Annotated in this window: 108 protein-coding genes and 1 pseudogene; 46 read left to right on the top strand and 63 right to left on the bottom strand. The window is 64.8% G+C overall.

The genetic code is table 11. The annotated features are described in order from the left end of the window. Positions 1–208 precede the first annotated feature (208 nt). The 15 genes and pseudogenes from RAD04_RS35795 to RAD04_RS35865 all read right to left on the bottom strand — a co-directional run bounded on the left by RAD04_RS35795 (position 209) and on the right by RAD04_RS35865 (position 14,410). The gene (locus tag RAD04_RS35795; RefSeq protein WP_461627543.1) at positions 209–1,435 is read right to left on the bottom strand and encodes an ABC transporter substrate-binding protein; all 1,227 of its coding nucleotides are present in this window, start codon (positions 1,433–1,435) and stop codon (positions 209–211) included. Between the two features lie 169 nt (positions 1,436–1,604). After that, entirely contained in the window at positions 1,605–2,747 is a 1,143-nt protein-coding gene (locus RAD04_RS35800; protein WP_461627544.1) for an NHL repeat-containing protein, read from the bottom strand. A 78-nt stretch (positions 2,748–2,825) separates the two neighbouring features. After that, on the bottom strand, positions 2,826–3,566 hold the full coding sequence (locus tag RAD04_RS35805; RefSeq protein ID WP_461627545.1) for an SDR family NAD(P)-dependent oxidoreductase: 741 nt from the start codon (positions 3,564–3,566) through the stop codon (positions 2,826–2,828). 161 nt (positions 3,567–3,727) lie between these two features. Beyond that, positions 3,728–5,251 (bottom strand): amidophosphoribosyltransferase, encoded by a 1,524-nt coding sequence (gene purF / locus RAD04_RS35810; protein WP_461621140.1) that lies wholly within the window; start codon positions 5,249–5,251, stop codon positions 3,728–3,730. A 27-nt stretch (positions 5,252–5,278) separates the two neighbouring features. Continuing rightward, positions 5,279–5,908 (bottom strand): CvpA family protein, encoded by a 630-nt coding sequence (locus RAD04_RS35815; protein WP_018317599.1) that lies wholly within the window; start codon positions 5,906–5,908, stop codon positions 5,279–5,281. Between the two features lie 166 nt (positions 5,909–6,074). Then, positions 6,075–7,523, bottom strand: coding sequence for a DNA repair protein RadA (gene radA, locus RAD04_RS35820; RefSeq protein WP_018317598.1), 1,449 nt, complete (start codon positions 7,521–7,523; stop codon positions 6,075–6,077). A gap of 16 nt (positions 7,524–7,539) precedes the next feature. Then, the gene (locus tag RAD04_RS35825) at positions 7,540–8,268 is read right to left on the bottom strand and encodes a sulfite exporter TauE/SafE family protein (RefSeq protein ID WP_461627546.1); all 729 of its coding nucleotides are present in this window, start codon (positions 8,266–8,268) and stop codon (positions 7,540–7,542) included. A gap of 58 nt (positions 8,269–8,326) precedes the next feature. Then, positions 8,327–9,244 carry a ribokinase gene (locus tag RAD04_RS35830; RefSeq protein ID WP_461627547.1) on the bottom strand — a complete coding sequence of 306 codons (918 nt, stop codon included), beginning with the start codon at positions 9,242–9,244 and terminating at the stop codon, positions 8,327–8,329. A gap of 13 nt (positions 9,245–9,257) precedes the next feature. Continuing rightward, complete coding sequence (gene rpiB / locus RAD04_RS35835) at positions 9,258–9,704, bottom strand: ribose 5-phosphate isomerase B (RefSeq protein WP_461627548.1); 447 nt, start codon at positions 9,702–9,704, stop codon at positions 9,258–9,260. A gap of 69 nt (positions 9,705–9,773) precedes the next feature. Further along, a complete protein-coding gene (locus RAD04_RS35840; RefSeq protein WP_028145045.1) occupies positions 9,774–10,568 on the bottom strand; it encodes a transporter substrate-binding domain-containing protein in 795 nt (264 codons plus the stop codon). A gap of 20 nt (positions 10,569–10,588) precedes the next feature. Beyond that, positions 10,589–11,344, bottom strand: coding sequence for an amino acid ABC transporter ATP-binding protein (locus RAD04_RS35845; RefSeq protein ID WP_461627621.1), 756 nt, complete (start codon positions 11,342–11,344; stop codon positions 10,589–10,591). Between the two features lies 1 nt (position 11,345). Continuing rightward, a complete protein-coding gene (locus RAD04_RS35850; protein WP_461627549.1) occupies positions 11,346–12,014 on the bottom strand; it encodes an amino acid ABC transporter permease in 669 nt (222 codons plus the stop codon). A gap of 7 nt (positions 12,015–12,021) precedes the next feature. Next, positions 12,022–12,705 (bottom strand): amino acid ABC transporter permease, encoded by a 684-nt coding sequence (locus tag RAD04_RS35855; protein ID WP_461627550.1) that lies wholly within the window; start codon positions 12,703–12,705, stop codon positions 12,022–12,024. Positions 12,706–12,715: 10 nt separating this feature from the next. Further along, positions 12,716–13,618: pseudogene (locus tag RAD04_RS35860) on the bottom strand (NAD(P)-dependent oxidoreductase); the annotation flags it as partial. A 51-nt stretch (positions 13,619–13,669) separates the two neighbouring features. Continuing rightward, on the bottom strand, positions 13,670–14,410 hold the full coding sequence (locus tag RAD04_RS35865) for a FadR/GntR family transcriptional regulator (protein WP_018317590.1): 741 nt from the start codon (positions 14,408–14,410) through the stop codon (positions 13,670–13,672). A 485-nt stretch (positions 14,411–14,895) separates the two neighbouring features. Here RAD04_RS35865 and RAD04_RS35870 point away from each other — a divergent pair, with 485 nt between their 5' ends. From RAD04_RS35870 to RAD04_RS35880, 3 genes are all read left to right on the top strand, one after another. Beyond that, entirely contained in the window at positions 14,896–15,672 is a 777-nt protein-coding gene (locus RAD04_RS35870; RefSeq protein ID WP_461627622.1) for a potassium channel family protein, read from the top strand. 235 nt (positions 15,673–15,907) lie between these two features. Continuing rightward, positions 15,908–16,276 carry a GFA family protein gene (locus RAD04_RS35875; RefSeq protein ID WP_038946492.1) on the top strand — a complete coding sequence of 123 codons (369 nt, stop codon included), beginning with the start codon at positions 15,908–15,910 and terminating at the stop codon, positions 16,274–16,276. 97 nt (positions 16,277–16,373) lie between these two features. After that, a complete protein-coding gene (locus RAD04_RS35880; RefSeq protein ID WP_461627551.1) occupies positions 16,374–17,180 on the top strand; it encodes a DUF4886 domain-containing protein in 807 nt (268 codons plus the stop codon). Positions 17,181–17,300: 120 nt separating this feature from the next. Here the strand turns inward: RAD04_RS35880 and RAD04_RS35885 are convergent, their stop codons facing one another. After that, positions 17,301–18,077 carry an exodeoxyribonuclease III gene (locus tag RAD04_RS35885; protein WP_461627552.1) on the bottom strand — a complete coding sequence of 259 codons (777 nt, stop codon included), beginning with the start codon at positions 18,075–18,077 and terminating at the stop codon, positions 17,301–17,303. Between the two features lie 40 nt (positions 18,078–18,117). Here RAD04_RS35885 and RAD04_RS35890 point away from each other — a divergent pair, with 40 nt between their 5' ends. Then, positions 18,118–18,339 carry a cysteine rich repeat-containing protein gene (locus tag RAD04_RS35890; protein ID WP_461627553.1) on the top strand — a complete coding sequence of 74 codons (222 nt, stop codon included), beginning with the start codon at positions 18,118–18,120 and terminating at the stop codon, positions 18,337–18,339. A 147-nt stretch (positions 18,340–18,486) separates the two neighbouring features. Here RAD04_RS35890 and alr read toward each other — a convergent pair whose 3' ends face one another. From alr to RAD04_RS35905, 3 genes are all read right to left on the bottom strand, one after another. Continuing rightward, positions 18,487–19,770, bottom strand: coding sequence for an alanine racemase (gene alr / locus RAD04_RS35895; protein WP_461627554.1), 1,284 nt, complete (start codon positions 19,768–19,770; stop codon positions 18,487–18,489). A 40-nt stretch (positions 19,771–19,810) separates the two neighbouring features. After that, entirely contained in the window at positions 19,811–21,319 is a 1,509-nt protein-coding gene (locus tag RAD04_RS35900; protein ID WP_091954885.1) for a replicative DNA helicase, read from the bottom strand. Between the two features lie 797 nt (positions 21,320–22,116). Beyond that, entirely contained in the window at positions 22,117–23,367 is a 1,251-nt protein-coding gene (locus RAD04_RS35905; RefSeq protein ID WP_461627555.1) for a class I SAM-dependent methyltransferase, read from the bottom strand. A gap of 279 nt (positions 23,368–23,646) precedes the next feature. Between RAD04_RS35905 and RAD04_RS35910 the strand changes: the two genes are divergently transcribed. The 3 genes from RAD04_RS35910 to RAD04_RS35920 all read left to right on the top strand — a co-directional run bounded on the left by RAD04_RS35910 (position 23,647) and on the right by RAD04_RS35920 (position 25,790). After that, positions 23,647–24,606, top strand: coding sequence for a hypothetical protein (locus RAD04_RS35910; RefSeq protein ID WP_461627556.1), 960 nt, complete (start codon positions 23,647–23,649; stop codon positions 24,604–24,606). A gap of 108 nt (positions 24,607–24,714) precedes the next feature. Further along, entirely contained in the window at positions 24,715–25,311 is a 597-nt protein-coding gene (locus RAD04_RS35915) for a TetR/AcrR family transcriptional regulator (protein ID WP_461627557.1), read from the top strand. 11 nt (positions 25,312–25,322) lie between these two features. Next, entirely contained in the window at positions 25,323–25,790 is a 468-nt protein-coding gene (locus RAD04_RS35920; protein ID WP_461627558.1) for a PaaI family thioesterase, read from the top strand. A 120-nt stretch (positions 25,791–25,910) separates the two neighbouring features. Here the strand turns inward: RAD04_RS35920 and rplI are convergent, their stop codons facing one another. The 4 genes from rplI to rpsF all read right to left on the bottom strand — a co-directional run bounded on the left by rplI (position 25,911) and on the right by rpsF (position 28,429). Next, positions 25,911–26,510, bottom strand: a complete 600-nt coding sequence (rplI, locus tag RAD04_RS35925) for a 50S ribosomal protein L9 (protein WP_461621124.1) — start codon at positions 26,508–26,510, stop codon at positions 25,911–25,913. A 50-nt stretch (positions 26,511–26,560) separates the two neighbouring features. Next, positions 26,561–27,547, bottom strand: coding sequence for a hypothetical protein (locus tag RAD04_RS35930; RefSeq protein WP_461627559.1), 987 nt, complete (start codon positions 27,545–27,547; stop codon positions 26,561–26,563). Between the two features lie 127 nt (positions 27,548–27,674). After that, positions 27,675–27,914 carry a 30S ribosomal protein S18 gene (gene rpsR, locus RAD04_RS35935; protein WP_007592020.1) on the bottom strand — a complete coding sequence of 80 codons (240 nt, stop codon included), beginning with the start codon at positions 27,912–27,914 and terminating at the stop codon, positions 27,675–27,677. Positions 27,915–27,919: 5 nt separating this feature from the next. Further along, complete coding sequence (gene rpsF, locus RAD04_RS35940) at positions 27,920–28,429, bottom strand: 30S ribosomal protein S6 (RefSeq protein WP_028145028.1); 510 nt, start codon at positions 28,427–28,429, stop codon at positions 27,920–27,922. Positions 28,430–28,767: 338 nt separating this feature from the next. Here rpsF and RAD04_RS35945 point away from each other — a divergent pair, with 338 nt between their 5' ends. From RAD04_RS35945 to gmk, 9 genes are all read left to right on the top strand, one after another. Next, positions 28,768–29,472 carry a TetR/AcrR family transcriptional regulator C-terminal domain-containing protein gene (locus RAD04_RS35945; protein ID WP_461627560.1) on the top strand — a complete coding sequence of 235 codons (705 nt, stop codon included), beginning with the start codon at positions 28,768–28,770 and terminating at the stop codon, positions 29,470–29,472. A gap of 3 nt (positions 29,473–29,475) precedes the next feature. Beyond that, entirely contained in the window at positions 29,476–30,501 is a 1,026-nt protein-coding gene (locus RAD04_RS35950) for a fatty acid desaturase family protein (RefSeq protein WP_461627561.1), read from the top strand. Positions 30,502–30,674: 173 nt separating this feature from the next. Continuing rightward, positions 30,675–31,634: an ACP S-malonyltransferase gene (gene fabD, locus RAD04_RS35955; protein WP_461627562.1), complete on the top strand. Its 960-nt coding sequence runs from the start codon at positions 30,675–30,677 to the stop codon at positions 31,632–31,634. Between the two features lie 101 nt (positions 31,635–31,735). Then, positions 31,736–32,473 carry a 3-oxoacyl-[acyl-carrier-protein] reductase gene (gene fabG / locus RAD04_RS35960; RefSeq protein ID WP_461627563.1) on the top strand — a complete coding sequence of 246 codons (738 nt, stop codon included), beginning with the start codon at positions 31,736–31,738 and terminating at the stop codon, positions 32,471–32,473. A gap of 313 nt (positions 32,474–32,786) precedes the next feature. Further along, positions 32,787–33,026 (top strand): acyl carrier protein, encoded by a 240-nt coding sequence (locus tag RAD04_RS35965; protein ID WP_008130699.1) that lies wholly within the window; start codon positions 32,787–32,789, stop codon positions 33,024–33,026. 108 nt (positions 33,027–33,134) lie between these two features. Continuing rightward, positions 33,135–34,400, top strand: a complete 1,266-nt coding sequence (gene fabF, locus RAD04_RS35970; RefSeq protein ID WP_461627564.1) for a beta-ketoacyl-ACP synthase II — start codon at positions 33,135–33,137, stop codon at positions 34,398–34,400. Between the two features lie 125 nt (positions 34,401–34,525). Further along, positions 34,526–35,800, top strand: a complete 1,275-nt coding sequence (mltG, locus tag RAD04_RS35975) for an endolytic transglycosylase MltG (RefSeq protein WP_461627565.1) — start codon at positions 34,526–34,528, stop codon at positions 35,798–35,800. A gap of 114 nt (positions 35,801–35,914) precedes the next feature. After that, positions 35,915–36,802, top strand: coding sequence for a YicC/YloC family endoribonuclease (locus RAD04_RS35980; protein WP_461621115.1), 888 nt, complete (start codon positions 35,915–35,917; stop codon positions 36,800–36,802). A gap of 3 nt (positions 36,803–36,805) precedes the next feature. Then, positions 36,806–37,465, top strand: coding sequence for a guanylate kinase (gene gmk / locus RAD04_RS35985; protein WP_091954920.1), 660 nt, complete (start codon positions 36,806–36,808; stop codon positions 37,463–37,465). Here the strand turns inward: gmk and RAD04_RS35990 are convergent. Then, complete coding sequence (locus RAD04_RS35990) at positions 37,398–38,606, bottom strand: hypothetical protein (protein WP_461627566.1); 1,209 nt, start codon at positions 38,604–38,606, stop codon at positions 37,398–37,400. The genes gmk and RAD04_RS35990 overlap by 68 nt on opposite strands. A gap of 532 nt (positions 38,607–39,138) precedes the next feature. Here RAD04_RS35990 and RAD04_RS35995 point away from each other — a divergent pair. The 3 genes from RAD04_RS35995 (at position 39,139) to RAD04_RS36005 (ending at position 41,507) form a co-directional block, all read left to right on the top strand. Next, complete coding sequence (locus RAD04_RS35995; RefSeq protein WP_461627567.1) at positions 39,139–39,579, top strand: hypothetical protein; 441 nt, start codon at positions 39,139–39,141, stop codon at positions 39,577–39,579. Beyond that, positions 39,525–40,760, top strand: a complete 1,236-nt coding sequence (locus tag RAD04_RS36000) for a hypothetical protein (RefSeq protein WP_461627568.1) — start codon at positions 39,525–39,527, stop codon at positions 40,758–40,760. Before RAD04_RS35995 ends, RAD04_RS36000 begins: the two co-directional genes overlap by 55 nt. A 132-nt stretch (positions 40,761–40,892) precedes the next feature. Beyond that, positions 40,893–41,507: a cupin gene (locus tag RAD04_RS36005; RefSeq protein WP_461627569.1), complete on the top strand. Its 615-nt coding sequence runs from the start codon at positions 40,893–40,895 to the stop codon at positions 41,505–41,507. Positions 41,508–41,545: 38 nt separating this feature from the next. Here RAD04_RS36005 and RAD04_RS36010 read toward each other — a convergent pair whose 3' ends face one another. Then, positions 41,546–42,247 (bottom strand): Crp/Fnr family transcriptional regulator, encoded by a 702-nt coding sequence (locus tag RAD04_RS36010; RefSeq protein WP_461627570.1) that lies wholly within the window; start codon positions 42,245–42,247, stop codon positions 41,546–41,548. A 17-nt stretch (positions 42,248–42,264) separates the two neighbouring features. Further along, entirely contained in the window at positions 42,265–42,498 is a 234-nt protein-coding gene (locus RAD04_RS36015; protein WP_461627571.1) for a hypothetical protein, read from the bottom strand. 158 nt (positions 42,499–42,656) lie between these two features. Between RAD04_RS36015 and RAD04_RS36020 the strand changes: the two genes are divergently transcribed. After that, positions 42,657–43,394 carry a Crp/Fnr family transcriptional regulator gene (locus RAD04_RS36020; RefSeq protein ID WP_461627572.1) on the top strand — a complete coding sequence of 246 codons (738 nt, stop codon included), beginning with the start codon at positions 42,657–42,659 and terminating at the stop codon, positions 43,392–43,394. 113 nt (positions 43,395–43,507) lie between these two features. Here the strand turns inward: RAD04_RS36020 and RAD04_RS36025 are convergent, their stop codons facing one another. From RAD04_RS36025 to lptF, 9 genes are all read right to left on the bottom strand, one after another. Then, complete coding sequence (locus tag RAD04_RS36025) at positions 43,508–44,227, bottom strand: Crp/Fnr family transcriptional regulator (RefSeq protein WP_461627573.1); 720 nt, start codon at positions 44,225–44,227, stop codon at positions 43,508–43,510. Between the two features lie 342 nt (positions 44,228–44,569). Then, a complete protein-coding gene (locus RAD04_RS36030) occupies positions 44,570–44,806 on the bottom strand; it encodes a hypothetical protein (protein WP_461627574.1) in 237 nt (78 codons plus the stop codon). 74 nt (positions 44,807–44,880) lie between these two features. Further along, entirely contained in the window at positions 44,881–45,939 is a 1,059-nt protein-coding gene (locus RAD04_RS36035) for an alcohol dehydrogenase (protein ID WP_461627575.1), read from the bottom strand. Positions 45,940–46,011: 72 nt separating this feature from the next. After that, complete coding sequence (rsmA, locus tag RAD04_RS36040) at positions 46,012–46,869, bottom strand: 16S rRNA (adenine(1518)-N(6)/adenine(1519)-N(6))-dimethyltransferase RsmA (RefSeq protein WP_461627576.1); 858 nt, start codon at positions 46,867–46,869, stop codon at positions 46,012–46,014. Next, on the bottom strand, positions 46,869–47,906 hold the full coding sequence (pdxA, locus tag RAD04_RS36045; protein WP_461627577.1) for a 4-hydroxythreonine-4-phosphate dehydrogenase PdxA: 1,038 nt from the start codon (positions 47,904–47,906) through the stop codon (positions 46,869–46,871). Before pdxA ends, rsmA begins: the two co-directional genes overlap by 1 nt. Beyond that, entirely contained in the window at positions 47,906–48,829 is a 924-nt protein-coding gene (locus tag RAD04_RS36050; protein ID WP_461627578.1) for a peptidylprolyl isomerase, read from the bottom strand. The genes pdxA and RAD04_RS36050 overlap by 1 nt, the downstream gene beginning before the upstream one ends. Before the next feature lie 69 nt (positions 48,830–48,898). Beyond that, the gene (locus tag RAD04_RS36055; RefSeq protein WP_461627579.1) at positions 48,899–51,388 is read right to left on the bottom strand and encodes an LPS-assembly protein LptD; all 2,490 of its coding nucleotides are present in this window, start codon (positions 51,386–51,388) and stop codon (positions 48,899–48,901) included. Then, entirely contained in the window at positions 51,388–52,485 is a 1,098-nt protein-coding gene (gene lptG / locus RAD04_RS36060) for an LPS export ABC transporter permease LptG (RefSeq protein ID WP_038946522.1), read from the bottom strand. The genes RAD04_RS36055 and lptG overlap by 1 nt, the downstream gene beginning before the upstream one ends. After that, the gene (gene lptF, locus RAD04_RS36065) at positions 52,482–53,651 is read right to left on the bottom strand and encodes an LPS export ABC transporter permease LptF (RefSeq protein WP_461627580.1); all 1,170 of its coding nucleotides are present in this window, start codon (positions 53,649–53,651) and stop codon (positions 52,482–52,484) included. Before lptF ends, lptG begins: the two co-directional genes overlap by 4 nt. Positions 53,652–53,990: 339 nt before the next feature. Here lptF and RAD04_RS36070 point away from each other — a divergent pair, with 339 nt between their 5' ends. The 3 genes from RAD04_RS36070 (at position 53,991) to RAD04_RS36080 (ending at position 56,604) form a co-directional block, all read left to right on the top strand. Further along, positions 53,991–55,490 (top strand): leucyl aminopeptidase, encoded by a 1,500-nt coding sequence (locus tag RAD04_RS36070; protein ID WP_461627581.1) that lies wholly within the window; start codon positions 53,991–53,993, stop codon positions 55,488–55,490. A gap of 6 nt (positions 55,491–55,496) precedes the next feature. Then, positions 55,497–55,949 (top strand): DNA polymerase III subunit chi, encoded by a 453-nt coding sequence (locus tag RAD04_RS36075; protein WP_018317550.1) that lies wholly within the window; start codon positions 55,497–55,499, stop codon positions 55,947–55,949. Between the two features lie 166 nt (positions 55,950–56,115). Further along, positions 56,116–56,604, top strand: coding sequence for a hypothetical protein (locus tag RAD04_RS36080; RefSeq protein ID WP_461627623.1), 489 nt, complete (start codon positions 56,116–56,118; stop codon positions 56,602–56,604). A 164-nt stretch (positions 56,605–56,768) separates the two neighbouring features. Here RAD04_RS36080 and RAD04_RS36085 read toward each other — a convergent pair whose 3' ends face one another. After that, positions 56,769–57,242 carry a hypothetical protein gene (locus RAD04_RS36085; RefSeq protein ID WP_461627582.1) on the bottom strand — a complete coding sequence of 158 codons (474 nt, stop codon included), beginning with the start codon at positions 57,240–57,242 and terminating at the stop codon, positions 56,769–56,771. Positions 57,243–57,267: 25 nt separating this feature from the next. Then, positions 57,268–57,636 (bottom strand): antibiotic biosynthesis monooxygenase family protein, encoded by a 369-nt coding sequence (locus RAD04_RS36090; protein WP_026201869.1) that lies wholly within the window; start codon positions 57,634–57,636, stop codon positions 57,268–57,270. Positions 57,637–57,734: 98 nt separating this feature from the next. Between RAD04_RS36090 and RAD04_RS36095 the strand changes: the two genes are divergently transcribed. Together RAD04_RS36095 and RAD04_RS36100 are read left to right on the top strand one after the other, a co-directional pair. Then, positions 57,735–58,205: a MarR family winged helix-turn-helix transcriptional regulator gene (locus RAD04_RS36095; protein ID WP_461627583.1), complete on the top strand. Its 471-nt coding sequence runs from the start codon at positions 57,735–57,737 to the stop codon at positions 58,203–58,205. Positions 58,206–58,363: 158 nt separating this feature from the next. Next, entirely contained in the window at positions 58,364–59,332 is a 969-nt protein-coding gene (locus RAD04_RS36100) for a tripartite tricarboxylate transporter substrate-binding protein (RefSeq protein ID WP_018317545.1), read from the top strand. A gap of 93 nt (positions 59,333–59,425) precedes the next feature. Here RAD04_RS36100 and RAD04_RS36105 read toward each other — a convergent pair whose 3' ends face one another. The 3 genes from RAD04_RS36105 to RAD04_RS36115 form a co-directional block, all read right to left on the bottom strand. After that, positions 59,426–61,288, bottom strand: a complete 1,863-nt coding sequence (locus RAD04_RS36105; protein WP_461627584.1) for an ABC-F family ATP-binding cassette domain-containing protein — start codon at positions 61,286–61,288, stop codon at positions 59,426–59,428. A gap of 52 nt (positions 61,289–61,340) precedes the next feature. Further along, entirely contained in the window at positions 61,341–61,514 is a 174-nt protein-coding gene (locus RAD04_RS36110) for a hypothetical protein (protein ID WP_162832233.1), read from the bottom strand. 221 nt (positions 61,515–61,735) lie between these two features. Then, positions 61,736–62,005, bottom strand: a complete 270-nt coding sequence (locus RAD04_RS36115) for a sulfur globule protein precursor (protein ID WP_461627585.1) — start codon at positions 62,003–62,005, stop codon at positions 61,736–61,738. Positions 62,006–62,319: 314 nt separating this feature from the next. Between RAD04_RS36115 and ndk the strand changes: the two genes are divergently transcribed. After that, positions 62,320–62,742 (top strand): nucleoside-diphosphate kinase, encoded by a 423-nt coding sequence (ndk, locus tag RAD04_RS36120; RefSeq protein WP_018317541.1) that lies wholly within the window; start codon positions 62,320–62,322, stop codon positions 62,740–62,742. A 44-nt stretch (positions 62,743–62,786) separates the two neighbouring features. Beyond that, the gene (locus RAD04_RS36125; RefSeq protein WP_091955017.1) at positions 62,787–63,647 is read left to right on the top strand and encodes a TerC family protein; all 861 of its coding nucleotides are present in this window, start codon (positions 62,787–62,789) and stop codon (positions 63,645–63,647) included. A 6-nt stretch (positions 63,648–63,653) separates the two neighbouring features. On the opposite strand, the gene RAD04_RS36130 is transcribed toward RAD04_RS36125, so the two are convergent. From RAD04_RS36130 to RAD04_RS36140, 3 genes are read right to left on the bottom strand one after another with little or no spacing between them, the layout of a single operon-like run. Continuing rightward, entirely contained in the window at positions 63,654–63,965 is a 312-nt protein-coding gene (locus RAD04_RS36130) for a DUF3240 family protein (RefSeq protein ID WP_461627586.1), read from the bottom strand. Beyond that, a complete protein-coding gene (locus RAD04_RS36135) occupies positions 63,962–67,036 on the bottom strand; it encodes an efflux RND transporter permease subunit (protein WP_461627587.1) in 3,075 nt (1,024 codons plus the stop codon). Before RAD04_RS36135 ends, RAD04_RS36130 begins: the two co-directional genes overlap by 4 nt. Then, on the bottom strand, positions 67,037–68,170 hold the full coding sequence (locus RAD04_RS36140) for an efflux RND transporter periplasmic adaptor subunit (RefSeq protein ID WP_461627588.1): 1,134 nt from the start codon (positions 68,168–68,170) through the stop codon (positions 67,037–67,039). It abuts the gene before it with no gap. A gap of 221 nt (positions 68,171–68,391) precedes the next feature. Between RAD04_RS36140 and RAD04_RS36145 the strand changes: the two genes are divergently transcribed. Further along, positions 68,392–68,865, top strand: a complete 474-nt coding sequence (locus RAD04_RS36145) for a hypothetical protein (RefSeq protein ID WP_461627589.1) — start codon at positions 68,392–68,394, stop codon at positions 68,863–68,865. A gap of 106 nt (positions 68,866–68,971) precedes the next feature. Here the strand turns inward: RAD04_RS36145 and ppx are convergent, their stop codons facing one another. The 4 genes from ppx to RAD04_RS36165 all read right to left on the bottom strand — a co-directional run bounded on the left by ppx (position 68,972) and on the right by RAD04_RS36165 (position 74,152). Further along, complete coding sequence (gene ppx, locus RAD04_RS36150) at positions 68,972–70,474, bottom strand: exopolyphosphatase (protein ID WP_461627590.1); 1,503 nt, start codon at positions 70,472–70,474, stop codon at positions 68,972–68,974. A gap of 15 nt (positions 70,475–70,489) precedes the next feature. Beyond that, a complete protein-coding gene (locus tag RAD04_RS36155; RefSeq protein WP_461627624.1) occupies positions 70,490–72,682 on the bottom strand; it encodes an RNA degradosome polyphosphate kinase in 2,193 nt (730 codons plus the stop codon). Between the two features lie 157 nt (positions 72,683–72,839). Further along, entirely contained in the window at positions 72,840–73,517 is a 678-nt protein-coding gene (locus RAD04_RS36160) for a P-loop NTPase family protein (protein ID WP_461627591.1), read from the bottom strand. 92 nt (positions 73,518–73,609) lie between these two features. After that, entirely contained in the window at positions 73,610–74,152 is a 543-nt protein-coding gene (locus RAD04_RS36165; RefSeq protein WP_025035876.1) for a CDP-alcohol phosphatidyltransferase family protein, read from the bottom strand. A 157-nt stretch (positions 74,153–74,309) separates the two neighbouring features. On the opposite strand from RAD04_RS36165, the gene purM reads away from it, so the two are divergent. Next, entirely contained in the window at positions 74,310–75,383 is a 1,074-nt protein-coding gene (gene purM, locus RAD04_RS36170; protein WP_461627592.1) for a phosphoribosylformylglycinamidine cyclo-ligase, read from the top strand. Between the two features lie 14 nt (positions 75,384–75,397). After that, on the top strand, positions 75,398–76,051 hold the full coding sequence (purN, locus tag RAD04_RS36175) for a phosphoribosylglycinamide formyltransferase (protein ID WP_461627625.1): 654 nt from the start codon (positions 75,398–75,400) through the stop codon (positions 76,049–76,051). Positions 76,052–76,143: 92 nt separating this feature from the next. On the opposite strand, the gene RAD04_RS36180 is transcribed toward purN, so the two are convergent. After that, complete coding sequence (locus RAD04_RS36180) at positions 76,144–76,350, bottom strand: cold-shock protein (protein WP_007591938.1); 207 nt, start codon at positions 76,348–76,350, stop codon at positions 76,144–76,146. Between the two features lie 379 nt (positions 76,351–76,729). Here RAD04_RS36180 and RAD04_RS36185 point away from each other — a divergent pair, with 379 nt between their 5' ends. Then, positions 76,730–77,866 carry an autotransporter outer membrane beta-barrel domain-containing protein gene (locus tag RAD04_RS36185; protein WP_461627593.1) on the top strand — a complete coding sequence of 379 codons (1,137 nt, stop codon included), beginning with the start codon at positions 76,730–76,732 and terminating at the stop codon, positions 77,864–77,866. A gap of 10 nt (positions 77,867–77,876) precedes the next feature. On the opposite strand, the gene RAD04_RS36190 is transcribed toward RAD04_RS36185, so the two are convergent. After that, positions 77,877–78,917, bottom strand: coding sequence for a LysR family transcriptional regulator (locus RAD04_RS36190; protein ID WP_461627594.1), 1,041 nt, complete (start codon positions 78,915–78,917; stop codon positions 77,877–77,879). Between the two features lie 70 nt (positions 78,918–78,987). Here RAD04_RS36190 and RAD04_RS36195 point away from each other — a divergent pair, with 70 nt between their 5' ends. The 5 genes from RAD04_RS36195 (at position 78,988) to RAD04_RS36215 (ending at position 82,603) form a co-directional block, all read left to right on the top strand. Beyond that, positions 78,988–79,605: a hypothetical protein gene (locus RAD04_RS36195; RefSeq protein WP_461627595.1), complete on the top strand. Its 618-nt coding sequence runs from the start codon at positions 78,988–78,990 to the stop codon at positions 79,603–79,605. Next, positions 79,592–80,212 (top strand): GNAT family N-acetyltransferase, encoded by a 621-nt coding sequence (locus RAD04_RS36200; RefSeq protein WP_028144981.1) that lies wholly within the window; start codon positions 79,592–79,594, stop codon positions 80,210–80,212. Before RAD04_RS36195 ends, RAD04_RS36200 begins: the two co-directional genes overlap by 14 nt. Before the next feature lie 25 nt (positions 80,213–80,237). After that, on the top strand, positions 80,238–80,801 hold the full coding sequence (locus tag RAD04_RS36205) for an isochorismatase family protein (RefSeq protein ID WP_461627596.1): 564 nt from the start codon (positions 80,238–80,240) through the stop codon (positions 80,799–80,801). A 30-nt stretch (positions 80,802–80,831) separates the two neighbouring features. Further along, positions 80,832–81,002: a hypothetical protein gene (locus RAD04_RS36210; RefSeq protein ID WP_461627597.1), complete on the top strand. Its 171-nt coding sequence runs from the start codon at positions 80,832–80,834 to the stop codon at positions 81,000–81,002. Positions 81,003–81,220: 218 nt separating this feature from the next. Further along, complete coding sequence (locus RAD04_RS36215; RefSeq protein ID WP_461627598.1) at positions 81,221–82,603, top strand: aspartate aminotransferase family protein; 1,383 nt, start codon at positions 81,221–81,223, stop codon at positions 82,601–82,603. Positions 82,604–82,796: 193 nt separating this feature from the next. Here RAD04_RS36215 and rnd read toward each other — a convergent pair whose 3' ends face one another. After that, a complete protein-coding gene (rnd, locus tag RAD04_RS36220) occupies positions 82,797–83,945 on the bottom strand; it encodes a ribonuclease D (RefSeq protein ID WP_461620035.1) in 1,149 nt (382 codons plus the stop codon). Positions 83,946–84,296: 351 nt separating this feature from the next. After that, the gene (locus RAD04_RS36225; RefSeq protein ID WP_461627599.1) at positions 84,297–85,196 is read right to left on the bottom strand and encodes a LysR family transcriptional regulator; all 900 of its coding nucleotides are present in this window, start codon (positions 85,194–85,196) and stop codon (positions 84,297–84,299) included. Between the two features lie 103 nt (positions 85,197–85,299). Here RAD04_RS36225 and RAD04_RS36230 point away from each other — a divergent pair, with 103 nt between their 5' ends. Then, complete coding sequence (locus RAD04_RS36230) at positions 85,300–86,289, top strand: zinc-dependent alcohol dehydrogenase family protein (RefSeq protein ID WP_461627600.1); 990 nt, start codon at positions 85,300–85,302, stop codon at positions 86,287–86,289. A 72-nt stretch (positions 86,290–86,361) separates the two neighbouring features. On the opposite strand, the gene RAD04_RS36235 is transcribed toward RAD04_RS36230, so the two are convergent. The 5 genes from RAD04_RS36235 to RAD04_RS36255 form a co-directional block, all read right to left on the bottom strand. Further along, on the bottom strand, positions 86,362–87,696 hold the full coding sequence (locus RAD04_RS36235) for an ABC transporter substrate-binding protein (RefSeq protein WP_461627601.1): 1,335 nt from the start codon (positions 87,694–87,696) through the stop codon (positions 86,362–86,364). 11 nt (positions 87,697–87,707) lie between these two features. Then, positions 87,708–88,577, bottom strand: coding sequence for a carbohydrate ABC transporter permease (locus RAD04_RS36240; RefSeq protein ID WP_461627602.1), 870 nt, complete (start codon positions 88,575–88,577; stop codon positions 87,708–87,710). Beyond that, positions 88,574–89,524 carry a carbohydrate ABC transporter permease gene (locus RAD04_RS36245; protein ID WP_461627603.1) on the bottom strand — a complete coding sequence of 317 codons (951 nt, stop codon included), beginning with the start codon at positions 89,522–89,524 and terminating at the stop codon, positions 88,574–88,576. The genes RAD04_RS36240 and RAD04_RS36245 overlap by 4 nt, the downstream gene beginning before the upstream one ends. Before the next feature lies 1 nt (position 89,525). After that, on the bottom strand, positions 89,526–90,374 hold the full coding sequence (locus tag RAD04_RS36250) for a phosphodiesterase (protein WP_461627604.1): 849 nt from the start codon (positions 90,372–90,374) through the stop codon (positions 89,526–89,528). Between the two features lie 514 nt (positions 90,375–90,888). Continuing rightward, entirely contained in the window at positions 90,889–92,361 is a 1,473-nt protein-coding gene (locus RAD04_RS36255; RefSeq protein WP_461627605.1) for a protein adenylyltransferase SelO, read from the bottom strand. A 197-nt stretch (positions 92,362–92,558) separates the two neighbouring features. Here RAD04_RS36255 and aspS point away from each other — a divergent pair, with 197 nt between their 5' ends. Next, entirely contained in the window at positions 92,559–94,331 is a 1,773-nt protein-coding gene (gene aspS, locus RAD04_RS36260) for an aspartate--tRNA ligase (protein WP_461627606.1), read from the top strand. 167 nt (positions 94,332–94,498) lie between these two features. On the opposite strand, the gene RAD04_RS36265 is transcribed toward aspS, so the two are convergent. Further along, positions 94,499–96,466: a hypothetical protein gene (locus tag RAD04_RS36265; protein WP_461627607.1), complete on the bottom strand. Its 1,968-nt coding sequence runs from the start codon at positions 96,464–96,466 to the stop codon at positions 94,499–94,501. Between the two features lie 246 nt (positions 96,467–96,712). Here RAD04_RS36265 and RAD04_RS36270 point away from each other — a divergent pair, with 246 nt between their 5' ends. From RAD04_RS36270 to RAD04_RS36280, 3 genes are all read left to right on the top strand, one after another. Continuing rightward, entirely contained in the window at positions 96,713–99,019 is a 2,307-nt protein-coding gene (locus tag RAD04_RS36270; RefSeq protein WP_461627608.1) for an NADP-dependent malic enzyme, read from the top strand. Between the two features lie 42 nt (positions 99,020–99,061). Then, a complete protein-coding gene (locus tag RAD04_RS36275; protein WP_461627609.1) occupies positions 99,062–99,190 on the top strand; it encodes a hypothetical protein in 129 nt (42 codons plus the stop codon). Positions 99,191–99,324: 134 nt separating this feature from the next. Continuing rightward, positions 99,325–99,777 carry a DoxX family protein gene (locus tag RAD04_RS36280; RefSeq protein WP_338306866.1) on the top strand — a complete coding sequence of 151 codons (453 nt, stop codon included), beginning with the start codon at positions 99,325–99,327 and terminating at the stop codon, positions 99,775–99,777. 4 nt (positions 99,778–99,781) lie between these two features. On the opposite strand, the gene RAD04_RS36285 is transcribed toward RAD04_RS36280, so the two are convergent. The 4 genes from RAD04_RS36285 to RAD04_RS36300 all read right to left on the bottom strand — a co-directional run bounded on the left by RAD04_RS36285 (position 99,782) and on the right by RAD04_RS36300 (position 103,775). Next, complete coding sequence (locus RAD04_RS36285) at positions 99,782–100,333, bottom strand: dihydrofolate reductase (protein WP_461627610.1); 552 nt, start codon at positions 100,331–100,333, stop codon at positions 99,782–99,784. A gap of 7 nt (positions 100,334–100,340) precedes the next feature. After that, on the bottom strand, positions 100,341–101,366 hold the full coding sequence (locus tag RAD04_RS36290; RefSeq protein ID WP_461627611.1) for a polysaccharide deacetylase family protein: 1,026 nt from the start codon (positions 101,364–101,366) through the stop codon (positions 100,341–100,343). Positions 101,367–101,531: 165 nt separating this feature from the next. Next, positions 101,532–102,101 carry a glutathione peroxidase gene (locus tag RAD04_RS36295; RefSeq protein WP_461627612.1) on the bottom strand — a complete coding sequence of 190 codons (570 nt, stop codon included), beginning with the start codon at positions 102,099–102,101 and terminating at the stop codon, positions 101,532–101,534. A gap of 93 nt (positions 102,102–102,194) precedes the next feature. Beyond that, on the bottom strand, positions 102,195–103,775 hold the full coding sequence (locus tag RAD04_RS36300) for a L,D-transpeptidase (RefSeq protein ID WP_461627613.1): 1,581 nt from the start codon (positions 103,773–103,775) through the stop codon (positions 102,195–102,197). Positions 103,776–103,983: 208 nt separating this feature from the next. On the opposite strand from RAD04_RS36300, the gene RAD04_RS36305 reads away from it, so the two are divergent. From RAD04_RS36305 to RAD04_RS36315, 3 genes are all read left to right on the top strand, one after another. Further along, positions 103,984–104,532, top strand: a complete 549-nt coding sequence (locus RAD04_RS36305) for a CreA family protein (RefSeq protein ID WP_461627614.1) — start codon at positions 103,984–103,986, stop codon at positions 104,530–104,532. Between the two features lie 409 nt (positions 104,533–104,941). Beyond that, on the top strand, positions 104,942–105,361 hold the full coding sequence (locus RAD04_RS36310) for a hypothetical protein (RefSeq protein WP_461627615.1): 420 nt from the start codon (positions 104,942–104,944) through the stop codon (positions 105,359–105,361). A 34-nt stretch (positions 105,362–105,395) separates the two neighbouring features. Further along, the gene (locus tag RAD04_RS36315; RefSeq protein WP_461627616.1) at positions 105,396–105,761 is read left to right on the top strand and encodes a hypothetical protein; all 366 of its coding nucleotides are present in this window, start codon (positions 105,396–105,398) and stop codon (positions 105,759–105,761) included. On the opposite strand, the gene RAD04_RS36320 is transcribed toward RAD04_RS36315, so the two are convergent. Both RAD04_RS36320 and pdxR read right to left on the bottom strand, forming a co-directional pair. Further along, positions 105,762–106,007, bottom strand: a complete 246-nt coding sequence (locus RAD04_RS36320; protein WP_461627617.1) for a DUF6719 family protein — start codon at positions 106,005–106,007, stop codon at positions 105,762–105,764. Between the two features lie 67 nt (positions 106,008–106,074). Next, on the bottom strand, positions 106,075–107,565 hold the full coding sequence (gene pdxR, locus RAD04_RS36325; RefSeq protein WP_461627618.1) for a MocR-like pyridoxine biosynthesis transcription factor PdxR: 1,491 nt from the start codon (positions 107,563–107,565) through the stop codon (positions 106,075–106,077). 76 nt (positions 107,566–107,641) lie between these two features. Here pdxR and RAD04_RS36330 point away from each other — a divergent pair, with 76 nt between their 5' ends. Both RAD04_RS36330 and RAD04_RS36335 read left to right on the top strand, forming a co-directional pair. Continuing rightward, the gene (locus tag RAD04_RS36330) at positions 107,642–108,367 is read left to right on the top strand and encodes a pyridoxamine 5'-phosphate oxidase family protein (protein WP_461627619.1); all 726 of its coding nucleotides are present in this window, start codon (positions 107,642–107,644) and stop codon (positions 108,365–108,367) included. Between the two features lie 54 nt (positions 108,368–108,421). Then, complete coding sequence (locus tag RAD04_RS36335; RefSeq protein ID WP_461627620.1) at positions 108,422–109,699, top strand: ArgE/DapE family deacylase; 1,278 nt, start codon at positions 108,422–108,424, stop codon at positions 109,697–109,699. Positions 109,700–109,797 lie beyond the last annotated feature (98 nt).

Raw genomic sequence — 109,797 nt, forward strand, 5'->3', positions numbered from 1 at the left:
CGTGCCCACCGCCTCCTGTTAGTGCGGCGAGATGGTGGGCACGGCGCTGACGCGCCTTTGCCCACCCTACGGCTGCTCGCCAAGCCGTACGAGCGTAGGGCGGATTAGCGAAGCGTAATCCGCCACCTTTGTCGGGGCGAGAGAAGTGGTGGGTTACGCCAGCGGACTGCGCTTCGCGCAGCCGCGTGCTAACCCACCCTACGGTCTCTTACTTTTTCACCAGCGGACAATCGCTGTCCTTGAGCGGCTTGGCGGCGTCTTCCGCCGAGATCGTGGCGATCTGCTTGTAATAGTCCCACGGCCCCTTCGACTCCTCAGGCTTCTTCACCTCGAACAGGTAGGCCGGGATGAGGCGCCGGCCGTCCTGGCGCAGCGGGCCGTTGCCGAACAGCGGATCGTCGGTCGGCAGCTCCTTCATCTTGGCAACGACTTTGGCGCCGTCATGCGGATTGCCGCCGAGCGCGTCCATCGCCTTCAGATAGTGCAGCACCATCGCGTAATTGCCGGCCTGTGTCATCGACGGCATCGCGTTCTTGCTGGCCTGCGCCGAGAAGCGCTTGGACCATTCGCGGGTCTTGTCGTTCAGGTCCCAGTAGAACGATTCGGTGAAGGTCAGGCCCTGCGCGGTCTTCAGGCCCAGCGAATGCACGTCGTTGATGAACAGCAGCAATGCCGCGAGCTTCTGGCCGGCGGAGACGATGCCGAATTCGGCCGCCTGCTTGATCGAGTTCGTGGTGTCGCCGCCGGCATTGGCAAGGCCCACCACCTTGGACTTGGAGGATTGCGCCTGCAGCAGGAAGGATGAGAAGTCCGCGGTATTGATCGGATGCTTGACGCTGCCGAGCACCTTGCCGCCGTTCGCGGTCACGACCGCCGTGGTGTCGCGTTCGAGCGCGTGGCCGAAGGCATAATCCGCAGTCAGGAAGAACCAGCTGTCGCCGCCGGCCTTGGTCAGCGCCTTGCCGGTGCCGTTGGCCAGCATGTAGGTGTCGTAGGTGTAGGAGATCGTGTTCGGCGTGCAGGCCTTGCCGGTGAGGTCGGCGGAGGCGGCGCCGGAATTCAGCAGCACCGCATTCTTTTCCTTGACGAGGTTGCTGACCGCCAGCGCGACACCGGAGTTCGGCGTATCGGCGATCGCGTCGACCTTCTCGTTGTCGATCCACTGCCGGGCGATGTTGACGCCGACGTCGGGTTTGTTCTGGTGATCACCGCTGATGACGTCGATCTTCCAGCCCTTCTTGAGCAGGCCGGAATCCTCGACCGCCATCTTGATCGCAACCACGGAATTGGGGCCGCCGATGTCGGCATAGAGGCTCGACATGTCGTTGAGCACGCCGATCTTGACGGTCTTGTCCTGCGCGTAGGCGGATGTTGCAAAACCGAAGGCGGCACAGGCCAGAAGGGCCGCGGAGCGGCGCGCGAACGTCGTCGTCATAAAAGGTTTCCTCCATTGTCAAATATGCGGACGGCTCTCTTGCGGAGCCTTGTTCCAGCTGATTGGCTCTAGCCTGTCCCAGGGCTGGCGGCAATGCGCCTAAAGCCGGATGACGCTGCGTCGTAGCGTCATCCGTCGGTTAACTTTTTGGGAAAAATGCGTTGAGACGCTATTTGAGCGCGTCCGATGTCAGCTTGAATTTCTGGATGCGCTTTCCGGTATCGACCTCGGCGGTATAGACGTTACCCCCGGCGTCGATCGCCATGGCGTGCACCCAGTGGAATTGACCGGCGTTGCGGCCATTGTGCCCGAAGCTGCCGACTACGCTGCCGTCTTCGCGCTTGATGACCCGGATCTCGTTGTTCTCGCCGTCGGCGCTGAGCAGATAGGTCTGCTTCGGATCGGGCCAGATCGCGATGTCCCACACCGCGCCGTTGCCGAGCGTGTTCTTCTCGAAGAAGAACTCCTTCACGAAGCTGCCGTCCTTCTTGAACACCTGGATACGGTTGTTGATGCGGTCGCAGACATAGACGAGGCCGTCATTGGCGAGCTTCACGCAGTGGACGGGGTTGCCGAATTGCTGCGCGACCGGCGCCTTGGGATCGTAGGGCGCCTGCTTGGCGTCGTCGGGCTTGTTGCCGTAGGCGCCCCAGTGCCGCTTGTAGGCGAGCGTCGTCGCATCGAACACGATGACGCGGCGGTTGCCGTAGCCGTCGGCGACGTAGATCTCGTTGGCCTCCTTGTCGAGCGCGGTCTCGGCGGGCTTGCCGAGCTGCGTCGTGTCGTTGCTGCCGAGGCTCGGGGCAAACTTGCCGATCTGTGCGACGAACTTGCCGTCGAGCGTGAATTTCAAGATGGCATTGTCGTTGTCGGCATTGCCGCCGACCCAGACGAAGCCGCGCTCGTCGACCTCGATGCCGTGCTCGCGGCCCACCCATTCATAGCCCTGGCCGGGACCGCCCCACGACCGCAGCAGATTGCCGTCAACGTCGAATTCGAGCACGGGCGGCGCCGATACGCAGCATTTCGAGCGCGGCGGATTGAGGCTTGCGCCTTTCTCGTCGTCGGTGAGCGAGCGCGGGCGATGGATCACCCAGATATGGCCCTGCCAGTCGACGGTGATGCCGCCGACCTGGCCGAGGATCCAGTTGTTCGGCAGCTGCTTTGGCCAGGAGGCATCGACCGCAAAGGTCGGGACGTCACCGGCGTTCGACGCAACCGGAAACGCGAAGGCGACGGCTGCGATCAGAATGAAGAGAGCGTGACGTGCGAGCGCAGACGAAGAGCCTGCGCGATCATGCCATGGCGCCATGGCAACCTCCCTTTCTTGGCGTGCGGCTTGCTGCCGCTTACGCGCGGGCAGTCAATCGCGGGGAGGCAGTCAAGTCAATCAGGCCGGCGAGCGGAAGCTCATCAGGCTGCGCGTCTTGTAGTCGTAGAACTTGCCGGTCTCGGTCCAGTCAGGGGCGCACATCGGCACGATGAATTCGGCGACCTGCTCGGGCGTGTCGAGCGTCGCCGGATCTTCGCCCGGCATCAGCGTGGCGCGCATGCGAGTGCGGACCGGGCCGGGATTGAACAGGTTGACGCGCAGCTTCGTGTTGGCGGTCTCCTGCGCCCAGGCGCGCGCCAGTGTTTCCAGTGCGGCCTTGGACGCCGCGTAGGGGCTGACATAGGCGGTCGCCTTGTTGGCGGCGCCCGAGGTGATGAACACGGCGCGGCCGGCATCGGACTGCTTCAACAGCGGCTCCATGCAGCGGATCAGCTGGAAGTTCGCGGAGACGTTGAGGGCCATCACGTCGGTGAAGGTCTTCAGCTCGATATGACCGATCGGCGAGGAGGGGCCGAGCACGCCGGCATTGCCGACGAGGATGTCGAGCTTGCCGTAGCGCTCGTGCAGGCCGGCGCCGAGCCGCGCGGTACCGTCGGAATCGGTGAGGTTGAGCGGTACCAGCGTGGCACTGCCACCCAGTTTTCTGATCTCGTCGTCAAGCTCTTCCAGCCCGCCCTGCGTGCGCGCCACCGCCACGATATGCGCGCCGGCTTTGGCGAGCGCGATCGCGGTGGCATAGCCGATGCCGCGCGAGGCGCCGGTGACGAGAGCAATGCGGTCAGCGAGGAGTTTTGTCATGGCAGGGTTTTACAGGCGTGGATGGCCGGGACAAGCCCCATCCGCAGCCGTCATTTCGGGGCGATGCGAAGCATCGAACCCGGAATCTCGAGATCCTCAGGTGCGCAATTGCGCACCACAGTTCGGTCCTTACGGACTGCCCCGGGATGACGGCTGCGCCGTCAGCTCGCCTCCGCCAGCAGAGACAGCTGTCGCGGCTGCTGCTCGGTCTGGGTCTGGTCGGTGAGGTGGGTCGGATACGCGCCGGTAAAACAATGATCCGAGAATTTCGGATTGGCGGGGTCGCGGCCGGGCTCGCCCATGGCGCGGTACATGCCGTCGATTGACAGGAAGGCGAGCGAGTCGGCGCCGATGATCTCGCGCATCTCCTCCAGCGAATGCGTCGCTGCGAGAAGACCGCCGCGGTCGGGCAGGTCGATGCCGTAATAATCGGGATAGAGGATCGGCGGCGAAGCGAGACGGAAGTGCACTTCCTTGGCGCCCGCATCGCGCATCATGCGCACGATCTTCTTCGAGGTGGTGCCGCGCACCAGCGAGTCGTCGATCAGGATGATGCGCTTGCCTTCGATCGCGGCACGGTTGGCCGAGTGCTTCATGCGCACGCCGGATTCGCGGATCGCCTGCGTCGGCTGGATGAAGGTGCGGCCGACATAGTGGTTGCGGATGATGCCCAGCTCGAACGGCACGCCGGAATGCTGGCTGTAGCCGACCGCGGCGGGCACGCCGGAATCCGGCACCGGCACGACGACGTCGATCGGCACGTGGCTCTCGCGCGCGAGCTGCGCACCGAAGGCCTTGCGGACCTCGTAGACCGAGCGGCCGTGGACGATGGAATCCGGACGGGAGAAATAGATGTATTCGAAGATGCAGGGACGCGGTGCCATCGGCGGGAACGGCTTGTGGATGTCCTGGCCGTTCTCGTCGAACACGATGACTTCGCCCGGCTCGATGTCGCGGATGAAGCGCGCGCCGATGATGTCGAGCGCGCAGGTCTCCGACGTCAGGATCGGGCAGCCGTCGAGCTCGCCGAGCACGAGGGGACGGATGCCGCGCGGATCGCGCGCGCCGACCAGCTTCTTGTTGGTGAGCGAGACCAGCGCATAGGCGCCCTCGATCTCGCGCAGCGCGTCGATATAGCGCTCGATGAAGCGGGCGCGCCTGGAGCGCGCGACCAGATGCAGGATCACCTCGGTGTCGGTGGTCGACTGCATCATCGCGCCGTGCTTCACGAGCTCGCGGCGCAGCGTCAGGCCGTTGGTGAGGTTGCCGTTATGGGCGACCGCGAGACCGCCGGCATTGAGCTCGGCGAACAGCGGCTGCACGTTGCGCAGGATGGTGGCCCCGGTGGTGGAATAGCGGACATGGCCGACGGCCATATTGCCGGGCAGGCGGTCGATCACCTCGCGGCGGGAGAAGGTATCGCCGACGAGGCCGAGGCGGCGTTCACTGTGAAAGCGGCTGCCGTCGTAGGAGACGATGCCGGCGGCCTCCTGGCCGCGATGCTGAAGGGCGTGAAGGCCGAGCGCGGTGATGGCGGCGGCGTCCGGGTGGCCATAGATGCCGAAGACGCCGCATTCCTCGCGCAGCGTATCTCCTTCCAGGTCGTCCTGAACCTCTAGCGCGGCCGGGCCCGGGCCGGCGTTTGGATCGAGATCAAGTTGGGCGTCCTGGTCAGGGTGTCGCATCTCGTCCGCGCCTCTCTTTAAGGGCAATCAACGCGCCGCAGGTTTCTCGATCAGTTTCTTCAAACTGTCACGAGCGGGTTTACTGTAACCGTCGCCACTGCCCGAAGGCTGCTGCTCGGATTCAGCTTGATCATCATCTGGTTTGTTTTTCTTGAATCTCTTCAAGATGGTGTTCTCGGGGTCGTCCGGCAAGAGGGCCATCAGCCAATCCCCGGTTCCCTGGAGCACGACGCGGGATTTGGCCCCCGTCACCCAGTCCGGGCGCTGCTTGTCCGGAACCAGCCAGGTGAAGAACAGGAAGGCGACCACGACGATCAAAAGCCCGCGAGCCAGGCCAAACAGGAAGCCGAGGGTGCGGTCCAGCGCACCGATCCTGGAATCCAGGATCATGTCGGAGATCCGGACTGTGATCACGGAAACCACGACCAGGGTGCCCACGAATACGCCGGCGACGACGACCACGCTCGCGACGGTGTCGTTGTTGAAATAGGTCTTGGCGGTCGGCAGCAGCTTCGAGAAGGAGTACAGCGTCACGATCGCCGCCGCGCCCCAGGCCGCGATCGACAGGATTTCGCGCATGAAGCCGCGGACCATGGCGAGCAGGCCCGAGATCAGCATCACACCGAGCAGGATCAGGTCGAGGAGTGTTACTGGCATCGGCTGGTCTGGTCCGCTCGTACGTCGAAGGTGCTCAGCGAATCGGTGTTTGGCCGCTGCCCTAAAAGAGGGGCAGACGGCGTTCCCGGCAAGGCCGCAACCACGCAATCCCATGCTGCTTTTGTGACGGCTGTATAGCGGTGGGGGCCTCCGACGTCACCTCCACCTAACCCTCTCCACGGCGGAATCTTGCCGGTGTGGCATTTTTCTCTGCCGGCGCGTTCGATTCGCCCCGGCGGGAGCCCTTGGCGGCAATCTCTGCGACCAATGTCGTCAGGCTGTTGACCGCATTCAGGGACAGTCCGGCGTCACCGCCGGCATCCCCGCCTCGGGCCGATTCGGGCAGCACGGCGCGCTTGAAGCCCAGCTTGACCGCCTCCTTGAGCCGGGCCGGGGTCTGCGCCACCGGCCGGATCACGCCAGAGAGTGAAATCTCGCCGAAATAGACCGCATCGGTGGGTAACTGCGCATTAACCAGGGAGGATACCAGCGCCGCCGCGGCGGCCATGTCGGCCGCGGGCTCGTGGATGCGCAGGCCTCCCGCCACGTTCAGATAGACGTCGTGGCCCGACAGCTTGACCCCGCAATGGGCCTCCAGCACCGCCAGCACCATCGAGAGCCGACTCTGATCCCAGCCCACCACGGCCCGTCGCGGCGTGCCGAGCGAGGTCGGCGCCACCAGTGCCTGCAATTCGACCAGGACGGGCCGGGTGCCCTCGATGCCCGCGAACACTGCGGTGCCGGGCGTGCCGAGATCACGCTCGGACAGGAACAGCTCGGACGGATTGGTGACCTCGCGCAGGCCAAGGCCGGTCATCTCGAACACGCCGATCTCGTCGGTCGGGCCGAAACGGTTCTTCACGGCGCGCAGGATGCGGAACTGCTGCGAGCCTTCGCCCTCGAACGACAGCACGGCGTCGACCATGTGCTCGACCACGCGGGGGCCGGCGATCTGGCCGTCCTTGGTGACATGGCCGACCAGGATGATGGCCGCGCCGGTCTTCTTCGCAAAGCGGATCAGCGCCTGCGCCGAGGCGCGCACCTGGGTCACGGTGCCCGGCGCGGATTCCACCGTGTCGGTCCACATCGTCTGGATCGAATCGATCACGATCAGCCGCGGGACCGCGCCTTCCGACAGCGTCGAGACGATGTCCTCGACCGAGGTCTCGGCGGCGAGCTGCACCGGCGCATCCGACAGCCCGAGCCGTTCGGCGCGCAGGCGCACCTGCGCGACTGCTTCTTCGCCGGAGATGTAGACGATGCGGTGGCCGGCGCGTGCCATCATGCTGGTGGCCTGCGTCAGCAATGTCGACTTGCCGATGCCGGGGTCGCCGCCGACCAGCAGCACCGAGCCGCGGACGAAGCCGCCGCCGGTGACGCGGTCGAGCTCGGTCATGCCAGAGGACAGGCGAGGCGCATCCTGGGTCTTTCCCGACAGGCTCTCCAGCGCGAACGTCCGTCCTTTGCGCTTGGAGCGGATCGACACGGGCACGCTGCCGCTGGTGTCCTCCTCGGCGAGCGTATTCCACTCGCCGCAGGATTCGCACTTGCCCTGCCAGCGGTTATAGGCCGCGCCGCAGTTCTGGCAGACGAAGGAAAGGGTGTTCTTGGCCATCAGGCGTCAATCGTGCTCAGGGAGATTGGGTCGCGTTCCATAGCATGGAGAGCCCGGCCGCGACCATGATCGCGTCCATCAGCAGGCGGAACACGTCCGGCTTCAGGTGCAGCACGAAGCGCTTTGCGATGAAGGCGCCCGACATCAGCGACGCGCCCGCGATCAGCCCCTTCATGAAGACATCGCCGGTCAGCGCGCCGAAACGCTCGAAGGTCACGGATTTCGCGAAGTAGAGGCCCAGCGAGGAGGCCGCCTCGGTGGCGAGGAAAGCGCCCTTGTTGAGTCCGTAGAACAGGAACAGCGGCACGCTGAGCGGGCCGGTCGAGACCACGATGCCGGTGAGATAGCCGATCACGGCGCCGCCGACGGCGAGATGCCAGAGATTGGCCTTGAGGTCATGCCGCGCCAACCAGTGCCGTACCGGCACCATCGCGATCAGGAAGATGCCGATGGCGAGGTCCACCGCATGCGATGGCAGCGCCAGCAGCGTCCGTGCGCCGAGCACGGCCGCCGGAATGCCCGTGACCGAATAGGCCGCACAGGCCCGCCAGTCGACCTCGCGCCACCAGGCCAGGATCCGCGAAAAGTTCGCCATCACGGACGCCACCGCCATGATCGGCACGGCTTCCTTCGGCCCATAGGCATAGACCAGCACCGGCATCAGCATGATCGACGAGCCGGTGCCGACGATCCCTGAGATGGTGCCGGCGACGAGGCCGACGACGAGGACGAAGAGAAAGGCCAAAACGGTCTCCCACGAATCGGGAGAGTTTAGCCGCGGGCAGCGATATGGGCGATTCGCGCTAGGCGAGGGAACCTATTGCGCTGCGCATCGGCATGCCGGTCTGGGCGCCGGCTTTGAGGCATTTCAATGCGGCGGCTTCGCAGCTCACATCGAGCGCAATCTGCAGCGACACGCCTTCGCTCAGCATGGCCGCGAACGCGCCGACAAAGGTGTCGCCAGCGCCGGTCGTGTCCACCGGCGTGATGCGCGGGGCGGGCGCACGCAGGCGGGTGCCGTCGGCCGTCACGGCCAGCGCGCCTTGCGCACCGGCGGTCACGATGCAGGTGAGGTCGCCGGCCCTGGCGAGGTCCGCGGCAGCGGCCTCGTAACTGGACGTAGCGAGGTCGATGGCGCCGGCGGCGTCCAGCGCCTCGTGCTCGTTGACGAGGAGATAGTCGGTCACGGCAAGAAGCTTTGTCACCATCTCGCGGGTCGTCCCCTCCGGGACGGGCGCGAGATTCCAGACGACGGTGCCGGCGGCCAATGTCGTCCTGCGCGCAGCCTCGAGCGCCGCCGCGAAGGGCACTTCCATCTGAAGCACCAGCACCGTGTCGGGCGTGAAGAGTGCGGCACCAAGATCTCCGGCACTCGCGGTCATGTTGGCGCCGCTCGCCACCGTGATCGCATTCTCGCCTGCCTGATCGACCGTGATGAAGGCGCAGCCGGTCGGCTCGTCGGCCCTGGCGATGAGATCGGCGTCGACACCGTTAGCCCCGAGGTTCTCGATCGCACTGTCGCCAAATCCGTCCCGGCCGACGCGGCCTGCCATCCGGACTTGTCCCGGCCCCGCGATCCGCGCGGCGGCAACGGCCTGGTTGGCACCCTTGCCGCCGAAATGCGTCTGGTAGGACGGCGCCAGCACCGTCCTGCCGGGGCCAGGAATGATCGGGACCTTCGCGACGAGGTCGATGTTGAGCGAGCCGAACACCAGGATCATGGCCGAGAGGCCCTCAGCCTTGCTCGTCCATGACGCGCAGTTTCTCGACCCGGCGGCGGAAATCCTCGTCGGTCGAGAACTCCGCGGAGAGGTAGGACGAGACGAGATCCACGGCGAGCCAGGGGCCGACGATCTGCGCGCCGATGCACATGACGTTGACGTCGTCGTGCTCGACGCTCTGATGGGCGGAATGAACGTCGTGGCAGACCGCGGCGCGGATGCCCTTCATCTTGTTGGCCGCGATCGAGGCGCCGACACCGGTGCCGCACACCATGATGCCCCGCGCGGCTTCGCCCGAGGTCACCTTCTGTGCCACGGCCCGCGCGATGTCGGGGAAGTCCACCGGCTTGTCGTCATGGGAGCCGACATCGACGATGTCGTGGCCGAGCTTGCGGATGTGGTCGATGACGGTCTGCTTGAGCGGCCAGCCGGCGTGGTCGGATCCGATGACGAGACGCATGTGGTGTCCTTCTTGATTTTGCATTTGACCGTGACAGCCGGAAAGCGGCTGTCACGGCTTCTCTTTCGTTCAGCTACGCATGTCGGGCGGCAGCTCGACGCCGTGGAATTTCTTGTAGATCGCGTTGAGCTTGCCGTTCTTGACGTTCTCGGTGATCCAGCCGTTGAGCTTGTCCATCAGGCGCTGCTCGCCCTTCTTCAGGCCGATGGCGAGGTCGAAGGTTGCGAGCGGAATCTTCGATTCGAAGATGCGGGCGGGATTCTTGACGCCGATCTGGTTGATGATCGTGGCCGACGTGCCGACGCAATCGACCTGACCGGAGACGGCCGCCGTGACTTCCGTGGCGTCGTCGTCATAGCGGGCGATCGTCAGCTCCTTGTCCTTCATGTTGGACAGGGTGGTATCCTGCGTGGTCCCGCGCGAAACGCCGATGGTCTTGCCTTTCAGGTCGGGCCAGTCCTTGACGTTCATGGACTTCAGGCAGCCGACGTCGGACTGCAGCGTCGCATACCGCTTGGTGAAGTCGATGACCTTGGCGCGCTCGGGCGTCACCGACAGGGTCGAGATGATGATGTCGGCCTTGCCGGTCAGGACGTTGGGGATGCGGGTCGCGCCGGTGGTCTGGATGAATTCGAGCTCGAGGCCCCAATCCTTGGCGAGCAGCTGAGCCACCTCGACGTCGGAGCCGGTCGGCTTCATGCTGGAGTCCATCATGCCCGAGGGCGGAATCGCAAGATCGGTTGAAATGCGAATCTTCTTGGCCTTCATCACGTCGTCGAGCAGGTCGGCCGATGCCGGCGTGGCGGACAAAATGACGAGGCCGAGCAGCGCGGCGGCGGTCCCCAGCAGTGTCTTGTTGGTCATCCCTAGTTCTCCTCTCCCTGTTATGATTTTAGATTTCCGGTGCCCACGAATTGCGTGAGTTCCGGCGTCGTCGGCGATGTCAGGATCGAGGCGGGGCCGGTCTCGTGAACCTTGCCGCGATGCATGAACACGATCCGGTCGGCGATGCCTTTGGCAAAGCCCATCTCGTGCGTGACCATCACCATGGTCATGCCGTCCGCCGCCAGCTGCTCGATCACCTTCAGCACTTCGGCGGTGAGTTCGGGGTCGAGCGCAGAGGTGACCTCGTCGAACAGCATCACCTTCGGCTGCATGGCGAGCGAGCGCGCGATCGCGGCGCGCTGCTGCTGGCCGCCCGACAATTGCTCGGGATAGGCGTGCAGCTTCTCTTCGAGCCCGACCTGAGCCAGCACCTTTCGCGCGAGGTCCTTGGCCTGCGAATTCGCCAGGCCCTTCACGGCGCAGGGTGCCAGCGTGATGTTCTGCTCGATCGTCAGGTGTGGAAACAGATTATAGCTCTGGAACACGATGCCGACGTCCTGGCGCAGCGCGCGCAGATCGACGTCGGGACGGTCGACCCGATGCCCGCAAACGACGATCTCGCCGCCGTCGACCTTCTCGAAACGGTCGATGCAGCGCAGCGCCGTGCTCTTGCCGGAGCCTGAGCGGCCGATCAGCGCCAGCACTTCGCCGCGCTCGACCGCGAAGCTGACGCCATCGAGGACCCGGAGCGAGCCAAAGCTCTTTTGCACGTCGCGGAGCGACACGATTGGATCGGAGGAGAGGTTCTGTTGCATGTCAGGCCGGCGCGAGGTTGGATTTGCCACGCCCCATCCGCCGTTCCAGCCTCTGGCTGAACAGCGACAGCGGATAGCACATGGCGAAATAGATGACGGCGATGATGGCGTAGATGGCGAACGGCTCGAACAGCGAGTTGTTGACGATCTGCCCCGAGCGCATCAGCTCGACGAAGCCGACGACGGAGGCGAGCGAGGTGTTCTTGACGATCTGCACCATGAAGCCGACGGTGGGCGGCGTCGCGATGCGAATGGCCTGCGGCAGGATAACTTTCATCATGCGCTGGGTCCGGCTCAGCGCCAGGCCTTCGGCGGCCTCCCATTGCGGCTTCGGCACGGACTGGATGCAGCCGCGCCAGATCTCGCCGAGATAGGCGGCGACGTACAGCGTCAGCGAGGCGCCGGCAGCAGCGAGCGGCGACACCTTGAGGCCGATCGCGGCGAGACCGAAATAGCCGAGGAACAGGATGACGAGTAGCGGCGTGCCCTGGATGAGCTGGACATAGATGGCGCTGGCAATCCGCACCGATTTCAGCGGCGAGATCCGCGCGAGCGCGATCACGAAACCGACGATGCCGCCGCCGATCAGCGCGATCACCGACAGGCCAAAGGTCCACAGCGCCCCCTGGCCGAGGAACATCAGATGATTGATGTTGAGATGTCCGCCCATGATCATCTCACAACGGCGTGCCGAGCCGGCGGCGGCGCGGAAACAGCACGAGGCCGAGGCCCCAGAAGCCGGCGCGCATCACCAGCGACAGGACGACGTAGAGCACGGCGACGATGATGTAGGTCTCGAATGCGCGATACGTATCCGATTGGATGTAGTTGGCGACGGCGGTGAGCTCCTCGGCCGAGATCTGCGAGCAGACCGAAGAGGCCAGCATCAGCAGCACGAACTGGCTGGTCAGCGCCGGATAGACCTTCTCGATCGCCGGCAACAGGATGATGTGCCAGTAGATCTGGAGGCGCGACAGCGCCAGGCCTTCGGCCGCCTCGATCTGTCCGCGCGGGATCGCCTCGAAGCCGGCGCGCATGATCTCGGCGGTGTAGGCGCCGACGTTGATCGTCAGCGCGGCCACGGCCACCGTGAAGGCGGAGAATTTCAGCCCCAGACTGGCAAGGCCGAAATAGACCAGGAAGATCTGCACCAAGAGCGGCGTGTTGCGGATGGTCTCGACATAGACCTTGCAGGCGCCTGATATCAGCGCGTTGTGCGTTCCGCGCCCGACCGCCGCCAGCGTGCCGAGGAGGGCGCCGAGCACCGTCGCGAAGGCGGCAAGCTCCAGCGTGAGGATGGCGCCGGCGAGAAAGCTCGGCCAACGCTCCAGCACTGCGGGAAAGTCGAGTTGAAGGCTCATCGGCGCCCGTTCAGCCGGTTGTCTGGTTGGTCATGCGGTCGTAGACGCGGAACAGTGCCTGGTTGCCGTTGCTTCCTTCGCCATGCGCGCGCGCATCGACATACTGGCTGGTCACGAGCGCGGTGCCGGGGAGCGGCACGCTGAGTGCCTGCGCGTGCTCCTGGACCAGGCGGAGGTCCTTGAGCTGGAGATCGATCCGGAAGCCGGCGGAGACGTCGCCTGCGATCATCTGGGGGCCGAGCTTGTCGAGCATCCAGGAGGCCGCGGAGCCACCGAGCAGCACCCGGCGCAGCAGATTGAGATCGAGGCCCGACGCGCGGCCGAGCGCCAGCGCCTCGCAGATCGCCTGGATGTTGATGCCGCAGATCAGCTGGTTGCAGAGCTTGACGGTCTGGCCGGCGCCGGACGCACCGACATGCGTGATGGTGGTGCCCATAGCACGGAAGAACGGCTCGGCCTTGGCGAACGCGTCGGCATCGCCGCCGGCCATGATCGAGAGCGCGGCATTCTTGGCGCCAACCGGCCCGCCCGAGACCGGCGCGTCGATGAAGCCGACGCCGATCTTTTGCAGGTCGGCATGGATGCGGCGGACGGCGACCGGCGAAATCGTGCTCATGTCGACGACGAGCTTGCCCGATGGCGGCGACTTCAGCAGGCCGTGCTCGCCGTAAATGGTCGCCTCGACATGGGGCGTGTCGGGCAGCATGGTGATGACGATATCGGCGCCTTGCGCGGCCTCGGCAGGGCTGTTGGCACGAGCCGCGCCTTCCCTGGCGCTGTCGGCCAGTGCCGCCTCGTCGAGATCGAACACGCGAACTGCGTGGCCGGCCATCAGCAAGTTGCGCACCATCTCTCGGCCCATCGTGCCGATGCCGATGAAGCCGACATTGCCCTTGTCGTTCCGTCCCATATGATCAGTCCGTTTCTTGGTTGATTTGCTTCTTGGTTGACCGCGCTGCCGCGATCATCCCGAGGCGCTGGTCTTGTCGATGTCGCCGACGATGGCGCGCCGCCGGTACTCGTCGCCGATGGCAAAATGCTTGCGCAGGGTCGCGTCCGCCCGCTCCGGATCGCGCGCAATCACGGCCTCGAAGATGCGGCGGTGATCGTCGATCAGATAGGTCTTCATCGACGGGAAGGCCTGCACCAGCTCGCGGCGGCTGCGATGCGAATGGGTCAAGAGGCCGGCCAACGAACCATGCAGGACCGTCAGCGTCTCCGAATGCGAGGCGACGACGATGGCACGGTGGAAGTCGAAGTCGGCCATGCCGCCGGCATCGGCTTCGTCGATCGTCTCGCCGATCTTCGCGAGCGCGCGCTGCAGACGCTCGAAATCGGCAATGTTGGCGCGCTCGCAGGCAAGGCGGATCGCCTGGCATTCGATCGCGACCCGCGCCTGCATGACGTCGTCGAGCATGTCCGCCTGCTGGGCGAGCGCGAAGGTGAAGAAGTCGTTCAGCACCGACACGTCCGGCCGGGTCACCACGGTGCCGATGCGGTCGCGGATCTCGACGATGCCGAGCACGGTGAGGGCCCGCAGTGCCTCGCGGACGATCGGCCGGCTGACGCCGAGGAGAGTTGCCAGCTCGCGTTCCGAGATGAGGCGGTCGCCGGGCTTGAGCGAGCCCGCGAGCAGGCGTTCGCGCAGGAATGCGAACACCTTCTCGAACCCTTTTTCGCCTTCGGTGGCGCGCTTCAGCTCCATTCCCGTCCCACTGGTCTGATCTTGGTCAGACCAGTATGCTGACCAAGCGGCTGTGGTCAAGAGGCTCGACTCCCAACCCGGTCGGAAATCGAGGGTTGTCTGGTTGGCCACGGAACAACCCTGGCATCACCTCTTCGACGAAGATATTCGTTCTCGACACGACGAGTTACCGATCCGACATCCGCAACAATGTCGATCGCGTCGGCTTCAACACTGCGGACGTTCCTCTCACGAACGCCGCGGACTGCCTTCCTCGCACCGACAGGCTTAAGGCTTTCCGCGGCAGTCCTGCCGAAGGTGCTCGCGCCGCATCATGCATCGCGGCTGGCCCCGACTGTCGGTATGGCAGACGTTCGTTTCGGTCATCTCCCAACACGTGGTTCGCAAACCTTCTCCCGTTCGGCCAAAGACAGCAGCGATTGGGTTCGATCTTGCGACACGCTCTCCGAGTTGCCATCATCCGCGCAAACCGCGATCATGATGCCGTGACCCTCAATTCTCTCAGAAGCAGCGTCCGCGGCCTTTACGAGGGCGCAACGCCGAGCGGCGTGCGCTTTCGCTACGCGTTGCTTGCCTTCGATATCGTGACGGTGCTGTTCATCATTGCAACCTCGTTCCTGCCTCCCAGTGAGATCATCGAGACGCTCGACGTTCTATTCGGCATGCTTCTGCTTGCCGATTTTTCGGCACGACTCCTCGTCGGCCGGCATCCCTTTCGGAAGTTCCGTCAGATTGCGACCTGGGCTGACATGGTAGCGATCGTTTCTTTCCTGGCACCGCTTGCCGGCGAGGCGGGCGGCTTTCTCCGGATACTGCGAACGCTGGGGCTGCTTCGCGACTACCAGATGCTGACGAGGCTCCGCATCGATTCTTCGTTCTTTCGTCGCAACGAAGAGGTCATCTTCGCGGTGACGAACCTCGCCGTTTTCATATTCGTCATGACCGGGATCGTCTACGAGACCCAGAAGTTTCGCAACAATGAGATCCACAACTATGCCGATGCGCTGTATTTCACCGTCACGGCGCTGACAACGACCGGCTTTGGCGACATTACCCTGCCGGGCACGCTCGGTCGCTTGATCACCGTCGTGATCATGATTTTCGGCGTAACGCTGTTCTTCAATCTCGCACGCGCGCTCCTCAGTCCCCACAAGGTGCGATTTCCGTGCCCCGCTTGCGGGCTCCAGAGGCACGATGCCGACGCGGTGCATTGCAAGGCTTGTGGCGTTGTTCTCAATATTCCCGACGAAGGCGCCACCTGAAACAGCTCTCGCGCCCGGCAACGCCGGTGGATGTCTCTCATGCCGACATCGCGCCGGTGTTTTGCCGGGGCGAGGGCAATTCGACATCGGGGGACCCGTAAGTCATTGAATCGGCGGGGGGCGGCTACTGTGCATGGGGTTGTTTTCACGTTTCTTGCCCATCCGCCCCGCTGCTGACAGCATGTTGGCAGCAGGGGCCGGCTATGCCCACCTCTGACACAACGGGGAGCGGATCATGCCGATCGAGGCAAGCTGTCATTGCGGTGAGACGGTGTTCGAGGTGACGGAGGTGCCTTCAAGCGTGACGCGCTGCACCTGCTCGCTCTGCGCCAAGCGCGGCGCGCTGTGGGCCTATTACACGCCGGCGCAGTTTCGCCTGTTGTCTCCGCCCGATAACGTCGCGACCTATCTGTGGGGCAGCCGCACCGTCAAACATCATTTTTGTGCGAGCTGCGGCTGCGGCACCTATTCGGAGTCGCCGGACTGGTCGACCGGCAAGCCCGATTTCGACAATCCCAAGGTCGCGGTGAACGCGCGCCTGTTCGACGATTTCGATCTGGAGGCGGTGCCGGTCAACATGATCGACGGCAAGAACTTGTGGTGAGCATGCATGCGGGCGGATGTCCGCTGCACGTTCATGCTCTTGAGGCCATTTTGAAAAGCTGATTTGGTTCCGGCCCTGTAGAAAAGGGGAGGAAGCCATGATGCGTCTTTTTGCGCGAGTCATGCTTACGATGTGTCTGGCCGTTGCAGCCGGCTTCAATGTCCAGGCGCAGACCAAGCCGAAGGTGACTTCGCTCGGACCGGACTTCCCCAAGGCAGCGCTGTTCGTCGGCAACAGCTTCTTCTACGGCATGCCCGGGCATCTCACCTTCATGGAGCGGGCTGTGGATCCCGCGAACAAGGCGGTGTACCGCAACACCATGGTGACGATCGGCGGCTCCGGCCTCGATTGGCACGACATGGACAATCTGCTGCGGCCGGGCGGCCTCGGCGCTTATTCCTTCGACGAGCAGAACAACGTCATCTTCAACAAGCCGGGCCGGCAGTACGACGCCGTCGTGATGATGGATTGCAGCCAGTGCCCGATCCATCCGCAATTGAAGGACGCGTTCGCGAGTTTCGCGAAGAAGGACAGTGAGATCGTTCGCGTCCACGGCATGCGGCCGGTGCTGTTCATGTCCTGGGCCTATGCCGACAAGCCGGAGATGACGGAATCGTTGGCCGAGGCCTACACGATCGCAGGCAATGCCAACGATGCGCTGGTCATTCCCGCAGGTCTTGCCTTCGCGCGGGTGCGCAAGCTGCAGCCGGAGCTCAATCTGTATGCACTGGACAAGCGGCATCCGAGTCCGGCGGGGACGTATCTTGCGGCATGCGTGACGTTTGCCGCGTTGACGGGCCGTTCGCCCGTCGACAATTCCTACATCATGGGGCTGGACGTGGAGACGACGCGGCTTCTGCAAAAGGCGGCGTGGGACACGGTGCAGGACTATTATGGGCGATAGTGCGTAGGGTGGATTAGCGAAGCGTAATCCACCACTGTTCGTGTCCGCAGAAACAGAAGCGGTGGATTACGCTAGCGGACTGCGCTTCGCGCAGCCGCGGGGCTAATCCACCCTATGGCATCAACGTTCCTTCAACACCACCCATGCCGGCGCGTGATCGCTGGCGCCATCCTCGCCACGGATCTTCTTGTCGACACCGGCCTTGGCCAGGCGCGGGGCGAGGGCTGGGCTGAGCAGGAGATGATCGAGCCGCAGCCCCGCATCGCGCGGCCAGCGGTTCCGCTTGTAGTCCCAGAACGTGTAGATGCGCTGCTCCGGATGCAGCTCGCGGATCGCATCGCACCAGCCCTGCTCGACGAGCGAAGCAAAGGCTGCGCGGCTCTTTGGCTGGATCAGCGCATCCTTGTCCCATGAGCGCGTCGGATAGATGTCGATCTCTGTAGGCGCGACGTTGTAGTCGCCGGCGAGCACCACGGGCAGATCCTGCTTGATGAAGCTCTTGGCGTGGCGCCTGAGGCGCGCGAACCAGTCCAGCTTGTAATCGAATTTCGGACCCGGCTGCGGATTGCCGTTGGGCAGATAGATGCTGGTGACGATGATCCCGCGCACGGCGGCTTCGAGATAGCGGGCTTCGAGATCGCCGGGTTTTCCAGGCAAGCGGTCGCGGGTCAGAATGGGCTCCGCATTGCGGGCGAGGATCGCGACACCGTTCCAGGTCTTCTGTCCGCGCCACACCGCGCCATAGCCGGCCTTTTCGATCGCGGCCGCCGGAAATTCGCCATCACTTGCCTTCAATTCCTGAAGCGCGACGACATCGGGCTTTGCCGTGCGCAGCCATGCCAACAGATTGGGCAGGCGGCGGTTGACGTTGTTGATGTTGAATGTCGCGATCTTCATGTAGAGCTACCGGCTCCTGCCTTCCGTACCCGGAGATACAATGTCCAAGCTGAACTTTGCCGCCATCATCGTCGCCCTCGCGTTCTCCGGGGCCGCGTCGGCACAATCGTCCGACCCGCGCGGTGCGTGCAAGGCAGACTATGACAAATTCTGCGCCGGCATCGCGCCGGGCGGCGGGCGCGTCGTCGCCTGCCTCACCGACAAGCGCGACCGGCTCAGCGCGACCTGCAAGGCGGCGCTGGACAACAGGAAGAAGAAGTAAGCGATCCCTTCCGTGTCCCGGACGCGCGTAGCGCGAGCCGGGACCCAGAGGCGACACGGTGCGCTGTTGAGAGATGGGCCCCGGCTCTGCAGCGCGCCGCTGAAGTAGCGCTGCGCCGCGTCCGGGGCACGCGCGTGTTGATCCGGACTAACCCGGCAGCGGCGGCGGGGCCGCGGGCTGCTCGACCGGCGGTGGGGAGGGCGGCTGCTCGGCGGTCTGTGCGGTAGCCGGCTTCACCAGCGGCTCCTCCACATTGCCGCCCTTGTAGAGGCGGGCGTAGCGGTGGCCGAGGCTGGTCAGCACCTCATAGCCGATGGTGCCGAAATGATGCGCGAGCTCGTCGACGGTGATGCCCTCGCCGAGCAGCGTCACCATATGGCCGCGCCGCGCCGCATTCGGCGGCAGATCGGTGATGTCGATCGCGATCAGATCCATGGAGACGCGGCCAGCGACCGGGCAACGCTTGCCGGCGACGATGACCTCGGCGCCGCGGGTGCCGTCATTGGAGCTGGCAGCGCGGAAATAGCCGTCGGCATAACCGACTGCGATGATCGCGAGCTTGGTCGGCCGCCGCGCGGTCCAGGTGCCGCCATAGCCGACGCTCTCGCCGCGCTCGATGGTGCGGATCTGCACGATGCGCGCCTTGAGGTCGACCACCGGCTGCATCGGATTGTCGGCCTCCGGCGTCGGGTTGACGCCGTAGAGCGCAGCGCCCGGCCGCACCATATCGAACTGGAAGGGCGCGCCGAGGAAGATGCCGGAGGAATTGGCGAGTGCCGCCGGCACGCCGGAGAATTCGCTGGCGATGCCGCGGAAGGCCGCCAGCTGCTTGGCGTTCACGGGGCTGTTGAGCTGCTCGGCCGAGACCAGATGGCTCATCACCAGCGTGATGCCGTGATCGCCGGCATTGATGCGGGGGATGATGGCCTGCGCTTCCGATAGCGTCAGGCCGAGCCGGTTCATGCCGGTGTCGATGTGAACCGCCGTGCCCCCGGTCCAGCCGGTGCGGCGGCAGAACACGTCCCATTCGGCGAGCTCGTTGAGGTCGCCGATGACCGGACGGCAATTGATCTTGGCGTAGTGCTCGCCGGTGTTCTGGAAATAGCCGCCGAGCACGTAGATCGTGGGCTCCGGGACGGCCGCGCGCACCTTGCGCGCTTCCTCGATGGTGGCGACGAAAAAGGTCTTGCAGCCGGCCTTGCTCAGCGCGCGCGCGACCTCGGCGGCGCCGCAACCATAGGCGTCGGCCTTGATCACCGCCGAGCATTCGGCCGGCACTGCCGTCTTCTCGAGCTTGCGCCAATTGGCAATGATGGCGTCGAGATCGACGGTCAGCACGCCGCCATAGGCAGCGAGCGCGGCAGCCTGATTGGCCTCCGCGGAGAGAAGGCCGGATTGTGAGATGGTTTTCGGGTCGGACGCCATTGTCATGGCGTCGTTTTACGCAAGAGGCAGGTCCTGTTCAAGGAACTCAGTAGTCGTTGCCGCTGCGAACCGGGAGCTGACTGTCAGGGGCGAGGTCGCCAAACCGCGTGACCGAGGCTTCGAAGGCGAGGTCGACGGTGCCTGTCGGGCCGTGACGCTGCTTGCCGATGATGACCTCGGCCTTCCCGTGCGCAAGACTCATGTCAAGCTGCCACTTCTCGTGTTCAGGCGTGCCCGGGCGCGGCTCCTTCATGGCGAGGTAATATTCCTCGCGATACACGAACAGCACGACGTCGGCGTCCTGCTCGATCGAGCCGGATTCACGAAGATCGGAGAGCTGCGGCCGCTTGTCGTCACGCGATTCGACCTGACGCGAGAGCTGCGACAGCGCGATCACGGGAACATTGAGTTCCTTCGCCAGCGCCTTCAGGCTGGTCGTGATCTCCGTGATTTCCTGCACGCGATTATCGCTGCGCTTGCCCGAGCCCGAGAGCAGCTGGATGTAGTCGATCACGAGCAGGTCGAGGCCCTTCTGCCGCTTCAGCCGGCGCGCGCGCGCCATCAGCTGCGCGATCGACAGGCCGCCGGTGGCGTCCACGTAGAAGGGCAGCGACTGCAGCTCGATCGAGACCTCCCGGATCTTTTCGAAATCGGCTTCCGAGATGCCGCCGCGGCGGATGTGGGAGGAGGGAACGCCGGTGCGCTCGGCCACGATACGGGTAGCGAGCTGGTCGGCCGACATTTCGCAGGAGAAGAAGCCGATCACGCCGCCATTAGCGGCCTTCGTGGTGCCGTCGGCCTGGAGTTCCGGCACATAGGCTTGCGCGACATTGTAGGCGATGTTGGTCGCCAGCGATGTCTTGCCCATGCCGGGACGGCCCGCGACGATGATGAGGTCGGAGTGCTGCAGGCCGCCCATCTTGGTGTCGAGGTCGCGCATGCCCGTCGAGATGCCCGACAGCTTGCCGTCGCGCTGGAACGCCTTTGCAGCGAGATCGACCGCGACCGCCAGCGCCTGCGAGAATTTCTGGAATCCGCCGTCATAGCGGCCGGACTCGGCGAGTTCGTAGAGGCGGCGCTCGGCATCCTCGATCTGCGCCCGCGGCGCGAAATCGACCGGGGCGTCATAGGCGACATTGACCATGTCCTCGCCGATGCCGATGAGGTCGCGACGCAGCGCCAGGTCATAGATGGTGCGGCCGTAGTCCTGGGCATTGATGATGGTGGTCGCTTCCGCCGCGAGGCGCGCCAGATACTGCCCGATGGTCATACCGCCGACATCGGTGTCGGCGGGCAGGAACGTCTTCAGCGTCACGGGCGTGGCGATCTTGCCCATCCGGATCAGGCTGGCGGCGGTCTCGTAGATGGTCTGGTGCAGCGGCTCGAAATAATGCTTCGGCTCGAGGAAGTCGGAAACACGGTAGAACGCATCGTTGTTGACCAGGATCGCGCCCAGAAGGCTCTGTTCCGCTTCGATATTATGCGGCGCGCTCCGATAGGCGGGAGTTCCGGGCTCGGGTGCGAGTTTGAGGACGTTCGAATCAGTCAGGGCCATGGTCGGACGTGCTTAGCAATTTTCTTGGGCGGATGCGGGGCCGGGATAAAGCGCCGCCTCGGTGCAAAGCGGAAGCGAAAGCTGACCGCTATCAACCGCTCAGTTAAAATGGTGGATGATTAGCGCTCGCAGCATGCGTCGCGCTTGACGGATTTTTGCGGAACTCGCCCCGGCCTGGAAAGCGGCCGCGCCCGCACCATGGAAAAATCCTGAAACGATGAGCCTTATGCGTGAACCTTATGGATTGGCGCGCAGACGAATCCAGATGCGCGCGAAAAGACGCGCACTGGCGGCTTTGGGCTCGCCTTCAGACCAGCAGGAGGTAGACCAGCGCAACCAGAGCCGCCCCGACGCCGGTAACGATCAGGGCGTAATCGGTGCGGAGGTCGTCCTGCACGTCGAATGAGGTTTGGGTCTCTTTGCTCATGGCGACGGTCTAGGCCAGGCCCGACCAGACTTATGTGAATTGGATCACATCTCCCCGGAATCTTTCGGGGGTAAGACGGGAACAGGCAGGCGGGGGAGGGAATTGTCTCCCACGATCCGTCAACAGGGAACGAGGCAGGCGATGCGGCCAGAACGGCAGCACCAGATTTGGCGGAGCGAGGCAGGTAGCCGGCTTTGGCTCTCGGGGCTGATTGCGGCCATGGAGCACGCGGAACGGCCCGAAATACGTCGCCAGCCTGTCGCCCCGGAAATCCTGGTCGCGCTGAGGACGCAACTGGCGTTAACGGCCAGTTTCCGCTCCTCCCAGATGTCGACCCTGCGTCACTAGGATCTATTCACCAGACTAGGACCTATTCACCAGCCAATTTCAGTCTGGGCTTGCTCGCGCGTTCGCGAGCTCGCAGCCGGGCTTCTTCACGCGGCATGTAGTCGCGGGTGATCGGCACCACGCCCTGGCGCCGGGTGAGCTGGATCTGGAAATTCATCATGGCCTGCTTGCGGAACGTCATCTCGCAGGCGGCCAGATAGAATTCCCACATCAGCGCGAAACGCTCGTCGTAGAGCTGCACGGCCTCCTCGCGCCGCGCCATGAAACGCTCCCGCCAGGCCTTCAGCGTTTCCGCGTAATGCAGGCGCAGGATCTCGATATCGCAGACCAGGAGGCCGGCGCGCTCGATCGCCGGCAGCACCTCCGACAGCGCCGGGATGTAGCCGCCGGGGAAGATGTATTTGGCGATCCAGGGATTGGTCGAGTCCGGGCCCTGCGAACGGCCGATCGCGTGCAGCAGCATGATGCCGTTTTCGCTCAACAGCTCGGCGCAACGTTGGAAGTAGGTGTCGTAGAAGCGGGCGCCGACATGCTCGAGCATGCCGACCGAGACGATGCGGTCGAACGGGCCTTCGACGTCGCGATAGTCCTGGAGCAGGAATCTGGCCGAGCCGGTCAGGCGCTTTTCAGCCGCGCGCGCGTTGGCGAGCTGCAACTGCTCGCTCGACAGCGTCACGCCGGTGACGTCGGCGCCGGCGATCTCGGCAAGGTAGAGCCCGAGCCCGCCCCAGCCGGAGCCGATGTCGAGGACGCGCTGGCCGGGCCTGACCAACAGCTTTGCGGCGATGTGCCGTTTCTTGGCCAGCTGCGCGTCGTCGAGCGTCGCGTCCTGCGTCTCGAAATAGGCGCAGCTATATTGCTTGTCGGCGTCCAGAAAGAGCGAATAGAGCCGGGCATCGAGATCATAGTGATGCGCGACGTTGTGGCGGGAGCGCGAGCGCGGATTGAACTGCTTCAGATGCCGCGTCAGATAGCGCAGGCGCCACCAGGGTTTTGCCCACTGCGGCAATAGGTCGGGTTGATCGAGCAGGATCGCGAGGGCATCAGCTATGGTGCCGCGCTCGACGATGAACTCGCGGTCCATATAGGCCTCGCCAAGCCCGAGCTCGGGATTGATGAGGATCTTCCGCTCCGCTTCCGCGGTGACGAAGCGCACCGCGACCGGCTCGCCAGTGCCGTCGCCAACGGTGAACTTCGATCCGCTCGAGCCGGTCACCGTCATCGTGCCGCGGCGGATGAATTGAGACAGAAATCTACGCAACAAGAGGTCCATCGACACCTTCCTCTCGAGCGAACCCGAAGGGATGCGACTAACCCGGCCTTCACTTCTGACGCCCAGGTGACGCGGCGGTTCCTATGCGCTTGCATTCAAATTTAGGGAGGCAGGATCGGCTGCGCTAATGCGCTGAGTTCACAGCCGATATTCGCAAACCGCTTAATCACATCCTTGCGCGTGGTGCCTGCTTCCATTCGTGGCTCAATCGGATAAAAGGTGACCGCTGCCGCGCCGGATGCCGGCTGCACCTCTCGGAATTCAATGGAGATGATGGGAATGTCGAGCCGAGCGCTCAGCCTCGCGACGGTATTGCTTCTGATCGGCTTCGGCGCGGCCGATACCGTTTTTGCGCAGGTGACCAACCTCGAGGCCGGCAAAACCCCGTCCCAGCTTTTCGCGCAGACCTGCAATGCGTGCCACAAGAGCCCGCGCGGACTTCTGAAGTCCGTCGCGCCGGGCTCGCTGCCGGGCTTCCTGCGCCAGCACTACACCACGAGTTCAGACATGGCAGGCATCCTCGCCTCCTATCTCGTCTCCAACGGCGCCACCGATACCCGCTACCAGGCCAAGGACGCCAAGAAGGACGGCGCCAGGGAAAAGGACGCGAGCACCAATCCCGAGCATCAGGGCCGCCGCCCGCGCGCCCAGGACGCGGCCAGGCCGGACGGCGAGGCTGCTGCTCCCGCAGCGGAAGGTGCGCGCCAGAAGCGTGCCGCACGGCCGGCCGAGGAGGGCACGAAGCCCGAGGGACAGGCTGCGCCCGAGGGACGCAAGAGCAAGCGCCGCGCCAAGCCCGGCACCGAGGAGGCGCCGAAGGTCGATGCCGCGGCGCCAGCCACTGACGAGAAGAAGAGCGAATCCAAACCTGAGTCCAAGCCCGACACGGCCAAGGTCGAGCCCGGTCGCGACGAGGCCAAGCCCGACAGCGGCAAGGCGTCCGAGAAGCCTGTTGAGACCAAGCCTGACAGCGCCAAGGCCGAGCCCCGCGGCAGCGAAGCTCCGGCGCTGCGGCCCGATCCGGTCCCGGCGGTAACGCCGGCCGCTCCGGCTGCCGCGAAGCCTGCCGAGCCAGCCGCACCCAAGCCGGCGGAAGAGGCTGCTCCCAAGCCGGCCGCGCCTGCGGCCAGCTCCGAACCGGCGGCCAGGCCGCAGCCGGCACCGCCCGCGACCGCTGCAGCCCCGCCTGCTGCGCCGGCCGAGTCCTCCGGTCCGCCAACGCCGCCCATCTCGCGCTAAGCCAGCGACGTTTTTGATCGACATGCGGAGGCCGCGTTCATCGCGGCCTCCGCATTGCATTGACCGCGCCTAGAGTATTGCTCTAGAGGAATACTCTAGGAGGCGTCCATGACGGCGAGCGTGCGGAACGACCTGTTGGCAGCCGGGCTGATCGTGTTCGACCGCGTCGGCTTCGAAGCCGCGACGGTGGCCGCGATCCGCACCCGGGCCCGCGCCTCTAATGGCAGCTTCTTTCACGCCTTCGGCTCGAAGAAGGAGCTCGCCGGTGCGCTGTTCCTGGAGGTCTTGCGGCACTATCACGCCGCGGTGCTGGCCGCGCTCGATCCCGTGCCCGATGCGGAGCAGGGCATCGACCGGCTGATCCGGGCCCATCTCGAATGGGTCGTGACCAGCCGGCGCGAGGCGCGCTACCTGTTCGAGATATCGCGAAGCGAGTGGGGCGAGGAGGTTCGCGACGCCCAGCGCGCGCAGAATGCGCGGCTCGCCGGCGGCATCGAGCGCTGGCGCGCGCCGCTGGTCGCAAATGGCGAGCTCTTGCCGATGACGCCGGTGATGTTCGTGAGCCAGCTCATCGGCCCGGCGCAGATCTTCTGCCGCGCTTTCCTGTCGGGACGGGACCGCGCCGATCCGCGCGTCGAGGCCGACACGCTGATCGCCTGTGCCGGCCGTGCGCTGCGGCCGCCCGAACGCATTAACAAGACATAAGGAGAGGCCTCATGAGCGCCGCAGCAGATCCCGAATTCGCCACTGTGGCCGAACGCATCCACGCCAATGTCGGCCGACAAGGCTTCATGAACCTGGTCGGCGCCGAGGTTTCGGAATTGTCGCGCGGCACTTGCACGATCGCTGTGGATCGCCGGCCGGAGCTGCTGCAGCAGCACGGCTTCTTCCACGGCGGGGTTACCGCCTTCCTGGTCGACAACGCCACGACGATCGCAGCCGCGACCTCGCGCGGCCAGCCGGCGCTGACGGCGGAATACAAGCTCAACCTGTTGTCGCCCGCGGTCGGTGAGAAGCTGATCTGCCGTGCCCGGGTGATCAAGCCGGGCCGCCAGGTGTCGGTGGTCGCGGCCGACGTGTTCTGCGTCAGCGACGGTGTCGAGAAGCACACGGCGACGGCGCTGGCCTCGATCGCGATGTTGAGCGAGGACGTCGCCGCCAAAACGAAAAGCCCGGCCGCCTGAGGCGACCGGGTTTTGTTTGTTCTTCCGTCATTGCCGGGCTTGACCCGGCAATCCATCCTTAAGCGAGAAGCCTTTTTGCGATGGATGCGCGGGTCAAGCCCGCGCATGACGAGTTGCTGCTTACTTCTCTTCCGCGGCCGGTGCCGGCTCGGCTTCGTCGTGCTCGGCTTCCGGATCGAAGAACTCGCCGGCGGCGGCGATCGCCTCGGCGGCCGCGTCGCGGTCCTCGTTGCGGGTCGAGATGTCCTCGCCGCGGTTGATGCGCTCGGCTTCGTCCTGGCTGCGCGCGACCGTCACGGTGATCTCGACCTCGACCTCGGGGTGGACGGCGACGGTGATCGCGTGCTTGCCGATGGTCTTGATCGGCGCGTCGAGCTGAATCTGCGGGCGGGCGAGCGAAACGCCATCGGCTTCGAACGCGATGACGATGTCACGCACGTTGACCGAGCCGAACAGCTGGCCGGCTTCGGAGGCCTGGCGGATCACGATGATGTTCTTGCCTTCGATCTTCTCGGCGACCTTGGAAGCTTCGCCCTTCGAGGCGAGGTTGCGGGCCTCGAGCTCGGCCTTCATGCCGTCATACTTGGCACGGTTGTCGGCCGTTGCGCGCAACGCCTTGCCGCGCTTGAGCAGGAAATTGCGGGCATAGCCGTCGCGAACCTTCACGACTTCGCCCATCTGACCGAGCTTGTTGACGCGTTCCAGCAAAATGACTTCCATATTCGTTCTCCTTTTGAAGTGCTCTGTAAGGTTTCGGTTTCGGGTTGAACTCAAGGGGTCGGCAGCGGCGGCGGTTGCCGGCTGCGCAGGAAGCGTTCGCGGAAGCCGAACACGGCATCCGCGAGTCCGAGGATCACCATCGCGATCACGGGCCATCCGAACACGACCACGACGGCGTAGGTCGAGCCGAGCCAGAACGTGCGGCTCTTCAGCGCCAGCGTGAGCGTATGCAGCACGGCAAAGCCGGTTACCGCATAGCCCATCATCAGCGCGGCCGCGGCGATCTGTGCGGCGATCGCGAGCAGCCCGCCGGTGAAGCAGAAGGCGAGCGCGATGCAGAGCGCCACCAGCGTCATTGGCGGCAGCTCCGCCGTCTTCATGTCCGGCCACGGGCGGCGCAGCCGGCCCGACGTCGCCGTGATCTTGGCGCTGAGCCAGAGGTTGAGGGTCAGCGTCATCATCGCGATGATGGTGGCCCCGGCCGGTGCGATCCGCACCATCGCATCGACGAACTGACCGGCTTCACCGGAGCTTTGCGGGTCGGTGGCCCGGAGCAGGCGCATCAGGCCGCGCCGCAGCGTGCCGATGATGGTCTCGGCGTCGGTCCCGAGCGTGAGCAGGGCGGCGATCGTGGTCAACGTGGCGAAGCCCGCGAGCCACAGCAGGATGCGGCCGACCGGATACCATTCGAGCTCAGGCTCGGCGGGCGCGGCGGCGTCAGGCGCGACATGTCCCACGGCAACCTTTCCCACAGGACGGCTGAGCAGGACGAGATGGCCGAGCCACCACGCCGGCAGCGCGACGGTGACGGCGAATGCGATGCAATAGGGCAGGCCGAACAGGGCACCGAGGCCGACCGCGGCAGCGATGCCGCCGAGGCTTGCGCAAAGCGGTCCCCAGCCGATCGCGGCGACCATCAGCGGCAGCGGTGCGAGATAGAACAGGACGAGCGAGATCAGCGCGCCCGAAATGATCGAGGCGAACATCAGGGCCGACGCAGCGCCGGCGATCAAGGCTATCAGCACAAAGGCCATCATCAGCTGTCCCGCTCCCTTCGAGCGGTTAGAGGCATCTCGCCCCAACCATCGGCGACCAGACGACCCGGAAGCCTTATGAAATTAAAGAGTTTAGCCGGCGGCGATGTCGCCGCCGGCTAAATTCGTATCAGCGAATGACGTAGGGCAACAGGCCCAGGAACCGCGCGCGCTTGATGGCGCGGGCGAGCTCACGCTGCTTCTTCGCGGACACCGCGGTGATGCGGCTCGGCACGATCTTGCCGCGCTCGGAGACGTAACGCATCAGCAGCTTGGAGTCCTTGTAGTCGATCTTGGGAGCATTGGCGCCCGTGAACGGGCAGCTCTTGCGACGACGGAAAAATGGGCGGCGTGCACCAGCTTCAGCCATTGTTCTTACTCCCCGTCCGTCGTGGTGGTGGTTTCAGCTTCTTCGCGCGGACGGCGTGGGCCGCGGTCACCGCGGAAGCCGCCACCGTCACGATCGCCACCACGGAAACCACCCTCGCGGTCGCCACGGAAGCCACCGCCTTCGCGGTCGCCACGGAAGCCGCCGCCACGGTCGTCGCGCTCGCGGTCACGGTCGGCCTTGCGCATCATCGCGGACGGGCCTTCCTCGAGCTCCTCGACGCGGACGCTGAGATAGCGGATCACGTCTTCGCTGATGCGCTCTTGGCGCTCGATCTCGGCGATCGCCGCGGACGGCGCGTCGATGTTGAGCAGCACGAAGTGCGCCTTGCGGTTCTTGTTCATGCGGTAGGTGAGGGAGCGTACGCCCCAATTCTCGGTCTTGGTGACCTTACCGCCGAGACCCTCGACGATACCGGTCATCTGCGCAGTCAGCTCTTCGACCTGCTGCGTGCTCGCGTCCTGACGCGCGAGAAAGACATGCTCATAAAGAGCCATGGTGGTCCTTTCCTCATGTTGGCGCATCGCCCGGCGTCAAGCCCTTAAGAGGCCTTCGGAAAGGACTCTGGGATTAAGCTCAGAAGGCGGAAACACGGGACGACGGGCCGACTGGCCCTGCCACACCAAAATCACGAATGACTTGCTGAGACCGTCCGTTCAGCTCCCGGCCGGGGTCTGCGGATGCGCGCCTTATACGGATTTTGTCTGACTTGGCAAGGTTGGAGACCTCGTTTTCGGCCAGACGGAGCTGACAGGGGGGCCTTCAAACCACCCTCCCTTACCAGCTTGACCTATTTGTTTGTATATCATACAAATAACGAGGTCGGGAGGTGCTGATGACTGGTGAATCGGTCCAGGCTCCATTTGAGGCGTCGGCGGGCGATCCGAAGCATGCCGCGCGGGCCACACGGTCGGCGGGGCGCAAGATGCGCTCGCTGCTGCTGGATGCGGCAAGCCCGCTGTTCCGGGAGCGGGGGCTGTCGGGCACAGCGATCACCGACATCGCCGCCGCAGCGGACGCATTCCCGAGCCAGATCACCTACTACTTCCGCACCAAGGAGGCGCTGTTCGTCGAATGCGCCTGCCGCGACCTCTTGTATCTGGCGCGTGCGACCGAGCAGGCGGCGCTGAAGGCGCGCACGCCACGGGACTACACGCATGCGCTGGCGGAGACCGTGACGGCGAGCGATTCAGTGGCTTTCTTCGCCGAGGCGCTGACATTGACGCGGCGCCGCCAGGATCTCGCACCGCTCGTCGAGCGCACGATCGAACGCCTGCACGGCGAAGGCGCGCGCGCCTATGCGAGCCAGGTGGCGCGGCACGGCTGGCGCTCGCTGCGCGCGCCCGACGAAAGCTCGCGGCGGTTCTGGGCCGTCGCCATTGGCGTCATTCTCGAAGGCTACGCCATGGGCCGTTCGCCCGAGGCGCTCTGCGCCGAGATGCTGCGCGTGCTCGGCGAGCAGGCGAAATCCGATGACACGGCGCGCCTGCGCCTCGTCGAGGGCCGCGAGGTATCAAGCAATTCGAACGAGGAAGGCTAGGCCATGACCGCGCTTCGCATGCGTGCCCGCGATTTCCTGACCGACGACCAGCTTGCCGATGTCCGAGAGCGTGTGACCTGGAAAGGTGTTGCGCTGATCGCGCACGCCTGGGCGCTGATCATTGGCGCGATCGCATTGGTCGCGTGGTGGCCCAATCCGGTCACCTATGTCCTTGCCGTCGCAATCATCGGCTCGCGTCAGCTGGGCCTCGCGATCCTGATGCATGATGGCGCGCATGGCTGCCTGTCCGCCGATGAGAAAACCAACCTGGCCCTGAGCCAATGGTTCTGTGCCTATCCGCTGTTTGCGGAGACACGCAGCTATCGGCGTTACCACCTGCAGCACCATGCGCGCACGCAGCAGGAGGATGATCCCGATCTCGTGCTGTCGGCGCCGTTTCCGATTACGAAGCTGAGCTATCGCCGCAAGTTCATTCGCGACATCACCGGACAGACCGGCTACCAGCAGCGCAAGGCGCAGCTGCTCAATGCGCTCGGGCCGAAGGACTGGCCGTGGCGGCAGCGTCTGGCGCATTTCTGGGACAAGCTCGGCCCGCAATGCCTCCTCAACGCCGCGATGTTCGCAGCGCTCGCGGCGGCCGGCGTATGGTGGGCGTATCCGCTGCTCTGGCTGGTGCCGCTTCTGACCTGGATGATGATCATCACCCGCATCCGTAACATCGCAGAGCATGCCGTCGTCCCCGACAGCAGCGATCCCCTGCGCAACACCCGCACCACGCATGCCAATGTTCTCGAGCGCCTGTTCATCGCGCCGTACTACGTCAATTATCACCTCGAGCATCATCTGCTGTTCTACGTGCCCTGTTACAATCTGCCGAAGGTCCATCGCCTGCTGAGCGAGAGCCGGCATGCCGGCCGCATGGAGGTGCAGCCGAACTACGCGGCGGTGTTGCGGCTGGCGACGGCAAAGCCTGACAGGGAGGATCGGCCGGGGCAGTTGGCGAGCAGCGCGCGCCGTGCGCAGGCCGGAGCGGAGGTCGATGCCAACCAGACCGCCGGTGGGTTTTGAGGGGGCGCATCCCCAGTTGAGTGCTGCTCGAAGTTCCCATCTCGGCTTGACAGTCCGGCCCCGGACAGTGTCTACGGCCCCCTTTGGAGCACGATCCGGAACCATGGCCTAACGCCGTGCGTAATCGGCTGCCGGTTCTCGCGGGGATCGTGTCCGACAAGCAGGGAGCGCCGATGACGGCTGCATTCACATTTCCTGGGCAAGGTTCCCAGGCGGTCGGCATGGGCAAGGCCCTGGCCGATGCCTTTCCGGTGGCGCGCGCCGTGTTCGACGAGGTCGACGCCGCGTTAGGGGAGAAGCTGACGGCGATCATCTGGGATGGTCCGGCCGAAACCCTCCAGCTCACCGAAAACGCCCAGCCGGCGCTGATGGCGGTGTCTGTCGCCACCCTGCGCGTGCTGGAGGCTGAGGCGGGATTTTCCGTGGGACGAGATGCGGCCTTCGTCGCCGGCCACTCGCTCGGTGAATATTCGGCGCTGGCCGCGGCCGGCAGTCTGACAGTCTTGGATACCGCCCGTCTGCTTCGCACCCGCGGTCTCGCAATGCAAAAAGCCGTTCCGGTCGGCGCCGGCGCGATGGCCGCGCTGCTCGGCCTCGACTATGAGACCGCCATGGAGGTCGCCAAGGAGGCGGCGCAGGGGCAGGTCTGCCAGGCCGCCAACGACAATGGCGGCGGGCAGGTTGTCGTCTCGGGCGACAAGGCCGCGGTCGATCGCGCCGTCGAGATCGCCAAGACCAAGGGCGCCAAGCGCGCGATGCTGCTGCCGGTGTCCGCTCCGTTCCATTGCAAGCTGATGCAGCCCGCTGCCGACGCCATGGCCGAAGCGCTGTCGAAGGTTACGATCAAGGCCCCGGCTTCGCCGCTGGTGTCGAACGTGCTGGCGAGCGCCATCAGCGATCCCGACGAGATTCGTCGCCGCCTGGTCGAGCAGGTCACCGGCACCGTGCGCTGGCGCGAGTCGGTTGCCTACATGGCAGGGCAGGGCGTCACGCGGTTCTTCGAGATCGGCGCCGGCAAGGTGCTGTCCGGTCTCGTCAAGCGCATCGCGGACGGCGCCGTCGGCGTTTCAGTCGGTGGCCCGAACGACATTGCCGCCGCCAAGGATGCATTGGTCGCTGCCAAGCAGGGCTAAAGCGCGATGATTTCTCGTCGCGCTTGAGTTTTTCAGTTTACGCACGATCTTTCGGAAAACCGCTGCGCACTTTTCCGGATCGTGCTTTGGAGGAGTTTTCGATGTTCGATCTGACTGGCAAAAAGGCGCTCGTCACCGGCGCGACCGGCGGTATCGGCGGCGCGATCGCGCAGGCGCTGCACGCGCAGGGCGCGACCGTTGCGATATCAGGAACGCGCAAGGAGGTGCTGGACGAGCTTGCCGGCAAGCTCGGCGAGCGCGCCCATGTGCTGCCCTGCAATCTCTCCAAGGCCGACGAGGTCGAGGCGCTGGTGCCCGCTGCGGAAGCGGCAATGGGCCAGGTCGACATCCTCATCGCCAATGCCGGCATCACCCGCGACAATCTCTTCGTGCAGCTCCGTGACGAGGATTGGGAGGAGGTCATCAACGTCAATCTGACCGCGACCTTCCGCCTGGCACGCGCCGCCACCAAGCTGATGATGCGCAAGCGCTTCGGCCGCATCATCGCGATCACGTCGGTGGTCGGCGTCACCGGCAATCCCGGGCAGGGCAATTACACGGCGTCGAAAGCGGGCCTGATCGGCATGATCAAGACGCTGGGGGCCGAATACGCCAAGCGCGGCGTCACCGCCAACTGCATCGCGCCGGGCTTCATCAAGACGCCGATGACCGATGCGCTCAACGACAAGCAGCGCGAAACGATTCTGACCAAGGTTCCGGCCGCCCGCCTGGGGACGCCCGAGGACATCGCGGCGGCCGCGGTCTACCTGAGTTCGAACGAAGCAGCCTACGTCACCGGCCAGACCATTCACGTCAACGGCGGCATGGCCATGATCTGAAGCGCTCGTTCCGCACTGCCCACATGGACAGTGCGGATGCGGCAAACGGCCGTTTCCGGAGAGAAATGAGGCTTATAGTCAAGGCAGTTGAAGTATGATAACCGGACGCTCAACGGATGGGCAAAGAACGCCATTGCAGGTTTTTGAAACCCTGTATATTGGCGATGCGGAGCCTTGGCCGTCGTTCGCCGGGCCCTGTATCGGTTAGGATGGGGCCAAATCAAAGTTCGTAAGCGAAGGCAAGTAACACGACCACGACGGCTCGTATCGTCCCGGGGGGTCGGGTCTACAGGGAACAACACGAGGTTATGCAATGAGTGACATTGGCGAACGGGTTAAGAAGATCGTGGTCGAACACCTTGGTGTTGAACCCGAGAAGGTTGTCGACGCCGCGAGCTTCATCGACGACCTCGGCGCCGACAGTCTGGACACCGTCGAGCTGGTGATGGCGTTCGAAGAAGAATTCGGTTGCGAGATTCCGGACGACGCTGCGGAAACGATTCTCACCGTCGGCGACGCCACGAAGTTTCTCGAGAAGAACGCGAAGAGCTAAGGCTCTTCATTTTCGCGGGGACAACATTGAAACCGGACGGGCCGCTTCCCAGCGGTCAGCCGGTTTCTTGTTATTGGCCGTGAATCTTTCGATGCGGAGTTTTCGGATATGAGGCGGGTTGTCGTCACTGGTCTCGGCATGGTGTCGCCTCTCGGCTGCGGCGTCGAGCCGACCTGGAAGCGCATCCTCAACGGCGAGAGCGGTGCGCGCAAGATCGAGAGCTTCGATGTCTCCGATCTTCAGACCAAATACGCCTGCACGGTCGTGCGCGGCGACGGCAGCAACGACACCTTCAATCCCGATAAGTGGATGGAGCCGAAGGACCAGCGCAAGGTCGACGACTTCATCATCTTCGGCATGGCCGCCGCCGGCCAGGCGCTCGACGACGCCAACTGGCATCCCGAGACCGAAGAGGACAAATGCGCGACCGGCACCATGATCGGGTCGGGCATCGGCGGCCTCAACGGCATTGCCGAGACCGCGATCCTGCTCAAGGAGCGTGGACCGCGCCGGGTGTCGCCGTTCTTCATTCCGGGCCGCCTGATCAATCTGGCTTCCGGCTACGTCTCGATCGCGCACGGGTTGAAGGGGCCGAACCACTCCGTGGTCACGGCGTGCTCGACCGGCGCACATGCGGTCGGCGATGCTGCCCGCCTGATCGCGCTCGGCGATGCCGACGTGATGGTCGCCGGCGGCGCCGAATCGCCAATCAGCCGCATCGGCATTGCCGGCTTCAACGCCGCGCGCGCGCTGTCGACCGGTTTCAACGAGACACCTGAGAAGGCCTCGCGTCCCTACGACAAGGACCGCGACGGTTTTGTGATGGGCGAGGGCGCCGGAGTCCTGGTGCTGGAAGAGCTCGAGCACGCCCGGCGCCGTGGCGCCAGGATCTATGCCGAGGTGATCGGCTACGGTCTTTCGGGTGATGCCTATCACATTACCTCGCCGTCGCCCGATGGCGATGGCGGCTTCCGCAGCATGTCGGCCGCGCTCAAGCGCGCCGGCCTGACCGCCTCCGATCTCGATTACATCAACGCGCACGGCACCTCGACGCCGCTCGGCGACGAGATCGAGCTCGGCGCCGTCGAGCGTCTGCTCGGCAATGCCGCCTCCAAGGTTGCGATGTCCTCGACCAAGTCGTCGACGGGGCATCTGCTCGGCGCGGCCGGTGCGATCGAGGCGATCTTCGCCATTCTCGCGATTCGCGATAATGTCGTGCCGCCGACGATCAACCTCGACAATCCGTCGGTCGAGACTGCGATCGATCTCGTGCCGCATAAGGCGAAGAAGCGAGAGGTCAACGTCGCCTTGTCGAACTCGTTTGGTTTTGGCGGTACCAATGCGTCGGTGATCGTCCGGCGCCTGGCCAGTTAGTTTAAGTTTGAGACGAATCCACCGTTTTGCCGTATTCGGCGATAGTCATGGAAGTGGGCGCGTGCATTTGGCAGGGCAAGCGATTGTCGGGCCGCGATTGAACCGGCAGGATTCAGGTTGTTTCGATGAGTGAAAGGCCGCCCATTTCGCCCCGGAGTCCGCGGGCAGCGCTCGAGCCCGAGCAGGTCCCGCCGCCGCCGAAGCGATCGGACCGTGCGCGCAATCCTTTCGTGGTCGTCGGCAACGCCATCATCACCCTTCTGCTGATCGCCATGCTCGGCGCCGGCGGCGTCTATTATTACGGCCGGCAGGTGCTCGAGGCGCCCGGGCCGCTCAAGGACGACAAGATCGTCAACATCCCGCAGCGTGCGGGCAAGCGTGACATCGCCGAGACGCTGAACCGGGAAGGCGTGACCGACATCAACCCGTGGGTGTTCATCGCCAGCGTTGCCGCGTTGAAGGCGAGCTCGGACCTCAAGCCGGGTGAATATTCGTTCCAGAAGAACGCATCGCTCCGCGACGTCATCGCCACCATCGTCGAGGGCAAGGTGGTCCAGCATGCCGTCACGATTCCGGAGGGCCTGACCTCCGAGCAGATCGTGGCGCGCCTGTCCGACAACGACATCTTCACCGGCAGCGTGCGTGAGTTGCCGCGCGAGGGCACGCTGCTGCCCGAGACCTACAAATTCCCGCGCGGCACCCCGCGCGAGCAGGTGGTCCAGCGCATGCAGCAGGCGCACAAGCGCGTGCTCGCCGAGATCTGGGAGCGCCGCAATCAGGATATTCCCGTGAAGTCGCCGGAGCAGCTGGTGACGCTCGCCTCCATCGTCGAGAAAGAAACCGGCAAGCCGGACGAGCGCAGCCGTGTCGCCGCGGTGTTCACCAACCGGCTGAAGCAGCGGATCAAGCTGCAGTCGGATCCGACCATCATCTATGGCCTCGTCGGCGGCAAGGGCACGCTGGGCCGGCCGATCAAGCGCAGCGAGATCACGCAGCCCTCGCCCTACAACACCTATGTGATCGAAGGCCTGCCGCCGGGTCCGATCGCCAACCCCGGCCGCGCCTCGCTGGAGGCCGCCGCCAATCCGGCGCGCACCCGCGACCTCTTCTTCGTCGCCGACGGCACCGGCGGGCACGCCTTCACCGAGACTTACGACGCGCATCAGAAGAACGTCGCCAAGCTCCGCGCCATGGAAAAGCAGATCCAGAACGACACGGTGGAGCCGGCCGAGGATGCGGCGCCACCCGCCGCCGTCGCACCCGGAGCTGCCGATACGCCGACGGCGACCACGCCGGTCCGGCCTAACCAACAGAAAAAGCCGCCGGCGGCGCGGCCCGCCGCTCCAGCACCGGCGCGGCAGGGCGCGGTGCAGTCCTCGCCGCCGGTGGTCCAGCGTTAGGCGGGTTGCAGACCTGCTCGCCGGCTTTGCGGATTCCACTTTCCTGCAAAATAGTCTTAAGATTCGCGTGGCTTGATGCCTCGCGAATCCCGTGTTTCCGGAGAAATTGACCTGATGGCGCTGTCGTCCATGACCGGCTTTGCGAGATGCCACGGCGCAAGCGGGCCGTACACGTTCGAATGGGAATTGAAGTCGGTCAACGCCAAGGGCTTTGACCTCAGGGTGCGGCTGCCGCAAGGGTTCGATGAGCTCGAGGCCCACGCCAAGAAACGCGCCGGCGAGCTGCTGTCGCGCGGCACCGTCTACGCCAATCTCACCGTCAAGCGCGCCAACGCCGCGGCCACCGTTCGCGTCAACGAGGACGTGCTCAACGCCGTGCTCAAGGCCGCCGCCGTCATCGCCGGCAAGGTCGACGCGGTTGCGCCGAGCATCGACGGTCTGCTCGCCATCAAGGGCGTCGTCGAGGTTGCCGAGCCCGAGGGCGACGAGGAGGAGGACAAGGCCGCGCGTATCGCCGCCGCCGAGGCCTTCGACAAGGCGCTCGCCGATCTCGTCGAGATGCGCAAGCGCGAGGGCACTTCGCTCGGGCAGATCCTGACCCAACGGGTCGACGAGGTCGAGCAACTGGCGAAGAGGGCGGAAGCCGCGCCCGGCCGCAAGCCGGAGGCGATCAAGGCCAGGCTCGCCGAGCAGATCGCGAGCCTGCTCGACACCTCCGACCGTTTCGATTCCGACCGCCTGATGCAGGAGGCGATCCTGATCGCCACCCGGGCCGACATCCGCGAGGAGCTCGACCGCATCGCTTCCCACATCGCGCAGGCGCGCGAGCTGATCGGCAAGGGTGGCCCGATCGGCCGCAAGCTCGACTTCCTGGCGCAGGAGTTTCACCGCGAGGTCAACACCTGCTGCTCGAAGTCGAACGACATCGAGCTGACCAATACGGGCCTCGCCATGAAGAACGTGGTCGAGCAGTTCCGCGAGCAGGTCCAGAATCTGGAGTGATCGATGACGAGCGGCGGTCACGGAACTGATGGTGTCGAGCGGCGCGGATTGATGTTCGTGCTGTCCTCGCCCTCGGGCGCGGGCAAGACGACGCTGTCGCGTCTTTTGATCGACCGCATGTCCGGCCTGAAAATGTCGGTGTCCGCGACCACGCGGCCGATGCGGCCGGGCGAGGTCAACGGCAAGGACTATACGTTCGTCGACAAGGCCACGTTCGAGGCGATGGTGAAGGCCGACGAGCTGTTGGAATGGGCGACGGTGTTCGACAACAGCTACGGCACGCCGCGTGGCCCCGTCGAGGCGGCGCTGTCAGCCGGGCAGGACGTGTTGTTCGACATCGACTGGCAGGGCACGCAGCAATTGAAGCACAAGGCCCGTGAGGACGTCGTCAGCGTCTTCATCCTGCCGCCCTCGGCCGGCGATCTCGAAAAACGCCTGCATTCGCGCGCGCAGGATTCCGACGAGGTCATCCGCAAGCGCATGAGCCGGGCCAGCCACGAGATGAGCCACTGGGCCGAGTACGACTACATCGTGATCAACCACGACGTCGACGAGGCCTTTGCGGAGGTGCAGTCGATCCTGAAGGCCGAGCGCCTCAAGCGCGAGCGGCGGATTGGCCTCGTTGGTTTCGTACGAGCTCTGCAAGCTCAGCTTCAGGGCTAGGCTGCGGCAGCCGCGGCCCCTGCTTCGCCAGCCGTTCCAGCATCGCGGTGATCACGTCGACGTCGACGGCATCCCCGGCCTGCGCATCTACCTGCGCATCTTCGTGGTGATCGACGGCCTTTTCGTCGCCGATGTCCTTGACCGCGAGCCGGGGCGCCGATGCCTCTATCTCGAACTTTCCGTTGAAGATGTCGGCCTTGTCGAGCTCAGCGGCCTTGTTGCGAATGGACGCGGATTGCGCCGCGATCCTGCCGATCTCCTTGGTGAAGGCGGCGATTTGCGCGGTCTGCGGCGGCCGAACTTCATCGAAGTCGACGGGGCCCTGCTGTGCGCGCGACGTGACGGCCGGCTCCGCACCGAGCCAGGGCGCGCGGCTTACGTCATGGTCCTGCGGCGCCCAATCGTCCCAATGTCCGCGGCGGTCGGCGGCCTGGACGCGGAGGCGTCCGCCGGCGAAGCGGTAGATGACGCTGGCGAGGATGCCGGCGAGCGCCAGCGCGCCGCCGATCACGAGCAGCAGCATCTGCACCGAGCCGGCCGGCTTGTCGGCGGTGCCGTCTGCCCCGGCCGGGGTCATCGGCGCGGGAGGCTTTGCCGGCTTTGCGCCCGCGGGCGCGGTGGCCGCAACGGGGGCCGGCGGCGGTGTGGGCGCGGCGGAGGCCGGGGAGGCCTCGGGCCAGCGCGCGGTGACAGCCGGCTGTTGCGCGTTGGTCGCAGGCGCGCCGCTTGGCGGCTGCTGGGCGACCGGCGGCGCATTGGTTGCGGCGGGGGCGGGCGCGCTCATGTTCGGCGTGCCTGGTGCGGCACTCGTCTGCGGAGCGGTGTATTCGGCTCGCGCGTTCTGCATCGCTTGCGGCGCGGCCGAATCCGCCTCGGGCGCGTCGGTCGTCGCCTGCGCGGTCTGGGAGGATTTGCCGCCTGCGGCGCGCAGATACCAGCATTGCCGCTTGGTCGTGCGGTCGAGACGATAGTACCAGTGCTGCCCCTGCGGCGCGGCGCCCTTCGGCGAGGCGAGGCAGTCGGCGGCCGCGTTGGCTGTGCTCGATGGCGCCGGCGCGTTCTGCGACACGGCGGCCAGTGGCGCGCCGGCAATGATGCTGCCGACTAGCGCGGATACGAATTTTGCGGTGCGGTTGCCCATCCTGGTCTCCCGGTTACGCATGACGCAACTCTCAACCAGCCCTTTGTCATCAAAGACTTGGGTGGCAATGAGCCGCAAATCCGGAGAGGATGTGGCTTGAATTGGGCTTGCGGCGCGTTCGTTCCGCCGCGAGATCAGGCATTTCCTTGGGCGTTATTGCTTCGCCGAGCTCCAGGTTCCGCCGCAACCATCGGAGCGCCGCCAGGTTCCGGAACCGCTGCGGGCGCCGAGACGGCCGGAGCCGGTGAAGGTCACGCCGTCGCCTTGACCGACCGTGCTGACCGAGCCGCTCGGGCTGATGGTGCCGGTGACGGGGCGAAAAGTGCGTGTCTGCGACTGCCGGGAAGACGGGCTCGGTTCGGGCGGCTGCGCTTCTGCAAATGACCGGGCCTGGGAAGACGACCCAAGGGAACCCTGATATTTCAAGCCTTGCAGTCACCGATTGTTAGGGAGCCTAAGATAAACCGCAGGATGTGGGAAATGGACCCCGGCTAGGCGTCAATCGTGATCGAGCGACTGACGGGGGAGTGTGATGGCTGTCGTCGATCAATACGATTGCCCCGACAAGACAGGCAGGGCGTCGTCGGGACATTTGGGTGCCGATGCCTGGATTCAACCCTCAACTGCAGCCATGCTCGTTTGGCTGGGATTGCTTGCGATGGAGATCATCGCAGTCCTGGCGCTGTGCGACTTCAGGCTCCTCTTCACGCTGGACGATGCGTATATCCACCTTGCGGTCGCTGACCAGATCCTGTCCGGCGGATATGGGGTCAACGCCGGGGAATATTCATCGCCTAGCTCATCGATCATCTGGCCATATCTTCTGGCTCTGACCGAAGCGCTTCATCTCGGTGCATTTGGTCCGTTGTTGATCAACGCTGCGCCGCAGGTGCGACGATCTTCGCTGTCGTGCGCCTCTTGGAGGCCAGTGGCCTGTTCGATGGCGTGGGTGAGCGTCTGTTCGCTTGTGTGATCGCGCTGCTCCTCATCTTCAGCACCAGCGCTGTCGCGCTGCCCATGACCGGCATGGAGCACAGTGTCCACGTCTGGGCGTCAATCGTGACCTTTGCGGGTCTCGTGGCGGCGGCGCGCGGGTTCGCACCGACATCGCTCCATTTGCTCGCCCTGGTGCTGCTTCCGCTCATCCGCTTCGAAGGGATCGCATTCGCCGGTGCCGCAATCGCGGCGTTCACGCTGCTGGGCCAGCGCCGCTTTGCGGCCGGCGCAGTGCTTGTCATTGTCGTCACTCTATCGGGCTATGTCGTTCTCATGGCCTTGCGTGGCCTGCCGCTGCTGCCGAGCTCCGTCTTGTTGAAGGGCTATCTGACGACCATTGATCAGCCCGCGAGCGAGCTGCCTGCCATCGTCAGAAACATGCTGCGGAGCGTGATGACGTCGTATGGATTGCGGCTCATCGCACTCGGTCTCGCTGTAGCCTGGTGCGCCAGTCTACTACGCGCCGATCGCAACGTGCTGATCGTCCTTCTGACCGTTATTGTTGCCGTCGGAGCCCATCTGGTGTGCGGTCAATACGGTTGGTTCAATCGGTACGAGGTCTACATCATGGCTCTCGCGGCGGCCGCGTTGCTGTGGGGCATCGCACAACTCAAGCCCCAGCTTTCCGCGCTGCAATGGTCCCGTGTGAAGGTAGGCGTGGTCTTCGGGCTCGGGACCGCGGCGATTCCCTACATGACAGCGGCAGTGGTCTCGCCGCTGGGCGCAAACGATATCTACGAGCAGCAATACCAGATGGCTCGTTTCGCCCAATCGTTTTATAGAGATGCGGTTGGGGTCAACGATCTCGGCTTGGTTGCATATGGCAATACCAACTATACGCTCGATCTCTGGGGCCTTGGCTCGGAGCAGGTGCGCAAGGCGAGAATGGCGGGAGATTATGGGCCGGCGGAGATGGCGGCTCTTGCCCAAGATCACGAGGTCGGTCTCATCATGATTTACGAGAGATGGTTCGAGAAAGGCGTGCCATCGAGCTGGACGAAGGTCGCCGTGCTCCAAACAACAAGCGTGACCATGTCGCGGCAGAACGTCGATTTTTACCGCACGCCGCTGGCCGATGCGGCGGCGGTTGATGCCGCGCTGCGGGCCTTCAAGGCAACGCTCCCGTCGCGGGACAGGCTGGATATCATCACGCCGTAACCCGATCTCAGGAAGTGCGAGACATCGCTAGAGAGATCATCCGCAGGACGGAGTGGGGCCTGTCGCCGATCAACCCGTTCGCCTGGAAACTTCTCACCTCCGCCGTCGTTGAATCGTGCCTGAGGACAGGCCATGCCGATCAAGGACCAGATCAAGAATTTCGCCAAGAAGCTCGTGGAGGAGCATCCCGATGCGGCAACGCTGCGGGGGCTGGTGCGGGCCCGGAAGCCGGCAGCCATCCGTTTTCGCGACGATGGCATCGTGCCGAACAATCCGCGTTTTCCGGTGTTGCTCTATCGCGGCGCGGTGAATCTGAAGTCCAGGCGCTTTCCCCCTGAAGTCATCATCGACACGCTGTTCGATACAAACGGCTGGGGCCGGTCGTGGCGGGACACTGTGTATGACTTCGTCCATTATCATTCGCAGGTCCACGAAGTGATGGGCGTGGCGCGTGGCACGGCCAGGGTCGAGTGCGGCGGGATCAAGGGGCGCATCCTCCGCGTGAAAGCCGGCGACGTTCTGGTGCTGCCCGCCGGCACCGGACACCGGCTGATCGAGTCCAGCCCGGACTTCGGGGTCGTCGGAGCGTATCCGCAGGACGGGACATACGACGAGTGCACCGACATGCGAGAGCGTCCCGATGCCGTCAAGCGCATCGCCAAGGTCCGCAAGCCGAAGACGGATCCTGTCCTGGGCCGCAATGGTCCGCTACTCACATCATGGCGGACGGTGCGGCCGCGATCGTGACGCGAGGGGTAGCGCTCCGCTCACCCATCCACCGCGCTTCAGGTCAGATAGTCGGGCGTGAAATCGGCAAACCTGCGCAACTCTTCAGGCTGCAGCAGCTCGATCTCGCTGCCTTCCCATGCGATCAATCCGCGATGCCGCAGTTCCTGGATGGTGCGGTTGACGTGCACGATCGACAGGCCGCAGGCATCGGCGACGTGCCGCTGCGTCATCGGAATCTGGAAGCAGGCGTCCTTGACAAGGCCGACGATCTCCAGCCGCGCCGCCAGCTCGCAGATGAGATGCGCGACCTTCGGCAGGGCCGCCTGCGCGCCGAGGCGGGCGATCCATTGCCGCGAGATCGCCGCATCGATCAGCGTCTCGCGCCAGAACGCGCGGGTCAGATGGTTCGAGCCGTCGAGCAGCTGGCGGAGCTGGCTGTGCCCGACGTAGCCGACGACGGTCGGGCCGAGGCCGACGAGATCCGCATCCATCGGCGAGACCAGCAGCGTGTGCAGGCAGGGCATGTCGCCGGGAACGTGGAACGCGAGGATCTGGCTGCGATCGCCGACGATGCGGGCCTGGTAGAGGAAGCCGCTGACGACGAAGACGCAGCGCGAGGCGGCCTCGCCCTGGCGCAGCACGATCTCACCGTCCGCGATCTGGCGCAGCGTGGACGGTAGGCCCGCGATCTGCCGGTGTTCGTCCTCCGACAGGCCTTCGATGGCCTGGAGACGCGCGATGAACTTCGGATGCGGCATGAGCCTCGCGGCGTGCTTCAGCAGTCTCGCGGCACTTCGATGAAGCGCCGCGAGAGCTTTGCGATGGTCCCGTCGGAGACCTCAGTGCTGCGGAACTCGCGGATGGCGTGGGCGAGTTCCTGATCCGACATCGGATGCGCCGGCTCGCGTAGCGTGCCGTTCTTGAAGGCATCGCTGATGCAGTCGAGGTGTTCGCCGGTATCGGATGCGAACAGGCCGCGGATGCGCTCCAGGATTGTCGTAGGGCTCATGAGAAGGGCCGGGCTCGGTTGGTGATCGAGGTGATGGTGGGTGCGACCCGAACGATCGCAAACGGATTAGCAACCAGTGCGTCCGTCTCGCGTTCTAGTCCGCTGAACCAGGGCCAGAAGTATCATTTGATAGATTCGGCGCGATTTTTGGTGGTCTCATGGAAAAAGCCCACGACGTGCTGATCCGGAACCTGAGCGAGCACACTGCGCTCACCGGGGAGGATCTCGACGAGATCCGCGCGCTCACCTTCACGCAGCGCGATGTCGCGCCCAACGAGGATTTCATCCGCCAGGGTGACGAGCCCGAACATTCGGCACTGGTCGTCTCCGGCATGGTGGCGCGTTACCATCTGCTCGGCAGCGGGGGGCGGCAATATCTCGCGTTCCATATCTCCGGTGACCTGCCGGACTCCCAGGGCCTGTTCATCGACCAGATGGACCATGGGCTCTCCGCGCTCGGGCAGGCGTCGGTCGCCTTCATCCCGCATCGCGAATTGTTCATAGCCTTCCGGCGCCGGCCCACTTTCGCGCTCTCGGTCTGGCGCGAGACGCTGCTCGATGCCTCGATCTTTCGCGAGGCCATCACCAACAACAGCGCCCGGCCGATGCAGGCGCGCATGGCGCACCTGTTCTGCGAGCTGTTCTACCGCGCCCGGGCCGCGCAGCTCGTCCGCGGCAATCGCTTCCGCCTGCCGATCAGCCTGGTGCAGCTCGGCGAGACGCTGGGCATGGCGATCGCGACGGTGAACCGGACGCTCGCTGACCTCAGGCGGGGCGGCGCCATGGATCTGCGCGACGGGGAGCTCATCGTCCTGAAATGGCGTGAGCTGCAGCGGCTCGGCGATTTCAGCCCGGCCTATCTGCATCTGAAGCGCCAGTCGCCACCGGAGGCGTGAGGCCGCAAAGATGCTAACGATGATCCGGAAAAGTGCGCAGCGGTTCTCCGAAAAGATCATGCTTGAACAACAACCTAAAGCGCGATGACGATGCATCCTGATCGCATCGCGCTTTAGCCATCGGCAGGTGACGCTCCGCCCAGCACCTCGTCGAAATGCTTCCTCACCCAATCGTTGCAGCAGCAGGCTCTGGCTTCGAGTGCTGCCCCGTCGAGGATCAGGATGGCGCCGCGGCGGGTCGCGAGGATGCGCCTTGCCTTGAACATCTGGATAACGCGGCTGGCATAGCTGCGGGAGACGCCGAGCATGCCGGCGAGTTGCTCGTGGGTGAGGGGGATCTCGGCGCCGCCGATACTCTCTTTCGCGGAGATGATCCATTTGGCGGCGCGCTGCTCGATCGAATGCGCGGCGTTGCAGGCCGCCGTTTGCAGCAGCTGCGCGAATTGGCAGTCGGCATAGCGCGAGAACACTTCCTGGAGCGTCGCTGATCTCTGCTGTGCCTGCTCGAGCGCGCGCAGCTGCAGCCGGACGAGGCTGCCGCCCAGCTTCACGACAATGCGCGAATAAGCGAGCGAAGGGCTGCGGCCTGCGGCAATGCCGACCGCACCCTCACGGCCCACCAGCAGGCTTTCGACCTCGCGATCGTCCTCGACCGGCACGGCGAACGATACCAGTGCGGGACCGCAGGGAAAGTGCACCGCCGTCACGTCGTCACCGGCGTGATGCAGGACGTGGCTCGCCGCGAGTTCGACCGGCTGGAGGTGAGGCGCGAGCAGTTCGAAATCCTGGTGGGTGAGCTGCCGGAGCAGATCGTTCGGGGGCCGACCGGTCACAGTTTCTTCTCTGGGCTGGCCGGGAATCGGCGCCAGCCAGAACCCTACGTTTCCGCGGCGGAACCGACGGTTCCAAAGTGCACACAAGCGGCCGTTGCATAGTTGAGATGCTGGCGCGCCGGCTTTAGGGATTTCCGGAAGTCGGGAGGAGCGAGGCCGCATGCGGGCTCCGCCCGACAGCGTTGATCTGGCGAGGTCTGTTCAGGAGTGAACATAGCGGGCTTGCGGATTGGCGTAGCATGTGGCGCGGAGCGCCGTACTCCGTGCGCTTTGCCCGAAGACCGCCGGCCTCAATCCGCTAAAACGCCGCTGGGCCGGCGGCCCGAGGGGCGGCGATGATCATCACCCGACGCGTGCTTCGCGATTCCACGAGGACCGGCGCAGTGCCGCGTGCGCGCGATAGGCGTCGATCGCCCTGTTGGCGAGCATTAGCTGCCGGCGTTCGCCGGTTTTGAGCTGACCTTCGATGGCGTCGAGAAGGACGTTGGCGCTCTCGTCCGGCGGGCCGAGCTCGCCGCTCTGCTCCAGGCAGCTCCAGGCGATGAAGAATGCGCTTTCGACGGTGCAACGAATGGACATGCGCTGCCAACGCGGCGAGGCCGAAGGCGTTCCGTCACGCGGGCCCAACTTGCGTCGGGCCCGCTGCGCGCGGCTCAGTTCTTCAGCACGATGCGGCCGACGACCTTGCCGGCACGAAGCTCGTCGATCCATTTCTGGACATCTCCCATCGGCTCCTCGCGCATCGGCGTCGGCTTGATCTTGCCGGCGCGCGCCAGCGCCATCAGCTCCTGGGCCTCGTTGAGCGTTCCGACCATGAAACCCTCGATGGTCATGCGCTTGTAGACCCATTGCACCATCGGCAGCGTGAACTGGCCGCCCATCAGGCCGGAGACCACGATCTTGCCGCCGCGCGCGGCGACCGCGACCGCAAAGGCCATCGACTTCTCGTTGCCGGCGAAATCGACGATCTCGTCGAAACCGCCTTCGGTCTCCTTCAGGATGCGCTTGATGATGTCGGGCTCGGACGGATCGTAAGCGACCGCGGCGCCGTTGTTCAGCGCGGTGTCGCGCGCGGCCGGCGAGAGGTCGGCGACCGTGATCGGCTGTTTGAACATCGCCTGTGCGAACGACAGGCCCATCATGCCGACGCCGCCGAGACCGATCAGCAGCAGGTTGCGCTGGCGCGGACGGTCGACCAGGCGCTTGAGCGCGCCATAGGCGGTGACACCGGAGCACATCAAGGTCGCGGCCTGGTTGACGGGCAGGGGATCGTAGTCGAGCAGATATTTCGCGTCGGGCACCAGCACGTGGGTGGCGAAGCCGCCGTCGATGGAAACGCCGAGGAAGCGCTGCTTCACGCAAAGATTCTCGTCGCCATTGGCGCAGTCGCGGCACTGGCCGCAGCCGATCCAGGGGAAGACGGCCTTCTTCGCGCCGACGAGGCCGGCGGCGACGTCAGGGCCGACTTCGTCGACGACGCCGGCGATCTCGTGGCCGAGCGTGAAGGGCAGCGTCATGCCGCGCGTGGTGTCGAGCTTCTTGCCGCCGCCGAGATCGGCATAGCCGTCCTGGATGTGCAGGTCGGAATGGCAGAGGCCGCAGCGCTCGATGCGCAACAGCACTTCGGCGCCTTTCGGCTTCGGCGTGTCGACGATGGTCTCGCACAGCGGCGCATCGAACTTGACCAGGGACTGCCGACGCATCAACGCCATATTTCTTCCTCCGAAATTATCTCATTGTTTGAGCATGATCTTGTTCGGAAAACCGCTTCGCACTTTTCCGGATCATGCTTCTTCGGTTCGTATATTGGCCAATTCACAGGCCATGGCAACAAAGCCCGAGATCGGAATGGTCTCCGCGCGCCGCGTCGCATCGACGCCGGCGGCAGCGGCGAGCCGCGCCGGATCGACGCCGAGCGACTTCAGGCTCTGGCGCAGCATCTTGCGGCGCTGGCCGAAGGCGGCGGCTGCGACCTGCTCGAGCATCCTGCGATCGCAGGCAAGCGGTTCTGCGCGCGGCACCAGACGCACGACGGAGGAGGTGACCTTCGGCGGCGGCACGAAGGCGGACGGCGAAATGTCGAACAGGATCTTGGTCTCGCAGCGCCAATTGGCGAGCACGCCGAGCCGGCCATAAGCCTCTTCGTCCTCGCGCGCGACGATGCGCTCGCCGACCTCGCGCTGGAACATCAACACCATCATGTCGTACCAGGGCGGCCAGGGCTCGGTGGTGAGCCAGCCGATCAGGAGCTGGGTCGCGATGTTGTAGGGCAGGTTGGCGACGATCTTCGCACGTTCGCCATTGAGCAGCGGACGGGGATCGAAGGTCATGGCATCGCCATGTACGATCTCGAGCCTGTCGGGGTAGCGCGCGGAAATATCCTGCAAGGCCGGGATCGCCCGCTCGTCGTGCTCGATGGCGATGACGCGCTTCGCGCCGAGTGCGAGCAGCGCGCGTGTTAGCCCGCCCGGGCCCGGGCCGATCTCGACGACCGTGGAGTCTTCAAGCGGCACTGCCGCGCGCGCGATGCGGGCGGTGAGATTGAGGTCGAGCAGAAAATTCTGGCCGAGCGATTTACGCGCCGACAGCGCGTGCTGGCGAATGACCTCGCGGAGCGGCGGGAGGTCGTCGATCGCGCTCATCAGCTTTGCGAAGCCGCCATGCGGCTGGCCAGCTGGAGCGCCGCGATCAGGCTGGCCGGATTGGCCTTGCCGGTGCCGGCGATGTCGAAGGCGGTGCCGTGATCGGGCGAGGTGCGGATGAAGGGCAGGCCGAGCGTGACGTTGACGGCGTCGTCGAAGGCGATGGTCTTGATCGGGATCAGCGCCTGGTCGTGATACATGCAGATTGCGCACTCATAGGTGCTGCGCGCGGCCTCGTGGAACATGGTGTCGGCGGGCAGCGGGCCCCTGGCCTCGATGCCGTCACCACGCAGCGTCTTGAGTGCGGGGGCGATGATCGTCTGCTCCTCGTGACCGAGCGAGCCGTCCTCGCCGGCATGCGGATTGAGGCCGGAGACCGCGATGCGCGGCTGCGCGATGCCAAAGCGGGATTTCAGCTCGGCTGCGACGATGCGAACGGTCGAGACGATCAGCTCGCTGGTGAGCTCTGCCAGCGCATCGCGGATCGAGACGTGGATGGTCACGGGCACCACAGCAAGCCGCGGCGACCACAGCATCATCACCGGCTGCGGCACGCGGCCGCCTTCCGCGGCGAGCTCGGCGAGGAATTCGGTGTGGCCGGGATGACGGAAGCCTGAGCGGTAGAGCACGCTCTTGGCGATCGGATTGGTGACGACCGCGCCGGCGCGGCCCTCGCGGACATCAGTGACCGCCTGCCGGATCGAGGCGAGCGCGGCCGGCGCGCTCGATGCGTCGGGCTTGCCGGGCTCGGCCGTCGCGCGCTCGCCGGTGGCGACCACGGGGAGGGTATCGGTGAAGGCGGAAGCGGCCTCGCCCGGGCTCACCGCCGCGGTCCTGACATCGGCGCCCAGCGCGGCGGCGAGCGCCTTGGCGCGCCGGGCGATCAGCGCCTCGTCGCCGAGCAGATAGAAGGCGGGCAGGTTCAGTTCGCGGCGCCGGAGCCAGGCTGCGATCGTGATGTCGGGGCCGATGCCGGCGGGCTCTCCCAGGGTCAGGGCAAGGGGAAGGGTATGCGGTTTGGCTGCGCGATTGGCCATCAGCGGTTGCGATATTCGATCATCGCCGCCTTGCGGAGCTCGTCGAGATAGGCCTTCTGGGTCTTCTCGTACTTCTCCTGATACATCTTCTCGCGGACCTCGCGCTTCTTCGGCGTGTCGATCATGGTCGGCTTGCGCGAGCACAGCACCACCATCTCGATGCCGTTCTTGGTCATCTCGGGCGCGGTCAGGTGGCCGATCGGGGTGTCGTCGAGCACCTTGCGCAGCGCCTCGGGCAGCTCCGCGGTGGTCTTGGTGACGCTGTCGCGGATGGTGGCGTTCGGCGTCGAGCGGAACAGCGAGTTGGCTTCCTCGCAGCTTCCGACGCGCGCGCGATAGCTCTCGGCTTCCTTCTTCCGTGTTTCCAGGAACGCCGCGGACGAGCCGCGCGGCACGATCAGCACGATCGGCTGCATCTTGTATTCGGTGCCCTCGATCTGGAGCTTGTCGCCGACAGCCTGCGCGACGTCGCGCTCGCCGACGAGCAGCTTCTCCTTGAAGCGGCCGCGCACGAGGCTGGTCCAGACCATCTCGGCCTTCATACGGCCCTTCAGCGTCTCGGGGCGGACGCCTTTGGATTCGAGCGACTTGGTGAGCTGGTCCGGCGTGATGCGCATGCGCTGCGCCATGCCTTCGTAGGACTGGTTGATGTCGGAGACGCCAGGATCGACCCCGAACTTCTTGCCCTCCTTCATCTTCACCTTGTCGTCGATCAGCTCGTTGATGACCTCCTGCCGGCTCGGGGTCTTCTGCGTCGTCAGCTGGTCAAGCTTGGAGCGCTGCTCGATGTCGAAATCGGTGATCGGGTCGCCGTTGACCATGACGACGATGTTCTGCGCGCGCGACGGCGAGGGCAGTCCGGTCAGGACCAGTCCGGCAGCGATGGCGAGGAGAAGGCGAAAGACGGGCAATGGGGTCGTCATGATTGTCGCTCGCATGTCAGCCGCGTCGAGCCTGTGATGGGGGCAAGCGCGGCCGGCACTTCAAACCGTTCACTGGAGGCCGGCGGAACTGCTGGTCGTCGACGAGGTCGCCAGCGTGCGCAGGCCGATCTGGAACATGAACGCATGGCTCAGGACGGGCGGCGCGGTGCCCGCCGAGTAGCTATACGAAGTTACGTAGTTCGCCGCCAGCACGAAGCAATCGTCGACATAGCCGGCACCGAGCACATACTGGTTGATCTTGTTGGCCTCGAGGTCCCACCGCGCCGAGCCTGACACCACCCAGTTGGTGGCGATCTTTATGGAGCCCGAGGTCAGGATGCCCTCGCGGCGGGTCAGATAGCCGAGTTCCGGCTGCGCCGCGTAATTGCCGTACAGCACGCTGACCGCCCAGCGATTGAAGTTGGCGCGGCCTTCCGCCTCGAAGCGCTGCACGTTCCAGGTCTGCTCGTCCATGCGGGAGCGGACGCTGAACGTGTAGGTGCTGTTGGGCGAGTAGCTGGCGCTCGCGACGTAATCGGAACGCGGCTTGTCCAGGCCGGAATTGAGGCCGGTGTTGATGGGGTCCTGGACCGCGAAGGAGTTCATGCCGAACAGCTGGTACGACTGGCCGAACAGGGCCTTGACGGCGCCGCCCTTGTCGAACTGCGTGGTGGACTGCACGCCGACATTGGCGCGGCCGCCGCCCTCGACGCGGTCGTAGCCGGAGAACTTGTCGACGCTGAACAGGTTCGAGGCGTCGAACACCATGCTCTGGGCGTCCTCGTTCGGGAGCTTGCCGGCATAGGTCTCGTTCGGCCGGATGATGATCTGCGCGATCGGCTCGATAGTGGTCGAGCCCCAGGGCTGAATATTGATGAAGGGGTAGCGGTATTCCAGGCCCACGGTCGGCATCAGGCGGAACGCCTGGGTGTCGCCGACGGGAAGATAGTTCGACACGCCCGGCTGGTTGGAGACCGAGGAGTTGATGGCGTCGGCGCGCAGGCTGGCGAACGGCGTCCAGATCTGGCCGAGCGGATCGGTGAAGGATTTGCGCCACTGCGCCTCGGCCGTAAGGCGGGTGTAGGTGCCGGGGAAGCCGCGCAGCAGGCACTGCGACGGCGTGCGGGCGAGCGGATCGGCCGACGCCGTCGTGCACAGGCTGTTGGTGTTCGCGATCGTGGTGATCGGATCGAACACCGCCTGGTCACGCGACATGTTCACGAAATTGGTCTTGTAGCTGAACTCGCCGCCGAACACCGGATAGTTGAGCACGTTGGAGTAGTCGATCACCGGATAGACGATCGGCACCTGGCTCTGGTTACCCGAATAGCTCAGCCAGTACATCGTGCGCGCGTCGAAGAAGCTGCGGTTGCCGACGCCGGTCAGATAGAGCTGCGACAGCGCCTCCGTCGGCAACAGCAGGAACGAGCCGAGCGGATCGCGGTACTGGTAGAGGCGGTAGTCCGAGAAGAAATAGTAATCGGACATCAGGACGCCGTCCCAACCCCAGACCCATTTGTCGTTCAGCGCGAACTGACCCTTGGTGTCGACGGCGCCGCGGAACTGCTTGTCGCCGGGCTGCCCGGAGAACGCGCCGGGATCGAGCTGGTCGATGCCATAGGCGCGGATCTGGTAGGCGCCGTCGATCAGGCGCTGCCGGAATTCCCCCTGCAGCAGCACGCCTTGCCGCGACAAGAAGCGGGGGTTGATGGTCGCGTCCATGTCGGGCGCGATCGCCCAGTAATAGGGAACCTCGACGCCATAGCCCGTGTTCGTCGTGCCGGAAACATAGCCCGGCATCAGGAAGCCGCTCTTGCGCTTCACGGTCGGGTCGGGCGTCGAGAAATAGGGCATGTAAGCGAGCGGCACACCGAAGAATTCGATCTGCGCCGTCTCGAAATACAGCATCTTCTCCTGCTGGTCGTGGATGATGCGGGCACCCTTGACCTGCCACAGCGGGGGCTTCTTCGGATCGTCCTTACACGGCGCGCAGGCCGTGTAGACGCCGTTCTCGAACACTGTGTAGTTGCCGCTGGAGCGGTCGGCGCGGCTCGCGGCCATGCGGGTCTGGTCGGCGGTATCCACACGCAGCGAATCGACGAAACCGTCGCGGTAATCGTCGGAGAGATCCATGATCTCGGCATAGGTGATCTTGCCGTCGGCATCCGTCATGCGGATGTTGCCTTCGGCATGCAGCCGCTTGGTCTTCTGGTCGTAGATGACCTTGTCGGCCTCGACGCTGGTGCCGTTGTAGAACAGCTGGACGTTACCGACCGCGGAGACGCGCGAATTGTTGTAGTCGTAGTCGACCTCGGTCGCCTGAACCAGCATCTGGTTGTCGTTGGCGGCCTTCGGAGGCTTCGGGCGCGGCGGCAGCGGATTATAGGTGAAGCTCTGGGCCGAGGCGGGGGCAACAGCAGCAACATCGATCAGCGCGCCGAGCGATGCCACGGCAGCGACAGCCATCATGAGCCTGCGAAGAGACAAGCCGCACCCGTTCGCGCGCATCACGATGCGGCGCGTCAAACGAGACACGGGTCCTCGATGGACGGCAGTCACTAACCGTCCTCCTGGTACAACAAGGCCAAAAAGCCGGTGAGGCCGCCCACCACCACGGGCAACCACGCCGCAGCGATCGGATGCATCAACTCAGCCTTGCTCAAGTCTTCAGTCACTTTCGACAGAACGTAGAGCAGAAAGCCTGCGCCCACGCCACTCAAAACCATCTTCTGCACGCCGCCCATCCGGAAGAAGCGCAACGACACCGAGGCCGCGAGCATCACCATGGCGGCAAGCAAAAACGGCTGTGCCAGAAGCTTCTGATACTGGAGTCGGTATCCTGCTGTCGCGAAGCCCGAGCTCTCGGATGAGCGGATGTAGCTCGGTAGTTGCCAAAAGGACACAGTCTCGGGGGTGGAAAAGCTGTTGCGGACCTGCGCCTCGGTGAGTGTCGTTGGAATCTCCAGGGTGGCCTGGTCGATCGGCGGGGAGTCCAGCGAGAAGCGGCGAACGGATTTGAACAGCCAGTGGCCGGACTCCAGTGTCGCCTCGCGCGCCTCGATCCGCTCCTTGAAGTGACTGTCTGTGTCAAAGCGGAACAGCGTCAGGCCGGTGAGTCGGACGCCCTGCTGCTCGCTGCGCGCGGCGTTGATGATGGTCTGGCCGTCGCTGGTCACCTGATTGAGCCAGAAGCCTGAGGCGTCCTGGATGCCGCCGCCCGGCGCCGAGCCGAACAGCTCGGCTTCCATGCGCTTGGAGAGCTCACGCAGATTCGCCGACATCGGATTGTAGGCGACGGTTGCGATCACCCCGATCAGGAGCGCGCTGCCGAGCGCCGGTGAGATGAACTGCCATGCGGAGATGCCGGCGGCGCGCGCAACCACGAGCTCGAGCCGGCGGGAGAGGGCGAGATAACAGGTCATGGCGCCGATCAGCATGCAGAACGGCGTCAGCTTCTCCAGCAGTTGCGGCACCCTGAACAGCGAGGTCTCGGCCACCATGAGCGCCGAGGCGGATGCCAGCCCCGAGGTCTTGCGCACCATCTCGATGTAGTCGACCAGCACCAGCAGCAGGAAAATGCCCGCGAACACGCCGAGCGCCGCGACCACGAAGCGGCCGGCGAAATAGCGTCCGAGTGTGTTGGTGAGCATGCTCATGCGGTGGCCGGCCGTCCGAACAGCTGCGCGATGCGCGCGTTCGACCTGTTGATGGCCTCCATGAGGCCAGGGGGCGGCTCGACCACGACGCCGCGGATGATCATCCACAGCCCGATGCCGATGGCGCCCATGACCATCGCATATTGCACCAGCACCGGGCTTGGCGACTTCACCGCCATCACCGAGCAGGCAAAGCCGGCCATGCGCAGGCCGAACACCGCAACGACCGAAGTGCCGATCGAGAAATTACGGCTCTGGCGGGTGGTGCGGGGTGCACCGAGGAAAGCGAAGGTCAGCACGGCGAAGGCAAAGGGATAGATCGGCGCGAGCAGGCTGTCATGCAGGGCCGAGCGGAACTGGCCGGGAATCTGCTTGTAGACGGGGTCGTTGTCGGACGGCGCAAGCAACTCCCAGAGATAGCGCTCGCGGATGCCGAGGGTGACGTCGCGGCCCTGGTTGGAGAACTTCGACATGTCGAAGCCGTAGCGGCCGAAGGCCACCAGCGCGGGATCGCGCTTGCCCGCTTCGAAGCGCTGGAGATTGCCGGTCTCCAGCACCAGGAAAGAGCCGGTCTCGTTCTTCACGACCTCGCCGTGCTCGGCGACGATCGAGACGCGCTCGTTCGGATCGCGGCGGTCGTCGATGAAGATGCCGGCAAGGATGCCGCCGGGCTGGCGTTCGCGAATCCGGATCGTGAGGTTCTTGTCGAGCTGGGCGAAGCGGCCGGGCTGCAGGATGTTGGTGAGCACGTCCGCGGTGATCTCGGCATCCCATTGCTTGATCCGCCGCATGCCGTCGGGGGCGAGATAGGCCGCGATGAAGGCAACCAGCAGCGCCACCACGCAGGTGGCGTAGAAGAACGGATAGAACAGCCGGAACGGCGACAGGCCGGCGGCATTCATCACGATGATCTCGGAATCGGTCGCGAGCTTGTTCAGCGTGTGCGAGATCGCGATCATCAGCGCGATCGGCGAGATGATCAGCACCAGGGCCGGCACGACGAGGCTGGTGATGCCGAGGAAGGTGAGGATGGTCTGACCCTGGCTCGTCATCAGGTCGATGCCGCGCAACGCCTGCGTAATCCAGATCACGCCGGTGAGGCTGACCAGGATCAGCGCAAACGACGCCAGCGTCGTGCGGAAGATATACCTATCGATCGACCCCATGCGCTACCGCACGAATCCCACCAAGTCCCCAATGTCGGCCGAAATTCCGCTGTCCAACCAATCCCCGATTAAGGGATCCCCAAGGTTGGCCAGCGCCTCTCCCGCCAGCTCACTCTCTCACTACCATCCCTTTGATCCGTCAACAAAATGGCTGCCCCGTGGCACCCTCACAATATGGTTAATATTTCACTCATTGTGGCCTTGGGGCCACGGGGGGTGCTTGGCATCTGCCGGGGCGCTGGCCCATAGTGCGGATGGCTCAGTGAATCGCCGTTCATGTCCGGCCCTGGCCAGGGACCGTGAGCAGCAAAAAGACCAAGATTTTTGAAGGAGTTACCCATGTCCGATGCCATCAAGGTCGGCTTTGTCCCATTGTCTGCCGCCGCCCGTGGCATCCTGGTCGTGTTCTGCGACGACAGTCTGAAGGTCGGTCCGGCGACGGCCAAGGCCCTGGGCGGCGCTATCGAACTCGTGAAGCGTGCGGCCATCGCCGCCGCCTTCAAGGGCAAGAGCGGGGCTGCGCTCGACATCCTGGCGCCGGAAGGGGTGAAGGCCACCCGTCTGCTCGTGATCGGCGCCGGCAAGGCGGCCGGCCTGAAGGCGAACGATTTCCTCAAATTCGGCGGTGTGGCGGCGGGCAAGCTCGCCGCCGGAGCGGCCGCCATGACGATCATGGCGGAACTGCCCGATGGTGCCATGACGAGCGAGCAGGCGGTCGCGATCGCCTCGGGCCTGCGCTTACGCGCCTACAAGTTCGACCGCTACAAGACGAAGAAGAAGGACGGCGAGGAGGGCGGCTCGCGCGCCGACATCTCGCTGGCGGTCGGCGATGCCGCTGCCGCGAAGAAGGCGTTTGCCTCGGCCGGCCACGTCGTCGACGGCGTGATCATCGCGCGCGACCTCGTCAACGAGCCGCCGAACGTGCTCTTCCCCGAGGAATTCGCGCGCCGCGCCAGTCAGCTCCGCAAGCTCGGCGTCAAGGTCGAGGTGCTCGACGTCAGGGCGATGCAGAAGCTCGGCATGGGCGCGCTGCTCGGCGTCGGCCAGGGCTCGGCGCGGCCGAGCCGCACCGTGATCATGCGCTGGGACGGCGGCAAGAAGGGCGAAGCCCCGGTGAGCTTCGTCGGCAAGGGCGTCTGCTTCGACACCGGCGGCATTTCGATCAAGCCGGCCGGCAGCATGGAGGACATGAAGGGCGACATGGGAGGCGCGGCCTGCGTCGTCGGCCTGATGCACGCGCTTGCCGCGCGCAAGGCCAAGGTCAATGTGGTCGGCGCCATCGGCCTCGTCGAGAACATGCCCGACGGCAATGCGCAGCGGCCAGGCGACATCGTCACCTCGATGTCGGGCCAGACCATCGAGATCATCAACACCGACGCGGAAGGCCGCCTCGTGCTGGCCGACGTGCTCTGGTACGTCGCCAAGAAGGTGAAGCCGAAATTCATGGTGGATCTGGCGACACTGACCGGCGCGATCGTGGTCGCGCTCGGCACCGAGCATGCCGGCATGTTCTCCAACAATGATGAGCTCGCCGAACGCCTGCTGGCGGCCGGCATCGAGAGCGGCGACAAGGTCTGGCGCATGCCGCTCGGTCCCGAATACGACAAGCTGATCGATTCCCAGTTCGCCGACATGAAGAACACCGGCGGTCGCCACGGCGGCTCGATCACCGCCGCGCAGTTCCTGCAGCGTTTCGTCGATGGCACGCCCTGGGCCCATCTCGACATCGCCGGCACCGCCATGGGCGCGCCGAAGACCGACATCAACCAGAGCTGGGCAAGCGGCTATGGCGTCCGCCTGCTCGACCGTCTCGTCGCCGACCATTACGAGCGCAAATGATCTGAGATGACCGAAGTCCTGTTCTATCATCTGCAAAACATGACGGTGGAGAACGTGTTGCCGCCGCTTCTCGAGAAATCGCTCGAGCGCGGCTGGCGCGTCGTGGTGCAGTCGACCTCGGAAGAGCGCGCCGATGCGCTCGACGCGCATTTATGGACCTACCGCGACGATTCCTTCCTGCCGCACGCGACATGGCGCGTGAACGATGCCGCCGATCAGCCGATCGTGCTGGCGATCGAGGAGGGCAATCCCAACGGCGCCCATGTCCGATTCCTGGTCGACAATGCGGCCTTGCCGCAGGACGCGCAGGGTTATGCGCGCATGGTGCTGCTGTTCAACGGCGACGATCCGGATGCACTCGCGCTTGCCCGCAGCGCCTGGACGGATTGCAAGGAGCGGGGATTTGATGTCACCTATTGGCAGGCCGACGAGCGGGGCCGGTGGCAGCGTCGGAATTAGGGGTCCTTCGCAATTAATGATAATTTGCACTTTTCGGGCGATGCTGGCTTTTGTCACCTTCGTGCCGCAAAGTGATGTTGGGACAATCGCTTAGGGCTGGTCCTTCACGCGGGGAATTTGGTTTATCGTGCGACATCAAAAGCTTCCCAGGTCGCTTCTTGTTGCTTTGGCTGCCGCGGCTCCGCTGCTCGCCGGCTGCTCGGGCGCGTCCGATCTGCTGTCGAAGGACGCACAATGGTTCAACACGCCGAGCCGGCTGTTCATCAAGAACATCTCGATCGAATCCCCGCCGCTGACCCCCGACAAGCCGGTCGGAGCTGAGGATCTCGTCAGCGCTGACGGCGCCTGTCCCGGCATGGCGCCGCCTCCCGGGCCGGCCGATGCCAACGCATCGACGACGGCGCCGGCGCCGATGGGCGGCACGGTCGCGCTGGGCCATACCGAATGCGACGTGGTGCGCGGCATCGGCGCGCCATCGAACATCAATCTCTCCAATGACGCCGCCGGCCGCCGGGTTGCCGTCGTCACCTGGGCCACGGGGCCGCGCGCGGGGATCTACACCTTCACGTCGGGCCGCCTGTCTTCGATCGAGGGCAATCCCGATCCGCAACCGGTGCCGAAGGCGACCAAGCCGAAGCCGAAGAAGCACACGTAGGCGGGATCGCCTGCACCACAACGGAACGGCTGCGCGCATCGGAGGCGTTATTGTCCTGCTCCGTAAATCGCCATCTGCTCGAATAGCGGCATCGATGCCGTAGTTCTGAAGGACGCGGGCGAGCGTGGGCGGACCCGATCGGAAGCCCGCTTCGCGCGCGAACCTCAGAGCATCGGCTTGGTGTTGAAGCGATCGGGTTGGCGAACGCGGAACCGGCCCTTCATCTTGAAACCGTCACGCATATTGAGGCCTAGAAGAGCGATGTTCATCGCGCCGGCCAACAATTCGAGAGGCTGTACCGCATAGAACGTGGTGTCGAACTCCGCGGCCTTCGCCTTGAAGGCAAGAAACAACGCGGAGGGAATGAGAAGCAGGATGCCGTTGCCGGCGATGAACGGCATACGCTTGATCTTCGCGCCGATCACGCCACCACGTCGTCCCTTTGCCAGGAAAAATCCTGAGCCTCCCGTCACCGCCAACGCCGGAACCAGCAACAGGAAGCCCCAGGGTATGGCCATTTTCACCGTGGCTATGCTCGCGTGCGACGCAAATAGCTCGGTGAGGGCCGTGGAGAGCCAGAAGGTCGCGATAGTCGTCAGCGCGACAGCGCCCGCGACGGGGTGGATGATCCTGGTCATCGCGTTCTGCCGTTTTCGAAGCGAGCTACGCCACACAGATGCCGGGCACGGCGACCTTCTCGAACAGGTGCGGAGAGGCGACGGCGGACGAGGGATAGGCTGCGATCTTCGATCTGAACTCGGGATGTGTGAACGCAGCCCGGAAGTGGGCAGTCGATTCCCAGACGGCATAGTTCAGATATGTCGGGCTATCGCCGATCGCGCGGTGAAGCTGGGTGGCAATGAAGCCCGGCTGCCGCTTCATGAAGGCTGCATCGTCCTGCCAAACCTGGAGGAAGCTCTGCTCGTCGGTCTTGTCGAGCGTGAACACATTCACCAGCACTGCGGGGCTGGTGTCGATGCCAAGCTGACGTTCGATGGGAAAGTTAGGGTCCAGAGGGCGTAGGTGCGCCATGGCAAGCTCCGTTCGATATGGCAATATGGTGTCAATGTGGTACTATACGTAACCTAGTGATTTGACATCATGATGTCAATAACAGTTTATGGTGACGGATGCCGAAATCCTTGCGAACGCCGGCCGGTGATACTCTGTCGAACCTCGTGCTTGACCTGTTCCGGCTGAACAGCCTGCTCCTGACCGCGGGGGACCGCCTGGTGGCCCGGCTCGGGCTCACGAGCGCTCGCTGGCAGATTCTCGGCGCCATCGTGCACGCGGAGCGCCCCCAGCCGGTGGCTTGGCTTGCCCGCGATCTGGGTGCCAATCGCCAGAACGTGCAGCGGATCGTCAATGACCTGCAAGGGGAAGGCCTCGTTGCTTTCGAGGCCAACCCGCATCACCGCCGGGCGCAGCTTGTCGTCCTGACCGACAAGGGGCGGCGCGCTTTCGATGCCGCCATGGCTTTGCAGGCGCCGTGGGTCAACGGCCTTTCGGAGGGGCTTGCGGTCAAGGACCTGCAAACCGTTCATCGCATCGTCGCGGACCTGCGGACGAAGCTCGAGAGCGAGACAGAGAGCCAGACCTAGCGCACGGCGAGCGGCGGAATTCACGGCAGCTCTTCACGAGATGTTCCCGGAACGCCGCTGCGGCCGAACAATTGCTGCGCGCTTCTGATGAGCGCTTTCCTGATGGTCTTGCGGGCAGGAATGCGCTCATATGGAGCTATAAAAATCTGGAGGAGACTATGCGGTTCTCGATTGCCCTCGTATCGGCTCTGCTTCTGCCGCTCGGCGCGGCCGTTGCCCAGGACTATCCGACGAGGCCCATCACCATGCTTGTGCCGTTCGCGGCGGGCGGGCCGACCGACACCATCGCGCGCCTGACGGCCGCAGGCATGGGGAAGTCGCTGGGACAGCAAATCGTCGTCGAGAACGCGACCGGCGCCGGCGGCACCATCGGCACGACCCGCGCTGCGCGCGCCCAGCCCGACGGCTACACGCTGCTGATCCATCACGTCGGCATCTCGACCGCCGCGACGCTGTATCGCAATCTCAGCTATGACACGAAGACGGCGTTTGCGCCGATCGGCCTCGTGACCAATGCACCGATGACCATCATTGCGCGTCCGGATTTTCCGGCCAACACGCTCAAGGAGCTGGTCGCCTACGCCCAGCAGCAGGGCGACAAGCTGACCTACGCCAATGCCGGGTTAGGTGCGGCATCGCATCTGTGCGGCATGCTGTTCATGACGGCGATCCAGAAGCAGCTCACCACCGTGCCTTACAAGGGCAACGGTCCGATCATGAACGATCTGCTCGGCAAGCAGATCGATCTCACCTGCGATCAGGCGACCAACACCACCGGGCCGATCACGGCCAAGCAGGTCAAGGCCTATGCGATCACCACCAAGGAGCGGCTGAAGAGTCTGCCCGATCTGCCGACGGCCGATGAGGCGGGCCTCAAGGGATTCGAGCTCGGCGTCTGGCATGGCCTCTATGCTCCCAAGGGCACTCCGCCCGCGGTCGTGCAGAAGCTGACGGCCGCGCTGCAGACGGCGCTCAAGGATCCGGCGCTGATCGCCCGGTTCAACGACATCAACACCGAGCCCGTGCCGCAGGACAAGGCGACGCCCGAGGCGCTGGGCGCGATGCTGACGAGCGAAGTCGACCGCTGGGCTCCGATCATCAAGGCGGCCGGGCAGTTCGCGGACTGAGCGGATACTCCCATGAAGAGTAGCTTGGTCAGCTGCTTAATGCAGGGCGATCAATTACCGCTACTATGCATGGGGTTGTTTCCAGATTTGGATTCAGCCCGCAGCCTCGTCGAACTGCGCGCTTGCCTCGAGCCACTGCTCCTCCGCGCGCGCCAGCGCATCGGCGGCATTGGCGCGCGCCTTTGACAGCTGTGCGGCCTGCTTGGGATCGCGCGTAAAGATGTCGGGCAAAGCAAGGGCCGTGTCGATCTTGGTGATGATGTCGCTGACGCGGGCGATCTCGGCTTCGGCCTCGGTGATGCGCTTCTTCAGCGAGCCGCGATTGTCGGACCTAGCCAGCTGCGGCTTTTCGCTTGGCGCACTGCGTTCGCGCGGGGCAGGCTCGCCGTTGCGCGCGGACAGCACCAGGCGGCGATATTCGTCGAGGTCGCCGTCGTAATTGGTGACGGTCCGGTCGGCGACGATCCAGAGCCGGTCGGCGCAGGCCTCGATCAGATAGCGATCGTGCGAAACCATGATCACTGCGCCGGGGAATTCGTTGATGGCTTCGGCCAGCGCGGCGCGGCTGTCGATGTCGAGATGGTTGGTCGGCTCGTCCAGGATGATCATGTTGGGGCCGAAGAAGGTCGCAAGGCCCAGCAGCAGCCGCGCCTTCTCGCCGCCGGAGAGTTTTCCGACTTTGGTGTCGGCCGCCTTGCCCGAAAAACCGATCGCGCCGGCGCGGCCGCGCACCTTGGCCTCCGGCGCATCGCCCATCAGCTTGCGGACGTGGTCATAGGCGGAGGCGTCCTCATTCAGCTCGTCGAGCTGATGCTGCGCGAAATAGGCGATCGACAGCTTGTCCGCACGCGTCACCTTGCCGGAGAACGGCGCGAGCCTTCCGGCGAGCAGTTTGACCAGCGTCGACTTGCCGTTGCCGTTGGCACCCAGCAGCGCGATGCGGTCGTCATTGTCGATGCGCAGCGTGACGCGGCCGAGCACGGGCGCCGCCGGATCGTAGCCGACGGAAGCGTTGTCGACCGCGATGATCGGCGGGGACAGGATCTTCTCCGGCGCCGGAAAGCTGATCTCGCGCACGTCCTCGGTGACCAGCGCCGTGATCGGCTTCAGCCGCTCCAGCATCTTCACGCGAGACTGTGCCTGGCGGGCTTTCGAGGCCTTGGCCTTGAAGCGGTCGACGAAGGCCTGCAGGCGGGCGCGCTCGGCCTCCTGGCGCTTGACTTGCTTGGCATCGAGCAGCTCGCGCGCGGCGCGCTGCTCCTCGAACGAGGAATAGGTGCCCTTGTAGAGCGTGAGCTTGCCGCGCTCCAGATGCAGGATCTGGTCGACCGAGCTTTCGAGGAGATCGCGGTCGTGGCTGATCACGATCACCGTGCGCGGATAGTGCGCGAGGTGATCCTCCAGCCACAACGTTCCCTCGAGGTCGAGATAGTTGGTGGGCTCGTCGAGCAGCAACAGGTCGGGGGCTGCGAACAGCGTCGCGGCGAGCGCGACGCGCATGCGCCAGCCGCCGGAGAATTCGGCGCAGGGGCGGAGCTGATCGGCGGCGGAGAAGCCGAGACCGGAGAGGATCGCAGCCGCTCGGCTCGGCGCCGAATGCGCGTCGATGTCGACTAGGCGGGTCTGGATCTCGGCGATCCGGTGCGGATCGGTCGCGCTTTCGGCTTCAGTGAGCAGCGCGTCGCGTTCGAGGTCGGCCTTGAGCACGACGGAGATCAGGCTTTCGGGTCCGTTCGGGGCTTCCTGGGCGAGACTGCCGACGCTCCAGCGCGGAGGCAGGGTCACCGAGCCGTGTTCGGCCGCGAGCTCACCGCGGATCACCTTGAACAGCGTCGACTTGCCGGTGCCGTTGCGTCCGACCAGGCCGACGCGCGATCCCGGCGTGATCTGCACGGAACTCTGGTCAATCAGAAGGCGTCCGGCGAGGCGGAGGGAAAGGTCGGTGATCGCAAGCATGCGGCCTTGTCACCGCAAGGCGCGTCGAACGCAACCCGTTTTTCGCAGCCGCTCAGTGCGAGTCGCGGTCGCGCTGCCTCAGCTCCTTCATGAGCTGCTCGAGATGGGTCGGAAGCTGGGGTTCGGGACGCAGGCTCTGCTGGAGGCGTTCGCCCACCGCATCGCAAATCGAGCGGCTGGTCCGCCGATCGATCTGTTCGCTGTCATTGGCAAAAAGGCCAGCCATTGCGCAGGTTCCGTGTGCTCAAAGTAAGGACACGGTACCAAGTCATTGGCCCCCAAAATGGTTTCGCCGTTTCTGGGGCAATGCCGGCATTCTCGTCAAAATTGTATGAATCCCGCTATATCCGCCCAAAATGCGAAGCCCCGGCGGGGGGATCGCCGGGGCTTCTCTTGGAAGGCAACCGTGTGGGGCGCGGTCGCCTATAAGTTAAGGTGCTGTCGGGCTCAGTAGCAGCGGTTGATCATCCGCCAGCGCGGTCCCCAGGGGGTCGGGACCAGCCGGCGGACATAGCAGCCGCCATAACCGTAGGAGACGGGGGCATAGAAGCGCGGACCGCCCCAGCCATGGCCGCGGTGCCAGCCGCCGCCGTGCCAGCCACCGCCGCCGTGCCAGCCCGGGCCGCCACCGTGCCAGTGGGCGGAAGCCGAGGTCGGCGCCAGCGCGGCACCCAGCGCAACCGCAGCGACGGCGGCAAGCGAAAGTTTCCTCAACATGGTGATCTCCTCAATACTGCCGGCGCGGGGCTATCGCGTCCGATGGAAAGGCCGCCGAAACGGTCCGCCCAGTGATCGGGCTTCAGTTTCGATGGGCCCAACCCTACGCCGGCGAGGCTGAACCGAATCCTGACAGGGGCTTCAGATTGGGTTCATCTGGGTGAAATTGTCGTAATCCAGGTTGAAACCGCAGGGTCGGGTCCTGCGGCGAAGCGCCTGTGACGTCATACCGGCGGTCGCTTGCCGGATGGCAAAGGCGCCGATATAAGCCCGGCAACTCGACAACCACTGCTTTTCTTCCCAAGGACAAGATTATGGCCATCGAACGCACTTTCTCGATCATCAAGCCCGACGCGACCGCGCGTAACCTGACCGGCGCCGTCAACGCCGTGATCGAAAAGGCGGGCCTGCGCATCGTCGCGCAGAAGCGCATCCGCATGACCAAGGAACAGGCCGAGACCTTCTATGCCGTCCACAAGGCGCGGCCGTTCTTCGGCGAGCTCGTCGAGTTCATGACCTCGGGCCCGGTCGTCGTCCAGGTGCTGGAAGCCGAGAACGCCATCGCCAAGTACCGCGACGCGATGGGCGCTACCGATCCGTCGAAGGCCGCCGACGGCACCATCCGCAAGCTCTACGCCAAGTCGATCGGCGAGAATTCCGCGCACGGCTCGGATGCGCCGGAGACCGCCGCGATCGAGATCGCGCAGTTCTTCTCGGGCAACGAGATCGTCGGCTGATCCATCGGCTGATAAGTTAAATCGACGGGGCGAAAGGACGTATTGTGAGCTGGCTCTGGCAGATCTTCGATCCCGCGACGATCGGGGCATTCTTCACCCAGTTTCGCAACGAGATGGCCGAACCGACCTTCTGGATTGCGGTCGGCAAGATCATCTGGATCAACATCCTTTTGTCCGGTGACAACGCGCTGGTGATCGCGCTCGCCTGCCGCGGCCTCTCGCCGCGACACCGCCTGTGGGGCATGATCTTCGGTGCCGGCGCCGCGGTGCTGCTGCGGATCATCTTCACCGGCATCGTCGCAACCCTGATGGAGCTGCCGTACCTCAAGCTGATCGGCGGACTCGCGCTGATCGTGATCGCGGCCAAGCTCTTGGTGCCGGAGCATGACGAGGACGACGACGTCGACGCGGCCTCGCATCTGTGGCAGGCCATCCAGATCGTCGTGGTCGCCGACATCGTCATGTCGCTCGACAACGTCATTGCGGTCGCCGCCGCCGCCAATGGCAGCGTGCCGCTCCTGATCCTCGGCCTTGCCATCAGCGTGCCGCTGATCGTCGCCGGTGCGGCGCTGATCATGGCGCTGCTCGAAAAGCTGCCGGTGCTGGTCTGGGCCGGTGCTGCGCTGCTCGGCTGGATCGCGGGCGAGGTGATGGCGACCGATCCCGGCGTCGCGCCCAAGCTGCACACGCTGTTCGACGGCCCGTTCGGTGCCTCTCTCGACAGCATGCTCGGCGCCTTGCGCATCCCGCCGCAATTCGGCCATGGCGGGGCGGGCGGCGAATATTTCTGCGCAGCGCTCGGCGTCGTCGTCGTGCTGGTGGTCGGCACCATCTGGCGCCGCCGCAAGCTGACCGCCGCCGCACTGGAATCGTCCGAGCGGCACGCCAGGGCGTCGGCGGAGTAGGCCCGCTCAGTCGATCGTGCCGAGTTCCGTCACGGGTATCGTCCAGTAGACCAGCTTGGTTCCGGCGAACGAAGCCCGCAGACGGTCGAGCAAGCGGCCGGCATCTGTCCCTGCGAGCACCACCTGCACGACGGCCTGATCGGCGTGGCCTTTCACGCGTTCGGCGGCCGTATGCAAACGGATCTCAGTGCCGTGACCGGCTCCGTGCGATGCCGTGAATCCCGAAACCAGGTCGGTCTGCTCAGTGAGATAGTCGAACACCTCCTCGCGGAGGAGATGCGGCACAATCAGCGTCAGACAGACCGGCTGCTCGATCATTTAGCCACCTTCGACGATCCGCCATAGCGGCGATACAGGATCGGCAGGAGAATCAGGGTGAGCAGGGTGGAGGACAGCAGTCCTCCGATCACGACGATTGCGAGCGGTCGCTGTACTTCGGAACCCGGGCCGGAGGCGAACAGCAGCGGGATCAAGCCCAGCGCCGTGATGCTCGCGGTCATCAGCACGGGGCGAAGCCTGCGCATGGCGCCTTCGACGACGATGCGATCCTCGGCAAGGCCGTGGGCGCGGAGCTGATTGAAGTAGGAGACCAGCACGACGCCGTTGAGCACGGCAATGCCGAGCAGCGCGATGAAACCGACCGAGGCCGGCACCGATAGATACTTGCCCGTCACGATCAGCGCGAAGACGCCCCCGATCAGGGCGAACGGGATGTTGACGAGCACCAACAGGGCCTGCCGGATGGCACCGAATGTTGTGAAGAGCAGCACGAAGATCAGGCCGATCGCGACGGGGACCACGACGGATAGGCGGGCGGCGGCACGTTGCTGGTTCTCGAACTGCCCGCCCCAGGTCAGCCGGTAACCGTTCGGCAGCGGGAGCTCGGTCGCGACCTTCTGGCGGGCCGCTTCGACGAAGCCGACCATGTCGCGACCGCGGACGTTGGCGCGCACCACGCTCATGCGGGCGCCGTCCTCGCGGTCGATCTTCACCGGGCCGTCCACGCGCTGGATGCGGGCGACCTGCGACAGCGCGACGTGCTGTCCGGAGGCGAGCGTGAGCGGCAGGCTCGCCAGCAGCGTCGGCGCTTCCCGCGTTGTCTCGCTGCCCCGGATGAGGATCGGCGTGCGGCGTCCGTCCTCGAGCGCGGTCCCGATGGTCCGGCCCTCGATCGGCGTCCGCAGCGAGTTGACGATGGAATCCACGGTCAGGCCGAGGCGGCCGGCTTCCATGCGGTTGACCGCAACCGTGTAGTATTGAGCGCCTTCGTTCAGCGTGGTGTAGACGTCCTCGGCACCGTCGATGCTGGACAGGATCGCCGACAGCTTTGCCGCGGTTTCGTTCAGCTTGGCGATGTCGGGGCCGAAGATCTTGACGGCGACGTCACCGCGCACGCCGCTGATCATCTCCTGCACGCGCATGTCGATTGGCTGGGTGAAGCTGAGCGAGATGCCGGGGAAGCCGGTGAGGACCTCGCGAAGCTTCTGCAGCAGGGCCTCGCGATTGTCGGTCGCGCGCTCGGCGGCCGGCTTGAGCACGAGGAACGTGTCGGTCTGGTTGGGGCCCATGGGGTCGAGGCCGAGCTCGTCCGACCCGGTTCGGGCGACGATGCCGGCAATATCAGGCACGGCCAGAAGCGCGGTCTGCAGCCTTGCATTCATCGCCAGCGATTCATCGAGGTTGACAGACGGAAGCGTCTCCACGCTGACGATGACGTCGCCTTCATCCATCGTCGGCATGAAGGTCTTGCCGAGCTTGGTATAGGCGAAGCCCGCCGCGACGAGGCCGATCAGCGCCGCAGCCATCACCTTGCGCTCGTTGTTGAGGGCCCAGTCCAGTGCCGGCGCGTAGATCCGTTGGGCCGCACGCACCAGCAGGGGATCGCGATGTGACGCCGACTTGAGCACGAAGGAGGTTGCGACCGGGATCACGGTGAGCGCCAGCAGGAGCGAGCCGGCCAGCGCGAAGATGATGGCCAGCGCGACCGGGATGAACAGCTTGCCCTCCAACCCCTGCAGCGTCAGCAGCGGGACGAACACGATGATGATGATGAGCACACCCGAGGCGACCGGTTCCAGGACTTCGCAGACCGAACGGTAGATCAGGTGGATCAGCGGAGTGGCCTTGCCCGGCTCGTGCTTGCCGAGGTTGCCGACGATGTTCTCAACCACGACCACCAGCGCGTCGATCAGCATGCCGATCGCGATCGCAAGTCCGCCGAGGCTCATCAGGTTGGCCGACATTCCCACCACGCGCATGACGATCAAGGCGATGACGATGGCCAGCGGCAGGCTGAGCGCGATCACCAGCGAGGCCCGCCAGTTGCCGAGGAAGAGCAGCAGAAGGACGATGACGAGGGCGGTGGCCTCGCCGAGGGCCCGCACCACGGTGCCGACGGCGCGGTTGACCAGGCGGCTGCGGTCATAGAACACGTTGATCGACACGCTCTTCGGCAGCGAGGGTTGCAGTTCCGCGAGCCGGGCACGCACGTCACGAATCAGCTGACCCGCGTTGGCGCCGCGCAAGCCGAGGACCAGTCCCTCGACGGTTTCGCCGCGGCCGTCCGCCGTGACGGCGCCATAGCGGGTCAGCGTCCCGACTTTGACGCTCGCGACGTCGTTGACCAGGATCGGCACGCCCTCGCGGGTGTCGACGACGATGGCCTTGATGTCCTCGATCGAGCGGATGCTGCCTTCGATCCGGACCAGGGCGCTGTCCTCGCCTTGGTTCACCCGCCCGGCGCCGTCGTTGCGGCTGTTGGCTTCGATGGCCCGGCGAAACACATCGTAGGTGATGCCGCGCGCGGCCAGCGCATCGTTGCGCGGCACGATCTCGAAGGCGCGGACATAGCCGCCGAGCGCATTGACGTCCGCAACGCCGGGGACGGTCCGCAAGGCCGGGCGGATCACCCAATCGAGCAGGGTGCGGCGTTCCGCGAGCGACAGCTCGAAACTGTCGATCGTGAACATGAACATCTCGCCGAGAGGGCTCGTGATCGGCGCCAGACCGCCGCTCACCCCGTCGGGGAAATCGCGCGAGATGTTCGACAGCCGCTCCGAGACCTGGTTGCGCGCCCAGTAGATGTCGGTGCCGTCCTCGAAATCGACGGTGATGTCTGCCAGCGCGTATTTCGTGGTCGAACGAAGCACCTTCTTGTTCGGCAATCCGAGCAGTTCGAGCTCGACGGGAACGGTGATGCGCTGCTCGACCTCTTCGGGAGTGAGGCCCGCCGCCTTCATGATGACCTTGACCTGAACCGGCGAAACGTCAGGAAAGGCATCGATCGGCAAGCCGGGCAGGAGGACAGCGCCGGCGCCGACCACCAGCAGCACGCCGAGCATGACGAACAGTCGCTGCGACAGTGCGAACGCAACCAGGCGCCGGAGCATTTACTGCCCCAGTCCGGAGAGGATGCCGCGAAGCGCCGAGATGCCGCCGATCGCGATATCATCCCGGTCCGAGACGGCGCCCGCTACGACCACATGGTCCTGATCTTCCGCAAGCAGCTTGACCGGCACCAGCCGGAAGCCGCCGTCAAAGGCGACGAAGACCGACGTTTGCTCGCCCCGCCGGACCAGCCCGCTGTAAGGGATCTCCCAGGCGCTTTCGACGGTCGAGAGAAATCCGATGCGGGCCGCGGTGGTCTGGCCGGGATGCAGCTCGCCGTCGTTGGGGACTTCCGCGCGAACCAGAATAGTCTGGGTGGCAGGATCGATGGTCTCTGAGACCAACACGACCTTGCCCGGGGTGGAATAGCCCTCGATCTCGACTTTCGCGCCGGTACGGATCGCTCGAATATTGGCGGCAGGGACCGCGATTTCCGCCCATAGCGGCGAGAGCCGCGCCAACTTGACCAGCGGTGCGGATTGTTCGAGCCGCTGCCCTGGTGACACCGCGAGCTCGACCACGGACGCGGCTTGCGGTGCATAGACCGTGAGCGTCCCGCTGATCGCCGCTTGCTGGGCCAGCCGGGAGATTGCATCGTCGGACATCCCGCTCAGATGCAGCATCTGACGCCGTTCGGCGACGACGAGGGCGGCCTGGCGCGCTTCGGCCTGGCTGGCCTCGAGCACGCGCTGCGGCACGGCCTTGCCTTCGAACAGATCCACGTTGCGATTGAGCTGCTGGCTGGCGAGGTGCTCCTGCGCGATCGCGTGCAGATAGTCGCGTTGCTGGGAGACGAAGCTCGGACTCTCCAGCGTGACCAGCGGCTGGCCGGCCATGGCGCGGTCACCGCGCCCGACCAGGAGATTGGCGACCATGCCGGCCACCGGCGCGCTGACGACCCACAATTGCTGCGTCGGGATGACGATCTGGACGGGATAGGGCAGCGTCAGATCGGTCCGGCTCGCGACCGGATGGGTGACGCGGACGCCGAGATTGCGCGCCTGCGCATCGCTGAGCTTCACCTCGTCCTGCGCATTCGGCGCGGAGGGCCAAAGACTCAATACAAGCGCTAGGAGAGCACGGGCAGTCGCGCTCCGAGCGGGGCTCAGACGGAAAATCCCATGGGGCAGTTGCATGGCGGAAGTCGTCCGGAGCGCAGCATTTGTACCTCGCTAACGCCGGCGCGACGGTGGTGGGTTGATGTGCATCAAGCGCGCTTGGCTTGCGCAGGATATTTTTGCATGAGGCGCGACGGAGATGGCATCGATCCGGCTGTGGGCCGAGGTGGGCTCCGGGTGGTTTGCTTATCGCGGGGCGCAACAGCCAATGCTGTTCTGAACTACGCAGGAGCAAAGTCGTGAAATTGAGCAGACTCTTGTGCACACTGCTGAGCAGTGTCATTGCGGCGCTTGCTCTCGTGCAGCCCGCGCTTTCCCACAGTGGAACGGCGCAGGATCCTTGGAGCCCCGCGCGCATTGACATGCTCCCGGACGAAATCCGCGCAGACGTGCAGAAATGGAACGCTGCGTGCGGGAGCTCGATAGCGGCCGCCCAACATTTTGCGCTCTATCTGACCGTGCCAGGCGCCGAGTTCGTGGCCCTTCGCTTCGACGATTTTCAATGCCGCAGCAGAGCCGTTCTTTGCAATTCCGCGGGATGTCTTCACGAAGTGTATGTCGCGACGGCCGGCCGATACCGCCGCGTGCTCACGGTGCGCACCTATGACATCCGACTATCATCCGTCAACAACCGGGCCTTCGTCGAGCTCCTCGACCGCAACGGAACCAGCCGGACGCTGCGCTGGAATGGCAGCCGATTCGTCGCGAAGTAGATGTCGGTGTAGATGCCTGTCGCTTGCACTTGTGTCGTTGCGCTTCAGTTTAGTGTTACAGCATGGTCTTTTCGGAAAACCGCTGCACACTTTTCCGGATCATGCTCTAGCGCCGCACGATCGAGCCGGCGCGGCTGACCAGGCGGGCGAGTGCGCGGAAGCGGCTGCCGACGCGGTCGGCGACGAGGTCGCCGAGGCGGTGCTCGAACACCAGCATCAGCTTGCGGCCCTGGCTGCGGAAATGCGTGGCCGGCAGCACGCCCGGACGTGCTGCCGAGATCAGGTGCGCGACGCGGAACGCAGCGCCCAAGAGGCGCGCGCGTTCGAGCTGCGCCGGCGTCAGTAGCTCCTGCATGGTGACCGGCGGCTGGTTTTCCTCGCTCAAGCCCGCATAGCGATAGAACACCGAGAGGCCGACGAAGGCGCGCTCGGTATGGGTGATCGCGCCGAAATTGCCGTTGACGACGAGGCTCAGCGTCTGCTCGCCGCGGTGATCGGGATGCACGCGCCAGCCGATATCGGACAGGAGGCACGCGGTGTGGCGCAAGCGGCGGTCCTCCTCGGTCTCGCGCAGCTTTGCCACGCGCGCGAGGCGGTCGGTCCAGGCGATCAGCTCGTGGGCGTGCTTCGCCGAGCGCGACAGCAGCTGGTTAAGCTCTTCCGCGGCGCAGATCAGGCCGTCCTTGTTGCGTTCCGGCTCCGACAGCTTCTCGTGCAGCAGGCCCTCGCGCACGCCGAAGGTCGAGAACACGATCGTCTTCGGCTTCGCCACCCGGATGATGTGCTCGAGCACCAGCGCCGCATAGGTGAGGAGAGGGCGGCGGGCATCGGCGACGCTCTCGATGTCGGCGAGCATGTCCGCTGCCGCAAGACGACGCAAACGACGCGAGAAGTCGAGCGCCTCGGCGGCCGAAATCGAATAACCGTGCATCACCTGGAGCGGATAGCCGCTCTGGATGATGTGAATGCGCGCGAGTGCGCGCCAGGTGCCGCCGACGGCGTAGAAGGTGCGGCCGCGGCCCGCGGTGAGCTGCGGCACCTCGTCGAGCTCCTCGCGCACGATGCGGTCGGCGCGCTTGAGCGATTTATGCGCGAGGTCCTGCAGCGCGAGCCCACCCAGCGGCAGCGTCACGCCGCTGCGCACGCTGTTCCTGCGCACGTCGATCAATTCCAGCGAGCCGCCGCCGAGGTCGCCGACGATACCGTCGGGATGATGGATGCCGGAGATCACGCCGAGCGCCGACAGCCGCGCCTCGCGCGGGCCCGACAGGATCTCGATCTTCACGGCGCAGATGCGCTCGGCCTTCGCGATGAAGTCGGGGCCGTTGGAGGCGTCGCGGCAGGCCGCGGTCGCGATCGCGAACACGCGCCCGACCTGCATCACGCGGCACAATGCGCGAAAGCGCCTTAGCGAGGTCAGCGCCTTGTCGACGGCGTCGGGCGCGAGCAGGCCTGTGCTCTGCACCTCGCGTCCGAGGCCGCACAGCGTCTTCTCGTTGAAGATCGGAATGAGGCTCCGCGTCAGTCCCTCGTAGACGACGAGACGGACCGAGTTGGAACCGATATCGATGACTGCGACGCTCGAGCCGCGCTTGCGCGGCCGCTTCACGTCGAACATCCCGGATCAGGATTGATGGCGTTCGTTCCGGCGCGTGAGACGACGCGGCGAGGATTCCTTGAGCGACTTTCCACGGCCAGACAGACTCGGATTTGTCATGAAGTAGTTGTGGACGTTGAAAGGCTCTTCGCCCTTCGCGGTCTTCATACGCGTTGAGGACCCGTCCGGCAACAATTGCCAGCTCTGCTCATTGTCCTTGAGATTCGCGACCATGATCTGTTCGAGAACCTGCTGATGCACCGTCGGATTTTGCAGCGGACACAGCACCTCGACGCGGCGGTCGAGGTTGCGTGGCATCATGTCGGCTGAGGAGATATACACAGCCGCTTTGGCGCTCGGCAGGCCCTGGCCCATGCCGAAGCAGTAAATTCGGCCGTGTTCCAGGAAGCGTCCGATGATCGACTTGACGCGGATGTTCTCGGACAGGCCGGGAATGCCGGGGCGCAGGCAACAGATACCGCGCACCACGAGCTCGACCTGCACGCCGGCCTGGGAGGCCTCGTAGAGCGCGTCGATGATGTCGGGGTCGACCAGTGCATTCATCTTCATCCAGACCGCACCGTGGCGGCCGTGGCGCGCATGCGCGGTCTCGCCCTGGATGTGCTCGATGATGCGCTTGCGCAGGGTCAGCGGCGACACCGCCATCTTCTCCAGATCGCTCGGTGCGGCATAGCCGGTGATGAAATTGAAAACGCGAGCGGCATCGCGGCCGATGGTCGGATCCGAGGTGAAGTAGGAGAGGTCGGTGTAGATGCGCGCGGTGACCGGGTGATAATTGCCGGTGCCGGTATGCACGTAAGTCGTGAGGCTGCCGCCCTCGCGGCGCACCACCATCGAGAGTTTTGCGTGCGTCTTCAGTTCGAGGAAGCCGTAGACGACCTGCACGCCGGCGCGTTCGAGATCGCGCGCCCAGCGGATGTTGGCTTCCTCGTCGAACCGCGCCTTCAGCTCGATCAACGCGGTGACGGATTTGCCGGCCTCGGCGGCTTCCGCCAGCGCGCGGACGATCGGCGAGTTGTTGGAGGTGCGGTAGAGCGTCTGCTTGATCGCGACGACATCGGGGTCGCGCGTGGCCTGCTGCAGGAACTGCACCACCACGTCGAAGGATTCGTATGGGTGATGGACCACGAGGTCCTTCTGCCGGATCGCGGCGAAGATGTCGCCGCCATGCTCGCGCACGCGCTCGGGATGGCGCGGTACGTAAGGGGTGAATTCGAGATCGGGCCGGTCGAGGCGGGTGAGCTGCGAGAGCTCGTTCATCGCCTGCACGCCGTCGACCAGGAACACCTCGTCATCGGCAGCCGACAGCGCGTGCTGAACGAAGCTGCGCAGCTCCTCCGGCATCTTGGCATCGATCTCGAGCCGGATCACCGACCCGCGGCGGCGGCGCTTCAGCGCGGTCTCGAACAGGCGGACGAGGTCTTCCGCCTCTTCCTCGATTTCGAGCTCGGAGTCGCGGATGATGCGGAAGGCGCCTTGGCCGTGCAGATTGTAGCCGGGGAACAGGCGGTTGATGAACAGGGCGGTCGCCTGCTCCAGCGAGATCAGCCGGACTACCTTGCCGTCGGCCGGCAGGCGGATGAAGCGGTCGATCTTGCCGGGCATGCGGATCAGCGCGTTCATCTGCTTGCCGTCGGCGGCGCGCGTGAGCTGGAGCGCAATGGTGAAGCCGAGGCTCGGGATGAACGGGAAGGGGTGGGCCGGGTCGATCGCCAGCGGCGTCAGCAGCGGGAACACGTTGCTGAGGAAGTAGTCCTCGATCCAGGTCCGCTCCGCCTTGGTGACGTCCTTGCCTTCGACCAGCACGATGCCGACATCGGCCAGCGTGCCGCGCAAATCGCGCCAGATCGCCTGCTGGTCGGAGGCAAGCTCGGAGACGGTGCGGTTGATCAGCGCGAGCTGTTCGGACGGGGTCAGGCCGTCGGGGCTGCGTTCGGCAATGCCCTCGCGCACCTGGGCCTTGATGCCGGCGACGCGGACCATAAAGAACTCGTCGAGATTATTCGCCGAAATCGACAGGAATCGCACCCGCTCCAGCATGGGATGGCTGGGATTGACCGATTCCTCCAGGACGCGGCGGTTGAAATGCAGCCAGGAGAGCTCGCGGTTGATGAATCGCTCGGGACTCGATGCGATCGCCGGCAGGCTCTCGGTCTCTGGGGCTTTTTCTTTAGTTTCAACAGCTTGCGCAGAGTCCATCAGAAGTCGGTCCATCCAGTTCGCCCCAATTTGCGACTTATGCGCAAAACCGGCCGGAGCATGTGTTAGAGCGATGACGTTTCGATGACATTGATGTTCCGCCGCTTCGCCGCGTCAAGCGGACTCGCGTAAGCCTTGGGCGCGGCCGCGTGGCCGATCAAGCGTCCCGGAGCAGCTCGGCCGCCAAGGCCCGGGTGACCGGGCGGCCGAGCCGCAGGGCTTCGCTGTCAAGCAATTCCACGGCCTGGCGGGCGGCGGCCGAGGACCGCTCCAGGCGGGTGGCGAGGTAGCCGACCACGCTCTCGTCCACGGTGAGCTGGCGGTCGGCGCAGAATTTGACGATCAGGCCGCGGAACAGCTGGTCGTCGGGCGGCAGCAACGCGACCACTGGAACGGCGCGCAGACGCGAGCGCAGGTCGCGAAGCTCGATCTCCAGCGCGGCCGGCACCTCGCGTCCGGTGAACAGGACGTAGGCGCCATCCTCGCGGGCGAGGTTCATCAGGTGGAAGAGGGCGCGTTCGTCAAATTCCCTGGCCTTGAGATCCTCGACCACCAGCGCGCCGGTGGCGAGCGCGCCCGGAACGCCCGCGGCGGTCAGCCCATTGGCCGTGGTCGAGCGGGCCCCGGCTTCCTCGGCCCAGATCGCGGCGAGATGGCTCTTGCCGCTTCCTTCCGGGCCGGCCAGCCACATGATCCGGTTCGGCCATTCCGGCCAGCTGTCGATCAGGCCGAGACCGGCCGCGTTGGCGGGGCCTTCGAGGAAATTGTCCCGGCTGAGGCTTTCCGCATGCGGAAGCGAAAACGCCAATTGTCGGGGGTGAACGCGGCCTGGCACGCTTGCTTTGCTCCGTGCCGGCGGGCCGGCTTCATTTGAAGAGGTCGGACGTATCGAGCGGGAGTTGGCCTTTTACGGGGCCGCATCGCCTCTCATTTAGCCTCGATCGTACTCATGTGCCGCAGCCACTCGACCAGATAGAGCGAGACGGAGGAGAGCGTGAAGACCGTGACGAGGCCCATCAGGATGATATCATAAGGGGCGGGCTTGAAGCCGAAGGCAAGCGCTGCCAGCACGAGCGCCGCGAACGCCACCTGTGCCACGGTGTTGAGCTTGGACACTTTCGACGGCTTCATCTCGACGGGCCGGTCGAACAGCCAGGACACGATCACGGCGGCGACGATCATGATGTCGCGCGAGACCACCAGGATCACGATCCAGCGCGGAATTGCGCCCCAGATGCCGAGCGCCATGTAGATCGAAACCAGCAGCGCCTTGTCCGCGAGCGGGTCGAGCAGGGCGCCGAGCTCGCTCGTCATGTTGAAGCGCTTGGCCAGGAAGCCGTCCACGGCATCGCTGATACCGGCGATCAGGAAGACGGCGAACGCGACCTCCATTTGGCTCGACACGATGGCCCAGACGATGATGGGGACCAGCATGATGCGGCCCAGGGTAATGATATTCGGAATACTCACGAAAGCGCTTCCCGGCACCCGGTCTGACCTCGAATCCGGCCTCTCGGGAGGCTGAACCGGTTGATATCTCTACATAGTATACGGCGGTGCGCCATGCGAGCCATTGCGCGTCCCCGGAATTCGACGTAACCAGCCGCGAACCCACTGGAAATCGGGCATGACCGACCGCAAAAACGGCCTCACTTACGCCGATTCAGGCGTCGATATCGATGCGGGCAACCGCCTGGTCGACCTGATCAAGCCGATGGTGCGCGCCACCGCACGGCCGGGCGCCGACGCCGAGATCGGCGGTTTCGGCGGCCTGTTCGACCTCAAGGCGGCGGGTTTCAAGGACCCGGTCCTCGTGGCCGCGACCGACGGCGTCGGCACCAAGGTCAAGATCGCGATCGAGACCGGCCTGCATGGCGGGATCGGCATCGACCTCGTCGCCATGAGCGTCAACGACCTCGTGGTGCAGGGCGCCGAGCCGCTGTTCTTCCTGGACTATTTCGCGTGCGGCAAGCTCGATCCGGAGGCGACGGCCTCGATCGTCGCAGGCGTCGCGGAGGGCTGCCGCGAATCCGGCTGCGCCCTGATCGGCGGCGAGACCGCCGAGATGCCCGGCCTGTACAAGGATGGCGATTACGATCTCGGCGGCTTTGCCGTCGGTGCTGCGGAGCGGGGCACGCTGCTGCCGCGCAAGGATATCGCCGCGGGCGACGCCGTGATCGGCCTCGCCTCGTCGGGGGTGCATTCGAACGGCTTCTCGCTGGTGCGCAAGATCGTGGAACAATCGGGCCTCGGCTTCGAGGCGCCGGCGCCGTTCGCCCCGGTCATGACCCTTGGCGGCGCGCTGCTGACGCCGACGAAACTTTACGTCAAATCCTGCCTGCGCGCGATCCGCGAGACCGGCGCGGTGAAGGGCCTTGCCCACATCACCGGCGGCGGCTTCACCGACAACATTCCGCGCGTGCTGCCGAAGGATCTGGGTGTGGGTATCGACCTCGCGCGTCTGCCGGTGCTGCCGGTGTTCAAATGGCTGGCCGCGCAGGCCGGCATCGCCGAGCTGGAAATGCTGCGAACCTTCAACTGCGGCATCGGCATGATCGCGATCGTCGAGCCCGACAAGGTCGACGAGGTCGTGCAGGTCTTCACCGACGCCGGCGAGACCGTGGCGCAGCTCGGCACCGTGATTCCGGCCGAGGGCGAGCACCGCGTCGTCTACAACGGCCATCTCGACATGGCGCTGTGATGACTGGCGCTGTGATGAAGCGCCGCGTCGCCATCCTGATCTCCGGCCGCGGCTCCAACATGTCCGCGCTGATCAGGGCCGCCACTGCTGCGGATTTCCCGGCCGAGATATCACTCGTCATTTCGAACAAGGCCGATGCGCTCGGCCTCGAACGGGCCAAGGCGGCCGGCGTGAAGACGCAGGTGATCGAGAGCAAGCCATTCGGCAAGGACCGCGCCGGCTTCGAGAAGGTGCTGCAGGCGGCGCTCGACCAGCACGGCATCGAGCTGATTTGTCTCGGCGGCTTCATGCGCCTGTTCACGGCCGAGTTCACCAGGGCCTGGTACGGGCGGATGCTCAACATCCATCCCTCGCTGCTGCCGTCCTTCCCCGGCCTCGATCCGCACGGCCAGGCCTTGCGCGCCGGCGTCAAGCTGTCAGGCGCGACGGTGCACTTCGTGATCCCCGAGACCGATGCTGGCCCGATCGTGATGCAGGGCGCGGTTCCCGTCGGCGATCACGACACGGGGGATACGCTGTCGGAGCGTATCCTCGAAGTCGAGCACCGCATCTATCCCGAAGCGCTGCGGCTGCTCGCCACCGGCAAGGTCCGGATCGAGGGTGATGTCTGCAAGACGGCTGGGAGTGCGGCGTCGGAGAATTTCCTGGTGGCGCCGGTGGTGAGCTGACGCGCATTCCTGCGATGGGCGTCCCAAAACAAAATCCCCCGGCAGAGCCGGGGGCAACGTCATGATCTCTCGCGCTTTGGCTTTGAGAGAATTCAGGAGACCTTGAGGTTCTCCGCGGATGCTTTGCCGCGGTTCTCCACGAGGTCGTATTCAACCACCTGGTTCTCGTTGAGGGTCGAAAGTCCGGCACGCTCGACGGCGGAGATGTGGACGAACACGTCCTTGTCGCTGCCGTTCGGCTTGATGAACCCATAGCCCTTGGTCGGGTTGAACCATTTGACGGTGCCCTTTTGCGGCATCCTCAGTCTCCTCCACTAGATATAAAAAAGACGCGGCCGCTTTTCGCGTGCCACGCCACAAACGGGCTTCCGGGAGTCTGTTCGAGTCTTGAATCTCAATGTCGCGAAACGCACAGCAGAGCGGCCAATTCCGATTGTGTCCAACATTGCAACATGAAAATCGCCCGTTAGCAAGCCGCGCGTAAATTTCAAGGGCAGGCGGATTGTGCCGTTCTGCAATTTCCGACCTGTGGCCACGGAACCACAATCGAGGGCAATAGCCCCTGTCTCAGCACTGCAACCGATTGACGCTCCGTGGCAGTTCAGCACAAATCGCCGCGTGCGGCCGCGCGTCGTGTTGTATTTTTGCGCGCCGCGCTTTGCTTTGGGATGAGTCGTCATGTGCTGCACCACGCAGCTCTCCGGGACACGGCTGACGATCGGGCTGGACCGCGTCCGCAGGGTCGCGGCAGCGATCGCGACGGCGTTTGCGATCGTCGTGATGATGTCGGCCACGTCACCCGTCTTCGCGCAAAGCCCTACGCCTACGCCGACCCCGACGCCCACGCCGTCGCCCACCCCGATCCCGTCCCCGTCAGCCGGCAACGCTGCGCTCGATCTCGGCTCGAATTTCCTGGAGCGGCTCGGCAACCGGGCATCGAACGGTTTCGACCGGGCGTTCCGGACCAATCCCGGCGGCGGCGGCGCGTCCGCCAGCACCGAAGATCCGCGCTACCGCACCTGGTTCGAGGGCTACGGCATCTCGGTCCGGACCGATCCGCAAGGCGACTTCGTCGGCGACAAGCGCAAGACGGTTGGCGGTGTCGCCGGTTTTGGCGCGCGCGTAGCCCCGGGCGTCAATCTCGGCTTCTCGGTCGACCAGAGCCACACCGACGTCGACGTGCCGCTGGCGCTGCAATCGGCCACGCTCGACCTGACGCAAATCGGCTTCAACGGCTCGGTCGACAAGGGGCCATGGACCTGGGCCTTTGCCGTGGTGCACGGTTTCGGCAAGGTCCGTTCCAGCCGCGACACCGGCCTTGGCCTTGCGACCGCGGGCTATCGCGCCGCGGTCGACGGCGCGCTGACCGAGATCAGCTATTACTGGACCAAGGACCAGATGCGCATCGTGCCCAAGGGCGCGCTGGAATATGTGCGCGCCACCAGCGCGGCGTTCCAGGAGGCCGGCGGCCTCGATCCGCTCAACGTTGGTTCGACGGCGCTCTCACGCGCACGCATCATGATCGGGGCCGAGATCGGCCGCTACTTCATCATCGATCAGAAGATCCTGGACCTATCCGCCTACGGCAAGTTCGTCGACAATTTCCACCAGGACCTGGGATCGGTCCAGGTCAGCCTCGGCGCTCAGAACATCGTCGTTCCCGGCATCGGCGAGAGCCGTTACGGCGTGGATGCCGGTGCCTCGGCTTCGCTGAGCCTGACGAGCGTGGCGCGGCTCTACGTCAATTACGACGGCAAGTTCCGCAACGAACTGACCTCGCATCAAGGCACGGTCGGCTTCGAATATCGCTGGTAGGCACAGCCTCCTAGGTCGGCGTCGCCGCGACATATCCCGTCAATCCAAAACCCTCGCGCGCCGCCGTCATCATCGGCACCAGCGCGTTCGGATGGATGAACTCGTCGCGGAAGCAGGGATGGGTCTTGGGATCAAAGATCTTCTTCAGCCAATCGACCACGATCTTGTGCCGCTCGGAGGTGCGGAATTCCCGGTGATAGGTGAGCCAGAGATCGGCGTGGTGGCTGACGCCGAGATCGACGGCGATCAGCGGCGCGCCGAGCGCGGTCGAAACCGTCGGCAGGAAGCCGATGCCGGCGCCGCGCTCGACGGCGTAGAGCACGCCGACCGAGGAATTGGTCTTGATCCCGACGATGCCCTCGAGCGACCTCAGTCCGAGCACGCGCGCGTAGGCGCCGTCGTCGACCTGCGGCGCGCTCTGCTTGATGATGCGGTGGTTCTTCAGGTCGGCCAGCGTCGTCGGCACGCCGTAGAGATTTTCGTACTCCTTGGAGACGAAGGGATAGATGTGCAGACGACCGAGCTTGGCGACGATCAGATCCGGATTGGTCGGCGGCTCGAGCTGGATCGCGATGTCCGATTCAAGTCGTGCGACGTCGGCCTGCTCCATCGCACAGCGCAGATCGACGGTGATCTTGCGGTAGGTCTTCTGGAAGTCGATCAGTCGCGGCAGGATCCAGAAATTGCCGGGGCCTTCCGTCACCGCGACGCGTACGGTGCCTGAGGTGTCGTTCGACGACCGCGAGGCGCGCCGGAAGACGTTGAAGGCATGACGCTCCATATGCGCAACGTCGGCGATCATCGCGGTGCCTTCATCGCTGAGCGTGAGCCCGCTCTGGTCGCGCAGGAACAGCTTGCAGCCGATACTCTCTTCGAGCCGGTCGACCCGACGCATCAGCGTCGTGGAGGTGAGCCCGAGCTCCTCGGCGGCATTGCGAAAACTTTTATATTTTGCGCACGCTAAAAACAGTTTCAAATCATCCCAGGACGCGCCCAGGGCTTCTTCACGGTGCTGCATCATAGCAGCACCCCGGTGCAATAACTGCTGCATACTCCTGATCCCCAGCCGCTAAGCTCATTGGCATAGCGGGCACGAAAGCTCCGGACGATAGAGGCGCGATATGGCTATGGAAAGAGGCTCGTTTGCCGCAAGGCATGATTTCGATGCCTTGCCGCTGAGCCCGGATGTGGATGTCCGCTGCGCGCAATTTTCCGAAATTGCCGCGCTTTCGGAGATGGCGCAACGGCTGGTGCCGGGCGTGCGGATCGGGACAGCCGAGCTTGCGCATTACTTCACGTTCGATCCCCAGAGCATCCTGACGTTCCGCCGGAAGGGCGATCTCGTCGGCGGCATGGCTTTCCTGTTTCTCAATGACCGCGGGCACGATGCGTTGCTGCTCGACGAGATCTGCCTCACCGCGCCCGAGACGCGCTATCTCGCTTCCGCGAACGAAGAGGTCGCTGCCATCTACATCTGGGCGATCGCGGCGACGGGACGCGGTATCGCCGGTCTCGGCAAGGCTGCAGCACATCTGCGACAGCTAAGGTTTCGCAGCGCCGATTGCTATGCGCAGCCGTCAACGGTGGCTGGACGCGATATCATGAAGGCGACCGGCTTTGCGCCGGTCCCGAGCTTCCAGCCCGACCTCTGGTGCTACGAGCGGCCCTGGCATCGGCAGCCGATGCGGATGCCAGGCGCGATCATCCAAGCAAGGAGTTTTGCAGATGCACGGTACTAGGATTCCTGTCGCCAAGCCCTGTTCCCGCGCCATCACCATCCGCCTTGCGCGCGATCCAAGCGATCTCATGCTGGTCACCGCCATTCGCTCGGCGGTCTATCTCGCCGAGCAGGATTGTCCGTTCGAGGAGGAGTTCGACGGCAACGACATGGTCGCGGCCCATTTCATCGGCTTCGTCGGCAACGAGCCCGCAGGCTGCCTGCGGGTGCGCTTCTTCGGCGATTTCGCCAAGGTGGAGCGGCTCGCGGTGCGTCACCAATACCGGCGCTCGCGCGTCTCGTTCAAGCTGGTGCAGGCCAGCGTCGACTATGTGAAGCGCAAGGGCTTTCGCAAGATCTACGGCCAGGCACAGGACAGGCTGGTCGATTTTTGGGCCCATTTCGGCGCCAAGCCGCTCGGCCACAATCGCAAGGTCACGTTCTCGGATTTTTCCTACACGGAAATGCTGCTGGAAATCGAGCCGGGCCCGGACGCGATCACGCTGGACAGCGATCCCTACGTGATCATCCGCCCCGAAGGCGATTGGGACCGGCCGGGCGTGCTCGACGCTTCGGCGGGGCGGGCGGTGACCTCACCGCTGCGGGACCTCGCGCTCGCCGACCGTTGAAATTGGTGCAGCTCTGCGCAAGACAATGCTGGCTTCCATCCACGATGATCCGCCGATCCTGGTCTGCGCGGATCTCCAGGTCGAATATCTGACCCCTGGGCGCCGCCACGTCGTCCTCGACGGCGACGCCGTCACTGCGCGCTGCCTGGAACTCCTGACCTTGTGGCGGGCCAATCTCTGGCCGGTGATGCATCTGAAGCGGATCGCGCAGGCGGCATGGTTCAATCCGGCATCGAGGCTGACCGATTGGATCGCGGAGACCAAGCCGCGGCCGGGAGAGATGACATTCGACCATCCGCTGCCCTCGGCCTACAGCTCGTCGCGGTTTGTGGACTACATGTCCAATATCCGGGCTGTGCGCTGCATTCTGATCGGTTTTTCCCTGGACGAAACCATCCTGGCCACTGCCGTTGATGGGTTTCACCGCAGCCATCGCTACCAAATCGTCGCTGACGCCGTGGCTTGCCGGCAGCCGGGTACGGGCGATGCCGCCGCCTATAAGCGTGCGGTAGTGAATGTCATCGGGAATTTTGCTACAATCCAGTCCAGCGCCGAACTGATCAGAACCAGCGGCGCCGTTGCGGTGTAGGCGGCCGCAACCGGCGGATGGGGTGAGAGATTGTCACGGGGAGACGAGCTCAAGGAGCTGGCGAGCGATCTGTCGCGTGCGGCCGAGAGGGCGCGCGGGCTTGGTTTGCCGACGACGGTCTATCTGCTCTCGATGGCGCTGGTGGAGGTGAGGGAAGCCACCACCGGCACTGACGACGGGCATGACGACGACGCGGCATGAGAGCTGCTCCACGTGTTGCTTCGCCATGAGCGGATTTGTCACGTGCGGCAATGTCACGTGCAGCTTTGTCGCGTGCATCTTTGTGCATCGCTGCTGAGCGCTTGCTGCCGACGAATTGGCGTTGCAAGTTCTGCGCTGTCGCAATAGCCAAGGTACTTGATCATCGAGTGATGACGCCGGCTATGCCTGCGACGTGACGCTTTCAAGGATCTCCGCAAATGTCCATGCTGCCCAATTCGCAAGAGGCCCGGGATGTAGCCTATCAGCTCCATCCCTACACCAACGCGCGCACCCATCAGCAGGCGGGTCCCCTGGTGATCGAGCGCGGCGAGGGTCCTTACGTCTTCGATGCGTCGGGCAAGCGCTATTTCGAGGCGATGGCCGGCCTGTGGAGCGTCGGGCTCGGCTTCAACGAGAAGCGACTGGTCGAGGCTGCGCACAAGCAGATGCAGGCGCTGCCGTTCTATCACACGTTCTCCGCCAAATCGCACGGGCCCTCAATCGACCTTGCCGAGAAGCTGGTCGCGCTCGCGCCTGTGCCGATGAGCAAGGTGTTCTTCACCAATTCCGGCTCGGAAGCCAACGACACCGTCCTCAAGCTGATCGCCTATCGCTCCAACGCGCTCGGCCAGCCCCAGCGCAAGAAGGTGATCAGCCGGATGCGCGCCTATCACGGCGTCACCATTGCCTCGGCGAGCCTCACGGGCCTGCCGAACAACCACCGCTCGTTCGACCTGCCGCTGCCGAACATCCTGCACACGGGCTCGCCGCATTTCTACAAGGACGGCGCGCCCGGCGAGACAGAGGAAGCGTTTGCGACGCGCCGGGCCGAGGAGCTCGACGCGCTGATTCAGAAGGAAGGGCCAGATACGATCGCGGCGTTCTTCGGCGAGCCGGTGATGGGCGCGGGCGGCGTCATCGTGCCGCCGGCGACCTATTGGGACAAGATCCAGGCAGTCCTGAACAAGTACGACATCCTGCTGGTCGCCGACGAGGTGATCTGCGGCTTCGGCCGCACCGGCAAGATGTTCGGCTGCGAGACCTACGGCATCAAGCCTGACGTGCTCGTGGTCTCCAAGCAGATCACCTCGAGCTATTTCCCGTTCTCGGCGATCATCATGAACGACCGCATGTTCGAGCCGATCGCGGACGAGAGCAACAAGATCGGCGTACTCGGCCACGGCTTCACTGCGGGCGGTCATCCGGTCGGATCGGCGGTTGCGCTGGAAAACCTCAAGATCATCGAGGAGCGCGGCCTGGTCGCACATGCCGCCGAGCTCGGCGCTTACATGCAGGGCAGACTGCGCGAGCTCACCAGTCATCCGCTGGTCGGCGAGGTCCGCGGCGTCGGCATGATCGCGGCGATCGAGCTCGTGCTCGACAAGGGACGCAAGACGGCGGCCGCGACGCCGGGCGCCGTCGGCGGCATCGCCAGCCGCATGCTCCAGGAGCGCGGCGTGATCTCGCGCAACATGCTGGACGCCATCGCCATCTGCCCGCCGCTGATCGTCACCAAGGCGCAGATCGACGACCTCGTCGCCGCGATCTCGGGTGTGCTGAACGACATGAAGGCGGAAGTGGCGAAGCTGACGCCGGCGTAGGGTACACCGGCCTCAAATCTACACCGTCACCCTGAGGCGGCCGCTTCTTCAGCGGCCCTCGAAGGGCGACGGCCCGGCTGTAGCAGCACGGGCGTTCATCCTTCGAGGCTCCCCGCGTGGTGCTCTGCACCACGCGTCTCGCACCTCAGGATGACGAGCAACAGTTTGCGCCTTGGTGGCTTCCAGTTGAGCCCTACGCCCGCTGCACGCCGATCACGCGGCCTTTCTCGACCGCCAGCGCCAGCTCGCCGCGCTTGAGCTTCAAGGCAGCGTCGCCGAACAGCTCGCGGCGCCAGCCGCGCAGTGCCGGCACGTCGGCTTCGTCGTCGGCCGCGATCTCCTCGAGATCGTCGACGGTCGCGATCACCTTGCTGGCGACCGCATGCTTCTCGGCGGTCATGCGCAGCAACACCTTCAACAGCTCGACGATGGCGGCGCCATTGTTGTTGTTGCGCGGCTTCTCCAGCTTCGGCAGCGTCGCAAAATCCCGCGCTAGCCCGCGCTCGACCGCGGCGACGATGTCCGCGCCCCATTTGGACTTCTCGAACCCCTTCGGCACCGAGCGCAGATGGGCGAGCTTCTCCAGCGTGTTCGGCGCGTGGGTCGCGATATCGCTGATGGCCTCGTCGCGCAGCACGCGGCCGCGCGGCACGTCGCGGCTCTGCGCCTCCTGCTCGCGCCAGGCCGCGACCTCCATCAGCACCGCGAGATCCTTCGGCTTGCGCACGCGCGTCTTCAGCCGCTCCCAGGCGCGCTCGGGGTGGAAATCGTAGGTTCGGGGGGAGGTCAGGACCTCCATCTCGATGGAGACCCATTCGCTGCGGCGGCGCTTTTTGAGGTCGGCATCGAGCGCTGCGAACACGTCGCGCAAATGCGTGACGTCGGACACGGCGTAATGCATCTGCTCCTTGGTCAGCGGCCGGCGTGACCAATCGGTGAAGCGGTGGGTCTTGTCGGGGCGGTGGCCGGTGACTTTCTCGACCAGCGCGTCATAGGCGATGCTGTCGCCGTACCCCAGCACCATCGCGGCAACCTGGGTGTCGAACACCGGATGCGGGATGATGTTGGCCTGGTGCCAGATGATCTCGATGTCCTGACGGGCGGCGTGGAAGACCTTCAGCACGGCCTCGTTGGCCATCAGCTCGAAGAACGGCTTGAGGTCGATCCCCTCGGCCAGGGTATCGACGACGACGGCTTCCTCGGCGCTGGCCATCTGCACCACGCATAGCAGCGGGTAGTAGGTGGTCTCGCGCAGGAACTCGGTATCGACGGTAATGACGGGGTGCTTGGCCAGCCGGCTGCAGGCAGCCGCGAGGTCAGCGGTGGTGGTAATCAAATCCATGAACGGCCCATGACACTTGATATCAGCCGTTCTGCCGAAAGTGCTGTGATGTCAAGGGGCTCGATGCGAATTCGAGCCTTGAATTTGGACCGGAATCGCTTTTTCCGACGAAATTCCTATTCGTAGCGGACCCGGTGCGAGGATTTGCGGGCGCAGGGCAACGCCACCACGATCACGCACATGGCGACCAATGCCAATCCCAGGAACTCGAAAACCAACAGATCCACGGCGAAACCTCCAGAAACATTGATAGATTTGTCGGGGGCGCGTTGAGGGTCTGTTAATTGCAATGGTTACCGGCGGCGGGGTGGGCCGGATGGTGGATGAGGGGTTAACGGCGGAAACCGCCCTTCATGTCATCAGCTTCGGCAGGGCTGCGGCCAAGGTATCCACGGCCACGCGGACCTTTGGCGGCAACCGGGGTGAGCGCGGCCAGAGCGCGTGGCATTCGTAGAGGAATTCCGGTTGACCGCTGAGGAGCCTGATGAGCGCTCCGGTTGCGAGGCGCTCGCGAACCAGCCAGTACGGTAGCCAGGCGAGCCCCATGCCCTGCGTGGCGGCATCGGCAATCGCCTCGAGATCGTCGAGCCTCAGCCTGCCGGATGGCATGATCTCGCGCGGAGGCTGGTCTGTTTGCGGAAACAGCCACGGCCGAACGCGCCCGCGGCGGCGATAGATGATCGCCTGATGCGCGGAGAGATCGTCAATCGATTTCGGCTTGCCGTTGATGCGCAAATACGTGCGAGCGCCGCACACCACCATGCGCTGGCTTGCGATGCGCCGCGCGATCAGGCCGGATTGATCATCGAGATCGCCGGTCCGGATCGCAAGATCGTAGCCGGCCTCGATGATGTCAGCGATCGGGTCGCCGAAGGAGAGGTCGAGCTCGAGATGCGGATACTTTCGCGCGAGCTTCATCAACAGCGGGGCGATGCAGTGCCGTCCGAGCAAGGAAGGCATGGTCACCCGCAGCTTTCCATGCGGCTCGGAACGCTCGTCGGCAACGACGGCGTCGGCGGCTTCGGCCTCGCTGAGCACTGCGCGGCAGCGCTCGTAATAGGCCTGGCCAGCCTCGGTCGGGCTCTGTCGCCGTGTGGTGCGGTTGAGGAGGCGGACGCCGAGGCGCTCTTCGAGGAAGCGCACATGCTTGCCGACCATCGGCCCCGACATCTCCAGGGCGTCGGCCGCAGCCGCGAACGAGCCGAGGTCGACAGCCCGAACGAACACGGCCATGCTGGTCAGGCGGTCCATGATTGAAAACTCCTGGTTTCGACTGTTCGCATACTTTGCCGATTTATCCACTTCCTTAGGATTGGCATAGCGCCATTCAGTTCAACTGTTTTGGAGTGGATCCATGACCCGCGTCGTTCGCTTTCACCGCCATGGCGGTCCCGAAGTGCTGGGTATCGAGACCGTCAACGTTCCGCCGCCGGCGAAGGGCGAGGTTCAGATTCGGATCAGGGCGCTCGGCCTCAACCGTGCGGAAGCCCTGTTACGGTCGGGGTCCTACATCGAGACCGCCCAATTTCCGTCCGGTCTTGGTCTCGAGGCGGCGGGTCTTGTCGAGGCTGTCGGAGAAGGCGTGGCCGGCTTTGCGCCGGGCGATGCCGTCAGTATCGTGCCGCCGACATCCATGGTGCGATGGCCGGCTTATGCGGAGCTCGCAGCTTTTCCGGCCGAACTCGTCGTAAAGCATCCACCCGATCTAAGCTTCGAGACAGCGGCAGCGCTATGGATGCAGTATCTGACGGCCTACGGCGCGCTGGTTGACATCGCCGGACTCTTGCGAGGGGACGTGGTCGCCATCACGGCGGCATCGAGCAGTGTCGGGCTTGCAGCAATCCAGATCGCCAACCGGATCGGGGCTGTCCCGGTCGCCCTGACCCGGACATCGGCCAAGCGGCGGGCCTTGCTCGATGCCGGTGCCGCTGACGTCGTGGCCTCAGACGAGGAGGATATCGCAGCGCGGCTGGCGGAGATCGCCGGTTCAAACGGCGTCCGTGTGGTGCTTGATGCCGTCGGCGGTCCGGCGTTCGAGCGGCTGACTGCGGCGATGGCGCCGGGCGGCATCCTGATCGAATATGGCGGGCTGAGCCCTGAGCCGACGCCGTTCCCGCTCTTCAACGTGTTGACCAAGAGCCTGGTCCTGCGCGGCTACCTCGTGCACGAGATCGTCCGCGATCCGACGCGACTTGGGCGGGCCAAGGCTTTCATCCGCGATGGGGTGGCGGACGACACGTTGAAGCCGATCATCGCGCGAACGTTCAAGTTCGAGGATATTGTCGAGGCGCATCGCTTCCTGGAGTCGAACACGCAGTTCGGCAAGATTGTCGTGACGATCTGAACCGGCCCGTCCAAACGAATTCGGCGCCCCACATGGCGGAGCGCCGAAATACGTTTGCCGTTTGAAGTGGCCTTACGGCAGCTTCAGCGACGTCTCTGCATTGTACGGCTTGAGCGTCTCATCCGCGGCCTTCTGGGCGGCGGCGAGGGCTTCCTTCGGCTGCTTCTTGCCGTTGAGGACCAGCATCACCTCGTCCTCGAGGTTCTTGCGGACGGGGACGGTCTTGTAGGTCGCGAACCAGGGTTTTGCCACGTCGAGCTGCTCGACAGCGGTCTTGGCGTCCGGGTTCTTGTTGAGGAAGTCCACCATCTCGGGCGTCTTGTAGGCGGCCATGTTGGGCGCGAAATAGCCGGTGGCGCGGCTCCACCAGCCGCTTTTCTCGGGCGAGGTCATCCACTTGATCAGCGTCCAGGCGGCCTTCTGCTTGTCGGCCTCGAGCCCGGCCGGAACGATCAGCGAGGCGCCGCCGATCGGCACGGCGTTGCGGACGTTGCGCGGGATGAAGGCGACGTTGTAGGCGAATTTGGCGTTGTCGCGCACGTAAGTGAGTGAGCCCGTCGACAGCATCATCATCGCAGCATTGCCTGAGATGAAGGAGGTGCTGACGGCAGGGCCGGGCGTGGCGCCGGGCGCGTGGACCTTGTGCTTGTAGACAAGGTCATTCCACCAGGTCAGCGCGCCAAGCATCGAGGGCGTGTCATAATAGACCTCGCCGCCGAACTCCTCGTTGTAGTAACGCCCGCCATTGCTCATGGTCAGCGTTTCCATCATCCAGCCGCAATAGTCGTAGGCACAGGGGATCGCGATGCCCCATTGGGTCACCTTGTCGCCCTCCCGCTTGGTGAGCTTCTTGGCCCAGTCGGTGAGCTCGGCCCAGGTCTGCGGCGGCTTGCTCGGATCGAGGCCGGCTTCCTTGACCTTGTCGGCGTTGATGTAGAGCAGCGGCGTCGAATTGTGGAAGGGCACGCCGTAGACCGAGCGGTTGATCACAGCATTGCCTTGCAGCGCGGGGAAGAACTGGCCGAGGAACTGCTCCTTGGTGGTGCCGTCGGCCTTGATCAGGGCATCGAGATTGGTGAGCTCGTTCTCGATCTGCATGTCGAGCAGGAAGTTGGCCGACATGATCACGGCGGACGGCGGCTTGCCGGCCTTGATTGCGGCGCGCGTCTTGATCAGCGTGTCGTCATAGGAGCCGGTGTAGACCGCGGTCGCCTTGACGTCCGGATGGGTCTCGTTGAACTCCTTGATCAAGGTGCCCATGTCGCGGGCGAGCTTGCCGTCGACGGGGACGGGGAAGAACAAATCGATTTCGGTCGGGCCTTCGCCGGCGAGAGCCGGAAGCGCGAGGGCGCCTGCCATAGAGCCTGCGATGGCGAGGCCCAGCATGAGCCTGCGGGAGAACAGCATCGAAAAATCTCCTATTTGATGCCTGAGGTGACGAAAGAGCTGATGAAGCGCTTCTGGAAGATCAGGAAGGTGATGAGCAGCGGCGCGATCACCATCAGCGTGCCGGCGGCGATGGTGCCCCAGGCCTGCGTGCCCTCGGCGGTCTTGGTGAAGACGGAGAGGCCGACCGTGAGCGGCCGCTTGTCTGGCGAATTGATCACCATCAGCGGCCACAGGAAGTCGTTCCAGTGGCTAGTGACGGAGATGATGGCGAAGGCCGAGAAGCTCGGCATCGACAGCGGCACGTAGATGTGACGGATGCGCTGGAACAGGCTGGCGCCATCGATCAGGGCTGCGTCTTCCAGCTCGGTCGGAATGGCTTCGAACGCCTGGCGCATCAGGAAGGTGCCGAAGGCGGAGGCGAAGAACGGCATCATCACGCCGGTGAGCGTGTCGTAGAGGCCGAGTTGCGCCACCAGCGACAGGTTCGGTACGATCAGCAGCACCGGCACCAGCATCAGCTGCATCAGGAACAGATAGAAGATCAGCGTTTTGCCGACGAAGGCGAGGCGCGCAAAGGCAAAGCCCGCCAGCGTGATCGTGGCGAACTGCACCAGCAAAATGCCAGCGCAGATGATCGTGGTGTTGAGCGTGTAGCGCGGGAAATCGCCGATATCCCAGGCATCCCTGACATTGTCGAGCGTCGGCTTGAGGCTCGGCATCAGCTCGGCCATGGCATTGATGCCGTCGGAGGCCGGGCGCAGCGTCGCCACGACCATCCACAGGAACGGGATGAGCCAGACGATCGCGAGCAGCACCGTCAGCGCGAAGCCGAGCTTGGGCGTGATCTCGCCGCGGGTGGCGAGCGGGGCGTCCTTGTAGAGCCGGTCTATCAGCTTCATGGTCCACCCTCGCGGTTCGCCATGGTGCGGAAGGAGAGGGCGGTGAGGCCCATCAGTGCGGCGAGCGTCAGCAGCGTCGCGGCCGAGGCCTTGCCGACGTCGTAATGCTCGACCGCCTGCTGGTAGATGTAGAACAGCACGAGGTTGGTCGAGTTCGACGGTCCGCCCTGGGTCATGACGAAGACGTGGTCGACCTGCGTCACCGCGTTGAGCGTGGCGATCACGATGACGAACAGGAAAGTGGGCTTGAGCTCCGGCAGGATGATGTGGCGGAAGCGCATGTACGGCCCGGCGCCGTCGAGATGCGCGGCCTCCATCACGTCTTCCGGCACGGCCTGAAGGCCGGCGAGGAAGAACAGCATGTAATAGCCCGCGTTCTTCCAGATCGTGATGACCATGATCGCATAGAGCGCGATGTCGGGGTCGCCGAGCCAGTTCGGCAGCACCGGGAGCAAGCGGCCGATATAGTAGTCGAGCAGGCCGACATTGGGCAGGAAGATGAACATGAACAGCGCGGAGGCCGCGACCATCGGGATCAGCACCGGCAGGAATAGCGCCGCACGCAGCGCGCTGCTGACGGCGTTGGTGCGCGACAGCGCCAACGCGAACAGCAGCGCGAGGCCGATGCTGGGGACCGCAGTGCCGACCGCATAGACGAGATTGTTGACGACCGCGCCGGAGAAGGCGGGGTCGGCCAGCACCGCTGCGATGTTGTCGAGGCCGATGAAGCGGACCGGCGCCTTCGGTGTGGCGCGCTGGTAGAGCGCATCGATGAATACGCGGCCCATCGCGCCATAGGTGAACAGCGCGAGGAAGACCAGCGAGGGCAGCAACAGGAGATAGGCGGGCAGCGAAGCTTTGAAGCGTGTGCCGAGGCGCTTCAGGACGTCCAGGCGCGGCGCCGCCGAGGTCGCGACCGGAAGAGCCGCGGGTTCGGCGAGGCTCATCTCAGCGCGCCGGAAAGTTGAGGGCATAGTCGCGGCCGTCCACTCCCGCCGGTGGCTCGAAGGGGAAGCGCAGACTGGTGTCGAGGAAGTCGTGGCTGTGCACGACGAGGTTCTCGTCGTCGATCAGCACGACGCCATAGGCGGGGGGCTCGTGGCTGGCCAGATGCGGCGCGTCAGCGTCGAGCTCGAACCAGACCTGGTGGTTGGTGCCGCGTAGGGTGGAGAACGGGATCTTGCCGTAGCTGCCGAAGATCGGCCGGTGCACATGGCCGAAGAAGAGGTGGCGGATGCGCGCGCGATAGGGCGCGATCACCTCGGCGAACTCCGCGCTCTGTTTCAGCCCGATCTCGTCCATCGCATGGACGCCGATCGGGAAGGGCGGGTGATGCATGAACACGACGAACTGCTGGTCGGCGGGTGCAGCCGCGACCGTCTTCGCGAGCCAGTCGAAGCGCTTGGCGCACATCTCGCCGGCGTGGCTGGTCTCGTCCAGCGTGTCGAGGAAGACGAACAGGCCATGGTCGGTGGTGCGCGTGCCCTGCACGAAGCCGTTTGAATCGCGCGGCGCGGCCTTCAGCGCGTCGAGGCAGGTGACGCGGCGGTCGTGATTGCCGACCATGGCGATGTACGGGATCTTCAGCGCGGCCATTGCGTCTGCGAAATTGGCGTAAGATTCCGGCTCGCCCCAATGGGTGAGGTCGCCGGTCACGACAGCGAAGGCGGCGTCGGACTGATGCGTGTTGATGTCGGCAATCGCCGCATCCAGCCGCGCGCGCGGATCGAGGCCATAGAGCGTCAAGCCGGGGTTCGCCAGATGCGTGTCGGTGAGGTGGATGAATTTGAAGGGCATGGCGCGCTTTGTCGGGACGGTTGGAGGATGGGTGCCTCCGGCAGGACGACCCTGACAGGCGGTTAGAGCGCGTGTGTTTCAGTTTGATGACAGTGGTTCCCGTGTCCACAGCAGCGCGCTGCGCACGGTGGATTAGCCGAAGGGGTAATTCAAAGTTCCGGCTTACCTTGAGTTGCGGTGCTGCGCGGAGCAGAGCTAATCTAAGCGCGCAAACTTGGTTCTTGTCCCGCGGATCGAGCTAACGGTCGATCGCGCGCAGGCGCTTGATCTCGGCGATCAATCTCGGAATGTCCTGTCGCGCGTTGGCGATGAATTCCTGATCGGCGAGCGTCGCGCCAGTGAGGTAGATGTCTTCGCCTCCGGTCTGGACGAAGTCCGATCCGCTTAGTTTATCGCGCTTCTCGATGAACGATTTCCAAGGACCGCGGTCGCCTGCTCGCAGCGCGCCTTGATCGCTTCGATCTCGTCATCTGTCAGGGCCGAGAGCTGCGTCATCTTGCAATCCAGAACAGGTCTACGTCCCACAAAACGTCCGCAATACCCGCTGGTCCGGCAGCGGCGGATCGGCGTAGGCGGCAAACTCCGGCTGGTCCTCGAACGGCTTGGCCAGCACTTGCACCAGCTCCTCGAACGGGGCGTAGTCGTCGTCGTTGACCGCAGCCTGGATCACAGCCTCGACGCGGTGGTTGCGCGGGATGAAGGCCGGATTGACGGCGTGCATGGCGGCTTGTCGGTCGGCAGCGCTCTGCGGCTCCAGCGCGATGCGGGCGCGCCAGCGGCCGGACCACTCGTCGAAGGCTGCGGGCTCCATGAACTGCGCACGCGCATCCGCGCTGTCATCAACGGCGGAATCGCCGAGCTTGCGGAAGGTGAGGGTGAAGTCGGCCTGGTTCTTGGCCATGGCTTCGAGCAGGTCCTGGATCAGGGCGTCGTCGCCTTCACGCTCCGTGAACAGGCCGACCTTTTTGCGCAAGCCGGCTTGATAAGCCGTGCTGAAAATCTCGGAGAAGGCGCCGAGAATGTCCTGGGCTTCGGCCACCGCCTTCTCCTGCTCGTCGGAGAACAACGGCAGCAGGCACTCGGCGAGGCGGGTCAAATTCCACAGCGCGATGCGCGGCTGGTTGGCGTAGGCGTAGCGGCCCATCTCGTCGATCGAGGAAAACACCTGCGAAGGGTTGTAGGCGTCCATGAAGGCGCAGGGGCCGTAATCGATGGTCTCGCCGGAGATGGAGCTGTTGTCGGTGTTCATCACGCCGTGGATGAAGCCGACCAGCAGCCAGCGCGCGACGAGGTCGGCCTGACGGGCGACGACGCCGGCGAGCAGCGCGTGATAGGGCCGCTCGGCGCCGACTAGTTCGGGATAGTGCCTGGCGATGACGTGGTCGGCGAGCCGGCGGATCGCCTCGGTGTCGCGGCGCACGGCGAAGAACTGGAAGGTGCCGACGCGGATATGGCTGGAAGCAACACGCGTCAGCACCGCGCCGGGCAGCGCGGTCTCGCGGATGACGTGCTCGCCGGTAACGACGGCGGCAAGCGAGCGCGTGGTCGGGATGCCCAGCGCATGCATCGCTTCGCTGACGATGTACTCGCGTAAGACCGGCCCGAGCGCGGCGCGGCCGTCGCCGCGGCGGGAAAACGGGGTGGGGCCGCTTCCCTTCAACTGGATGTCGCGGCGGACGCCGTTTCTGTCGATGACCTCGCCGAGCAGGATGGCGCGGCCATCGCCGAGCTGCGGCACGAATTGCCCGAACTGGTGCCCGGCATAGGCCATGGCGATGGGGTCGGCGCCTGCGGGAACCGTCTTCCCGGCCAGGATCGCCGCGCCCTCAGGGGTCTCCAGCAAGTCGGGATCGAGCCCGAGCTGGACCGCCAGCGGCCGGTTCAGCTTGATCAGCCGGGGGGCCGCGACAGGGGTCGGCGCGACGCGGGCAAAGAAGCTGTCCGGCAGCGCCGAATAGGAGTTCTGGAAGGGGAAATGGACCGTCATGGGCTCAAGATAGGGCTGGAACGCCTGATGGCAAAGGCTCGGGTCCCAATAAGCCAAAAATGGGCGCATCCAGCCCCAAAACAGGCCGTTCCCTTGGTTGCCGCCTTGGGTCTCGTCGGGTAAACCCTGCCGCAATCTCGGACCGGCCCTTACAGGCCGTCCGATTCGTTTCCTCCGACATCATTTTTGGGACGACCATGCATCGCTACCGGTCACATACATGCGGCGCGCTCCGCGAGAGCAACATCGGCGAGACGGTCCGCCTGTCAGGCTGGGTCCATCGCGTCCGCGACCATGGCGGCGTGCTGTTCATCGACCTGCGCGACCATTACGGCCTGACCCAGTGCGTGGTCGACCCGGACTCGCCGGCATTCTCGCTGGCCGAGAAGCTGCGCTCGGAATTCGTGGTGCGGATGGACGGCAACGCCCGCCGGCGCCCCGAGGGCACCGACAATGACGATCTGCCGACCGGCAAGATCGAGATCTACGTCACCGAGATCGAGGTGCTGGGTCCGGCCGGCGATCTGCCGCTGCCTGTGTTCGGCGACCAGGAATATCCTGAAGACATCCGCCTGAAGTATCGCTTCCTCGACCTGCGCCGCGAAAAGCTGCACCAGAACATCATGACGCGCGTCGAGATCATCAAGTCGATGCGTAGGCGCATGGAGGGGCAGGGCTTCTTCGAGTTCAACACCCCGATCCTGACCGCGTCCTCGCCGGAAGGCGCGCGCGACTTCCTGGTGCCCTCGCGCATCCATCCCGGCAAGTTCTACGCGTTGCCGCAGGCGCCGCAGCAGTACAAGCAGCTGCTGATGATGTCGGGCTTCGATCGCTACTTCCAGATCGCGCCGTGCTTCCGCGACGAGGACCCGCGCGCCGATCGTCTGCCGGGCGAATTCTATCAGCTCGACGTCGAGATGAGCTTTGTGACGCAGGAAGACGTGTTCGCCGCGATGGAGCCGGTCATCACCGGCGTGTTCGAGGAGTTCGCGAGAGGAAAGCCCGTCACGAAGGGCTGGCGCCGGATTCCGTTCGCCGAGGCGTTGCGCAAGTACGGCAGCGACAAGCCGGACCTGCGCAACCCCATCGAGATGCAGGACGTCTCCGAGCACTTCCGCGGCTCCGGCTTCAAGGTCTTTGCACGCATGCTCGAAGACCCCAAGAACCAGGTCTGGGCGATCCCGGCCCCTGGCGGCGGCAGCCGCGCGTTCTGCGACCGCATGAATTCGTGGGCGCAGGGCGAGGGCCAGCCTGGCCTCGGCTACATCATGTGGCGCGAGGGAGGTGAGGGCGCAGGTCCGCTTGCGAACAACATCGGGCCGGAGCGCACCGCCGCGATCCGCGCGCAGATCGGCGTCAAGGAAGGCGATGCCGCCTTCTTCGTCGCCGGCGACCCCGACAAGTTCTGGAAGTTTTCGGGCCTTGCCCGCAACAAGGTCGGCGAGGAATTGAACCTCACCGACAAGGAGCGGTTCGAGCTCGCCTGGATCGTCGACTTCCCGATGTACGAGTACAACGAGGACGACAAGAAGGTCGATTTCTCGCACAACCCGTTCTCGATGCCGCAGGGCGGTCTTGACGCGCTGAAGGGCCAGGATCCGCTGACCATCAAGGCGTTCCAGTACGACATCACCTGCAACGGCTACGAGATCGCTTCGGGCGGCATCCGCAACCACGTGCCGGAAGCGATGGTGAAGGCGTTCGAAATCGCAGGTTACGGCGAGCAGGAAGTGGTCGATCGCTTCGGCGGCATGTACCGCGCCTTCCAGTATGGCGCCCCGCCGCATGGTGGCATGGCCGCGGGCGTCGACCGCATCGTGATGCTGCTTTGCGGCACGAACAATCTGCGCGAGATCTCGCTGTTCCCGATGAACCAGCAGGCGATGGATTTGCTGATGGGCGCGCCGTCGGATGCGACCACAAAACAGCTTCGCGAGCTGCATGTGCGGGTGAATCTGCCGCAGAAGTGAGGCGAGGCGAGTTGCCCGTGCCCCGGACGCAGCGCAGCGCTACTTCAGCGGTGCGCTGCTGAGCCGGGGCCCATGTCTCGGTAAGCGGCAGCTTTCTGGGTCCCGGTTCTGCGCAGCAACGCTAAGGGCGTTGCAGCGCGCCCGGGACACGAGACCACCGCTGTTGCCTACAATCCCGTCGACGCCTCGATCCTGAACTGCGCCAGCGCGCCCTCGGGGTCGCTTTGCGACAGCTGCATCAATTGCATCAGCGGCACCTTGGCGCGGGGCGTTAGCTTGGCGGTCAGCGTCTGCCCTGACGTCTCGACGAAACCGGCGAGCGCATCGACCGCCATTTTCACGTCGCCATTGGCCCCTGTGATCTTCTCGCCCTGCGCCCTGATCATCGCGACGATGGCGCTGCGCGCGGCGTCGCGGCTGACGTCCTGCATGCGCGCGAACTGCGCCACGACGAGATCGACGACGCCGCTGTCGCGCAGCGAGAGCTCGAACGTGCCGGTCTCGACCTGCGCCGCCTGGCCCATCGCCTGCACCGGGTCGGTCGTGAACAGGCTGCGCGGGACGTTGGCAAGCCCAAAGCGGGCCTGCGCTTTGGCGAGGTTGCCGAGATCGAGCGTGGCCGGCGCGAGCGCGAATGCGCCGGACGATTCCGTCCAGGACGCACCGAGATCGAGGTCGATCGCAAGCTTGTCCACTCCTGCCATGACCAGCGGCCGCTGCGCCGGATTGGAGGGATCTGTCGGCGCGACCATCCTCACGACCAGATTGGCCTTGCTCGGAATCGATCCGACCAGCTGGCCCCAGTTCAGGCTGATCGTGTCGATAGTGACGAACTGCCGCGTATTCTTGTAGGGCGCCACCACGCCCTTGATCTCGGCGCCTTCGAGCACGCGGAACAGGCCGAGCATCTGATCGGGCGAGGGCGCCTGTCCGGGCGTTCGGAGGCTTGCCGCCCAGCGCATCAGATTTGCCGCGCTGAAGGACTTCAGCGCGAAACGCTCCATCTTGAGCTGCCCCTGCGGCATCGGCATGTCGAGGCCTTCCAGCGCTATTCTGTCTTGATCGTATTTGACGGCGTTGAGGCGTCCCGTCCCTTGCGGCGTCTCGACCGTCTGCTTGCCGATCTCGGCCTTGCCGATCTGAAAGCCCTCGAAGAAGTCGGCCACCTTCTCCATCATGTCGCGCGACTGCGCCGGCGTCGGGATCGAGCCGTCGGCCGGGACCAGCGCGATGATCTCGGCCGGGCGGAATTTGGAGGGCCGGATCGCGATGTCGTCAAAGGTGATACCGTCGATCAGCACGCGCACGCCCGGTGCGGTCGTCACCACGTATGAGTTGACCGAGATGCGCCGATAGATCCTGTGGAAACTGTCGTCGCTCGACCCTTGCTGATCGAGCGCGGCCCTGACAGCGGCTGCGTCGAAATCGTAGGCGGCCAGACCGGACAGCTCGCCGGTCATTTTCGAGGGCTTGCCCGGTTGGGCCAGGTCGACCGCATAGGTGATGCGGTCCGTCTTCGTCGTTTCGATTTTGCCGCGGTTGACGTTCTGGACCGACAGACCCGAATAGACGTAATCCCCGCTGCCGGCATTGCCGGTGCCTGCATCGACGCTGACCGCGACGGTCGGCGCCACGATCGAGGACGCCGAGACGGTCGCGTATTGCGCGAGCATGAAGCGGTACATGTCGATGATCGACCCGGACAACTGAGTGCTGTCTGCACGGGTCGGGCCGGAAAAGTCGCGAGCGCTGATCTGCGGGATCTTGTAGTTAGCTTTCAGCTTCGCCCGCTCGGTGGACGTGAAGGCTACTTCGACTCCGGACACTTCAATGCTGTCGGCCGAGAAATGGGCCTCATCCGGCTTGCGTACACCGACGGCCGTGACCTTCGCGACCTTGACATTGGCGAGCTGCGGCTGGCCGGGCTCGACATTGATATCCTCGATCGTCAGCGTGCGCGTCCCAAGTTCGAATCCGATCTTGCCATGGCTCGCCTTGCCGCCGCCTGCGCGGATCTGCTCGAAGGCTGCCTCGACCTCAGCGGTGGCGCGATGCTGGACATAGAGGTTGAAGCCGAACCATCCGCCCGCGCCGAGTACGGCTGCCACGATCAGGCCGATCAGGATTCGCTTCATTCCCAGCTCCAGTTGCTCGTTTTGCACCGCGCAACCTGCCATATTCGCGAAACGCCGCGCGGTCCAGGGAAAGCTATGGTTTTCAAATATTTGACCGCGCGCCCTGTTGATGGGCGCGCAATCGGATGTTGCCACCGGGGCGCCCGGCGTGCTTCATCCCGTTTCCATGACCCGGAAATACGGTCCGCTTGGACAGCTGCTTCGGATCGTGCATTTTGAGGCCGGTAACGCGAGGCGAGACACCGCATGTCGTCCTATTCTGATGATCTCCACCAGGCGGCGCTCGCCTATCACCGTCTGCCGCGCCCTGGAAAGCTCGAGATCCAGGCAAGCAAGCCGCTTGCCAACCAGCGCGACCTCGCGCTGGCCTATTCGCCGGGCGTCGCCGCGGCCTGCACCGAGATCGCCAAGAATCCGGCGGAAGCCGCCACGCTGACCACCCGCGCCAATCTGGTCGCCGTGGTCTCCAACGGTACCGCCGTGCTCGGTCTCGGTAATATCGGCCCGCTGGCCTCCAAGCCGGTGATGGAGGGCAAGGCCGTCCTGTTCAAGAAGTTCGCCGGTATCGACGTGTTCGACATCGAGATCGCCGCCGACACCATCGATCGCGTGGTCGAGACCGTGGCGGCGCTTGAGCCGACCTTCGGCGGCATCAATCTGGAAGACATCCGCGGACCGGAGTGCTTCGAGATCGAGGCGCAGCTCAAGGAGCGCATGAAGATCCCGGTCTTCCATGACGACCAGCATGGCACCGCCATCATCGTCGCCGCCGCCATCACCAACGGCCTGCGCCTGAACGGCAAGAAGCTGTCCGACGTCAAGATCGTCGCGTCGGGGGCAGGGGCTGCGGCGATCGCCACGCTGAATCTGCTGGTGTCGATGGGCGCGCAGCGCAAGAACATCTGGGTCTGCGACATCGACGGCCTCGTGCATGAGGGCCGCAACACCACGATGGACCGCTGGAAGGCGGTCTATGCGCAGAAGACCGAGAAGCGCACGCTCGGCGACGTCATCGGCGGCGCCGACATCTTCATCGGTCTCTCGGCGCCGGGCGTGCTCAAGCCCGAGATGGCCAAGGCGATGGCCGACAAGCCGCTGATCATGGCGCTCGCCAACCCGACGCCTGAGATCATGCCGGAGGAGGCGCGCAAGGTGCGCCCCGACGCCATGATCTGCACCGGCCGCTCCGACTATCCGAACCAGGTCAACAACGTCCTGTGCTTTCCGTTCATCTTCCGCGGCGCGCTCGATGTCGGCGCCAGCGCCATCAACGAGGAGATGAAGCATGCCGCCGTCGAGGCCATCGCGCAGCTCGCGCGCGAGGCGCCGTCGGACGCAGTCGCGCAGGGTTTCGACACCGGCGAGACGCAAGGGTTCGGCCCGGGCTCGCTGATCCCGAGTCCCTTTGATCCCCGGTTGATCCTGCGCATCGCGCCGGCGGTTGCGAAGGCTGCGATGGAGTCCGGCGTCGCGACGCGGCCCATCACCAATTTCGACGAGTACAGGGCGCTGCTCGAGCGCTTCGCCTTCCGCTCCGGCCTCGTCATGAAGCCGATGTTCGCCAAGGCCAAGACCCAGCCGGTCCGCGTGATCTACGCCGAAGGCGAGGACGAGCGCGTGCTGCGCGCCACGCAAGTGGTGCTGGAGGAGAATTTGGCGCGGCCGATCCTGGTCGGCCGTCCTTCGGTCGTGGAGGCGCGCATCAAGCGTTTCGGCCTCTCGATCCGCGCCGGCAAGGATTTCGATCTCGTCAATCCCGAGGACGATCCGCGCTATCGCTCCTATGTGCAGTCCTATGTCGAGGTCGCCGGGCGACGCGGCGTGACGCCGGATGCGGCGCGCACGGTGGTGCGTACCAACAACACGGTCATCGCTGCGCTCGCGGTGACGCGCGGGGAGGCGGATGCGATGCTTTGCGGCGTCGAGGGCCGCTACATGAGCCATCTGCGCCATGTTCGCGAGATCGTCGGTTTTTGCCCGGGCATCAGCGACTACGCGGCGCTGGCACTCCTGATCACCAGCAAGGGCGCCTTCTTTATCGCCGACACGCAAGTTCGCCCCAATCCGAGCGCGGAGGAGCTCGCCGAGATCGCATCGCTCGCCGCGGTCCACGTCCAGCGCTTCAACATCAAGCCGAAGATCGCCTTCGTCTCGCACTCGGATTTCGGCAGCTACGACACCGATTCCTCGCGCAAGATGCGCCGCGCGACCCAGCTGCTCAAGGAAAAGCATCCGGAGATCGAGGCCGACGGCGAGATGCAGGGCGATACTGCGCTCTCCGCTGCCGCGCGAAAAATGGTGTTGCCGCATTCCAATCTCGAGGGCGAGGCCAACATCCTGATCATGCCGACGCTGGACACCGCCAACGTCGCCTATCAGATGATCAAGTCGCTGGCGGACGCGCTCCCCGTCGGCCCGATCCTGGTCGGCCCGGCGCGCCCGGCGCATATCCTCACCCCCTCTGTGACGGCGCGTGGCATCCTCAACATGACGGCCGTTGCGGTCGTAGAAGCGCAGGAGCGCGCGGCCCGGCAGCCGACGTTGTTTACGTAAGGGTTCGTTCACGTAAGGGATCAACATTTCCCCGAACTCGTCATGCCCGGGCTTGTCCCGGGCATCCACGATCTGCGTGCCGCGGGACAAGCCGTGGATGGCCGGGTCAAGCCCGGCCATGACGCCGAGAGAGCGGTGGTCGAATTCGCCCAGGCGGTTCGATTCCGCTAGGGAACGCCACTACATCGCGCGCCTCGCAAATCTTGAATTGCTTTCAGTTCTCCATTTCCCCGTTTGTAAAGCGGCGCGTGACTCTTCATAATCCTCGCGCGTTCCGTGCTTAGCGCTTTGCCAAGAGGCCGATCATGCCAGCGTTCGTGACTTTCGGGCGAATCCTGTTCGCCGTGCTGTTCATCTACACGGGCGCGACGAAGCTCTTTGCCATCCAGGCGACCGCCGACTTCATCGCCACCAAGGTCGTGGTGCCCGACATCGTCGCGCCCTACGCCAAGCAGGTGGAGACCGCCACCGCCATGACCACGCCGCAGCTGCTGGCGATCGCGGTCGGCGCGCTCGAGATCATCGCGGGGCTGATGATCGCGCTGAATTTCGGCGCGCGGTTCTTCGCGATGCTGATGATCGTCTATGTCGCGGTCGCGACCGTGCTGTTCGACGACTTCTGGAACCAGGCGCCGCCCGACAATGCCAAGATGGTGGTCGACGCGCTGAAGAACCTCTCGATCATCGGCGCCTTGTTCATGATCATGGGATACGGCCGCACCACGCGTCCGGCCGAGGCGGCGTACGGGGACGTCTGAGGGCCTAGGTTCGGCGCCAGGGTGTCACGGTCACCTCATGCGCCGCATCGAGCAAATACGGCGCGCCCGGCTGCATCCCGTGCGACGTCAGCACCTCCTGCGGGCTCCGCTGGGGCACGCCGACGAAACAGCCTTCGCCGCCGGGCAGGCGCACATGCGGGGCTTCGGACAGCCAGAACGTATCGTAGCGGCCCATGAACATCTCGAACACGGCTGGGCCGCCGATGATGGCGACCATGCCGGTGGCGACATCGGCAAAGGCGCAGGCCTCCTCGAAGCTCGCCTGTTCCGGATTCCACAGCGTCGCGTTCGGCATCTCCGGATCGACGGTGAGCGCCTTGATCTTGCGGGTCAGGATCAGCCGCTTGCGCTTCGGCGAATTCGGCTGCTGCTCATGCGAGTTGCGGCCGTGCACGATCAGCGCGGCGCGATCGAGCGCCTGCTCGAAGAACAGCTTGTCGCCGTCGAACTTCAGGCTGTCGGGCATGACGTGGCTCGCGTCGGCGAGCATGCCGTCCGCAGAGACGATGACGTAGCCTTCGATACGGAAAGACAATGGCCGTCTATTCGGAAACGGTCGTCACCACGGAGTTGACCGGGCGCTGGCTCACCGTCGGCAGCTTGGCGTCCTTGAGCAGCTCCTGGTCGTATTCGGGCAGCGACGTGGCCGGGAATTTGGCGCGCATCGCCACCACCTTGTAGCCGCCGGCCTTCAGGCGCTTGAGCAGCTCGGGCAGGGCCTCCGCAGTGTGCTTCTGGAAGTCGTGCATCAGGATGATGCCCTTGCCCTTGGTGTCGAGCTTCTTCATCACGGTCTCGACCACCTTCTCGGGCTTGGAGGCCTTGAAGTCGAAGGAGTCGATATCGCAGGAGAAGATCGCGGTGTTGCGGTTGCCGAGATAGGTGACCATCTCCGGCGGATGCTGAAGCGCCGGGAAGCGGAAGAACGGTGAGGGCGAGATGCCGCCGAGCGCCCACTTCACCGCGGACAGGCCCTTCTCGATCTCTTCCTTGCGCTGCGCTTCGTTGAGCTTCTTGTTGTTGAGATTGGCGTGCGACCAGGTGTGGGTGCCGACGGTGTGGCCGGCGTTGTAGACCTGCTTCAGGATCTCCGGCTCGTAGGTCGCGTGCTTGCCGATCGAGAAGAAGATGCCGGTGGTGCATTCATCGGCGAGCGCCTTCAGCACGGCGGGCGTGTTCTTGGGCCAGGGGCCGTCGTCGAAGGTCAGCACCACCTCCTTGTCGCGCAGGAAGTCGAGGTCCTTGAAATGCTCGAAGCCGAAGCCGGGACCACCCGTGGTGTCGATCTCGACGGTGCGGGCGACACCGAGCGCGCCCGGCGTGTTGCAGGCCGCGCGGGCCGGCTGTGGCGCCTGTTTGGGCGGAGGCGGATTGACGAAGCCTGCCGGCGCGGCGGCTGCCGCGGGAGCTGCCGGCGGAGCCGCAGCAGGCGCGGCCGCGGCCGGCGTTGCCGCCGGTGCGGCTTGCGTCGCAGTTGCGGGCTTTGCGGCCGGGGTCTGCGACCATGCTGCGCCGGTCATCGCAACCGACATCGCGCTTGCCAAAATCAGTCCTGCCGCCACACGCATGGTGTTGTCCTCGAGATTGATCCCGTTGTTCCGCCGCTGCTTTTCGCCCTCGGCAAAAACCGTCCTGCCCCAAACGATCCTAGCCTAGATGGTGGGCCCTCGCCATTGCAACGGCTGTTTGGCATCCCGCCACAATTGTGCCCAGCCGGATTGAGGCGCCGCGCGTCAACTATCGGCCAGCGTCCTGGCAATGGCCGTCTTGATCCGCGTGTCGGCCGGTTCGACCGCGGACGGAAAGACCTCGGCGATATAGCCGTCGCGCCCGATCAAGTATTTGTGGAAGTTCCAGCGCGGAACTTCCCGCGGCCGCGCATCGGCGGCCCATTTGTAGAAGGGATGCGCCTTCGCGCCGACGACATTCGCCTTGGCCGCAACCGGGAAGGTAACACCATATTGGTGGTGGGCGGTCTCCGTGATCTCGCTGCTGCCGCCCGGCTCCTGGCTGCCGAAATCGTTGGAGGGCACGCCGATCACGGTGAGCCCGCGCGCGCGAAACTCGTTCCAGATCTCCTGCAGGCCGGCATATTGCGGTGTGTAGCCACAGAGCGAGGCGGTGTTGACCACCAGCAGTGGCTTGCCAGTGAAGGCGGCAAGGCGGATTTCGTCGCCGGACAAAGCGGGGAAGGAGAAGGCATAGGCCGAGATCCGGCTCATGCCGCCATCGGCGAGCGCGCGCGTTGCCGGCACGAGCATGCCTGCAAGCGCCGCGGTGAGCATCGTTCTGCGATTCATCATGACGGCGTCCCCCGAAATGATCCGGGCCGCATGTTACTCCGCCGCTGCGACCTGCCTCGTCAACACCGCGTTATCGGGGCGTCGGGAAACAGGTCAGTACAGGCGGACGATGAAATCGGTGCCTTCGCCGGTCTCGCCCTGATTGATGCCCTGGTCCGAGATGATGATCGAGCCGCCTGATGTCAGCATCTCGTTGATCTTCGCCATGGTGTCGGCGGGGATCGAGATGCGGTCGAGGGCCGCGGCCGGGCTGTCCGGCGTGACCACGGGCTTGGCAGTCACAGGCTTGGCGGCGACGGGGATCACCGCAGCGCCATCCTTGCGGCGCGTGAGGCGGCTGTCGTCCTCGCGGGCCGCGGAACGGGCGGAGACCGGCAGCGACACCACCGACCAACGCAGCGCATTGGAGTCGGTCTTGTCGAGCTCGGCGGTGAAGATATGCGTGCCGAGCGGACGGTCGCTCGTGGCGATCGTGATCGGGACCTCGAACAGCGGCGCGAAATTCTGCCGTACGTAGAGCTTGGAATCCTTGCGGCTGATGAAGACGGCGATCTGGCCCGCCCGCTTGGGCGCTTCCGGCTTTGCGGCCACCGCCGGTTCGGCAACGCGGCCGTCATCCTTCTTTGCGTCGGGCGAGGCGGCGAGCGCAGGCGCCGGCGCATCGGGCGTCTTCGCGGAGTCCGCGGCTTCAGTCTTGACCGGCTCGGTCTTGACAGCTTCGACCTTGTCGGTGGCGGGCTTGTCGTCGCTAGCCGGCTTGGCGGCTTCCTCCGATTGAGGCTTGGCCGCGTCGGATGCCTCGGCCGTCTTGGTCTTGTCAGCCGGCACGGCGGCTTCCTCGCGGGCTGACGCATTGCCCGTGGTCACATCCGACATCGCGACGTGTCCGACGGAGGTGCGCAGCTCGAGCACGCTGTCGGCGCTGGCAGTTTTGGTCTCGGCGGCTGTGGTCGGCGCGGCGCCCTTGTCGGCCTTGTCGCCGACATTGGTCTGCGGCTCCAGGCTGGCCGCAGGCTGCGGCGGCACGCGCGACGAGGCGAGCAGGGGATGGGAGAAGCTGTGCGGCGTCATCTCGCCGGGCGCGACGATGACGCGCGCGCCCATCCTGGTCCAGTTCCACATCTTCACCGCGAACGCCATCGGCATGCGGATGCAGCCATGCGAGGCCGGATAACCCGGCAGCACGCCGGCATGCATGGCGACACCGGACCAGGTGATCCGCTGCATGTACGGCATCGGCGCGCCGCTATAGATGTTGGAGTGGTGGAATTTGTGCTTCTGGATGACGCTGAACACACCCATCGGCGTCGAATGGCCCTTCATGCCTGTCGACACCGGAGATTCCGCGAACACGCCGTTGGTGTCGTAGACCGTGACCTTCTGCCGGTCGATCGATACGACGATGACCAGCGGCCCTTGGGGCTTGGTCCCGGCTTCCTTCCCGGCGACAGCTTCCTTCTTGACGGCAGCGCCGCGCTTCTGCGGCTTCTGGCGCGGTATTTCGGGATGCCGGTCCTGCCGGGCGTAATAGGACCCGTCGGAATAATCCGTCCAATAATAAAATGCTGCGTCTGCCTGGCTGGTCGCGCCGATCACACCCGCCGCCGTCAAAATGGCGACCTGCCACAGCCGCGCCGGCTTGGTTGAAAAACCCGACCCGTTCACGCTGTTCATCCTCGAATCCATAATCCAAATCAGAAGTTAGTCTCGCAGAGGGGATACGCGTTCACCAGCAGGGCGGTTCTGCCATCAGCTACATTTGTCCAACTCGTAGCAAAAAAGCCTCACGGAGCGGTAAACGGCGGCCGCGCCCGTCTGTCCGTCGTCTTCCTGAGCGGCTGCCTCATGCCTACATTGTGGCGACTTGTTACCGGAGAACTTCATGTCATCTCGTTTCCTCGGTCTTTCCAGCATCCGATTGAAAGGCCTAGCTTTCTTCCTCCTGGCCCTGGTCGTGCCGGCGGCGTCCGCTTCGGCCGCCGACGAGCCCGATCTGATCTTCCGCCGCTCCACCGTGTTCAAATGGATGAGTCCGAACGACAAGCTCGCGACCTATGGTCTCGACGATCCCGAAGTCGAGGGAGTCGCCTGTCATTTCACCGTGCCGGAGAAGGGCGGCTTCAAGGGCTGGCTGGGCCTTGCCGAGGAGGTCTCGGACATCTCGCTGGCCTGCCGCCAGGTCGGCCCAATCAAGTTCAAGAACAAGATGGAGCAGGGCGACGACATGTTCCGTCAGCGCCGCTCGCTGTTCTTCAAGAAGATGCAGATCGTGCGCGGCTGCGACTCCAAGCGCAACGTGCTGGTCTACATGGTCTATTCGGACAGGCTGATCGAGGGCTCGCCGAAGAACTCGACCTCGACCGTGCCGATCATGCCGTGGGGACCGGCGGACGCAAACGTCCAGAAGTGCGGCGAGTTCTTCACTCAGTGACGCGCTTGCGTTCACTCCGTGAAGCGTTTGCGTTCACGCCGTGACGCGGTAGCGTTTCACGCAGCGCGGCTGGCCCGCGGTTTGACAAGGTGCGAGCCGGTCAGCCGCACGAACGCTTGTGGCGCGGCTTCAAAGTCGCGGCCAGACTGCAACGACATTGCGCCGACTGAGGCGACGCGATTCGACCGTTGATCTCCGCGGTCCGTCCGTTGGTCCGCCTCGCGCGGCAGTGCGAGATCTTGCGCCGCCATAATGGCCATCCCTCAAGTGAATGCGCCCGGTGATCCGGGCGTCCTGGCTTCGATGGCTTGGGTCGCAGCCGACGTGATCTCGGTTCGACCCAGCCTTCGTTTGCCGCTCCATTCAGCAGAAAAACGTAAAATGCGTGTGAAGCGGGTAAGGCGGGAGCATGACGGCGGCGGCGTCCGGTGTGTCCGCGCACCGCAACCGGAACTTGGCAGGCCACTTTGATTTGCTGCGAGACCCGACTGAAAACATTGGTCTTTTCGGAGAATTGTGTCGTCGTCCCGGGCCGGACGAAACAATTCTCACGGAGATGAAACCATTTTGCGCTTTTGGCGCATCACGCGCGAAACCGCCCATGGTTATCAGCTTCACAACGACGAACGGCGCACCGCCGGCCACCGAATTCGGAGACGAGACCATGCGCGCGCTCAGCTTCATCCTTGCCTTCGGTTTCGTGATCGCAGGCTCTTCGCTCGCGGGCGCGCCGGACGGCAGTCTTCCCGGTGTCGGCACCTTCCAGTACAGCGGCTCGCCGATCATCCCCACAACGTCGCAGCCGATCGTGGTTGCCGCGCGCTTCTGATCGATAACAAGAGAATCAGCCGATAAAGGCCACCATGATCGTTCGATTTTGCGCCGCTGCCTTCGTGTCCATTCTGACGATCAATGCGGCCCAGGCGCAGGTGCGCGCTCCCACCAGGTTACCGGATCCCCGCACTGAGTTCGTGCGTCAGTGCGCGCCGCGGATGCTCGGGCGGTGGGAACATCCCGAGGAAGTCTGCGGCTGCCTGCACGATCACGCCGCGGCGGCCGTCGAGGACCGCGATCTGCGCGAAGCGCTGTTGCGCGGCATCAGCGAGACCGGCGTGCCCACCATCGAGACCGACTGGGTGCCGACGTCCAAGCAGGGCGAGATCGGCCCGACCTTCACCAAGATCGCCAAGCCAACCCTGCAGTGCATGTTCGATCCGGCGAAGCAGTAACTATTTCGTCTTCGGACCGTAGCGCGGCACGCAAGCGCTGGTGCGCGCGACGCCCTTGTCGGTCATCTTTGTTCCGCGCACTTCCTTGACCTGTCCGGCGGGACAGGTTCCGTCGTCCACCTGCACGCGCTGGCCCAGCTTGAGATCTGTGATGTCCTGCTCGCGTCCGACCGTGACGGCGTGCGCCGTCGTCACGAGCGCGGCGGAGATCAGGAGCGAGAGGCAAGCTGCACGGCGGAAAAGCATGGCGAAAGATCCCGGCATTGATACCGCAATGTAAGGACGGGCTCGCGATTCTGGTAGTGAACCTTTGTCAGGGCCGCCGGGCCGATCTGTTCCTCGTGCGCAGCGCGGTGCGCGATTCCCGCGCGAGCCGTTCGGCGGAGGCGATGAGCTGTGGAACCGCGTGGCCGGAAAATCCCAGCACGAAGCCGGGCAGAGGGCGCGCGCGCGAATAGGTGTCGGCCAATAGCCAGCCTTCCGCGCCGGCCGCCTGCTTGGCCCGCGCTGCCACTGCCAGGTCGACCGAGGGATCGAACCGGGCGACGAGATGCAGGCCTTGCGATGGCACCGGTACCGATAGCACGCCATCGGATGCGGCTTCCAGCGTTTCGGCCAGCGCATCGCGGGCGTCGCGATAGAGTTTTCGCACGCGCTTGAGGTTTGCGGCGAAGGCGCCGGAGTTGAGCATGTCGGCCACCGCACCTTCCATCAGCGTGCCGGGGAAGCGGTCGAGCGCTGCGCGCGCAGCCGTCACGTCCGCGATCAGGCGTTCGGGCAGGGCGCAATAGCCGATGCGCAGGCCGGGAAACAGCGTCTTGGCAAACGTGCCGAGGTAGATCACGCGCTGGAGGCGATCGATGCCGGCGAGCGACATCAGCGGTGCGCCGTCATAGCGAAACTCGCTGTCGTAATCGTCCTCCAGCACGAAAGCGCCGGCCTGCTTGGCCCAGTCCAGAAGCTCGAGCCGCCGCGGCATTGACATCTGCACGCCCAGCGGAAACTGGTGCGACGGCGTGACATAGGCCGCGCGCGCGTTGGGGCCGGCAGCGCGTCCCTTGGCGACCTGCATCCCGTGCTCGTCGACCGGAACCGGCACGGCCCGATAGCCGCAATGCGCGATGGTTTTTCGCGCGGCGGGGTAACCCGGGTCCTCGCACCAGACCTGGTCGCCAGCCTTCAGGATCGCGCTCAGCACGATGCGCAGCGCATGCAGCGTGCCCGATGTCAGCATGATCTGATCGGGGTCGCAGCGCAGGCCGCGCGCCGACAACAGATGATCGGCGATCGCCGCGCGCAGCTCGCGGCTGCCGCGGGGGTCGCCATAATGCAAATGCTCGGCCCCGAAGGCGCGCATGCGCCGGCCGACGAAAGCGCGAAAACGCTGCACCGCGCGTTCGTCGATATGGGTGCAGCCGAGCGCGAACGCGCCTTGCCCCGGTGTTTCAACGACGGCCTTCGGCTTGTTCGGCTCGGCCGTGCGCGCAGGAATGCGCGCGGCGACGAACGTTCCGGAGCCGACGGTCGCCTCGGCGAAGCCGTCGGCGATCAGGCGCTCATAGGCGATGACGACGGCGTTGCGCCGAAAACCGGTCTGCGTGGCCAGCGTTCGCGACGGCGGCAGCGGCTCGCCGGGCTTGACGAGGCCGGAGACGATCATCTCGCACAGCGCCTGATAGAGCCGGTGTGCGGCGGAGGCGCCTGGCGTGACGTGCGGGCCGGTGAGGTCGAGCGGCAGCTCGGTCTTTGTCGGCAAGGAAGGCTTGGCCGGTGAGGGGAGAGAATTGGTCGGAATATTTCGCATGGAATTGGAACTATCGCAGACCAAATGCGCCGCTACAACTGCTTCCAGATTTCTTCCAATCCGAGCAGGAGCGGCCGTGAGCCAGACCGAGACCTCGAATTCATATCCGACCTCAGTGCGCAACCAGGTGAAGCGCCGGCACGACCGCGGCTTCTACGACCACGCCACGGTTCATCGCATCCTGGATTCCTCGATGCTCTGCCACGTCTCCTACGTGATCGACGGACAGCCCTATTGCACGCCGACCTTCTTCTGGCGCGAGGGCACCAAGCTGTACTGGCATGGCTCGAGCGCGAGCCGGATGCTGCGCAGCCAGACCAGGGGCGAGCGCGTGTGCCTGACGGTCGCACATCTCGACAGCCTCGTGCTCGCGCGCTGCGGCTTCAATCACTCCGCAGACTACCGTGCGGTGATGGCGTTCGGCACCGCCTATCTCGTCACCGACCCCGAGGAGAAGGAGCGCGCGGTGATCGCGATGGTCGACCGCTTCTTCCCGGACCGCACGGCGAGCCTGCGGTCCAGCAACACGCAGGAGATCAAGGCGACCTCCTTCATCGCGATGGAGATCGAGGAGGCCTCGGCCAAGGTTCGCGCCAAGGGTGTCGCCGACGACGACGAGGACTATGCGCTGCCGATCTATGCCGAGCGCATCCCGGTGCGCACCGTGCTCGGCGCGCCGGAGCCGTGCCCGCGCCTGCTCGACGGCGTCAGCCGGCCTGCGACGCTGAATGGCTATTCGGAAGGCCGCCTGCTCGAAGATGCATTGCGGGATGCTTATTTTGTGGAGTACCCGAACGGCTGAAATCGGCTAGCTTGCGCGCTCCTTGGGAACCATTGGAATGCCGGGAGTTGCCTGATGAATGCCGAAACGCAGCAGAGGATTCTTGACGCCGTCGATGCCGGCTTCGAGGCCCAGCTCGCCACCACACGCGATTTTGTCGCAATCCCTTCGACCCGCGGGGCGGAGGGACCGTGCCAGGACATGATCGGCGACCTCCTGCGCGCGCGCGGCTACGAGGTCGACGACTGGCACATCAACGTCGACGACCTCAAGGACCTGCGCGGCTTCGGCCCGATCGAACATGATTTCTCCAAGGCGCGTTCGGTGGTGGGCACCTACCGTCCGCAAACGAATGGCGGCAAATCGCTGATCCTGCAGGGCCACTGCGACGTGGTGCCCGCAGGCCCCCTGGAACTGTGGGACACGCCGCCTTTCTCGCCCGTCATCAAGGACGGCAAGATGTTCGGCCGCGGTGCCTGCGACATGAAGTCCGGCACCATCGGCGCGCTCTATGCGCTTGATGCGATCAAGGCGGCGGGCTTCAAGCCGACGGCGCGGATCCATTTCCAGTCGGTGATCGAGGAGGAGAGCACCGGCGTGGGTGCGCTCTCGACGCTCCAGCGCGGCTATCGCGCGGACGCCTGCTTCATTCCGGAGCCGACCGGCGGCAAGATGGTGCGCTCGCAGGTCGGCGTGATCTGGTTTCGCCTGCGGGTGAAGGGGCACCCGACCCATGTCGCCTTTGCCGGCTCCGGCGCGAACGCGATCATGGCCGCCTATCATTTGATCCAGGCGCTGCAAAAGCTCGAGATCGAATGGAACGAGCGCGCCAAGGCTGACAGGCACTTCAAGACGCTGAACCATCCCATCAACTTCAATCCCGGCATCATCAAGGGCGGCGATTGGGCCTCCAGCGTGCCGGCCTGGTGCGACGTCGATTGCCGGATCGCGGTGCTGCCGGGTTGGTCGATCGCCGATCACCAGAAGGAGATTGCGGCCTGCGTCGCCGCTGCCGCGCGCAACCACCGCTTCCTCGCCAACAATCCGCCGGAGATCGAATGGTCGGGCTTCCTGTCGGAGGGCTATGAGCTGACCGGTGCCGCCGCGCCGGAAGCTGCGTTCGCCAAAGCGTTCGGCAAGGTCTATGGCGGCACGCCGGAGGATCTCGTCTTCACCGCGCTCACCGACACCCGCTTCTACGGCCTCAACGAGGGCATCCCGAGCCTGTGCTTCGGGGCCAGCGGCGGCGAGATGCACGGCTTCAACGAATATGTTGAGCTGGAATCGCTGAAGAAGACGACCAAGGCGATGGCGCTGTTCATCGCGGAATGGTGCGGGGTGGAGAAGGCGTAGCGTCGACTCTGTCGCAGCTCTCGGTAGGGTGGGCAAAGGCGCACTTGCGCCGTGCCCACGAGTTTTCTCGATATGGAAGATGAAGACGGTGGGCACGC

The organism is Bradyrhizobium sp. 25ACV (genome assembly GCF_054863005.1).

Excerpts from the sequence above, each read along its gene's own strand:
- RAD04_RS35795 (WP_461627543.1), bottom strand. The coding sequence starts at position 1,435 with ATGACGACGACGTTCGCGCGCCGCTCCGCGGCCCTTCTGGCCTGTGCC.
- RAD04_RS35800 (WP_461627544.1), bottom strand. The coding sequence starts at position 2,747 with ATGGCGCCATGGCATGATCGCGCAGGCTCTTCGTCTGCGCTCGCACGT.
- RAD04_RS35805 (WP_461627545.1), bottom strand. The coding sequence starts at position 3,566 with ATGACAAAACTCCTCGCTGACCGCATTGCTCTCGTCACCGGCGCCTCG.
- purF (WP_461621140.1), bottom strand. The coding sequence starts at position 5,251 with ATGCGACACCCTGACCAGGACGCCCAACTTGATCTCGATCCAAACGCC.
- RAD04_RS35815 (WP_018317599.1), bottom strand. The coding sequence starts at position 5,908 with ATGCCAGTAACACTCCTCGACCTGATCCTGCTCGGTGTGATGCTGATC.
- radA (WP_018317598.1), bottom strand. The coding sequence starts at position 7,523 with ATGGCCAAGAACACCCTTTCCTTCGTCTGCCAGAACTGCGGCGCGGCC.
- RAD04_RS35830 (WP_461627547.1), bottom strand. The coding sequence starts at position 9,244 with ATGATCCTGGTGTTCGGCTCGCTCAACATCGACCTCGTCGCGAAGGTC.
- rpiB (WP_461627548.1), bottom strand. The coding sequence starts at position 9,704 with ATGCGTCTCGTCATCGGATCCGACCACGCCGGCTGGCCGCTCAAGCAG.
- RAD04_RS35840 (WP_028145045.1), bottom strand. The coding sequence starts at position 10,568 with ATGACCAACAAGACACTGCTGGGGACCGCCGCCGCGCTGCTCGGCCTC.
- RAD04_RS35845 (WP_461627621.1), bottom strand. The coding sequence starts at position 11,344 with ATGCAACAGAACCTCTCCTCCGATCCAATCGTGTCGCTCCGCGACGTG.
- RAD04_RS35850 (WP_461627549.1), bottom strand. The coding sequence starts at position 12,014 with ATGGGCGGACATCTCAACATCAATCATCTGATGTTCCTCGGCCAGGGG.
- RAD04_RS35855 (WP_461627550.1), bottom strand. The coding sequence starts at position 12,705 with ATGAGCCTTCAACTCGACTTTCCCGCAGTGCTGGAGCGTTGGCCGAGC.
- RAD04_RS35865 (WP_018317590.1), bottom strand. The coding sequence starts at position 14,410 with ATGGAGCTGAAGCGCGCCACCGAAGGCGAAAAAGGGTTCGAGAAGGTG.
- RAD04_RS35875 (WP_038946492.1), top strand. The coding sequence starts at position 15,908 with ATGCCGATCGAGGCAAGCTGTCATTGCGGTGAGACGGTGTTCGAGGTG.
- RAD04_RS35880 (WP_461627551.1), top strand. The coding sequence starts at position 16,374 with ATGATGCGTCTTTTTGCGCGAGTCATGCTTACGATGTGTCTGGCCGTT.
- RAD04_RS35885 (WP_461627552.1), bottom strand. The coding sequence starts at position 18,077 with ATGAAGATCGCGACATTCAACATCAACAACGTCAACCGCCGCCTGCCC.
- RAD04_RS35890 (WP_461627553.1), top strand. The coding sequence starts at position 18,118 with ATGTCCAAGCTGAACTTTGCCGCCATCATCGTCGCCCTCGCGTTCTCC.
- alr (WP_461627554.1), bottom strand. The coding sequence starts at position 19,770 with ATGACAATGGCGTCCGACCCGAAAACCATCTCACAATCCGGCCTTCTC.
- RAD04_RS35900 (WP_091954885.1), bottom strand. The coding sequence starts at position 21,319 with ATGGCCCTGACTGATTCGAACGTCCTCAAACTCGCACCCGAGCCCGGA.
- RAD04_RS35905 (WP_461627555.1), bottom strand. The coding sequence starts at position 23,367 with ATGGACCTCTTGTTGCGTAGATTTCTGTCTCAATTCATCCGCCGCGGC.
- RAD04_RS35910 (WP_461627556.1), top strand. The coding sequence starts at position 23,647 with ATGTCGAGCCGAGCGCTCAGCCTCGCGACGGTATTGCTTCTGATCGGC.
- RAD04_RS35915 (WP_461627557.1), top strand. The coding sequence starts at position 24,715 with ATGACGGCGAGCGTGCGGAACGACCTGTTGGCAGCCGGGCTGATCGTG.
- RAD04_RS35920 (WP_461627558.1), top strand. The coding sequence starts at position 25,323 with ATGAGCGCCGCAGCAGATCCCGAATTCGCCACTGTGGCCGAACGCATC.
- rplI (WP_461621124.1), bottom strand. The coding sequence starts at position 26,510 with ATGGAAGTCATTTTGCTGGAACGCGTCAACAAGCTCGGTCAGATGGGC.
- RAD04_RS35930 (WP_461627559.1), bottom strand. The coding sequence starts at position 27,547 with ATGATGGCCTTTGTGCTGATAGCCTTGATCGCCGGCGCTGCGTCGGCC.
- rpsR (WP_007592020.1), bottom strand. The coding sequence starts at position 27,914 with ATGGCTGAAGCTGGTGCACGCCGCCCATTTTTCCGTCGTCGCAAGAGC.
- rpsF (WP_028145028.1), bottom strand. The coding sequence starts at position 28,429 with ATGGCTCTTTATGAGCATGTCTTTCTCGCGCGTCAGGACGCGAGCACG.
- RAD04_RS35945 (WP_461627560.1), top strand. The coding sequence starts at position 28,768 with ATGACTGGTGAATCGGTCCAGGCTCCATTTGAGGCGTCGGCGGGCGAT.
- RAD04_RS35950 (WP_461627561.1), top strand. The coding sequence starts at position 29,476 with ATGACCGCGCTTCGCATGCGTGCCCGCGATTTCCTGACCGACGACCAG.
- fabD (WP_461627562.1), top strand. The coding sequence starts at position 30,675 with ATGACGGCTGCATTCACATTTCCTGGGCAAGGTTCCCAGGCGGTCGGC.
- fabG (WP_461627563.1), top strand. The coding sequence starts at position 31,736 with ATGTTCGATCTGACTGGCAAAAAGGCGCTCGTCACCGGCGCGACCGGC.
- RAD04_RS35965 (WP_008130699.1), top strand. The coding sequence starts at position 32,787 with ATGAGTGACATTGGCGAACGGGTTAAGAAGATCGTGGTCGAACACCTT.
- fabF (WP_461627564.1), top strand. The coding sequence starts at position 33,135 with ATGAGGCGGGTTGTCGTCACTGGTCTCGGCATGGTGTCGCCTCTCGGC.
- mltG (WP_461627565.1), top strand. The coding sequence starts at position 34,526 with ATGAGTGAAAGGCCGCCCATTTCGCCCCGGAGTCCGCGGGCAGCGCTC.
- RAD04_RS35980 (WP_461621115.1), top strand. The coding sequence starts at position 35,915 with ATGGCGCTGTCGTCCATGACCGGCTTTGCGAGATGCCACGGCGCAAGC.
- gmk (WP_091954920.1), top strand. The coding sequence starts at position 36,806 with ATGACGAGCGGCGGTCACGGAACTGATGGTGTCGAGCGGCGCGGATTG.
- RAD04_RS35990 (WP_461627566.1), bottom strand. The coding sequence starts at position 38,606 with ATGGGCAACCGCACCGCAAAATTCGTATCCGCGCTAGTCGGCAGCATC.
- RAD04_RS35995 (WP_461627567.1), top strand. The coding sequence starts at position 39,139 with ATGGCTGTCGTCGATCAATACGATTGCCCCGACAAGACAGGCAGGGCG.
- RAD04_RS36005 (WP_461627569.1), top strand. The coding sequence starts at position 40,893 with ATGCCGATCAAGGACCAGATCAAGAATTTCGCCAAGAAGCTCGTGGAG.
- RAD04_RS36010 (WP_461627570.1), bottom strand. The coding sequence starts at position 42,247 with ATGCCGCATCCGAAGTTCATCGCGCGTCTCCAGGCCATCGAAGGCCTG.
- RAD04_RS36015 (WP_461627571.1), bottom strand. The coding sequence starts at position 42,498 with ATGAGCCCTACGACAATCCTGGAGCGCATCCGCGGCCTGTTCGCATCC.
- RAD04_RS36020 (WP_461627572.1), top strand. The coding sequence starts at position 42,657 with ATGGAAAAAGCCCACGACGTGCTGATCCGGAACCTGAGCGAGCACACT.
- RAD04_RS36030 (WP_461627574.1), bottom strand. The coding sequence starts at position 44,806 with ATGTCCATTCGTTGCACCGTCGAAAGCGCATTCTTCATCGCCTGGAGC.
- RAD04_RS36035 (WP_461627575.1), bottom strand. The coding sequence starts at position 45,939 with ATGGCGTTGATGCGTCGGCAGTCCCTGGTCAAGTTCGATGCGCCGCTG.
- rsmA (WP_461627576.1), bottom strand. The coding sequence starts at position 46,869 with ATGAGCGCGATCGACGACCTCCCGCCGCTCCGCGAGGTCATTCGCCAG.
- pdxA (WP_461627577.1), bottom strand. The coding sequence starts at position 47,906 with ATGGCCAATCGCGCAGCCAAACCGCATACCCTTCCCCTTGCCCTGACC.
- RAD04_RS36050 (WP_461627578.1), bottom strand. The coding sequence starts at position 48,829 with ATGACGACCCCATTGCCCGTCTTTCGCCTTCTCCTCGCCATCGCTGCC.
- lptG (WP_038946522.1), bottom strand. The coding sequence starts at position 52,485 with ATGAGCATGCTCACCAACACACTCGGACGCTATTTCGCCGGCCGCTTC.
- lptF (WP_461627580.1), bottom strand. The coding sequence starts at position 53,651 with ATGGGGTCGATCGATAGGTATATCTTCCGCACGACGCTGGCGTCGTTT.
- RAD04_RS36070 (WP_461627581.1), top strand. The coding sequence starts at position 53,991 with ATGTCCGATGCCATCAAGGTCGGCTTTGTCCCATTGTCTGCCGCCGCC.
- RAD04_RS36075 (WP_018317550.1), top strand. The coding sequence starts at position 55,497 with ATGACCGAAGTCCTGTTCTATCATCTGCAAAACATGACGGTGGAGAAC.
- RAD04_RS36085 (WP_461627582.1), bottom strand. The coding sequence starts at position 57,242 with ATGACCAGGATCATCCACCCCGTCGCGGGCGCTGTCGCGCTGACGACT.
- RAD04_RS36090 (WP_026201869.1), bottom strand. The coding sequence starts at position 57,636 with ATGGCGCACCTACGCCCTCTGGACCCTAACTTTCCCATCGAACGTCAG.
- RAD04_RS36095 (WP_461627583.1), top strand. The coding sequence starts at position 57,735 with ATGCCGAAATCCTTGCGAACGCCGGCCGGTGATACTCTGTCGAACCTC.
- RAD04_RS36100 (WP_018317545.1), top strand. The coding sequence starts at position 58,364 with ATGCGGTTCTCGATTGCCCTCGTATCGGCTCTGCTTCTGCCGCTCGGC.
- RAD04_RS36105 (WP_461627584.1), bottom strand. The coding sequence starts at position 61,288 with ATGCTTGCGATCACCGACCTTTCCCTCCGCCTCGCCGGACGCCTTCTG.
- RAD04_RS36110 (WP_162832233.1), bottom strand. The coding sequence starts at position 61,514 with ATGGCTGGCCTTTTTGCCAATGACAGCGAACAGATCGATCGGCGGACC.
- RAD04_RS36115 (WP_461627585.1), bottom strand. The coding sequence starts at position 62,005 with ATGTTGAGGAAACTTTCGCTTGCCGCCGTCGCTGCGGTTGCGCTGGGT.
- ndk (WP_018317541.1), top strand. The coding sequence starts at position 62,320 with ATGGCCATCGAACGCACTTTCTCGATCATCAAGCCCGACGCGACCGCG.
- RAD04_RS36130 (WP_461627586.1), bottom strand. The coding sequence starts at position 63,965 with ATGATCGAGCAGCCGGTCTGTCTGACGCTGATTGTGCCGCATCTCCTC.
- RAD04_RS36135 (WP_461627587.1), bottom strand. The coding sequence starts at position 67,036 with ATGCTCCGGCGCCTGGTTGCGTTCGCACTGTCGCAGCGACTGTTCGTC.
- RAD04_RS36140 (WP_461627588.1), bottom strand. The coding sequence starts at position 68,170 with ATGCAACTGCCCCATGGGATTTTCCGTCTGAGCCCCGCTCGGAGCGCG.
- RAD04_RS36155 (WP_461627624.1), bottom strand. The coding sequence starts at position 72,682 with ATGGACTCTGCGCAAGCTGTTGAAACTAAAGAAAAAGCCCCAGAGACC.
- purM (WP_461627592.1), top strand. The coding sequence starts at position 74,310 with ATGACCGACCGCAAAAACGGCCTCACTTACGCCGATTCAGGCGTCGAT.
- purN (WP_461627625.1), top strand. The coding sequence starts at position 75,398 with ATGAAGCGCCGCGTCGCCATCCTGATCTCCGGCCGCGGCTCCAACATG.
- RAD04_RS36180 (WP_007591938.1), bottom strand. The coding sequence starts at position 76,350 with ATGCCGCAAAAGGGCACCGTCAAATGGTTCAACCCGACCAAGGGCTAT.
- RAD04_RS36185 (WP_461627593.1), top strand. The coding sequence starts at position 76,730 with ATGTGCTGCACCACGCAGCTCTCCGGGACACGGCTGACGATCGGGCTG.
- RAD04_RS36190 (WP_461627594.1), bottom strand. The coding sequence starts at position 78,917 with ATGCAGCAGTTATTGCACCGGGGTGCTGCTATGATGCAGCACCGTGAA.
- RAD04_RS36195 (WP_461627595.1), top strand. The coding sequence starts at position 78,988 with ATGGCTATGGAAAGAGGCTCGTTTGCCGCAAGGCATGATTTCGATGCC.
- RAD04_RS36200 (WP_028144981.1), top strand. The coding sequence starts at position 79,592 with ATGCACGGTACTAGGATTCCTGTCGCCAAGCCCTGTTCCCGCGCCATC.
- RAD04_RS36205 (WP_461627596.1), top strand. The coding sequence starts at position 80,238 with ATGCTGGCTTCCATCCACGATGATCCGCCGATCCTGGTCTGCGCGGAT.
- RAD04_RS36215 (WP_461627598.1), top strand. The coding sequence starts at position 81,221 with ATGTCCATGCTGCCCAATTCGCAAGAGGCCCGGGATGTAGCCTATCAG.
- rnd (WP_461620035.1), bottom strand. The coding sequence starts at position 83,945 with ATGGATTTGATTACCACCACCGCTGACCTCGCGGCTGCCTGCAGCCGG.
- RAD04_RS36225 (WP_461627599.1), bottom strand. The coding sequence starts at position 85,196 with ATGGACCGCCTGACCAGCATGGCCGTGTTCGTTCGGGCTGTCGACCTC.
- RAD04_RS36230 (WP_461627600.1), top strand. The coding sequence starts at position 85,300 with ATGACCCGCGTCGTTCGCTTTCACCGCCATGGCGGTCCCGAAGTGCTG.
- RAD04_RS36235 (WP_461627601.1), bottom strand. The coding sequence starts at position 87,696 with ATGCTGTTCTCCCGCAGGCTCATGCTGGGCCTCGCCATCGCAGGCTCT.
- RAD04_RS36240 (WP_461627602.1), bottom strand. The coding sequence starts at position 88,577 with ATGAAGCTGATAGACCGGCTCTACAAGGACGCCCCGCTCGCCACCCGC.
- RAD04_RS36245 (WP_461627603.1), bottom strand. The coding sequence starts at position 89,524 with ATGAGCCTCGCCGAACCCGCGGCTCTTCCGGTCGCGACCTCGGCGGCG.
- RAD04_RS36250 (WP_461627604.1), bottom strand. The coding sequence starts at position 90,374 with ATGCCCTTCAAATTCATCCACCTCACCGACACGCATCTGGCGAACCCC.
- RAD04_RS36255 (WP_461627605.1), bottom strand. The coding sequence starts at position 92,361 with ATGACGGTCCATTTCCCCTTCCAGAACTCCTATTCGGCGCTGCCGGAC.
- aspS (WP_461627606.1), top strand. The coding sequence starts at position 92,559 with ATGCATCGCTACCGGTCACATACATGCGGCGCGCTCCGCGAGAGCAAC.
- RAD04_RS36265 (WP_461627607.1), bottom strand. The coding sequence starts at position 96,466 with ATGAAGCGAATCCTGATCGGCCTGATCGTGGCAGCCGTACTCGGCGCG.
- RAD04_RS36270 (WP_461627608.1), top strand. The coding sequence starts at position 96,713 with ATGTCGTCCTATTCTGATGATCTCCACCAGGCGGCGCTCGCCTATCAC.
- RAD04_RS36275 (WP_461627609.1), top strand. The coding sequence starts at position 99,062 with ATGCCCGGGCTTGTCCCGGGCATCCACGATCTGCGTGCCGCGGGACAA.
- RAD04_RS36280 (WP_338306866.1), top strand. The coding sequence starts at position 99,325 with ATGCCAGCGTTCGTGACTTTCGGGCGAATCCTGTTCGCCGTGCTGTTC.
- RAD04_RS36290 (WP_461627611.1), bottom strand. The coding sequence starts at position 101,366 with ATGCGTGTGGCGGCAGGACTGATTTTGGCAAGCGCGATGTCGGTTGCG.
- RAD04_RS36295 (WP_461627612.1), bottom strand. The coding sequence starts at position 102,101 with ATGATGAATCGCAGAACGATGCTCACCGCGGCGCTTGCAGGCATGCTC.
- RAD04_RS36300 (WP_461627613.1), bottom strand. The coding sequence starts at position 103,775 with ATGAACAGCGTGAACGGGTCGGGTTTTTCAACCAAGCCGGCGCGGCTG.
- RAD04_RS36305 (WP_461627614.1), top strand. The coding sequence starts at position 103,984 with ATGTCATCTCGTTTCCTCGGTCTTTCCAGCATCCGATTGAAAGGCCTA.
- RAD04_RS36310 (WP_461627615.1), top strand. The coding sequence starts at position 104,942 with ATGACGGCGGCGGCGTCCGGTGTGTCCGCGCACCGCAACCGGAACTTG.
- RAD04_RS36315 (WP_461627616.1), top strand. The coding sequence starts at position 105,396 with ATGATCGTTCGATTTTGCGCCGCTGCCTTCGTGTCCATTCTGACGATC.
- RAD04_RS36320 (WP_461627617.1), bottom strand. The coding sequence starts at position 106,007 with ATGCTTTTCCGCCGTGCAGCTTGCCTCTCGCTCCTGATCTCCGCCGCG.
- pdxR (WP_461627618.1), bottom strand. The coding sequence starts at position 107,565 with ATGCGAAATATTCCGACCAATTCTCTCCCCTCACCGGCCAAGCCTTCC.
- RAD04_RS36335 (WP_461627620.1), top strand. The coding sequence starts at position 108,422 with ATGAATGCCGAAACGCAGCAGAGGATTCTTGACGCCGTCGATGCCGGC.